Origin of the sequence: Sphingomonas hengshuiensis (assembly GCF_000935025.1) — a bacterium.
GTDB classification, from domain to species: domain Bacteria; phylum Pseudomonadota; class Alphaproteobacteria; order Sphingomonadales; family Sphingomonadaceae; genus Sphingomonas; species Sphingomonas hengshuiensis.
On record NZ_CP010836.1, the window covers coordinates 401,644 to 510,597 of the forward strand.

Here is a 108,954-nt window from a genome sequence, read left to right on the forward strand (position 1 = left end):
TAAGGGAAGAGTCGCGGACGTCACGCCCCTATCTAGCGACCTCCGCCGTGGTTACGAGGGCCGGCCGTTCTCGTTGCCCTTGTCGTCGCGCTCCTGCTGGTCGTATCGCTCGCGCGTCGCCGCCTCGGTCCGCGCAATGTCGCGCTTCGATCCGCGGTTGTGCAGCATCGCCCAGGCAATCGCGATCGCCAGCAGGATCGGCCCGACCACCACGATCAGTCCCTGCATGCTTGAAAGATCCATGGTCCACCTCTTCGCTGTTCGTATCGCGTAACCAACGAAGCCGGAACGGTTTTCGATCCCCAGTGGAACCATGTGCCCGCGCCACCCATATTGCGGCGATGCGATTGGGAGACTGGATCGAGCCGCGCCCCACGGGCATTTACATCCCGTCGGCGGATGCATGGGTCGATCCCAGCGCACCGGTGGCGCGGGCGCTCGTCACGCATGGCCATGCCGATCACGCGCGCGGCGGGCATGGCGAAGTCTGGGCAACGCCCGAGACGCTGGCGATCATGGAGTGCCGCTATGGCGCGCAGGCCGGGCATGCGGTCGCCTATGGCGAGACGCTGCGGATGGGCGAGGTGGATATCGGCTTCGTCCCCGCCGGCCATGTGCTGGGCTCGGCGCAGATCGTGCTCGACCATCGCGGCGAGCGGATCGTGGTGTCGGGTGATTACAAGCGCCGCGAGGACCCGACCTGTGCGCGGTTTCAGCCGGTGCCGTGCGACGTGTTCGTCACCGAGGCGACGTTCGGGCTCCCCGTGTTCCGCCATCCCGAGACGCAGGACGAACTCGACAAGCTGCTGGTCCGGCTTCGCGCCGATCCGACGCGGTGCGTGCTCGTCGGCGCCTATGCGCTGGGCAAGGCGCAGCGCGTGATCCGCGAATTGCGCGTGATGGGGTTCGACGATCCGATCTATCTCCACGGCGCGCTCCAGCGGCTGTGCGACCTCTATGTCGAGCATGGCGTTGATTTGGGCGAGCTGCGCCCTGTTGCGGGCGCGGCGAAGGCCGAGCTGCAGGGGCGGGTGATCCTGTGCCCGCCGGGCGCGCTCAACGATCGCTGGTCGCGGCGGCTGCCCGATCCGGTGACCGCAATGGCCAGCGGCTGGATGCGCGTCCGCCAGCGCGCCCGGCAGCGCAATGTCGAACTGCCGCTGATCCTGTCCGACCACGCCGATTGGGACGAACTGACGTCCACGATCCGCGAAATCGCGCCGAAGGAAGTATGGGTGACGCATGGCCGCGAGGACGCGCTGGTCCATTGGTGCGGCCTCCACCAGATCAAGGCACGCGCGCTGGAGCTGTCGGGGTTCGAGGACGAGGATGATTGAGGGAATAGATGCTCGCGCCCTAGGAATGGCGTTGGCCTAAAAAATAGGAATAGAGTCAAGGTAGTTGTTAGATGCGCTCGGGCAGAAAATCGGATGAAAATCGGTCGCGCTTTTCTATACCGTCATGCTGAACTTGTTTCAGCATCCATTGTGCAACAGGCTACCGCATTGCCCGTGGAGGGTTGGACCCTGAAACAAGTTCAGGGTGACGGAAGTATAAGGCGCGCGAACGCCCGCCGCCTCAGCCCGTCCCCTCCAGCGCCTTTTGCCGCCGCCGCTGGACCGAGCTGCCGATCCCCAGCGCCTCGCGATATTTCGCCACCGTCCGCCGCGCGATGTCAAAGCCCTTGGCGTTGAGCAGTTCGACCAAAGTGTCGTCGGACAGGATCTTCTTCGGGTCCTCGGCGGCGATCAGCGCGCGGATCGCGCTCTTCACCGCCTCCGCCGACACCGCGTCGCCGCCGTCCGACGACTGGATCGCGCTCGTGAAGAAATATTTGAGCTCATACAGCCCGCGCGCGCAGCTCAGATATTTGTTGCTCGTCACGCGGCTCACGGTCGATTCGTGCATCTCGATCGCGTCGGCGATCTGGCGCAGCGTCATCGGCTTCAGATGCGCGACCCCCTTCAGGAAGAACGCTTCCTGCTGCTTCACGATCTCGCTCGCGACCTTGATGATCGTGCGCTGGCGCTGGTCGAGTGCCTTGACCAGCCAGTTCGCGCTGGCGAGCATGTCGGACAGCCATGCCTTGCTGGTCTTGTCCTGCGGCCCCGACGAGACTTCGGCATAATAGGCCCGGTTGACGAGCAGCCGGGGCAGGGTGGCGGCGTTGATTTCGACGGCCCAGCCATTGCCGCGCCGCGCGACGAAGATGTCGGGCACCACCGTCATCGTCGGCTCGCCGCCATAGCGGCATCCGGGTTTCGGGTCATAATTGCGCAGCTCGCGGATCATGTCCGCCAGGTCCTCGTCATCGACGTCGCACAGCCGCTTCAGCCGCGCCATGTCGCCGCGCGCGACCAGATCGAGATTGTCGAGCAGCCGCGCCATGCACGGATCGTAGCGATCGGCTTCCTTCGCCTGGAGCGCGAGGCATTCGGACAGGCTGCGCGCGCCGACGCCGGTGGGGTCGAAGGTCTGGACCACCCCTAGCACCGCCTCCACTCGCGCCAGCGGCACGCCCAGCCGGTTGGCGATATCGAGCAGCGGCGCGGTGAGATAGCCGCACTCGTCGATCTGGTCGATCAGGTGCGCGGCGATGAACAGGTCGGGGCCTGCGACGCTCGCCCCCGCCTGCGCGAGCAGATGGTCGGCGAGGCTCAGCGCGGCGCTGCCGAAATTGTCGAAGTCGGGCCCGTCCTCTGATCCGCCGCTGCCCGTCCCGCTCAGCCCCAGGCTGCCGTCGAGCCCGCCGATGCTGTCCGATGCGCTGTCGTGGTGGAAGCTCTCGGCGGCGAAATCGACGTCGAGCGACGCCTCGCCCGATGCCTCGGCACCGCCCGCGATCAATTCTCCGGCATCGGCGGGCCCGTCGCGCGGGGCGGCAAAGTCGGGCTCGGCGGGCTCACTCGGCGGCTCGGGCGCATCCTCGGCGGTGCCGCTCTGCGCGTCGAGCAGCGGGTTCTTCTCGATCTCCTCCGCGATGAAGGTCTCGATCTCGAGATTGGAGAGCGCCAGCAGCTTGATCGCCTGCTGGAGCTGCGGCGTCATGACCAGCGATTGCGACTGCCGCAGGTCGAGGCGAGGCGCGAGGCTCATATTATTCTGTGGCGGCGCCGGCCCGCTCCCCCGCCCGGCCACCCGCAAGATACTGCCGTTGGGTGGCCGGGCGGGGGAGCGGGCCGGCGCCGAAACCGGAAACTATCCTCACAGCGCGAAGCTCTCGCCCAGATACAGCCGGCGGACATTCTCGTCGCGGACGAGGTCGTCGGGCGAGCCGGCGAACAGCACGCGCCCGTCATAGATGATGTAGCCGCGGTTCACGATGTCGAGCGTCTCGCGGACATTATGGTCGGTGATCAGCACGCCGATTCCGCGATTCTTCAACTCGCCGATCAGGTCGCGAATGTCGGCGATTGAGATCGGGTCGATCCCCGCGAACGGCTCGTCGAGCAGCATGATCGTCGGGTCCGCGGCCAGCGCGCGCGCAATCTCCGCGCGGCGGCGCTCGCCGCCCGACAGCGCCATGGCCGGGGCCGCGCGCAGCCGGGTCAGCCCGAATTCGTCGAGCAGCTTGTCGAGTCGGTGCTGGCGCGCATCCTTGTCGGGCTCGCTGAGTTCCAGCACCGCGAGGATATTCTTCTCGACGCTCAGCCCGCGAAAGATCGAGGTTTCCTGCGGCAGATAGCCCAGCCCCAGGATCGCGCGGCGGTACATGGGCAGCTTGGTGATATCCTCGCCGTCCAGCATGATCCGGCCCGAATCGGGCTTTACGAGGCCCATCACCGAATAGAAGCACGTCGTCTTGCCCGCGCCGTTGGGGCCGAGCAGCCCGATCACTTCGCCGCGACCGACCGACACCGACACATCGGTGAGCACCACGCGCTTGTCATAGGATTTGGCGATCGAAACGACCGCCAGCCCCTTGTCGGGCAAGGGGGCCGGATCGGCTATCGGGGTTTCGAGCGTGGCGACGTCGTTCATTTCAGCGCCCCTGATGGACTGGCGACTGGTACCGCGCCCTTACGGATACCGGGTTTGGCAGGATTCCTGCATGAATTAGATTTCGCAGTAAGTCTACCGCCCAGGGAAGCGTTGTGCGGCATGCGGTTGCTTGCGACCGATTACTGCCCCTGGCGCTTGGGCACCGAGAATCGCCCGGTGACGCGCCCGCCCTGGCTCTGCGTGCCCGGTGCGCCGCCGCCGGTTCCCGATCCGTCGATCGTCGCGCGCCCCGAATCGAGGTCGATCGACAGCCGCCCGCCCGAGACATTGCCCGAGGGCTGGCGCAGCGTGACGCCGCCGACCATCGTGATCACGCGGCGGTTTAGGTCATAGACGGCATATTGCGAACTGGCGGTCTGGTCCGGGCGCGACACCGTGACCCCCCCGGCGGCGTCGAGCCGCGAGACCTGGGGCGAACCCTCGGTCACCTGGCCGGTATAGCTCACCGTCATCCGCGCCGCGGTCAGGATCATCTCGGCCTGGGTGATTCGCACATTGCCGGTCAGCAGCACGCGATTGTTGCGATCCTGAAGCTCGATATGGTCCGACGCGAAGTCGATCGGCGCCGACGAATCGTGGCGAGTCTGCGCGAATGCCGGCACCGACGCAGCGAGCGTCAGCGGGAGCGCAAGGGCGAGGGGGGCGAGGCCGCGAGTCATCAGCGCCTATTTGCGCGCTTGGGGATTATCCGCAAGCGCGCATTACCATCTAGTGAGATGGTCCGCGCTTCCAGGTCGGCAGTCAGCTTGTCCGCGCTGAACACGCCTGTCGGGGTATCGCCCGTCACTGCGCCCCCGCTGGCGAGCTTTCGCGTCTTGAGGTCGACCGTCGCGTCGTTGGTGTTGAGTGTATAGCCATCCGCCGTCTTGAAACGGAGTGGGCCGTCGACCGACACCTGCTCGCTGTTCAGGTCGTAATGGCCGCGATCGGCGGTCAGCGAGGCGGGCCCCTCGGGCAGGCGGATTTCGGCGGTCAGTTCGTTGAGCTGGACGATCGGCTCGGCTGAGCTGCGCTGCACGGCCGAACCGGCATGGAGGTTGAACTGCTGGCCCTTGGCATCGGTGCCGCGATATTCGGCGGTCTCGAGCCGCAGCCGCTCCTTGGCGATCTCGACCTTGTTCTTGTCGAGCACGAAGCTGACATCGCCGCCCATCATCAGCGGGGCGATCACCAGGAACGCTGCGAGGACGCCGATGCCGAGCGGCAGCGCGATCAGCGCCAGCCGCACCAGCCGATCGTGGCTGCTGCCGGGATGCGCCCATCCGCGCTTCTGCGACCGGAGCCGGGCTGCGACTTCAGACATGGAGCGCCCCTTCGCGGCGTTCGAGGCGGGGGGCGCTGCGCATCGCGTCAGATATGCGCAAAAATGTCCGTGTCCGGCCAGCCGGCCAGATCGAGCTCGGCGCGCCAGGGCAGGAAATCGAAACAGGCTTCGGCGAGCGGCATGCGCCCTTCACGCTCGAGACGCTTGTCGAGTTCCACTTTCATCGCATGAAGATAGCGGACGTCCGACGCGGCATAATCCTTTTGCGCGTCCGAAAGATCGGGGCCGCCCCAGTCCGAGGATTGCTGCTGCTTCGAGATCTCGGCACCGACCAGCTCGCGCGCCAGGTCCTTCAACCCGTGGCGATCGGTATAGGTGCGCACCAGCCGCGACGCGATCTTGGTGCAATAGACCGGCGCCGCGATCACGCCGAGGTAGAAGCGGATCGCGGCAAGATCGAATCGCGCGAAATGATAGAGTTTGAGCCGCTCGGGATCGCTCAGCACCGCGCGGAGATTCGGCGCGTCATAGGCGGAATGCGATCCGAAGCGGACCAGATGCTCGTCCCCCGAGCCATCGGAAAGCTGGACGACGCACAGCCGGTCGCGCGGGGTGATGAGCCCCATCGTCTCGGTATCGACGGCGATCGATGCGCCGGGGGCGAATACGCCCTCGGGCAGGTCCTCTTCATGGAAGTACACGGTCATCGCTTCCGCCTAGACGCCTTCGCCCGCTATCTCAATGGGTCGCGGGTGGCGGCAATCGGGTCAGTGCGTCGTCGGCGTGGGGGGAGCAGGCGGGTTGGGGCTGGCCGCCGCCTTGCGCTCGCGCGATCGCCGCGACCAGATGTTGAGTGCCTCGACTGCGCCCGAAAACGCCATCGCGGTGTAGATATACCCCTTGGGGACATGCGCGCCAAAGCCCTCGGCGATCAGCACCATCCCGATCATCAGCAGGAAGCCGAGCGCGAGCATCACCACCGTCGGGTTGCCGTTGATGAAATTGGCGAGCGGCGTCGCCGCCAGCAGCATCACGCCGACTGCGACGATGACCGCGACGTACATGATCTCGACATGCTCGGTCATGCCGACCGCGGTCAGGATCGAATCGATCGAGAAGACGATGTCGAGCATCAGGATCTGGACGATCGCTGCCGTGAAGGTGATCGACGCGACATGCTTTTTGTCGAGCAGCGAATCGCTGTCGTGCACGTCGACCGAGTGATGGATTTCCTTGGTCGCCTTCCACACCAGGAACAGCCCGCCGCCGATCAGGATCAGGTCGCGCCACGAAAAGGCCGTCTCGAACGAGGGCTCGCCATGCGATCCCACCGGCCCGACGATCCCCAGGTCGAATACCGGATGCACCAGCCCGACGATCCAGGCGATCATCGTCAGCAGCGCAAGGCGCATGATCAGTGCCAGGCCAATGCCGATTCGCCGCGCCTTCACGCGTTGTTCGGGGGGGAGCTTGTTCGACAGGATTGAAATAAAGATCAGATTGTCGATTCCGAGCACCACCTCCATCACGATCAGAGTGACGAGCGCGGCCCAGGCGGCGGGGCTGGCGATGAGTGCGAGGATAGCGTCCATGGCCTGCTTCTCTGCCCGTGTGGCGTTTTGGACGCAAGCGACGCTTTTCGGCTGCAATTGCCGCAATCAAGACGAATTTCGTTCGCGCCCTGTCCGGTTTTGGGCTATGGCTGATTCCCGTGGCACTTTTTTTAGTGCCCGAACACCTGCGTTTTTCGTCCGACGCTTGGGTTTTGGTTGAGGTCAAGGGGCGAACGGAAGACGAACAGGGCATGAGTTTTGATCGAGGGCGCCGTGGTGATCGCGGCGGGCGCGGCAGAGACAAGCGCGATGGTTTTGGTGGCGACGACAGCAGCTATGGCGGCGGTGGCGGCTTTGGTGATCGCGGCGGCTTCGGCGGCGGTGATCGCTTCGGTGGCGGCGGTGGTGGCGGCGGCTATGGCGGCGGCGGCGGTGGTTTCCGCAGCGGCGGTGGCGGCGGCTTCGGCGGCGGCGGTGGTGGCGGCTTCGGTGGCGGCGGCGGCGGCGGTGGCCGCGGCATGCCCCCGCAGGTGGTCGGCGAAGCGACGGGTGTCGTAAAATTCTTCAACGCGCAAAAGGGCTTCGGCTTCGTCGTTCGCGATGACGGCGGCGAGGATGTGTTCGTGCACATTTCCGCAGTCGAGCAGGCGGGCCTGACAGGCCTGGCCGAAGGCCAGCCGATGGGCTTCACGCTCGTCGATCGCGGCGGTCGCATCTCGGCGACCGAGCTGAAGATCGACGGCGAGCCGCTTCCGGTCGAAGACCGTGGTCCGCCGCGCGATCGCGACGCCGCTCCGGGTGCGCCCCGTGGCGCCGCCGGCGGTGGCGCCGGTGGCCCGCAGCGTCAGCTGACGGGTGAGAAGGCGACCGGCACGGTCAAGTTCTTCAACGCGATGAAGGGCTTCGGCTTCATCCAGCGCGACGACGGACAGCCCGATGCCTTCGTCCACATCTCGGCCGTCGAACGCGCCGGGATGCCGACCCTCAACGAAGGCGACCGCCTCGAGTTCGAACTCGAAGTCGATCGTCGCGGCAAATACGCAGCGGTGAACCTCACGCCGATGAGCTGAGCTTCGCTGTCAGCGAACCGAATAAAGGGGGCCGGGCGGCAACGCCTGGCCCCTTTGCTTTGGGCGGTTGGGGGGCGGCGACGCCATACATGGATTTCGTCATCCCAGCGCAGGCTGGGATCCATTCAGCCACTTCGCTGGAAGAAAAACGCAGACCGAGCCACGAATGGATCCTGACTTTCGTCAGGATGACAATGGGTTCTATCCTATGCGGTTCCCCTGCATCGCGCCGGGAGCGAGCGCTACCGCCGAAGCCGCCTACCGCGTCAGGATCACGACCGCGCCGGCCAGTATCCCGGTCACGCCGATCAGCCGCGTCGCCGTAACCCGCTCGCCCAGGAACAGCGTCGCGATCGCCAGCGCCGTGACCATGCCCGTCTCGCGCAAAGCCGCCAGCGGCGCGGTCGGCCCCATTGCGAACGCGCTCAGCGCCAGCCCATAGGTGACGATCGACAACGCGCCCGCGACCACTCCGAATCGCCATTGCCGCCGTGCGGAGACAAAGATCGTGCCGCGCGACACGACTCCGAACATCGCCACCGTCAACATGCCCATCAGCACGAACATCCACACGATAAAGCTCGCCGGTGTCGGCGCCGCGCGCACCCCCTGGGCATCGATCAGCGTGTAACAGGCGATCGTCACTCCGGTCAGCAACGCCCAGCGGAGCCCCGCGCGGCCGATATGCTGCCCCATCGCCATCGCGAAGATCGCAGCCCCGATCAGCCCGATTCCGGCGAGCGTGCGGACACTCGCGCTCTCGCCGAACAGCCCGATCGCCAGCGCCGCCGTGACGACCGGCGCGGTGCCGCGCAGGATCGGATAGGCTGCCGAAAAGTCGCCATGCTCGAACGCCCGCACCATCGCGTAGAGATAGACGCAATGCAGGACGGCGGACCCCGCCAGCCAGCCCCAGGCGCCTTCGGGCAGCGGGACCAGCAGCGTCGCGGGCAGCAGCAGGATCGCGCTCGACCCGTCGATCGTCGCGCGGCCCGCCATCTTGTCCTTGCCGCCTTTGAGGATGGCGTTGACCACCGCGTGGATCGACCCGGACGCGATCATCATTGCGGCGGGGACCCAGGGCTGTACCATCGCGGTTCCCTAACGCCGCGCCCCCCTCACGTCACCAGCCGCCGCAGCCCCGCGACCGTATCCGCCTCTTCCGCCGGCTTGTCGGTGCGAATCCGGCTGATCCGGGGAAAGCGCATCGCCAGCCCCGATTTGTGCCGCTTCGATTCGTGGATCGAATCGAACGCCACTTCGAGCACCAGCGTCTTCTCGACTTCGCGCACCGGCCCGAATCGCGCCATCGTATGCGTGCGGACGAATCGGTCGAGCCCTTTCAGCTCCTCGTCGGTGAACCCGAAATAGGCCTTGCCCACTGGCAGCAACTCGCCCTCGGGGGTCCAGGCGCCGAAGGTGAAGTCCGAATAGAAGCTGCTGCGCTTGCCGCTCCCCCGCTGGGCGTACATCAGCACGCAATCGGCGTTGAGCGGATCGCGCTTCCATTTGTACCACAGCCCGACGCGGCGCCCCGCGACATAGGGCGAATCGCGGCGCTTGAGCATCACCCCCTCGATCGCGGCGTCGCGCGCACCCGCGCGGATTTCCTCCAGCGCCGCGAAATCGGGCGCGTCGATCACTGCCGACACGTCGAATCGCTCCGAGTCGAGCCCGCCCGCAAACCCCTCCAGCCGCGCCCGCCGCGCGTGCCAGGGCAAAGCGCGCAGGTCCTCGGCGCCCTCGAACAAGATGTCGTAGAGCCGTACGAATGCCGGAAATTCCGCGCGCGTCTTGGTCGACACGATCTTGCGCCCCAGCCGCTGTTGCAGCGCATTGAAGCTCGCCGCGCCGCCTTCGCCGCCCTGGGCTGTCCCCTTCACCAGCAGTTCGCCGTCGAGCACGCCGGGCGTGCGAAACGCCGCCGCGACTTCGGGGAAGCTGGGGGTGATGTCGTCGCCCGCGCGGCTGTAGAGCCGAGTCTCGCCCGCGACATGGACGATCTGGACGCGGATGCCGTCCCATTTCCACTCGGCGGCATAATCGTCGAGGCTGACCGAATCGACCTCGAGCGGGTGCGCGAGCATGAACGGGCGGAAGACCGGCACGTTGGCCGCGGTCGGCTGGGTCCCGCGCCCCTCGGCCCAGTCGAATAGCGGCGCATAGGGCGGGGCGAGCCCGTGCCACACTTCCTCCACCGCATCGACGTCGAGCCCGAACGCCTGCGCCAGCGCGGTCTTGGCCAGCCGCGCCGACACGCCGATCCGCAGCGCGCCGGTCGCCAGCTTGAGCAGCGCATAGCGTTCGTCGGCATCGAGCCGGTCGAGCATCGCCGCCAGCACCGCGGGCGCATCGGAGCGCGACAGCGCGCCCAGCGTGGCGACGACATCCGACAGCGTCAGCGGCGCGGCCTCCGCCGGGGGTGTCGCGGGCGCGGGCCAGAGCAGCGCGATCGTCTCCGCCGAATCGCCGACGAAGTCGCGGCTGAGGCCATAAAGCACCGGATCGACTCGCGCCTCGACCAGCGCGCGGAGCATCGCGGGCTTGATCGCGGGCAAGTCGAGCCCGCCGGTCAGCGCCGCCATCGCCCATCCGCGATCGGGATCGGGCGTGGCGGCCAGATAGTCGCCGATCAGCCGCAGCTTGGCGTTGCGCGAGCGCATATAGACCAGGGCGTCGAGGAGATCGGAAAAGCCGCGCATCGCGTGTCTAAAGATGGGCGCACCCCGCTGGTTCCGCCAGCCCGTACGGTGCGCTACGCACGGGCGATGCGCAAAGCCGTGCTTGCCCTGCTCGCCCTCCTGCTCGCCGGCGTCGCGCTGGCCGCCTATGCTTTCGCCGAGGCGCGGCGCGATCCCGTGGTGCGCGTCGCCGAAATCGGGCTCGATCGCTGGCCCGCGGGCGCGGCGCCGGTGCGCGTCGTGCTGCTCAGCGACATCCATATCGGCACCGCCGCGATGGGGCCCGCGCGGCTGGCGCGGATCGTCGCGCAGGTGAATGCACTGCGCCCCGATCTCGTCGTCATCGCCGGCGACTTCGTCTCCGGCCATGTGCCCGACAGCGCAGCCCGGATCGGCGCGCCGATGGTCGCGCCGCTCGCGGGGCTGCGCGCACCTCTCGGGGTGGTTGCGGTGCTCGGCAACCATGATCACTGGACCGGCGCGGCGGCGGTGCGGGCGGAACTGGCCCGCGCGCGAATCGCAGTGGTGGAAAACGGTGCGCTCGTCCGCGGGCCGCTCGCGCTGGGCGGCGTGGGGGACGATTTCACCGGCCATGCCGATATCGCCGCGACGATGCGCGCGGTCCGCCGCCTGCGCGGCGCGCGGGTGCTGTTCACCCATTCGCCCGACATCGCCCCCGATCTGCCCGCCGATGCGGCGCTGCTCCTCGCCGGGCACACGCATTGCGGCCAGGGGGTGCTGCCCTTCTGGGGCCCGATCAGCGAGGTTTCGCGCTATGGCGCGCGCTATCGCTGCGGCATCCGCGCCGAGCCCGCACGCACCGTCGTCGTCACCGGCGGGCTGGGGACCAGCGGGGTGCCGTTCCGGCTCGGCGCGCCGCCCGATCTCTGGCTGCTCACGCTCGGGCCGAAGCGTTAGCCTCTCGCGCTGGGAGCGTGTTGGCGCTAGACTACGCTATAGCGGTGTGCGGGATGCGCACCGCGTTCGGAAGAGGACGCTCTCGCATGAAATTCGCATTCCTGACCGCAGCTATGCTGGTGTGTGTCGCCCCGGTCGCTGCCTCTGCCCAGACCGCGCCTGCCGCCGCTGCCGCACCCGCGACTCCGGCCGCCGCTGTCGCCAAGTTCAACCTCGACACGCCGATCGAGCAACTGGTCGCCGATCCGAAGGCAAAGGCCGTGCTCGACGCCGACCTGCCGGGCACGTCGACGCATCCGGCCTATGACATGTTCAAGGCGATGAGCCTGCGCGCGGTACAGCCCTATTCGGAAGGCGCGATCACCGACGAGATGCTTAAGAAGGTCGAAGCGGACCTCGCCGCGATCAAGTAATCCACGACAGACGGGCCGGCACCCACGGGTGCCGGCCCGTTTTGCCTGTCAGCCCTTGCGGCTGGCTTCGAACAGGAACCAGGCGCGCTCTTCGGCCTGGTCGGTCCATTCGTCGACGATGCCGCTGGTCGCGTTGTCGCCCGCCGCTTCGGAGGCTTCCTTGACCGTGCGGAAGCTCTCGACGAGCTTGAGATTGTCGTCGCGCAGTTCGGCGAGCATCGCCTCGGGCGAGACGAATTCGGCATCATTGTCGCTGATCGTCTGGCGGCGCGCGATGTCGCCGATCGAGCGCAGCGTGGTGTTGCCGGTCTTGCGCACGCGCTCGGCGATCGCGTCGGTCACGCCCAGGATCTGCGTCGCCTGGTCGTCGAGCATCAGGTGATAATCGCGGAAATGCGGCCCCGACACGTGCCAGTGGAAATTCTTGGTCTTGAGGTACAGCGTGAAGCAATCGGCCAGCGCGCTGTTCAGGGCGTCGGCGACGCTTTTCACGTCGTTGCGGTTCAGGTCGGTGGGGGTCGCAAGTGCGGCCTTGGTGTCTGCCATGGGGGTTCCTCCAGTTTTCGGTTCGAGCACTCAACGTACCGATATAGTTTCGGGTCCGTCCCCCGCCATGCGTAATTATCCATCAGTATGATCGGCCCAGCCATTCGGTCGCGGTCAGGCGAGCCCAAGCGCGCCCAGCATAAGGTACAAGCCGGTGCCGAGCAGCGCGACGCCCAATACTCCGCGCGTCCGGCGCAGCGGCAGTGCCTGCCAGCACCGCTCGCCCAGCACCGCCGCGACCAGCGCCACCGCAAATGCCCCCAGCGTTGCCCCCGCGGCGGCGAACCAGGGCAGCCCGCCGGCCGCCAGCGCCAGCGTCACGAACGGCCCACGGTCGCCCAGCGCGGATACCAACGCCCCCAGCAGCGGCGCGACCACCGCGCCGTTCCGCCAGGCTTCGAGCCCCGCCGGCGGTTTGCTCGGCCACAGTCCGCCGATCCCGGCCATGACCAGCGCAACTCCGAGCAACAGCCTTGCCGCGTGCGGGGAGAGCCCCGGCCCGATCGCCGCGCCGCCCAGCGCGGCCAGCAGCGCAATCGCGGCATGCACCAGCCCCGCCACGATCGCGACGCGAATCGGCGCGGCGTAGCGATCGGCGAGAATCGCCGTCAGCAGCGCGGGCCGATCGCCGATCTGCGTCAGCAGCGCGAGGAGAAAGGCCGGTACGATCGCTTCCATCTGGCTTCCTCCGCTGGCAGTATCGTGGCGGATCGCCGTTAAAGCCGCGTGAACCGCCTCGATCGGGGCGTCTTCGCCTTGACTTTTCCGGCGGACTGGCCCATCGGCCCTCGTCTGTCAGCGGTGCGCTTTCGCGTGCCGCTCTTTCTTTTCAAGATTCAAGGGTTTCGGGTCATGGCCAAGCCGACCACTGTCAAGATCAAGCTCGTCAGCACGGCGGACACGGGTTTCTTCTACGTCACGAAGAAGAATCCGCGCACCCAGACCGAGAAGTTCTCGTTCCGCAAATATGATCCCGTCGTGCGCAAGCATGTCGAGTTCAAGGAAGCGAAGATCAAGTAAGCACGCCTCCCGCCCCGGCGGGATGCGATGTGCCGCAGCGCTCAGCCCTGGGGGGCTGGCGCGCTGTCTGGCACCAGCGCTCGGACTTCGTCCATGAAGCGCGCCAGCGAGATCGGCTTGGAGACATAGGCATTCGCGCCTGCCGCGCGGATGCGTTCCTCGTCGTCGCGGCCCGAATAGGCCGTCACCGCCATGATCGGGATCGCGCGCAGCCGCGAATCGCCCTTCATCTCGCGAATCAGGTCCAGCCCGCTGACATGCGGCATCTGGATGTCCATCACGACCAGGTCGGGCGCGAAGTCGCGCGCCTTCGCCACCGCCTCGCGTCCGTCGCGCACGGGCTCGGCGGCGAAATCATGCGCGCGCAGCAGATCGCAGAAGAGTTTGAGATTGAGTTCGTTGTCCTCGACAACGAGCACCCTTTTTGTCACGCGCTGGCTTCCTGATCAGAATGGGGACTCCCTAGGCGATGGCGGCGCGCGAAACAAATGGATCGGCCGATGCCGAGGCGCTCGCGCTGCAGGCGCTGGTGTGGACGCTGGGCGAGCCCTCGCGCGCGGCGCGGCTGCTCGACGTGACCGGGCTCGATCCCGCCGGGCTGCGCGCGGGGGCGGGCGATCCCGCGCTGCTCGCCGCAACCTTGGCGTTCCTCGAGAATTACGAGCCTGACCTGATCGCCTGTGCCGACGCGATCGGCACGACCCCCGCCCGACTCGTCGCCGCACGCGCGGCGCTGGAGAGATGATGAAGCCCCTGTTGATCACCGATTGCGACGAAGTCCTGCTTCATATGGTCCGCCATTTCGGGTCGTGGCTCGACGAGGCGCACGACATCGATTTCGCGCTCGACGGCAGCGACTTCGCCAACTCGATGCGCCGCCGCGCCGACAGCAGCATGGTCGAGGGCAAGGCGATGTGGGCGCTGCTCGACGGTTTCTTCCCCGCCGAAATGGCGCGCCAGACGCTGGTGCCGCACGCGCGTGAGGCGCTGGCGGCGCTGGCCGAGGTCGCGGACATCGTCGTCCTCACCAATCTGGGTGACCATTGCCGCGAGCACCGCGTCGCGCAACTCGCCACGCACGGCATCGCGCACCGCGTCGAATGCAACCAGGGGCCAAAGGGGCCGCCGGTTGCGCGGCTGGTCGAATCGATGGGGTCGCCCGTCGCAGTGTTCGTCGACGATCTCGCGGTGCATCACGAATCGGTCGCCGCGCATGCGCCCGCGGTCCACCGGCTGCACATGATCGCCGAGCCCGCGCTGGCGGCGAAGGTGCCCGCGGCGCCCCATGCGCACGCCCGGATCGACGATTGGCGCGAGGCACAGGACTGGATCGCGCAGCGCTTCGCCACGGGGGCCGGGGCGGGGGCTTGACCCCCGTCGCCGCGGGTGGTTGATCCGCGGCCATGACTGCTCAGATCGATGCGAAGCTGGCCGAGCTCGGCCTTTCCCTCCCCGAAGCCGCGGCGCCCGTCGCGGCCTATGTGCCTGCGGTAGAGGCGGGCGGGTTGCTCCATGTCTCGGGGCAGCTCCCGTTCAAGGACGGCGCGCTGATGACCGGGCGGCTGGGCGAGGATCGCGACCTGGCGTTCGGGCAGGAAGCGGCGCAGCGTTGCGGGCTGATGCTGGTCGCGCAGATCGCCAAGGCGCTGGGCGGCGACCTGGGCCGCGTCGAGCGGATCGTGAAGCTGGGCGTGTTCGTCAATTCCGCGGCGGGGTTCAGCGACCAGCCCAAGGTCGCCAATGGCGCCTCGGAACTGATGCAGGCGCTGTTCGGCGAGGCCGGGCGCCATGCCCGCAGCGCAGTGGGCGTTCCTGCGCTGCCGCTGGGCGCGGTCGTTGAAGTCGACGCCGTCGTGGCGATCCGCGCCGCCTGATTTCCGTTACCGCGTCAAAAAAAAACGCCGTCGTTCGCGGCGGTAGCAGTCGTGCGCGTAGAGGAAACCAGCAACATAATGTTGCGAAGCAGCAACACAAATCTGCGAACCGGCGCCGAGTTCGCCAATTTTGTTGTGCGGCGCAATTGGTTCCGGCAATGTTATGTCGCAATTCGGAAAGCAGCGCAGGCAAATTGCCGAACAGACGCCGCGACGAAGCGCAGCAGGTGGGGACCCTGAAGCCAGATTTGAAAGGGATTTCCATGCGCACTTCGATGATCAGCCTCGGCGCGCTCTTGCTCGCCTCTGCCGCGCCGGCGATGGCGCAGGAAGCCAGCGAAGCAGCCGAGCCGACCCCGGCGGTCACCATCACCGGTAATTTCGGCGCGACGACCGACTATCGCTTCCGCGGTCTCAGCCAATCGCACGAACATGTTGCCGGTCAGGGCACGATCAACGTCAACCACGAATCGGGCGCCTATGTCGGCACCTGGGCGTCGACGATCGACGACACCTATTCGCTGCCCGGCTATGGCGACGTCGAAGTGGATCTGTACGGCGGCTATACCAAGACGCTGAGCAACGGCCTCGGATATGACGTCGGTTTGCTCTACTATTTCTATGCGGGCGCGCCGAAGCTCAACAACACCGACTTTTTCGAGCCCTATGCCTCGGTCAACTACACCTTCGGCCCGGCCAATGTGAAGGTCGGCGGCAACTATGCCTGGAAGCAGAGCGGCACCGCCGACCAGGACAGCCTGTACCTGTACAGCAACGTCGCGGTCACCGTGCCGAACACGCCGATCCCGCTCAAGCTGCTCGGCCATGTCGGTCGCTCGGACGGCTATCTCGGCAAGTTCAACCTCGACGCCGGCGACGAGAATTATCTCGACTGGTCGCTGGGCGCGGAAACCTCGTTCCAGGGCTTTACGCTCGGCGTGTCCTATGTCGACACCGACATCACCAGCACGCGTATCGGCGGCGACAAGTTCAGCAATACCAAGGGCGCGGACACCACCGTCCTCGGCTATCTGACCTACGCCTTCTGATCCGCCGCGGGGGCGCTTCGGCGTCCCCGTCCGGACGGCAACACAAAAACGCCGGCCCGCGAGATGCAGGCCGGCGTTTTTGTGTGCGTTGCCGGCGCGACCGGTCTCGGTCGGCGCTCGCCCGATCGGGGGCGAACGCCGTACCGGCTTATTTCGGAGTCGTAGGCGTCGTGGCGCGCGCGTCCTTGCCGTCGCCTTCGGGGGCGGCGACGATGTCGCGCGTGGTGTTACCCTTGTCGACGACGCTCGTGCCCGGGCTGCCCGCATTGCTGCGCGCCCCGACATCGGCGCCGCTGCGGCCTGCGGCGTCGAGCGTGCTGTTCTCCGAAGCACTGCGCGCGGCCGATCCGCCGAACAGCGCGTCGATCGCCTGGTTGGCGGCGGACACGTCCTGCGGACGCGGCGCGCCCGGTTGCGGCGGGACCAGCGCGAAATCGGGCGGGATCACCAGCGGCGCCTGGCGCGCGACGGCGAATTCGTCCGGGCGCTGGCGGTCATAGCCGCTCTTGCCACAGGCGGAGAGCGAGCCCGCGAGCGCCAGGCCCGAAGCGACGAGGATCAGCTTACGCATTGACTTCATTCTCCACAGAAACCGGCGCGACGGCGGGTTTCGCCGTCGGCTTATCGCGCACGAACAGCGCGCGGATCAACAGAATCAGTACGCCGATGGTAATTGCCGCATCGGCGACGTTGAACACGAGGAAAGGGCGCCACGCGCCGAAATGCAAATCGGCGAAATCGACGACATAGCCCAGCCGGGTGCGGTCCAGGATATTGCCCAGCGCGCCGCCCAGCACCAGCCCCAGCGCGACGACGTCGGGCAGCTTGCGCTCCTTGAGCAGCCACCACAGCACGCCCGCCGCAATCGCCCCGGTCAGCAGCACCAGCATCCAGCGCATCGTCGTCCCGCTCGCGGGCAACAGCCCCAGCGACACGCCGACATTCTTGACGAAGCGCAGGTCGAAGATCGGCAGCAGCGTCATCGACGCGTCCTGCACGTTCAGACCCAGCGGGCCCGTCACATAATATTTGGTGCCCTGATCCAGCAGGAACACCAGCACGGCCACCAGCAGGCCGATCGCTCGCGTCGTGAGTTTCATGCGCCAACCACCCCCGCACAGCGGTCGCATAGCGCGCCGTCCTGTGCAACTTCGGGAAGATGGCGCCAACACCGGCCGCATTTAAGGCGCTGGGTGGGCACGACGGTGACCGTTTCGCCCAAAGCGACCTTCGACACGATGAACAGCTCGGCCAGATCGTCGGCGGGCAGCGGCAGCGCGGGCACCGTCACTTCGGCCTCCAGGCTCGATCGCACGGCCTTTTCGCGGCGATACGGCTCGATCGCCTCGGTCACCGTCTGGCGCAGCGCGCGGACTTGCGCCCAGTCATGCGTCACCGACGCCCCCTCGGGCAGCACCGGCCACTCCAGCAGGTGGACCGAGCTGGCCTCGCTCGGGAAGCGCGCCTGCCACACTTCCTCCGCCGTGAACGCCAGGATCGGCGCGGCATAGCGGACCAGCGCGTGGAACAGCGTGTCGAGCACCGTCCGGTATGCCCGCCGCTTCGGATCGGTCGCCGCGTCGCAATAGAGGCAATCCTTGCGGATATCGAAGAAGAAGGCCGATAGATCCTCGTTCGCGAAATCGGTCAGCGCGCGGCTGTAGCGGTTGAATTCGAACGCATTCGCCGCATCGCGCAGCTCTGCGTCGAGCGTGCCGAGCTTGTGGAGGATATAGCGCTCCAGCTCGGGCATCTCCGCCACGGGCAGCGTCTCGGCGTCGCTGAACCCCTCCAGCGCGCCGAGCAGATAGCGGAAGGTATTGCGGAGCTTGCGGTAGGTGTCGCCGGTGCCGGCCAGCACTTCCTTGCCGACGCGGACATCGTCGAAATAATCGGTCTGCGCGACCCACAGCCGCAATATGTCCGCGCCGCTCTCGCCGATGATCTTGAGCGGATCGACGACATTGCCGAGCGACTTGGACATTTTCTTGCCCTGGCCGTCGAGCGCGAAGCCATGCGTCAGCACCGCGTCATAGGGCGCCCGCCCGCGCGTGCCGACGCTTTCGAGCAGCGACGACTGGAACCAGCCGCGATGCTGGTCCGAACCCTCGACATACAGGTTCGCGCGAACCCCCTCGCCGTACCGCGCCTCGATCACGAAGCTGTGCGTCGATCCCGAATCGAACCAGACGTCGAGAATGTCGGTGACGACCTCGTAATCGGCCAGCGCGTAGTCGGGCCCGAGCAGCGCCTGATGGTCCGCCTGGAACCACGCATCGGCGCCCCCGGCGCGAAACGCGTCGAGGATGCGCGCGTTCACCGCCGGATCGGCCAGATACAAGCCGGTCGCGCGGTTGACGTACAGCGCGATCGGCACGCCCCAGGCGCGCTGGCGGCTGATCACCCAGTCGGGGCGACCCTCGACCATCGAACGGATGCGGTTGATCGCGCGCTCGGGCACCCAGCGGGTATGCGCGATCGCGTCGACCGCGAGTTCGCGGAGGGTGGGGGCGTTGCTCTGCGCTCCCCCGCCCGCTTGCGGGAGGGGGCTGGGGGGTGGGCCCCCGGCATCAACGGGCGAGTCGCCGGTGGAGGGCGAGGGCCCACCCCCGGCCCCTCCCGCAAGCGGGAGGGGGGAAGAAGGCCTGTCCATCGGGATGAACCATTGCGGCGTCGCGCGGAAGATGATCTTCGCCTTGCTCCGCCAGCTATGCGGATAGCTGTGCTTGAAATCGTCCGACGCGGCGAGCAGGCCGCCGGCGGCGCGCAGGTCCGAACAGATCGGGCCTTCGGCGCTGGTGAACTTCTTGTTGATCACCGATCCCTGGCCACCCAGCCACGCCCAGTCGGCGCGGTACATGCCCGCGCCGTCGACGGCGAAGACCGGGTCGATGCCGTATTGCTTGCACAGCAGGAAATCGTCCTCGCCATGGTCCGGCGCCATATGGACAAGGCCGGTGCCCGCATCGGTGGTGACGAAGTCGCCGGGCAGGAACGGCCGCGGCTTGGCGAAGAACGCCAGCGCAGCCTCGCTCACCCCCTCGTCACCCCGGGCCCCGCTGCCTTCGCCAGCGGAAGAAGCGGGGCCCCGGCCTTCGCCGGGGTGACGGAGATAGTTGTAGATCGGGTGACGGGCGGTGGCGCCGGCGAGCTGTGAGCCGTCAAAGTCACCGTCGGAGCGCAGAAAAGCGGTGACGCCCAGAGCTTTGGAAACCCGCTTTTCGAACGCCTCGCGCAGACTCGCTGCGACGATGTAGCGCCCTTGCTCCACCCACGGCACGCTACCCCAAACGGTTTCTCGCTCGCTGTCTGGGACCATCCGATCCGCCACTAGAAGCTGGCAGTCGAGATACTCAATCTCCGGCCCATACGCCAAAGCCTGGTTCACCGGGATCGTCCACGGCGTGGTCGTCCAGATCACCGCATGCGCGCCGACCAGCTCCGGCGCGTTCGGCGCATCGACAATCTCGAACGCCACGTCGATCTGCGTCGACACGATGTCCTCATACTCAACCTCGGCCTCGGCCAACGCGGTCTTCTCCACCGGCGACCACATCACCGGCTTGGCGCCGCGATACAGCTGCCCGCTCTCGGCGAACTTCAACAGTTCGGCCGCGATCCGCGCCTCGGCGTCGAACTTCATCGTGAGGTACGGGTCTTCCCAATCGCCCATCACCCCCAGCCGCTCGAACTGGCCGCGCTGGACCGCCACCCATTTCTCGGCATAGGCGCGGCATTCGGCGCGGAAGGCGACGGGGTCGACTTCGTCCTTGTTGAGCTTCTTGGCGCGATACGCCTCCTCGACCTTCCATTCGATCGGCAGCCCGTGGCAGTCCCAGCCGGGGACATAGGGCGCGTCCTTGCCCATCAGCGTCTGGCTGCGGACGATGATGTCCTTCAGCACCTTGTTCATCGCATGGCCCATGTGAATGTCGCCATTCGCATAGGGCGGGCCGTCGTGGAGGATGAACCGCTCACGCCCGGCGCGCGCCTCGCGCAGCTTGGCGTACAGCCCGATCTTGGCCCAGCGTTCGAGGATCGCGGGTTCCTTGGCGGCGAGGCCGGCCTTCATCGGAAAGTCGGTCTTCGGCAGGAAGACGGTGTCGCGCCAGTCGGCGGGGGGCGTGTTCGTATCGGTCATGGGTCGCTGGCAATTAGAGTAGCCGGGGCGACATGCAAAGCCTCTCCAGCAAATCGCCGCTTCATGGCATGAAGGCGGGGAAGGAGAGGCACATGGCAACCGGATTCGCCGCCGCGCGCGGCCAGGGGACGATCGTGAACATCGTCGCGTTCGTCGCCGCCGCGCTGATCGGCAACGCGCTGGTCTTCGCCACCGGATCAGCGGGCGGCCCGCCGCCGCCGGGCTCCGAGGGGCTGTTGCCGCCGGGGCCCGTGGTCGGCGCAGTGTGGCTGGTCCAGTTCGCGCTGATGGGCGTGGCCCGCGCCTGGGTGCTGCGCGATGGCGGCGCGGGCGAATGGCGCGGCTGGCTGCCGGTGGCGATCGGGGTGATCTGCCTGGCGTTCCCGGTCTATACCGCCGGGTTGTCCGATCCGGCGGCGGGGGCGGTGGGGACGGTGGTTACTTTGGTGGTGGTGGTGATCGCGATGCTGGCAATCGGCCAAAGCTCGTCGCGCGCGGCATGGGCGCTGGTGCCTTTGGCGTGCTGGCTGGGCTATGTGGCTGGGGTGTATTATCTGACGTGAGGGGCTGCGAGAGAGAAGAATATTTTCTCACACAAAGCCACGAAGGCACCAAGAGAAGAAGAAGTTATTTTTCGCGCAAAGATGCAAAGGCGCAAAGAAGAAATTATAAAGTGCGATAAATACATAAATCCGTTCGTGCTGAGCTTGTCGAAGCACGGTGAGTCTCACTGCCCTTCGACAAGCTCAGGGCGAACGGTGAGGTGTGACGCAGCCTTTGCTTTTCGCTGACCACGGACGCCCCAAGGGAAAACCTCTTTGCGCCTTTGCGTCTTCGCGCGAAAAAGCCTTCTTCTCTCCGTGCCCCCGCGCCTTCGCGTGAGAAAACCTTCTTATCTTCGTGGCTTCGTGTGAGAAAAGCCTCAACCCAGCAAAGCCGCCCGAGCCGCCACCGAATCGGCATCCATCTGCACCGTCATCGCGTCCATGCTGTCGAACTTCGCCTCCGGGCGGAGATACTCGATCAACGCCACTTCGATCACCTGCCCATACAGATCCCCGGAAAAGTCGAAGAAGAAACTCTCCAGCAATTCGATCGGCGGGTCGATGCTCGGGCGGATGCCCAGATTGGCGACGCCGTCGAGGATGCGCCCGTCGCCCAGCCGCCCGCGCACCGCGTAAACGCCGTACGCCGGGCGCAGATAATTGGCGAGGCGCAGGTTCGCGGTCGGATAGCCCAAAGTCCGCCCCAGCTTCGCGCCATGCTCGACCACGCCCTGAACCGCAAAGGGCCGGGTCAGCAGCGCCGCCGCCGCGCGCGGCTGGCCCTCGCGGAGCAGTTCGCGGATGCGGCTGGAGGAGATGGTCGCGCCGTCCAGCGTCACCGCCGGCACCACGTCCGCCGTGAAGCCCAGCTCCGCCCCCAAAGCGGCGAGCATAGAGACATCGCCCTCGCGCCCCCGGCCAAAGGTGAAGTCGTCGCCCGTCACCACGCCGCCCGCGCCGATCTCCGCCACCAGCCGCGACTCGGCAAAGCCGCGCGCGCCCAGCGCCGCCAGCGCTGCGTCGAAATGCAGCACCAGCATCGCATCGGCGCCGGCCTCGGCGAACAGCCGCTGCCGCTGGTCGAGCGTGGTCAGCCGGAAAGGCTCGCTGTCGGGCCGGAAATAGCGCTGGGGATGCGGATCGAAGGTCGCGACGATCGCCGGGCGCCCCCGGGCACGCGCGCGTTCGATCGCACGGCCCACCACCGCCTGGTGCCCCAGATGAAATCCATCAAAATTGCCCAGCGCGACGATCGCCCCGCGCAGCCGCGCCGGAACCGCCGAGCCGCTGTCCAGCCGCTCCATGCCGCGGGCTATAGGGGGCAGGGGGGCGCCCTGAAACCCCCCTGTAACAGGCGGGGTGATCGCATTATGGCATCGGGCAAATACAACTGCGGTCATCCCAGCGCATGCTGGGACCCATTAGCGGCTCCGCTGGAGGCAAAAGTGCAGCCGGAGCACCGAATGGATCCTGACTTTCGTCAGGATGACAATCTGTTCTCTCCTATGCGTTTCCCCCGTCACAGGCCCGGCTATGCCGCCGCCGATTCGCCCGCCGAATCCTCGATATCGACGATCCCGGTGCGCGGGCGGCGGTCGACGCGCAGTTCGAACATATCGGGTCGCGACTGGGCGCCTGCCATGTCCATCGTGCCGAGCCCGCGATCGACATCGCCCAGGTCGAGATCGGCGGTCAGGATCACCGGCCGGTCCCCCGCCTGCGCCAGCGTGACTCCGTCCGGGGCGATGATCGCGCTGTTGCCCTGCTGGAGCGCGCCTTCGGGCAAGGCCGCGAGCAGCGCCAGGCCCGGCCCATCGCCGCCGCCGGCGCGCGCATAGCCATGGACCAGGTCGTGCCGCGTCAGCAGCGTCCCCGCCGCCAGCACGAAGCACCGCCCCTCATAGGCATAATGCGTCGAGGCGAGCAGCGCGATGTCGTCGAGCGCGGGCCAGGCGGCGACATGCACCGTCTCCCCCGCATGGTGCATCGCCGCGCGCGCCAGCGGCATCCAATGCTCGGCGGCGGCAAGCTGGCCGATGCTGCCCCAGGGCGCGGTGTGGACGCCCAGCGTCGACCCGTCGCCGGTGCCCAGCAACAGCGGTTCGCCCGGCGCGAGCATCAGCTTGCGGTGGCGCAGCACCGGCGCCTTGGGCCGGAGCAGGAACTGGGTGCTGTACAGGCTGCCGCGCACGCGCTCGTATCCGCCGAACGACACGATCACCCCGGCGATATCGACCGCCCATTGCAGCGGCTGGAACCGGGGGTCGTCGCCGCGCAGCGCCTGTGCCAGCAGCAGCGCGTGGAGATCGCGCGTGCCCGGATGCTCCCACAGTGTCGCGGGGGCGTGGTGGCGGAGCCAGGCGGGGGCGCCGCCGACGAAATGCTCGCCGAACGCGATCACTTTCGCGCCCAGCTCGATCGCGTCCTTGGTCGCGCGAGTCACGCGCGCCATCCCCTCGCCGATCGCGAGCGGAACCGAATATTGCTGTACGATCGCTGCCTTCAGGCTTTGGCTCATTCGACCCAGTCCAACCCTATCTCACGGTAAAGCGAGCGGTCATCCTGCCAGCCGGGCCTTACTTTGACGTGAAGATAGAGGTGGACGGGAACGCCCATGATCCGGCTCAGCTCGGCACGGGCGCGGGCGCCGATTTCCTTGATGCGGGTGCCGCCCTTGCCCAGCACGATCGCGCGCTGGGTTTCGCGCGCGACCAGGATCTGCTGGTGGATTTCGACCGAGCCGTCGGGGCGCTCCGAATATTTCTCGGTGTCGACCGCGCTGGCATAGGGGAGCTCGGCGTGGAGCTGGAGATAGAGCTGCTCGCGGGTGACTTCGGCGGCGATCATCCGCTCGGTCGCGTCGGAGACCTGGTCCTCGGGGAAATGCCACGGCCCCTCGGGCAGGCGCGCGGCGAGTGCGGCCTTCAGTTCGGGCACGCCGTCGCCGGTCGCGGCGGAGACGAAGAAGGTCTCGTCGAACGCCACCGCCTCGTTCAGCTTGGCGGCATGGCCCAGCAGGCGCGGCTTGTCGGCCAGGTCGACCTTGTTGAGGATCAGCAGCTTGGGCTCGCTCCGCCCGGCGAGCGACTCGATCACGGCATGGACCTTCGGCCCGATCCCGGCCTTGGCATCGACCACCAGCGCGATCGCGTCGGCGCCGTCGGTGCCCTCCCACGCGGCGGCGACCATCGCGCGGTCGAGCCGGCGTTCGGGGGTGAAGATGCCGGGCGTATCGACCAGCAGGAGCTGGGCCTCGTTCTGGATGGCGATGCCCATCAACCGGGCGCGGGTGGTCTGCGCCTTGGGGCTGACGATCGCGACCTTCTGGCCGACCAGCGCATTGACGAGGGTCGACTTGCCCGCATTGGGCGCACCGAGAACCGCGATCAGGCCGCAGCGTTGGGGAGGGGATTGGGTCATGGGTTCCGATTGTAAAGCGTATTGGGACTGTGGGCGAGGGTGTTGAAAACGCCCCTACCCGAAGAGGGAGGGGTTGGGGGCGCGTTTTTCCACACCGTCATGCTTGTAACTTGCCAACTGCAGCATTGCATGAAGAATGCGGTGCGGCTTCGGCGGGAAGTTCGAATCATGCAAGGGTTGCAGAGCCCGTAGTTCAGCGTGAACAGCCCGCTGTAAGGTCATTGAACCCGAACAGTCGCTTGGGCCTCTGCAAGGCAAGCCCGATTGCGCAAGCCCGGGAGACGATGACCATGACGTATGTGGGTATCGATGTTTCGAAGGATCGCCTGGACGTCCATGTCTCGCCCGCGGGCGAGGCCTGGACGGTCGGGCGCGATGCCGAGGGTCTGGAGGCGCTGGTCGCGCGACTGGGCGTATCGGCCCCGTTGTGCATCGGGCTGGAGGCGACCGGGGGCTATGAGACGGTGGTGGCTGCCGCGCTGGGGGCAGCAGGCTTGCCGGTGGCGGTGATCAATCCCGCGCAGATCCGCCATTTTGCGCGCGCATTGGGCAAGCGCGCCAAGACCGACCCGATCGATGCCGCGGTGATTGCGCGCTTTGTCGAGGCAACGCGCCCGCCGCCGCGCGCACTGGCGGATACCGAGACGCGCGCGCTGGCCGACCTGGTGGCGCGGCGCCGGCAGATCATCGCGATGATGGTGAGCGAGCGCCAGCGGCTGCGGCGCGCAACGCTTCTGCCGCTGCGCAAAAGCATCGAGCGCCTGCTGGCTGCGCTGCAAAAGGAACTGTCCGACCTTGAACGGACGATCGACGAGGCCGTGCGGGGCTCGCCCTTGTGGCGCGATCAGGAGGCGCTGCTGACCTCGATCCCAGGCGTCGGCCCGACCACCGCCCGCACGCTGCTTGCCGAACTGCCCGAACTCGGCCAGCTCGGACGCCGCCAGATCAGCGCGCTCGCCGGCGTCGCGCCCTGGACCCGCCAGTCCGGCCAATGGCGCGGAAAGGCCATGATCGGCGGAGGACGCCCCACCGTCCGCTCGGCCCTCTTCATGGCCGCACTCGTCGCCAGTCGCTACAATCCCGTGCTCCAGGCGCTCTATCAGCGCCTCATCGCCAGCGGAAAACCCAAAAAGGTCGCCCTGATCGCCCTCGCCCGCCGCCTGCTCACCTTCGCAAACGCCATCCTGAGGAGCAAATCCCCATGGCTCGCCGCTTGACGCCAAAGACAGTCGCTGAACTTGTTTCAGCATCCAACCCTCAGCCCGCTACGCCGTTGCTTGTGGCGACATGGATGCTGAAACAAGTTCAGCATGACGGAGGTAAGAAAAAGACGGATTTTCTCAAGGCGATAGATCGTCCTTGAAGGAGGGGAAGCGAGAGCGGCCCTATTTCCCCAGCTTCTCCAACAACGCAGCCGCAGCGGCGGTCTCCGCTTCCTGCTTGCTGGTGCCCTCCGCACTCGCCTCCGCCAGCTTGCCGACCGTCACCTTCACGGTGAAGCGCGGGGCATGGTTGGGCCCCGATCGGTCGACGATCTCATAGTCGGGCGGGCGGCGGTTGTGCGCGGCGGCCCATTCCTGGAGCGCCGATTTGGGGTGCTTCGGCGCCTGGCTATGGACGTCGATGCGGTCGGCCCATGCGCCGCGGATGAAATCGCGCGCCGCCTCCAGCCCATATTCGAGATAATAGGCCCCGATCAGCGCCTCCACCACGTCGCCCAGCACATTGTCGCTGTTCGCCGCGCCATCGTCGCGCGCCTGCTTGCCGAGCCGCAGATGCGGCACCACGCCCAGCGCGCGCCCGACATCGGCACACACCGGCCCGGTGACCAAAGCGTTCAGCCGCCGCGACAGCGCGCCTTCGGGCTCGTGCGCGAAATTGGCGTACAGCCATTCGGCCATCACCAGCCCCAGCACGCGATCGCCCAGAAACTCCAGCCGCTCGTAATTCGCCGCCGCCTGGCTGCCATGCGTCAGTGCGCGCTCATAGGCGGTCAGGTCGCGCGGTCGCCGCCCGAACGTCGCTTCGATCCACCCCCCCAGGTCGGGACTCAAAAGCCCTCCCCGATGCGGCTCCAGCGCGCCGCAGTGAACCAGGTCCAGGGCAGGAACCAATTGGCGTTGCCGTCGGTTGACCAGAAGCTGACCACCGCCTTGCCCTCTATATTCTCGAGCGGCACGAATTCGATCCCGCCTTCTTCGTGGCTGAAGCGGCTGTCGGTCGAGTTATCGCGATTGTCGCCCATCAGGAACACATGCCCCGCCGGCACCGTATAGACGCCGGTATCGTCCTGCGGGCGCAGCCCCAGGTCGAGCACGTCATAGGTCTTGCCATTGGGCAAAGTCTCGCGGAAGCGCGGGATCGAACAGGTGACGTTGCCCTCGGCATCCATGCTCTGCGACGCCGTCGGGCAGCGCCCGAAATTGGGCGTCAGCGGCAGCACGAACTGCGCGATGCGCTGCTTCGGCACGGGCTTGCCGTTCAGGATGATCTGGCCATGCACCATCTGCACGCTGTCGCCGGGCAGGCCGATGACGCGCTTGATCCAGTCGGTATTGTCGGTCGGCGGCGCCTTGAACACCACCACGTCGCCGCGCTCGGGCGTGCTGCCGAAGATACGGCCCGGGATCAGCGGCAGGCTCCACGGCAGCGAATGCCGCGAATAGCCGTAATTCCATTTGGTGATGAACAGATAGTCGCCGATCAGCAGCCGCGGCATCATCGATTCGCTGGGGATGCTGAACGGCGAGAAGATGAAGCTGCGCACGACGAACACGATCAGCGCCAGCTTGACCAGGAACGAAGCGAGGTCGCGCCATTCCGACTTGGGCTTTTCGGGGGCCGTCCCGACCGAATAGGGCTGGGGCGCGGCTTCCGCCGGCTTGGCTGGCTCTGCGGGGGGCGCGTTTTCCATGCGCGTTGCTCTGCTAGCACGGCGCGGTTGCGTCAAGCCGATGAATCCGGGTGGCACCGCCGCGGGCGGGACGATAGGGGAGGGGCGCCACACAGGAGATTAGCATGGCCCTGCCCGACTGGACCCCGATTCAAGCGCTCGACCGCGCGCCGCTGACCGATCTTTTCGCCGCCGATCCCGGCCGCGTCGAGGCGCTGTCCGCCGATGTCGCCGGGATTCGCTTCGACTGGTCGAAGACGCATCTGACCGCAGAGGCCGTCGCGGCCTTCGCCACGCTCGCCGATCGCATGGGGCTGGCGGCCAAGCGCGACGCGCTGTTCGCGGGCGCGGCGATCAACAATACCGAGGGCCGCGCCGCCGAACATAGCGCCGAACGCGGCGAGGGCGCGCCGGAGAGCGTGGCGCGCGCGCGCGGCTTCCACGCCCGGATGCGCGGGCTGATCGACGCGATCGAGGCCGATGCGCTCGGCCCGGTGCGCCACATCCTCCATATCGGCATCGGCGGGTCGGCGCTGGGGCCCGACGTGCTGGTCGATGCGCTGGGCCGCGATACCGATCGCTATGACGTCGCGATCGTCTCCAATGTCGACGGCGTCGCGCTCGAAGAGGCGATGGACCGTTTCGACCCGCAGGCGACGTTGCTCGCGATCGCGTCGAAGACCTTCACCACGACCGAGACGATGCTCAACGCCCAGAGCGCGCTCGAATGGATGACGGCAGGCGGCGTCGAGGACCCCTATGGCCGCGTCGTCGCGCTCACCGCCGCGCCCGACAAGGCGGTGGAATGGGGCGTCGACGAGACGCGCGTGCTGCCGTTCTCCGAAAATGTCGGCGGGCGCTATTCGCTCTGGTCGTCGATCGGCTTCCCCGCCGCGCTCGCGCTCGGATGGGATGCGTTCGAGGAACTGCTGGAGGGCGCGGCCGAGATGGACCGCCATTTCCGCCTGACCAGCCTGTCGCACAACGCGCCGGTGCTCGCGGCATTCGCCGACCTCTATTACACCCAGGTCCGCGGCTGCGAGACGCGCGCGACCTTCGCCTATGACGAGCGGCTGCGGCTGCTGCCCAGCTATCTGCAACAGCTCGAAATGGAATCGAACGGCAAGCGCGTGACGGCGGAAGGCCAGCCCGTCGACTGGCCGACCGCGCCGATCACCTGGGGCGGCGTCGGCACCGATGCCCAGCACGCGGTGTTCCAGCTTCTCCACCAGGGCACCCGGCTGGTCCCCGTCGAGTTCATCGGCGTGATCGAGGCGGGCGATTCGCTGGCCGACGATCATCACCGCCAGCTGCTGCTCAACATGTTCGCGCAGGGTGCGGCGCTGATGGCCGGGCGCGATGCCGAGGACAAGGCGCGCGCCTATCCCGGCGACCGCCCCTCGTCGACGCTGCTGCTCGACCGGCTCGACCCGCGCACGCTCGGTGCGCTGCTGGCGTTTTACGAACAGCGCACCTTCGTCAACGCGGTGCTGCTCGGGATCAACCCGTTCGACCAGTTCGGCGTCGAGCTGGGCAAGGAAATGGCCAAGGCGGCGGACAAGGGCGGGCTGGCATTCGACGCCTCGACCACCGACCTGATTCGGCGGGCGTTCGGCTGACGCTTGTGGCCTCCGGCTGGCGTGCCTATGTGTACGCCAGCCCCCAAGGATACACCTATGCGGACCAACATCGAGATCGATCCGGAACTGGTGTCGCAAGTGATGCGCGTTACAGGCGCGCGCACCAAGCGCGAGGCAGTCGACCGCGCGCTGCGCGAGACGTTGCGCCTGCGCCAACAGGATGCGCTGCTCCAGCTCTGGGGGATTGGGTGGGACGGTGATCTGGATGCGATGCGCACCAGCAAGCATCTGCCCGCCGAATGATCCTTGTCGACAGCAGCGTCTGGATCGACTTTCTCAATGCCCGCGAAACGCCCCAGACGATGTGGCTCAAACACGCGCTCCCGCGCTTGTCTCTAGGGACCGCCGATCTGGTGCTCGCCGAGGTGCTCCAGGGAACCCGAACGGACAGGGATTTCACCTTGGCCCGCAACCTGCTGACGACGCTTGATGTGGTGACGCTCGGCGGTGCTGATATCGCGATCGCTGCGGCGACCCATTATCGGCAGCTCCGCACGCTAGGCATCACGGTCCGCAGGACGATCGACGCGCTGATAGCCGCCTACTGCATTCGTGCGAATTGCCCGCTGCTCTTTTCCGACCGCGACTTCGACCCCTTCGTCCAGCATCTCGGCCTCAGGTCGGCGCTCGATATTCCCGGAGTGAACTGAAATGTCCGACTATGACTATGACCTGTTCGTCATCGGCGCGGGTTCCGGCGGCACCCGCGCGTCGCGGGTCTCGGCGGCCTATGGCGCGAAAGTGGCGGTGGCGGAGGAATATCGCGTCGGCGGCACCTGCGTCATCCGCGGCTGCGTGCCCAAGAAGCTGCTCGTCTATGGCGCGCATTTCGCCGAGGATCTGAAGGACGCGCGCCGTTTCGGCTGGGACGTGCCCGATTGCAGCTTCGACTGGAGCGTGCTGCGCGACAATGTGCTGGCGGACGTCGATCGGCTCAACGGGCTGTACACGCATGGGCTCGAGAATAACGGCGTCGACATCCTTCTCGAACGCGCCACCGTCACCGGCCCGCACGAAGTGACGCTCGCCAGCGGGCGCGTGGTTACCGCCAAGGTCATCCTGATCGCCACCGGCGCGCACCCGCATGTCCCGGAATTCGAGGGGAGCGAGCATGGCATCACCTCGAACGAAGTGTTCCACCTGCCCACGCTGCCCAAGCGCATCCTGATCGCCGGCGGCGGCTATATCGCCAATGAATTCGCCGGCATCTTCAACGAGTTCGGCAGCCATGTCACGCTGGTCAACCGCACCGACGTGATCCTGCGCGGCTATGATCATTCGGTGCGCGACCGGCTGCTCCAGATTTCGATCACCAAGGGGATCGATTTCCGCTTCCACTCCGAATTCCGCCGGATCGAGAAGCTGGAAAGCGGCGCGTTTCGCGTCGAGCTGAGCAAATATGAGCCAATCGAAGTCGATTGCGTGCTGTTCGCCACGGGCCGCGTGCCCAATACGCGCGGGCTCGGGCTGGCCGAGGTCGGCGTCGAGCTGGACGCGCAGGGCGCGATCAAGGTCGATGCCGATAATCGCTCGACCATCGACAGCATCTATGCGGTCGGCGATGTCACCAACCGTATCCAGCTGACTCCGATCGCGATCCGCGAGGGGCAGGCGTTCGCCGACACGCTGTTCGGCGGCAACCCGCGCCAGGTCGATTACCACTGCGTCCCCAGCGCGGTGTTCAGCCACCCGCCGATCGGCGCCGTCGGCATGACCGAGAGCGAGGCGCGCAACAAGCTCGGCTCGGTCAAAGTCTATATGTCCGATTTCCGCGCGATGAAGAACGTGCTGGCCGACCGCAACGAGCGTTCGCTGTACAAGATGGTGTGCGACGGCGTGACCGGAAAGGTCGTCGGCCTCCACATGATCGGCCCCGACGCGCCCGAAATCCTCCAGGCGGCGGCAGTGGCGGTGAAGGCCGGGCTGACCAAACAGGCCTTCGACGACACCGTCGCGCTGCACCCGAGCATGGCCGAGGAACTGGTGCTGCTCAAATAGGCGGGCGCTCCTCGCGGGCGTCAAACAGAAAGGGGCGCATGCCGGTATGCCCGGCATGCGCCCCTTTCGTTTGTGCCCGATGCGGCGGCGTTACTGCGAGTTTACCCGCAGCCGCAGCCCGATCGTGCGCGGCGTGGGGCCCTGGCCCGAATTGGGGCCGGAGTCGCCGATGAAGGTTGGGCCGCGCTCGTCGAAGAGGTTGTTGGCGATCAGCGCCAGTTCCCAGTCGCCGCGGCGCAGGCCCGCAGTCAGGTTGGCGAGATTATACGGCCGGGCGCGGCCGTCGGTCTGGATACGATCGCCGCTGTGGCTGAGCGAGATATTGCCGAAGCCTTCGAGGTCGTCTGCCAGCTCGCGGGTGTAGTTGGCATCGATCCGGAAGTTGTTGCCCAGCGTGTTGATCAGCCGGTCTCCCTCGCGCACCGTCGACAGGACGTCGGGGTTGACCGTGTTATATTTGCTGTCGTTGAAGTTCGCGACGAAGCCGAGGTTCAGACCCTTGACCGGGGTACGCCAATGCGTCTCCAGATCGATGCCGCGCGTGGTCGCGTCGCCGAAATTGGCGAAGCCGTTGACGCTGGTGATCCCGCCGGTGACCGACGTCTGCAAATTGGTGTATTTCAGGTTGTAGAGGTTCAGCCCGATGCTGAGCGCGCGGCCGGGGCTGCGCCACTTCACGCCGAGTTCGTAGTTGGTCGAGCGTTCGGGGTCGAGCGCGACCTGCGCATTCACGCCGACCATTTCGAGCGACTGGACCTGCACCCGCGACTGGACGATGCCGGGGCGGAAACCGGTCGCCGCCGAGATGAATACCGTCAGATCGTCGGTCGGCAGATAGGACAGGTTGCCGCGCCACGTCACGACATCGGCCTTGGTCGGCACGCTGCCGGTGCTGTCACGGAACGAGCGATCGTCGTGATAGGTGCGCAGGCCCACCAGCGGCACCAGCTTGCCGTCGAACAGGTCGTAGCTGACTTCGCCGAACACCGCCCAGTTCTTGGTGATCGTGTCGTTATCGGCGTTGATGAGGACGCCAGGCAGCGTCAGCAGATTGACCTGCGGACCCGATCCGTCCTGGTACGAACCGCCGATCACCCAGTGCAGCGGACTGGTGCCGTTCGAGTTCACGCGCAATTCCTGCGCGAACATCTTGGGCAGGAACTGGCTGGAGAAGGAGCCGGCGGGCGATAGCGGGATGTTGATCCCGAACTCGCCCTCCAGATGGCTGGTCGCGCTCGTCACCGTGAAGCCGTTGAAATCGACCGTGCCGGTCAGGCTGTAGAGCGTGAAGTCGCCGTTCGAGAAGCCCTGCTGGCCCGCAGTGTTCTCGAAATAGGGCGGCTCGACCGAGGCAGTGAAGCCGGTGAAGTCCTGGCGCGGGCGGAAATGCCAATATTGCGCGCGGATGTTGACGTTGTCGGCGGGGCGCAGCAGCGCGACGACGCGGATATCGTCGTTCTTGGCGCCGTTGACGCCCTTCTGGTCCGGAGTGCCGTCATAGGCGCCGAAATAGGCGTCGGCCCAGCCCTTGTCCTGCGAGAAGCCGCCGCTGACGCGGACCGCGAGGCGATCCTTGATGATCGGCACCGAAACTGCACCGGCAAAGCCATAGTTCAGGCTGTCGGCACCCTGCGTCTTGGTCGATTCGGCCTCGAACGCGTACTGGACCTTTTCGAGGTCCGGATCGCGGGTGTGGAAGATGAACACGCCGCCCGACGAGCCCTGGCCATACAGCGTGCCCTGCGGCCCGCGCAGCACTTCGACGCGCTCCATGTCGAGGAAGCGCACCGGCGGCGCGATGCCGAAATTGGTGACGATGAAGGGCGTGTCGTCGAGATAATAGCCGATCGGCGAGTCGCCGTTCTGGGTGACGTTACCGCGCAGATTGTAGAAGCGCGACCCGTTCGACTGGCGGAAGCCCTCGGCGGCGCCGGGGATGCTCGACACCAGATCGCCGATCGTGGTGATGTTGCGCTCCTTCAGCTCCTCGCCCGTGAACGCCTGGATCGCCATCGGCACCGACTGGAGCGTCTGCGCCGCCCCCTTCTGCGCGGTGACGACGATCTCCTGCGTGTCCTCGACCGAAGACCGCGACGTCGATTGTTGCTCGGTGGTGGGTTCGGCGGCGGTTTGCGCCGAGGCGGCGTGCGACACCAGCGCGCTCGCGATCGCGAACGACGCGGCTGCAGCGTAATATAGTTTCATATTCCTCATCCCTGCGATTTGTTTTCTCAATCGATTGCATAAAGGGTTTCAGGGCGATTGGTCAAGCGGGTTGGCAAAGGGCGCAGCACCGCAACGCCGCAAAACCGGCTAATTCCTGCAATCGTTTGCTATTGGCTGTAATATTGCCACAGGCGCCCTGCGGCCCCGCGCAGGCCCGGGCGCGTCGCGCGCTTAACCCGCGGCCACGCGCACCGCGTCGCAGATCCGGTCGACGACGGCATGCACCTGCGCGGCGTCGTCGCCCTCGGCCATCACCCGGATCACCGGCTCGGTGCCCGAGGGCCGGATGACCAGCCTGCCGCGCCCCGCCAGCTCGGCCTCGGCGCCGGCGATCACCTCCTGTACTGCGATCGCGTCGAGCGGCTTGCCGCCCTTGAAGCGGACATTCTTGAGCAATTGCGGCAGCGGATCGAAGCGGTGGAGGACTTCGCTTGCAGGCGCGTCCGCGCGGACCAGTTCGGCCAGCACCTGGAGCGCCGCGACCAGCCCGTCGCCGGTGGTGGCATAGTCCGACAGGATGATGTGCCCGCTCTGCTCGCCGCCGACATTATAGCCCGATCCGCGCATCTTCTCCAGCACATGGCGGTCGCCGACCGCGGTGCGGACCAGCCCCAGCCCCTGTGCGGACAGATGCCGCTCCAGCCCAAGGTTGGACATCACCGTCGCGACCAGCCCGCCCCCGGCCAGCCGCCCCTGCCGTGCCCAGCCGGTGGCGATCAGCGCCATCAGCTGGTCGCCGTCGATCACCCGCCCGGTCTCGTCGACGACGATCAGCCGGTCGGCATCGCCGTCCAGCGCGATCCCGATCGCCGCCCCGCTGGCGACCACGGTCTCGCACAGCGTATCGGGCGCCGTCGATCCGACGCCGTCGTTGATGTTCTTGCCATTGGGGCTGACGCCGATCGCGATGACGTCGGCGCCGAGTTCCCACAATGCCGAGGGGGCGACCTGATACGCCGCGCCGTTCGCGCAATCGACGACGATCTTGAGCCCGTCGAGCCGCAGGTCGGCGGGGAAGGTCGACTTGGCGAAGTGGATATAGCGCCCGCGGGCATCCTCCACGCGGCGCGCGCGCCCGATATCGGCGGAGGCGGCGAGCGGCACCTCGCCATCGATCAGCGCCTCGATCGCGGCTTCGTCCTCGTCCGACAGCTTGTATCCATCGGGGCCGAACAGCTTGATCCCGTTATCGGCATAGGGGTTATGGCTGGCGGAGATCATCACCCCCATGTCGGCGCGCATCGAATGCGTCAGCATCGCCACCGCAGGCGTCGGCATCGGGCCGACCAGCACTACGTCCATCCCCACGCTGGTGAACCCCGCGACCATCGCGTTTTCGAGCATATAGCCCGAAAGCCGCGTGTCCTTGCCGATCACCACCCGGTGACGGTGATCGCCGCGCCGGAAATGCGCGCCCGCCGCCATGCCGACCTTCATCGCCATCGCCGCGGTCATCGGATGGGCGTTGGTCGCGCCGCGGATTCCGTCCGTCCCGAAATATTTTCTTGCCATGCTTCGCCCGTTTGCGTCCTTGTGGCGTTTCGTGCCCGCATCGATAGCGGCGAAAACCACAAAGGGCGAGCATGTCGCAACCTACCCGAATCCTCCTCTCGCTGATCGTCGGACTGACCGTCGGCGCGCTCCTTGCCGGCTATGCGCCCGAAACCGGGCTGGCGGTCGCCGAATGGGCGCAGCCGGTGGGGCAGGCCTGGCTCAACGGGCTGCAGATGACGATCGTGCCGCTGGTCGTCGCGCTGCTGATCACCGGCGTCACCGCCACTGCCGAGGCGGCGCAGGCCGGGCGGCTCGCGGGGCGGGCGATCGGGATGTATGTCGGGCTGCTGTTCCTGTCCGCCAGTGCTGCCGCCGTGCTCACCCCGCTGTTCCTCCAGATCGCGCCGCTGCCGCAGGAATCGGCGGCGAGCCTGCGCGCCGCGCTGGTCGGGGCGGAGGCGATCGGGCCGGTGCCGCCGCTGGGCGAGTTCCTGGCGGCGGTCATCCCCGCCAACATCGTCAAGGCCGCTGCCGACAATGCCTTTCTCTCGCTGATCATCTTCTCGCTGATCTTCGCCTTCGCGATCACCCGCGTCGGCGCCGAGGCGCGCGCGACGATGACTCACTTCTTCGTCGCGGTGCGCGACGTGATGCTGGTGGTGATCAACTGGGTGCTGTGGGTCGGCCCGATCGGGGTGTTCGCGCTGGCGCTGGTAGTGGGTGCCAGGGCGGGGACCGGGGCGTTCGGCGCGCTGATCCACTATATCCTCGTCGTCGCGGGGGTGGGATTCGTCGTCGCCTTGTTCGCCTATCCGGCGGCGGTGATCGGCGGGCGGATCGGGCTTGCCCGCTATGCCCGCGCCGCGCTGCCCAGCCAGGCGGTGGCGTTCAGCACCCAGTCGTCGCTCGCGACGCTGCCGGTGATGATCGAAGGCGCGAGTGCGATCCGCATACCCGTCGCAGTATCGGGGGTCACGCTGCCGCTCGCCGTCGCGATCTTTCGCGCGACCGGGCCGGCGATGAACTTCGCGGTCGCGATCTATGTCGCCGAATGGTTCGGCGTACCGCTGAGCCCCGCGACGCTCGCGGTGGGGACGGTGGTCGCGACGCTGACTTCGCTCGGGTCGGTCAGCCTGCCCGGCACCGTCAGCTATGTCAGCGCGATCGCCCCCGTCGCGGCGACGATCGGCGCCCCGGTGGCGCCGCTGGGGCTGCTCGTCGCGGTCGAGACGCTGCCCGACATCATGCGGACGGTGGGCAACGTCACCTGGGACCTGGCGGCGACGGCATGGCTGTCGCGCGGCGCCGGCGACGTGCCGATGGACGAGGCGGACGAGATCGTGCTGCGCGAGTAGTTGGCGGCGGGCTGAGAAGGTTTTTTCGCGCAAAGACGCAAAGGCGCAAAGAGGGTTTGCCCGGCCCGCGCGCTTTTCAGACAATCGGCGCGACAGCGCCCCTGATGCGAGCGCCGCACGCCTCTCCAGAGCAGCCACTGGGGCTCTTCTTTTTCTTAGCGCCTTTGCGTCTTTGCGCGAAAAACCTTCTTCCCTGCGCTCCTTTGCCGCGAACAACGGAGTCATTGACGCGCCCCTGTGCCTCCCGCCTTATGCGCCCTGCGGCCAACGAGTCGCGCCGCCGGGCGGGCAACAGGGGAGAGGCAAGCATGCACCATCACAAATTCGCGCGCGTCGCGCTCGCGCTCGCGATGATCGCGACCCCGATCGCCGCCGCGCAGGACGCCCCGCGCCGCATGACCAGCGACCAGGCACAGGCGCAGATGATGGCGCAGCTCGGCATCCAGGCGATGATCCCCGGCCCGAGCGGCGACGAAAATGCGCCGAACCACGCCAATTATGACGAGGCGCTCGCCAACCCGTTTCCAACGCTCCCCGACCCGCTGACCACCAACGCCGGGCGGAAGGTCACCACCGCCGACCAATGGTGGAAGCTGCGCCGGCCCGAAATCGTCGAGGGCTTCGAGCGCGAAGTCTATGGCCGCGTGCCCGCCACCGCCCCGCGCATCCGCTGGACCGTCACGGCGACCGATCGCGAGCGGATCGGCTTCACCCCGGTGATCGCGCGGCGCGTGATCGGCCATGCCGACAACGCCGCCGCACCCGGTATCACGGTCGACATCCGGATGGTCGTGGTGACGCCCGCCAACGCCAAGGGGCCGGTGCCGCTGTTGATCCTGTTCGGTCGCGACGATTTCCCCGCGCCGTCGCAACCGACGCGCACCGAGTTCGAGCGGATCGACGCCGCGATCAAGAAAGCGCTGGTCGCGCAGGACCCCGGGCTCGCCGCGATCTTTGCCGCGCACCCCGCCTATCCGCTCGCGCAGGAGCCGCCCTTCCGCTTTCCCGAGCGCGACGCGCGCGGCGACCTGCCTCGCACCGACCAGCTCATCGCGGCGGGCTGGGGCTATGCGCTGCTCGATCCGGGGACGATCCAGCCCGACAGCGGCGAGGGGCTGACCGAGGGGGTGATCGGCCTGTCCACCCGCGGCCAGCCGCGCAAGCCCGACGATTGGGGCGTGCTGCGCGCCTGGGGCTGGGGCGCCAGCCGCGCGCTCGATTATCTCGCGACCGATCCGACGATCGACGCCGCGCGGATCGGAGTCGAGGGCGTGTCGCGCTATGGCAAGGCGGCGTTGGTCGCGGCGGCGTTCGACGAGCGGTTCGCGGTGGTGCTCGTCGGATCGTCGGGCAAGGGCGGCGCCACGCTGCTGCGGCGCAATTTCGGCGAGGCGGTGGCCAGCCTGACCGGCGGCGAGCATTATTGGATGGCGGGCAATTTCCTCAAATATGGGGCGGCAAAGGCGGACACGCTGCGCAACGCGGGCGACCTGCCGGTCGATTCGCACGAGCTGATCGCGCTGGTCGCGCCGCGCGCAGTGTTCCTCAGCTATGGCATCCCCGAACAGGGCGACGCCCGCTGGCTCGACCAGCGCGGCAGTTTCATGGCGGCGATGGCGGCGGGGCCGGTGTTCGAACTGCTCGGCGTGAAGGACCTGGGCGTGGGGTACGACTATCGCGCAGCGGTGCTACCGCCGGTGAATAGCGGGCTGCTCGACGGGCGGCTGGCGTGGCGCCAGCATGACGGCGGGCATACCGACCAGCCGAACATGCGCTATTTCATCCCCTGGGCGGACCGGCAATTGGGGCGGTAGGGGGCGGCGCCCAAAACGCTCTGTTCCCGGCGTCGAGGATGGCGCTAAGCTAGGCGCTCGTCCGCCCCCCGCCGAAAGACCCGCCGATGCTGGAAATGCGCCCCGACTGCGAACGCTGCGGCGTCGATCTCCCCGCCGATGAGGGCGGGGCGTTCATCTGCTCGTTCGAATGCACCTTCTGCGCCAACTGCACCGATGCACTGGACGAACGCTGCCCCAATTGCGGCGGCGAACTGCTCGACCGCCCGGCAAGAGTAGACGCCGCACTGGAACGCCACCCCGCGTCCACGGAGCGGCGGGGCCCAGGCTAACAATTCCTCCCCGGAACGGGGAGGAGCCTTTGGGGTCTAAATTCCTCCCCGGAACGGGGAGGGGGACCGCGCCCGCAGGGCGTGGTGGAGGGGCCCGCCGCGCAGACGGCGGGAGCCGCTATCGGCAAGCGACCCGCGCGCCTGGCGGCGCGCCCCCTCCACCATGCTGCGCATGGTCCCCCTCCCCGAGACAAGCTCGGGGAGGAATAGTTTTGGGGCGCCGTCTCAATTCCTCCCCGGAACGGGGAGGGGGACCGCGCCCAAAGGGCGTGGTGGAGGGGCCCGCCGCGCAGACGGCGGGCAACGCCAGCGGCAAGCGACCCCGCACCCCCCGCCACGCCCCGCGCCCGGCCCCCGCAAACCGCTGTCCTACACCCCGGCTTTCGTGCAAAGAACGCCGCGCCATGCAGCAGTCGCTTTGCCCCCTCCCGACCCGTCCGGCGCCCGCCCCCAATGCCCGGCGCCCGCACGCGCGGAACCCTAAACTTCGTAAACTTCGCCTCGTCCCGGCGCCCGCGCGCGGCGACGGTTTCGGTGGGGGCCGGGATGGCCTAGGACCCTCAACTTCGTCAACTTCGCCGGTGGTGGCACGATGAGTATCCCGCGTATCCTGATCATCGCCGGCTCCGATTCCGGCGGCGGCGCCGGTATCCAGGCCGATATCAAGACCGTCACGATGCTCGGCGGCCACGCAATGACCGCGATCACCGCGATCACCGCGCAGAACACGCTCGGCGTCTCCGCCATCCACCCGGTCCCCACCGACATGGTGATCGCCCAGATCGATGCGGTGATCCGCGACATCGGCGTCGATGCGGTCAAGATCGGGATGATCGGCTCCGCCCGCACCGCGCTGGCGGTGGCGGAAAAGCTGGGCGAGCTGCCCGGCGCGCCAATGGTGTTCGATCCGGTGATGGTGTCCACCAGCGGCGCAACGCTCGCCGACGATGCGACGATCGCGGCGTTCGAGCGGCTGATGGACCGCGCCACCGTCGTCACCCCGAACCTGCCCGAACTGGCGGCATTGGGTGACGATCCGCACGCGCTGGTCGCGGCGCATCGCTGCGCGGTGCTGGTCAAGGGCGGGCATGGCGAGGGCGCCGAGGTCGCCGATCGGCTCTATTCGGTCGATCCCGAGGACCCGCCCGAAATCGAATGGCGCGACGCGCGGATCGAGGGCGATTCGACCCATGGCACCGGCTGCACCCTGTCCTCCGCCATCGCCTGCGGGCTCGCAGCCGAATGGGATTTGCCCGAGGCAGTGGCGCGCGCGCGCCGCTTCGTGCGGATCGCGATGCGCGATGCGGCGGGGCTGGGGCGGGGCCATGGCCCGATGGCGCAGCAATCGGTGCGGCTCGACCTCAACATGAGCTTTTTCGAGCCCATGCTCAACCAGGTTACCGTGCCCGCAAAGGAACTGGCGGCGAGCGAGCGCTTCTACCGCCTGCTCGGCCTGCGCCAGATCGTGCGCGCCGCCCCGCGCTATGCCCGGTTCGAGACCGAGGGCGGGGCGACCTTCTCGGTCGCGACCGATGAGAGTTACACCGGCCCCGTGGTCTATTTCGAATGCGGCGACCTCGACGTGACGGTCGCCTATCTCCAGCAGCAGGGCGTGGCGTTCGAACAGGAGCCGCGCGACCAGAAATGGGGCTGGCGCGAGGCGCGGCTGCGCGATCCGGCGGGCAATGCGGTGTGCCTCTACCAGGCGGGCGAGATGCGCCGCTTCCCGCCCTGGCGGATCGACGACGATGCCTGAGCGATCTGGGCCTGACCTGAAGTTCGAGACCAAATACCGGCGGTTGCACAAGGGGCTGGTCGCGGGGGTCGACGAGGCCGGGCGCGGGCCGCTGGCCGGGCCGGTGGTCGCCGCCGCGGTGGTGCTCGACCCGAAATGCATCCCCGAAGGGATCGACGATTCGAAGGCGCTGACCGCGGCCAAGCGCGCCCGGCTCTGCGAGCAACTGCTCGCCTGTGCAAAAGTCGGGGTGGGGATCGCCAGCGTCGAGGAGATCGACCGGCTCAACATCCTGTGGGCGACGATGCTGGCGATGCAGCGTGCCGTGGACGCGCTGGGCTTCCGCCCCGCCTTCGTGCTGGTCGACGGCAATCGCTGCCCGAACTGGGACCATCAGAGCCATCCGGTGATCGGCGGCGACGCGCTGTGCCTGTCGATCGCGGCGGCGTCGGTGGTCGCCAAGCACCAGCGCGACTGCATGATGGAGGCGCTCGACGCCGAGCATCCGGGCTATGGCTGGCGCTCGAACAAGGGCTATGCCGCGAAGGTCCATCAGGAAGCGCTGCGCCGGCTGGGCCCGACCCCACACCACCGCCGCAGCTTCGCGCCGGTCGCACAGGCCGAGCTGGATTTCGGGCCATGCGTCGCCGAATCGGTCGCACGCGGCGGCGAGGCGATCCATCTTGGGTAATCGGACAAAGCCTGGGATTGAGTCTTTTGAGTCACACCCCCAATCCTTGGTGCCTGTGGATAACTCGGCGACTCAATATCTGGCGGGGTGCCAGAATGTTCCGCCAACTTAACGATTCCGCCGGGTTTTCGGTTAACCAATCATCGCTTGACGGAGGAGTCCGCCACCGACGAATAGGGTCGTTCGATCACGGGAGTTGGGCTTATGGGGGTGTTGGAAAAGGTTAAGACGCGGGGTCGCGTGGCGGAAACGCCGCCGCCGGTGCTCCCGCTCGACACCATCCTGCGCATGGATTGTATCGAGGCGATGCGGGCATTGCCGGCCAAGTCGATCGACATGATCTTCGCCGATCCGCCCTACAACCTCCAGCTCGGCGGCGACCTCAATCGCCCCGACGGCAGCGCCGTCGATGCCGTGACCGACGATTGGGACAAGTTCGACAGCCTCTCGGCCTATGACAAGTTCACGCGCGAATGGCTGACGCAGGCGCGTCGCATCCTGAAGGACGATGGCACGATCTGGGTGATCGGCAGCTATCACAACATCTTCAAAGTGGGCTCGGCGATCCAGGATCTGGGCTTCTGGATTCTCAACGACATCATCTGGCGCAAGGCCAATCCGATGCCCAATTTCAAGGGCACGCGCTTCACCAACGCGCATGAAACGCTGATCTGGGCGTCGACCGGCGAAAAGGCGCGCTACACGTTCAACTATCGCAGCATGAAGACGCTCAACGACGAGCTTCAGATGCGCAGCGACTGGGAATTCCCGATCTGCGGCGGGCAGGAGCGGCTCAAGAAGGACGGGGTGAAGGTCCACCCGACCCAGAAGCCCGAGGCATTGCTGTACCGCATCCTGCTCGCGGCGACCAAGCCGGGCGACGTGGTGCTCGATCCGTTCTTCGGCACCGGCACCACCGGCGCGGTGGCGAAGCGGTTGGGCCGCCGTTGGATCGGCATCGATCGCGAGGGCCTCTATGTCGAAGCCGCGCTGGAACGCATCGCCGCCGCGCTGCCGCTCGACGAAAGCGCGCTGACCACGATGCAGGCGCCCAAGGCCGCACCGCGCGTGGCGTTCGGCCAGCTGGTCGAGAACGGCTATCTGGCGGCAGGCAGCGTGCTGACCGACGCCAAGCACCGCCACCGTGCGGTGGTCGGCGCCGACGGATCGCTCAAATGCGGCGATGCGACGGGATCGATCCACAAGGTCGGCGCGATCCTCCAGGACGCGCCGAGCTGCAATGGCTGGACCTATTGGCATTACGAGACGCCCGAGGGTTTGAAGCCGATCGACGCGGTGCGCCAGACGTACCTGCTGGCGACGCAGCCCTGATCTAAGTTCCCCTTCCGCTTGCGGGAGGGGTTAGGGGAGGGCCTGACGTAGCGATCTGCGGTGCTGTCGCGATCCTTCCCCTGGCCCCTCCCCCGACCCCTCCCGCAAGCGGAAGGGGAGCGCTCTGGGCACCCGCCGCGCTTTTCTCGCATCCTCAGTATCGGTAGGAAGCGCGCATGACCCCGCTCCCCGCCTCCGCCCGCCTCTACCTCCGCCCCGTCCAGTTCGTAGACACGCCGGTCGGGCAGGACCGCGCCGTCGCCCGGCTGGCCGGGGGGCTCGGCTGGTTCGCGGCCTATGAACTGATCGTGGTCGAGGATGGCCGCCGCACCGCGCAGGTCACGATCCCAGTCGACGCGCTGCCCGCCGACGAACGCCTCACCACCATCGCCGCCCGCATCACCGCGCCCCGCGCCCCGCTCACGCTGGGTGAGCGCGTGCTGCGGATGGACCAGCCGCTCGTCATGGGCATCCTCAACGTCACGCCGGACAGCTTCTCGGACGGTGGCCGCCATGTCGGCGATCCGGCGGCGGCGGCGCAGGCGGCGGTGGACATGGGGGTGGCGGGCGCGGCGATCGTCGACATTGGCGGCGAATCCACGCGTCCCGGCGCCGAAACCGTTTGGGAAGGCGACGAGATCGCCCGCGTCGTGCCGGTGATCGAGCGCGTCGCGCGCAGCGGCGCCGCCGTCTCGATCGATACCCGCAAGGCCGCGGTGATGGAGGCGGCGCTGGCGGCGGGGGCGCATCTGGTCAACGACGTTGCCGCATTGCTCTACGACGATCGCGCGCTCGAGGTGGTGGTGCGGGCCGGTTGCCCGGTGGTGCTGATGCACGCCGCCGACCCCAAGGCGGGGGCCAAGCGCGCGGGTGACTATCGCGACCCGCTGCTCGACGTGTACGACTGGCTGGCGGCGCGGGTCGAGGCTGTCGTCGCGGCGGGCGTCGATCGGGCGAAGATCGTGATCGATCCCGGCATCGGCTTCGGCAAGGCGCTCGGCGACAATCTCGCGCTGCTCAACGGGCTGGCGCTGTTCCACGGCATCGGCTGCCCGATCCTGCTGGGCGCCAGCCGCAAGCGGATCATCGGCGCGCTCTCGAACGAGGCACCGGCGGCGGACCGGCTGGGCGGCTCGCTCGCGATCGCGCTGAAGGGCGCGGAGCTGGGCGCGCAGTTGCTGCGGGTGCATGACGTGTTCGAAACGGCGCAGGCGCTGCGGGTGTGGCGCGGGATGCGCGACGCGGCGCTTGTCGGGCGCTAGCCGATCTCCGCGACCAGCCACTCGCGGAATGCTGCCATCGCCGGGCTGGGCGTGCGCGACTTGAGCCAGGTGAGCCAGTAGCGCCCGGTCGTCACCTCCTCGGCAAAGGGCCGGACCAGACTCCCCTCGGCCAGATGCCGCCCCAGCATCAGCGGGGGCGCCAGCGCCACGCCCGCGCCTCCCAGCGCCGCCTCGGCCATGGTGATCGAACTGTCGAACACCGGCCCGCGCAGCGTCGGCGCGGCCAGCCCGGCGGCGGCGAACCAGCGCGGCCATTCGTCGGCGCGGTACGACCGCAGCAGCGGCACCGCGAGCAGATCGCGGGGACTCGTAAGGTCGCGGGCCAGCGCCGGGGTGCAGAGCGGCGTCAGCGGGCTCTCCATCAGCGCCACTGCCTCGGTCCCGTGCCACGCGCCGTCGCCGAAGCGGATCGCATAATCGAGCCCCTCGCCGGCGAGGTCGACGCGGTTGTTGTTGGTGAACAGCCGCAAGTCGATACGCGGGTGCGCCGCGCGGAATCCCGGCAGGCGCGGCAGCAGCCACCCCGCCGCGAAGGTGCCCACCGCTGCGACCGACAGCAACTGCGCGGCAGTGCCCTCGGCAATCCCCTCGACCAGCTCGGCGATACGATCGAAGCTCTCGCCCAGCGTCGGCAGCAGCGCGGCGCCCTCATCGGTGAGCGCCAACCCGCGCGGCAGCCGCCGGAACAGCCGCACGCCGAGGCGTTCCTCAAGCCCCTTTACCTGATGGCTGATCGCCGCCTGCGTCACGCACAGCTCGATCGCGGCGCGGGTGAAGCTGAGATGGCGCGCGCTGGCTTCGAAAGCGCGGAGTGCGTTGAGGGGGAGATGGGGCCGGACCATCGCACAGCCATAAGTTTTCCTAGGGGCTCCCGCCAGCTTTGATCCTTTGGCGCGTGCGGCCTGCGGGCATAGGTTCGGCGTCATCAACAGCAATCGCTCCCCTGCGAAGGCAGGGGAGCGGGTAACAAGAGCCAGGAGAAATTATGGACAGGCGGACATTTGCGGGCACGATGCTACTCGGCGCTGGTATGGCGGCGACCGGTTTTCCAGGCATTGGCGAAGGGATGGCGCACCCGCCGCGGCTGCCCGTGCGGCTACGCGCGACGCTGGTGGTCGAGCTGTCGAGCGGGCGCGCGCTGCACCGGTCGGGCGCCGCGGCGACGCGCTTCTCGCCCTGCTCGACCTTCAAGATTCCCTTGGGGCTGATGGGCTTTGACAGCGGCATCCTGCGCGGGCCGCACGATCCCGCCTGGGACTATGATCCGCGCGTCCACCAGGCGAGCCGCGACATCGACAAGCAGGCCACCGATCCGACGAGCTGGCTCGCCAATTCGGTGGTCTGGTATTCACAGGTGCTGACCCGCCAGCTCGGGGCGGCGAAGTTTCAGCGCTATATCGACCGGTTCGGCTATGGCAATCGCGACCTCACCGGCACGCCGGGCAAGGGCGACGGGTTGACCCAGGCCTGGCTGATGAACAGCCTGACGATTTCGCCCGACGAGCAGGTCGCGTTCCTGCGTCGGATGCTCGCGCACAAGCTGGTGTCGCCGCGGGCGCACGCGCTGACCGAGCAGATCATGCCCGTGTTCGAGGGCGCAGGCGGCTGGACGGTGCATGGCAAGACCGGCAGCGGTCGGCTGCTTCATGGCCTCAATCCCGCGAGCACCACGACCACGATGGGCTGGTTCGTCGGCTGGGCCGACAAGGGCGCGCGGCGGGTGGTGTTCGCCCGGTTCGGCGCGGGCGAAGGCATGCCCGCCGATGGTGCCGGGGGCCCTGCGATGCGCAAGGCGATGCTCGCGGAGATCGGCGCGCTGGCGGGGTAGCGCGCTACTTCTTCAGCACGTCCAGCGCCGCCGCGGTCATCGCCTCGGTCGCGGTGGCGATCACCGCCTCGGCATCGGGTGCCCAATAGGCGCTGTGGAGCGAGGGCAGGGCGGCCTTGCCCGCCTGTGCCGCGTCCCATTTCGCCTTGGGCACGCCGCCGACCCAGAAGATCATGCTCTGGATCGACTTGCCGGCGAGGTAGTATCGGCTGAAATCCTCGCCGCCCATCACGGCGGGGGTTTCGACCACCCGCTCCTTGCCGAAGCGCGCGGTCCACAGCGCGTGCAACTGCCCGGTCAGCGGCTCGGTGTTGAAGGTCGAGGGCGTAAACTCGTCCTTGACCGTCACTACCGGCATCCGGTCGTCGGGCATACCGGCGGCGATCGCCTCGCCCTTTGCGATGCGGGCGATGCCGTCGAGCAGCTTCTGGCGCACTTCGGGAGTATAGCTGCGCACGGTGAGCAGCATGGTGACTTCGCTGCCGATGATGTTGTGCTTCGATCCGCCCTGGATGCTGCCGACAGTGACGACCGCGGGCTCCTGCGGATCGGTTTCGCGGCTGACCAGCGTCTGGAGCGCGCCGACGATCCGCGCGGCGAGGACGATCGGGTCCTTGGTCGTGTGCGGATAGGCGCCGTGCCCGCCGACGCCCTTCACCACCACATCGACCGAATCGACATTGGCGAGCGCATAGCCGGAACGCACCCCGATCTGCCCGGCGGGAAGGCTGGCGGCGTCGTGGAAGGCGAGCGCGACCTGCGGCTTGGGGAAGCGGGTGAACAGCCCGTCCTCCAGCATCATCCGCGCGCCCATGCCGCGTTCCTCGGCGGGCTGGGCGATCATCACCAGCGTGCCCTTCCACTGGCCCTTCATCGCCGCGAGGTTGCGCAGCGTGCCGATCCAGCTCGCCATGTGCGTGTCATGGCCACAGGCGTGCATCACCCCGGTTTCCTGGCCCTCGTCGGTGGTCGCGCGCACCTTCGACGCGAAGGGCAGGCCGGTGTCCTCGATCACCGGCAGCCCGTCCATGTCGGCGCGGATCAGCAGCACCGGACCCGAGCCGTTGCGCAGCACCGCGACGACGCCGGTGCCGCCGACCTTCTCGGTCACCTCATACCCCGCCTTACGCGCCTCTACCGCCAGCTTGGCCGCGGTCTTGACCTCGTGCAGGCTCAGCTCGGGGTTGGCGTGGAAATCGCGATAGAAATCCATGAGTTCGGGCATCGCCCGCGCGGTGGCGTCATGGACCGGATCGGCGAGGGCGGGGGTAGAGGCGAGCGTCATGGCGAAGGCTGCCGTAAGGAGGGTGCGCATCGCCAAAGGCTAGCACCGCCGGGGCGGCGCGCAAGGGCCCAAGCGCCGCTAGGGCGCGGGGACCAGCTCCACCACGTCGAGGATCGATTCGAAGCGCGGGCGCGGCAGCACCAGCCGCCAGCGCTTGGGCGCTATCCGCTCGATATAGCCCACCATGTCGCGCTTCGAATCGAGCCCGTAGCGCAGCGGCGACGTCTCGTCGCCAAGCACCATCGTCCCGAGGAAGATCGCACGGGCATTGCTGTCCGCGAAGATCAGCCCGGTGGGGCGCTGGGTCCCGCCCAGCTTGTTCAGGCTCTTGACCTCGCCTTCGTCGGCGATGCGGCAATCGAACGCCGGAAAAGCCGCGAAATCGCGCGTCGCGGTCCCGTTCTCGCCCAGCTTGAACATGCGGCAGCGATAGGCGCCCGCAGGCGGCATCGCGTCGCCCAGCGCGCGGTCGGGATCGAACAACAGCGGATCGCGGGCGATCGCGCCGCCATCGGCCTTTTGCGCGAGCGGGAGCGCGGCGTCCCAGGTCTTGCGCCAGTTGCGGATGCGGCTGCGGTCCGAATCGGTGGCGATCGTCTGCCAGTTCGCGCCGGCGGGAAGGCGCGACGACGTCGCCTCGCGATAGACGGAGCAGCCGGTCAGCACGGGGGCCAGCGCGGCGGCAACGGGCAGCATCCACTTCATCGTCGCGACATCCTTCACGGGGTTCAGGCGGCGGTCCAGCCGCCATCCATCGAATAATTGGCGCCCGTGATCTGCGCCGCTTCGTCGCGGCAGAGGAACAGCGCCAGCGCCGCGACCTGTTCGGGCTGGACGAACTCCTTGGTCGGCTGGGCGTCGAGCAGCACGTCGTTGATCACCTGCTCGCGGGTCAGCCCGCGCGTCTTCATCGTGTCGGGGATCTGGTTCTCCACCAGCGGCGTCCAGACATAGCCCGGCGAGATGCAGTTGACGGTGATCCCATGCGTCGCGACTTCGAGCGCGGCGGTCTTGGTGAGCCCGGCCAGGCCGTGCTTGGCCGTGACATAGGCCGATTTGTTGGGGCTTGCGACCAGGCTGTGCGCCGATGCGGTCGAGATGATCCGCCCCCATTTGCGCGCCTTCATGCCCGGAATTGCGGCGCGCATCAGGTGGAAGGTCGCGCTCAGGTTGATCGCGAGTATCGCGTCCCATTTCTCGATCGGGAATTCGTCGATCGGCGCGACATGCTGGATGCCGGCATTGGCGATGACGATGTCGACGCTGCCCAGCTCGGCCTCGGCGCGCGCGACCATCGCGGCGATCTGCTCGGGCTTGGTCATGTCGGCGGCGTCGTACAGCGCGCTTGCGCCGCTGGTCGCCGCCAGTGCCGCGCGCTCGGTCTTGATCGCCGCCGCGTCGCCAAAGCCGTTGATGACGACGCTAGCGCCTTCCGCCGCCAGCGCCTTGGCATAAGCGAGCCCGATGCCGGAGGTCGATCCGGTGACGATGGCGGTTTTGCCCTTTAGGAACATGGCGATACTCCCGACTTAGCGATGCGTGAGGTCATAGGCGGCGGTTTTGCCGTCGAGGATGTTCTGCGCGACGATCTGGGCATGGGCGATCGTTTCCGCCACAGCGGTGCGCCCCGCCTGCCAATGCTCGCGCATCGATCGCGTTGAAAACTCCAGGTCGCGGCTGCCGCCTTCCCACACATTCGCGCGATAGATGAGCTGGACCAGGCTGACCGCATGTTCCTTGACCAGCGCGCGGACGGCCTGGACATCGGGGTCTTCGGCGACCTCGGGCGGGACCTTGTCGAGCAGGCGGCGCACCGTCTCGCGCGCCTCGCGCAACCGCATGCGCTCGTCGGACACCGCACGCGTACGGCTGGAGTAGCGGATTTCCTTTTCGCGGGCCATCACGTCCATGATCGTGCGCGGCAGCGCCGCCGATGCGGAGAACAGGTCGACCTGGAAGATCAGCGTATCGGCTTGCTGGTTGTCGAGGACATGCGTGAGCGGCGTGTTCGACACCAGCCCGCCGTCCCAATAGAATTTGCCGTCGATCTCGACCGGCGGCAGCCCCGGCGGCAGCGCGCCCGACGCCATGATGTGGCGCGCATCCAGCACTTCGTCGCGCGTGTCGAAATAGCGGAAATTGCCGCTGCCCAGCTCGACCGCGCCCACCGATAGCCGGATCGGGCCATGGTTGAGCAGGTCCCAGTCGATGAGCGAGTCGAGCGTCGCGCGGAGAGGCGCCGTGTCGTAGAAGCTCAGCGCCTCGGGCGTTCCCGGCACCGCGAACTGCGGCGGCACCATCCGCGGGCTGAAAAAGCCCGGCACGCCCTGGAGCGCGACCATCGCCGCGGACCATTCGTGCGAAAATTCGCGTAGCGTGTCGTTCATCGGCAGCGAGAAATCGGGGAGCGCAGCGGTGACGCCATCCCAGAACGAGCGGATCGCGGCGAGTCGCCGTTCGGGCGGATTGCCGGCGAACAGCGCGGCGTTGATCGCGCCGATCGAGATTCCCGCCACCCAATCGATTTCGATATGCGTGGTCGCGAGTTCCTCGATCACCCCCGCCTGGAAGCTCCCCAGCGCGCCGCCACCCTGGAGCACCAGCGCAACGCAATCGGGCAGCGGCAGGCCCGCGGCGCGACGATGTGATCTCGGTTCGGCATCTGCCATGCGCGCCCATGTGGCCCATCGCCGCCCCCGGTTCAACCGACGACTTTTGGGCAGGTGCAACGCTTGGGCGCTTCAGGCATTGTTGCGGGCAGTCAACGAAAAGGGGAGCGCGATGCGGCTCGACGATCTGGATCCTACCCAACATGCCCGCGATCTGGGTTCGGGCGGCGGCGGTGGCGGCGGCTTCGGCCTGCTGGGGCTTCTGCCGCTGCTGCTTGGGCGCGGCATGGGGTGCGGCGGGATCGCGCTGATCGGCATCGTCGCGCTCGTCTATTTCGCGATTGGCGGCGGCGGCGGGATGCTGGGCACCACCGGCGGCAGCGCAGGGAAATCGCCCACCGCCGGACAGAGCGGCGCGTCGGTGTGCCAGGCGACGCCCGAGCGGCTCGAGGCGTGCCGCGTGATGACCAGCACCGAACAGACCTGGGGCCCGATCTTCGAAGCCGCGGGCAAGCGCTACACCCCCGCGACGATCAACTTCTTCACCGGCGGCGCCCAGACCGGCTGCGGCGCGGCGACGTCTGCCGTCGGCCCGTTCTACTGCCCCGGCGACAATGGCGTGTATCTCGACACTGCGTTCTTCGGCGAGCTGGAGCGGCGCTTCGGCGCGAAGGGCGATTTCGCGCGCGATTATGTGATCGCGCATGAAGTGGGCCACCATGTCCAGAACCTGCTCGGCACCTCGGGCGAAGTATCGCGTGCGCAGGCACAGGGCAGCCGTACCGAGGGCAATCGCCTTTCGGTGCTGCTCGAGCTTCAGGCCGATTGCTACGCCGGCGTCTGGGCCGGGCGCAACCGCAACCGGCTGGAGCCCGGCGACATCGAAGAGGGCATGACCGCCGCCAATGCGATCGGCGACGACACCCTCCAGAAGGAAGCGCAGGGCCGGGTGGTGCCCGACAGCTTCACCCACGGCACCTCCGCCCAGCGGATGCAGTGGTTGAAGCGCGGGCTCGACAGCGGCGATCCCGCGCAATGCGATACGTTCGCGGCGGCGTCATAGGGCGGGCTTTATTCGAGACTGAAATCGGACGTCGGGACAGCCCCCGGCGTCCGATTTCGCTTTCAGGCCCGTCGCTTGTCTCCTATCCTCGGCCAAGGGTTCGGGGGGAATCATGTTGAGTTTTCTTGCCGCGCCGGAGAATATCCTCTTCGTCTCCGCGCTGGTGCTGATGCTGTTGATCGGTGCGGTCCAGCTTATCGGCTTCGGGTTCGATACCGATATTGCCGACGGGCCGGATATCGATTCGCCGGACGGCGATCTCGATCTGCTCGCCTGGCTTGGCGTTGGTCGCCTGCCGCTGCTGATGCTGATCGTCGTCTTCCTGACGATCTTTGGTGTGCTCGGGCTGATCGGCCAGCAGCTCAGCCATGACCTGCTGGGCGCTCTGGTATCGCCGTGGATCGCCGCGCCCGCCGCGTTCGCCGCTACGCTGCCGCTCACGGGCCTCGCCGCCGCCGGGTTGGCGCGCATCCTGCCGCGCGATCACACCACCGCGATCGATCTGGAGCTGCTCGCGGGACGCGAGGCGATCGTCGTCACCGGACGCGCAATCCTCGGCTCGCCGGCGCGCGCCCGCGTCCAGGATCACCATGGCCAGGCGCATTATGTGATGGTCGAGCCCGACCGCGCCGGCCCCGCCTTTGAGGAGGGCGAAGCCGTGCTGCTCGTCCGCCGCGAGGGCGATGTCTTTCGTGCAATTTCGCGCGGCGATTTCCGCCTGCCGCGACTGGAGGTCTGAAAATGTCCACCGAACTCGTGACCCAGGGAACGTCGATTATTCCCTATATCGCCATTCCGGGCGCGGCGCTGGTCGCGCTGATCGTGCTCGGCATGATCCTCGCCAAGCTGTATCGCCGCGCGTCGAAGGAAATCGGCTTCGTCCGCACCGGCTTTGGCGGGGAAAAGGTCGTGATCAACGGCGGTGCGCTGGTGTTGCCGGTGTTCCACGAGACGATGCCCGTCAACATGAACACCGTCCGGCTGGCGGTGGAGCGCAAGAATTCGGACGCGCTGATCACGCTCGACCGGCTGCGCATCGACGTGAAGGCCGAATTCTACGTCCGCGTGAAGCCCGACGCCCAGTCGATCGCGACTGCCGCGCAGACTTTGGGCCTGCGCACGATGCACCCCGAGGCGCTGAAGGAACTGGTCGAGGGCAAGTTCGTCGACGCGCTGCGCTCGGTCGCCGCGGGGATGACGATGGCGCAGTTGCACGAGCAGCGCAGCGACTTCGTGCAAAAGGTGCAGCAGGTCTCGTCGGTGGATCTGGCGATGAACGGGCTGGAGCTGGAAAGCGTGTCGCTGACCGGGCTCGACCAGACCTCGATCGAGCATTTCAACGCCAATAACGCGTTCGACGCCGAGGGTCTGACCAAGCTGACCGAGCAGATCCAGTTGCGCAAAAAGGCGCGCAACGACATCGAGCAGGATACCCGCATCCAGATGGAGACCAAGAATCTGGAGGCTGAGCGCCAGTCCTTCCTGATCGGCCGCGACACCGAATTCGCGCGGCTGGAGCAGGAGCGCGAGATCGAGATGAAGCGCGCGGTGCAGGCATCCGAAGTCGCGCGCGAACAGGCGACGCGCACGCGCGAGGCCGATCAGGCGCGGATCGAGGCCAAGAAGCAAGTCGACAGCTCGCAGATCGAGGCCGACCGTGCCGTGAAGGAGGCGCAGATCGCGCAGGCCCAGGCGCTCGAACTCGCCCGCCAGGAGCAGCAGATCGCGGTGCAGAACAAGAGCCGCGAGGAAAGCCAGGCCCGCGCCAAGGCCGACGAGGCGCGTGCCGAGGCCGTGGTCGCCGAGGAGCGCGTCGGCACCGCGCGCGAGGCCGAGGTGGCCGAGCGCCAGAAGCGCATCGAACTGATCGACGCCGCCCGCGAAGCCGAGCGCGCCGCGATCGGGATCAAGGTCCAGGCCGAGGCCGAAAAGGCCGCCGCCGCCGACCGCGCCGAAGCCGCCCGGCTGGGCGCACAGGGCGAGGCCGAGGCCGCCAAGCTCAAGGCCGATGCCGACCGCGTCCGCTTCGAAGTCGAGGCGGCGGGGCAGCGCGCCGTGAACGAGGCGGCGAACCTTCTGTCCTCGGACCAGGTATCGCTGACCACCAAGCTCGCATTGCTCAAGGTGCTTCCCGAAATCATCCGCGAGGCGGCAAAGCCGATGGAGGCGATCGATTCGATCCGCATCGTCCAGGTCGACGGCATCACCGGCAATGGCGGCGCGGGCGCGGGCAATGCGGGCGAGGGCGAAGGCAATCTCGCCAACGCGGCGGTGGCGGCGGCGCTGCGCTATCGTGCGCAGGCGCCGGTGATCGACGGGCTGATGAAGGAACTGGGGTTCGACGGCCAGACGCTCGACAGTCTGGTCGCGAGCGCCGCGGGGACTGGCGCGGCCAGGCCCGCCGCCGCGCCGGACGGAGGCGAATAGCGGCCCGAGCGGGATGACGGCGGGGGCGGATCGGACTAAGCCCTTGGCGATGACCGATACCGCACCCCCCGCCGTCGCCCGTCCCAACCTCGCCTATCACCTTTCGCCCGGCAAAGGGCCGACCATCGTGTTCCTGTGCGGCTATGCGTCGGACATGAACGGCACCAAGGCGCTGGCGCTGGAGGCATGGGCGCGGGCGCGGGGGCAGGCGTTCCTGCGCTTCGACTATGCCGGGTGCGGCGCCAGCGAAGGCGCGTTCGAGGATCAGACGCTGGCGCTGTGGCGCGACGATGCGCTGCGCATCCTCGACGCGCTGGTGCCGGGGCCGGTGGTGCTCGCCGGGTCGTCGATGGGCGGATGGATCATGCTGATGGTCGCCAAGGCGCGGCCGCAGCAGGTGGTCGGGATGATCGGCATCGCCGCCGCGCCCGACTTCACCGACTGGGGCTTCACCCAGGAACAGAAGCTGCATCTGCTCCAGCACGGGCGGCTCGAACAGCCCAATGACTATGGCGATACGCCGACGATCACCACGCGCGGCTTCTGGGCGTCGGGCGAGGCCAATCGCATGATGATCGGGCCGATTCCGTTCGACGGCCCGGTGCGGCTGCTCCAGGGCCAGCGCGACAAGGAAGTGCCGTGGGAACGCGCCGCGCGGCTCGCCGAGCTGATCCGTTCAGACGCGGTGCAGACTCTGCTGATCAAGGACGGCGACCACCGGCTTTCGCGCGATAGCGACATCGCGCTGCTCGTCCGGGCCGTAGAGGATGTGATTGCCCAATGTTCCTGATCCTGCTGAGCCTCCAGACCGCCGCCGTGTCCGTCCCCGAAGCGAGCGCCAAGGAGCCCGCGCGCTTCGCCGAATGCATGGACCTCGCCACCGGCGATCCGTCAACGGGCGTGACCAATGCCGCCAGATGGCAGATGGAGGGCGGCGGGATGCTCGCGAAGCAATGTCTCGGCGTCGCCTATGCCAATCAGCGGCGCTGGACCTCGGCGGCGTCGGCGTTCGAGGAGGCCGCGCGCGCCGCCGAAATGGCCAAGGACGCCCGCGCCGCGAATTACTGGGCGCAGGCGGGCAATGCCTGGCTGGCGTCGGGCGATGCGGTCAAGGCGCGCGCCGATCTCGACGCGGCGCTCGCCACCGGGACGCTGACCGGACTGGCGCTGGGCGAGGCGCATCTGGACCGGGCGCGGGTGCTGGTCGCCGCGGGCGATTCGACGGGGGCGCGCGCCGACCTCGACCAGGCGCTGGCCGATGCCGCGAGCGATCCGCTGGCATGGCTGCTCTCGGCGACGCTGGCACGGCGGAGCGACGATCTGCCGCGGGCGAAGCGCGATATCGATCGCGCAATCAAGCTGTCGGCGGACGATCCCGCGGTCCAGCTCGAAGCAGGCAACATCGCCGCGGCCTCGGGCGACGAGGCGGGGGCGCGCACCGCATGGGGCCGTGTCGTCGAACTCGCGCCCACCGGCCCCGCCGCCGATTCGGCGCGCAAGGCGCTCGCCCAGTTCGACGGCGCCGCCGCGAAATAGCCGCTCCGGGGCTGGTGCCATGGCCCGCGCGGCCTTATCTTGGCGCCCATGCAATATCTCCACACCATGATCCGCGTCACCGATCCGGAGGCGACGGTGCGCTTCTTCGAACTGGTCGGGCTGAAGGAAGTCCGCCGCATGGAAAGCGAGAAGGGGCGCTTCACGCTCATCTTCCTCGCGGTGCCGGGCGAAGAGGGCAAGGCCGAGGTCGAGCTGACCTATAACTGGCCCGCCGAGGACGGTTCGTTCGAAACCTATGATGGCGGCCGCAACTTCGGGCACCTGGCCTACCGCGTCGACAATATCTACGAGACCTGCCAGCGGCTGATGGACGCAGGCGTCACGATCAACCGCCCGCCGCGCGACGGCCATATGGCCTTCATCCGCACCCCCGACAATATCTCGGTCGAGCTGCTCCAGGACGGGCATCTGCCGCCGCAGGAACCCTGGGCGTCGATGCCCAACACCGGGGTCTGGTGATGGCGCCGGCGCCGGGGCTGGAAATCGTCCGCATCGCGGCGCTGAGCGACAACTATATCTGGCTCGTCCACGATACGGTATCGGGCGAGACGATGGTCGTCGATCCTGCCGAGGCGGCGCCGGTGCTGGCCGAGGCGGAGGCGCGCGGCTGGGCGCTCTCGGCGATCTGGAACACCCACTGGCATCCCGACCACACCGGCGGCAATGCCGCGATCAAGGCGGCGACCGGCGCGGTGGTGATCGCGCCCGCAGCCGAGGCGGCACGGATTCCGACCGCGGACCGGCTGGTCGGCGAGGGCGATGTCGTGACGCTCGGCGCCTACCGCGCGACGGTGATGGCGGTCCCCGCGCACACGGCGGGGCATATCGCCTATCACTTCGCGGACGAGGGCGCGGTGTTCGTCGGCGACACGCTGTTCGCGATGGGATGCGGGCGGCTGTTCGAAGGCACTGCGGCGCACATGTTCGCCAATATGCAGCGCCTCGGCGCGCTCCCGCCCGAGACCATCGTCTATTGCGCGCACGAATATACCCAGTCGAACGGGCGCTATGCGCTGGTCGCCGAGCCCGACAACGCCGCGATCGCCGCCCGGATGACGGCAGTCGACGCGGCGCGCGCCGCCGGTCAGGCGACCGTCCCGACAACGATCGCGCAGGAGCGCGCGACCAACCCCTTCCTGCGCGCCGCCAGCGTCGAAATTCTCGCCGAGCGCCGCGCCGCCAAGGATGCTTTTCGCGGCTGAACGCGTTATAGCGGGACAGGGGCAAATTGGAGACCGTCGATGATCCGCCTTGCCATTCCTCTCCTGATCCTCGCCGCCGGTGGCGCCGCGACTGCTGCGATCCAGGAAAACCGCAAGCCGGATGCCGCCACCGCCCGGGTCGAACGGACGCTGGCGGGGCTGACCCCCGGCAAGCCGCGAAACTGCATCCCGCGCAACCGGATCAGCGAGCTACGCACCGCCGATGGCGTCATACTGTATGTCAGCGGGCGCAACCGGGTGTACCGCAACGACGTGCTCGGCCAGTGCGCGGGGCTTCGGCGCGATGACATGGTGGTGTCGTTCAGTGCCATCAGCGGCGACTATTGTCGGGGCGACATCATCCGGACCCGCGCCCGGACCGGCGGCATGATGACCGGAAGCTGCGCATTGGGCACTTTCGTCCCCTATACCAAATAAAGGATGAGCAGGATGCGCACAGAATGGATGGTCGCCACCGCAGCGCTGGTCGCGACGTTGGCGGGATGCGCGGCAAATCCGCAGGTCGAGGCTGCGCGCAAGGCCGAGGCGAGCCGCGACCTCGGCAAGGCGCTGGAGGGGCGCACCGCGGGCACGCCGCAGGACTGCATCACCCCCAACGGCCTGTCGGGCCCGCAGATCATCGACAGCCGCACGATCCTGTACACCGGCGGCGGGCGAATCTGGCGCGTCGACTTGCCCGAATCCTGCCCCGCACTCGGCCCCTTCTCGACGATGATCGTCGAGATTCGCGGGTCGCAATTGTGCAGCATCGACATGTTCCGGGTGATCGACGCCGGCACGTCGATCCCCAGCGGCTTTTGCCGTTTCGGCAAGTTCACGCCCTATACCCGGACCAAGGCCAACTGAACGCTACAGGACGTAGCGGCTCAGGTCGGTGTTGCGCGCGATGCTCTGGAGCTGGGCGTTCACATAGGCGGCGTCGATCGTCAGCGCGGTGCCGCTGCGGTCCTCGGCCTCGAAGCTGACTTCCTCGAGCAGCTTCTCCATCACCGTCTGGAGCCGCCGCGCGCCGATATTCTCGACTTCGCCATTCACTTCGGCGGCGATCTTCGCAACCGCGCGGATGCCGTCGTCGGTGAAGTCAATGGTCACGCCTTCGGTGCCCAGCAGCGCGGCATATTGCGCGACCAGGCTCGCCTTGGTGTCCGACAGGATCGCGACGAAATCCTCCTCGGTCAGCGCCTTCAGCTCGACGCGGATCGGCAGCCGCCCCTGAAGCTCGGGCAACAGGTCGCTGGGCTTTGCCACATGGAATGCGCCGCTCGCGATGAAGAGGATGTGATCGGTCTTCATCGGCCCGTATTTGGTCGCGACGGTGGTGCCCTCGATCAGCGGCAACAGGTCGCGCTGGACGCCTTCGCGGCTCACCGAACCGCCGCGCACGTCGCTGACGGCGATCTTGTCGATCTCGTCGAGGAAGACGATCCCGTTCGCCTCGGCATCGGCCAGCGCGACCCGGCTCACTTCGTCCTGGTCGAGCCTTTTGTCGGCCTCTTCCTCGACGAGCTTGTCCCACGCGCTCCGGACATTGAGCTTGCGGCGCTTGAGCGGGGTGCCCGCCAGCCCCTTCATCATCTCGCCCAGATTGATCATCTGCGCGCCACCGCCGGGGATGTCGAAGGGCATTTGCGCCGCCTGCTCGACTTCGATCTCGATCTCGGTGTTGTCGAGCACGCCGTCATGGAAGCGCTGCTTGAACGCCTCGCGCGTCGCGGTGCTGGCGTCCTTGCCCGTCAGCGCGTCGAGCAGCCGGCCCATCGCGGCTTCCTCGGCCTTGTCCTTCACGGCGGCGCGGCGGCGGTCCTTTTCGAGCCGGATCGCTTCCTCGACCAGGTCGCGGGCGATCTGCTCGACATCGCGACCGACATAGCCGACTTCGGTGAACTTGGTCGCCTCGACCTTCACGAACGGCGCGTCGGCGAGCTTCGCCAGCCGGCGGCTGATCTCGGTCTTGCCGCACCCGGTGGGCCCGATCATCAGGATGTTCTTCGGCGTGACCTCGTCGCGCAGGTCGGCGGAGAGCTGCTGCCGCCGCCAACGGTTGCGCAGCGCGACGGCAACCGCCTTTTTCGCATCGGTCTGGCCGATGATATGCGCATCGAGCGCGGCGACGATGGTCTTGGGGGTCAGGTTCTGGTTCATCTTATCTTCTTCTCCCCTTCCGCTTGCGGGAGGGGTCGGGGGAGGGGAAATACTTCCGGGCAGGGTGAGGAGGACAGGCCCTCCCCTAACCCCTCCCGCAAGCGGAAGGGGAACTTAGTTGGCGCTATCCAGCGTCTCCACGGTCAGCCGGTCATTGGTGTACACGCACAGCTCGCCCGCGATCTTCATCGCCTGGCGCGCGATCTTCTCGGCATCGGTCTCGTAATCGACCAGCGCCCGCGCCGCGGCGAGCGCGAAATTGCCGCCCGATCCGATCGCCGCCACGCCGCCTTCGGGCTCCAGCACGTCGCCATTGCCGGTCACCACCAGCGTGATGTCCTTGTCCGCGACGATCAGCATCGCCTCCAGGTTGCGCAGGAACTTGTCGGTGCGCCAGTCCTTCGCCAGCTCGACCGCGGCGCGGAGCAACTGGCCCTGGTGCCGCTCGAGCTTCGATTCCAGCCGCTCGAACAGCGTGAAGGCATCGGCGGTCGCGCCTGCAAACCCCGCAATCACCTTGCCGTCGCCGAGCGGGCGGACCTTTTTCGCATTGGGCTTCATCACGGTGTTGCCCGCCGAGACCTGCCCGTCGCCCGCAATGACCACTTTGCCCGATTTGCGCACGGAGAGGATCGTCGTGCCGTGCCACGCATTGCTGTTATCGCTCATAGGCGCCGGATATGGGAAGGGTGCCCGCCGCCGCAAAGGGGCCATGCGGTCGAAACAATTATCTGGCCCAAGCGGCGCAGCGACTCATGAGGGACGCGAATGACGATGACGGTGTTGAAAAGGATCGCCCTGGCGCTGGCAGTGCTGGTCGCGAGCGCTGCGCCCGCGATGGCGCAGGCGCCGCTCCGCGTGATGAGCTTCAACATCCGCTACGCCAATGAGAATGACGGCGCCAATGCGTGGAGCAAGCGCCGCGACGTGACCGCCGCAATGCTGGAGAAAGCCGCGCCCGACATCATCGGCACGCAGGAATTGCTCAAGGAACAGGGCGATTTCCTGGCCGAGCGGCTGAAGCGTTATGCCTGGATCGGCGTCGGTCGCCGGGGCGACGACACGGACGAGCATATGGGGCTGTTCTATCGCCGCGATCGGCTGACGCTGGTCCAATCGGGCAATTTCTGGCTGTCCGACACGCCCGAGATCGCGGGGAGCATCAGCTGGGGCCACCCGTTTCCGCGCATGGTGACCTGGGGGCTGTTCGAGCGGGTTTCGGACCGGCGCCGCTTCTATGCGTTCAACACGCATCTGCCCTATCGCGCCGAGGACGAGCCCGCGCGGGAAAAGGGCGCCGCGCTGATCCTCAAGCGGATTCAGGCGATGGCGGGGACGCTGCCGGTGGTGCTGACCGGCGATTTCAACACCGCGCCCGAAAGCGCCGCGCACCGGCTGCTCGCGAGCCAGATGCAGGACGCGCGCGAAACCGCGCCGGTCAAGCGCGGGCCGGAGGCGACGTTCCATAATTTCACCGGCACTGCGGCCCGGAGGATCGACTGGGTCTTCACCCGCGGCTTTACGGCGGCGCAGGTCGAGACGATCACCGATCATCGCGGCCCCGTGCAGACGTCGGATCATTTTCCGGTGCTTGCCGTGCTCGACTGGCCTAAGCGCTGATGCCCTCACCGATCGACTGGCCAGCGCTTTGGCGCGATTCGCGCGCCAGCCTGGGGTTTTTACGTAAGTGCCTGTCTTCACGTTCTTTTAGGATGGCCCCTATACTCGGGGGCAATGGCAGCGCCCTCTTCCTGCTCCGGATGCCGCGACGGAGTCGATTTCGACATCCCGTTTGCGATGGCGTTCCAGCCGATCGTCGACACGCGCACCGGCACGCCCTTCGCCTATGAGGCGCTGGTGCGCGGGCCGGACGGCGCGGGGGCGCAGGAGATTTTGTCGCAGGTCACCGACGCCAATCTCTACGCCTTCGACCAGGCCTGCCGCGTGAAGGCGATCGAGACCGCGATGGCCGCGGGGCTGCTCGATTCGGACGCGCTGCTCTCGATCAACTTCCTGCCCAATGCCGTCTATTCGCCGCTGGCATGCATCCAGCTGACGCTGCGGACGGCGCGCGCAGTGGGGCTGCCGACCGACCGGCTGATCTTCGAATTCACCGAGAATGAGGCGATGGGATCGCCCGAGCATGTCTCCGCGATCATCGACACCTATCGCCAGATCGGGTTCAAGGTCGCGATCGACGATTTCGGCGCAGGGCATTCGGGGCTGGGCCGCTTCGCCCGCTTCGCGCCCGACGAAGTAAAGCTCGACATCGAGTTGGTGCGCGGGATCGAGCAGGACAGCCGCCGCCAGGCGATCCTCCGCGCCGTCGTGGCGATGTGCGCCGAACTCGATACTTTGGTGATCGCTGAGGGCGTCGAAACCGCCGAAGAAGCCGCCGCACTGCGCAACCTGGGCGTGCGCTACCACCAGGGCTATTGGTACGCCCGGCCCGCACTGGCGCAGTTGCCCCCGATCCGCGCCGAAGCCCGGCTGAACTGAGCAGCGCGTTCTCAAGCGAGTAGTCAGGCCGCGTAGTCGGTCGCACCTTTATGGGATGGCGTACTGTAAATTAACCATCTTGCCGCCGCGCTTTACTGAAGCCATTCTGCCGCAATAAGCGGGGGAGTGGATATGGATTTTTCGACACGTCTGGCCGAATTACAGAAGCGTACTTTGGAGCATCGCGAGGCGTTGCTGACCGAGGAAGCCGCGAAGACGGCGCTTGTCATGCCGTTTCTTCAATCGCTTGGGTACGATGTGTTTAACCCCAAGGAAGTGGTTCCGGAGTTCACCGCAGACGTCGGCACCAAAAAAGGCGAGAAAGTCGATTACGCGATATGCTCCAACGGCGCCGTAAATATTCTGGTCGAGTGCAAGCCCTCTACATCGGAATTGAACGTCAACCACGCCGGCCAGCTGTTTCGCTATTTCAGTGTGACTGATGCGCGGCTTGCGGTGCTCACGAATGGCGTAAACTATCAGTTCTTCTCGGACGTCGAGAAGCCCAACAAAATGGACGATCGCCCCTTTTTCACGTTCAGCATGGACGCGATCAAGCCCTCCGACATTCGCACGCTGGAGAAGTTTACCAAGAGCGAATTCGATATCGAAAAGATTCTTCTGGAAGCGGGGAATCTCAAACTCCAATCGCTTCTTCGGAAGGCGATAGAGCAGGAATTCGCCGAGCCCTCCGAGGATTTCGTACGCCTGTTCGCGGCGAGGGTCGTCGAGGGGCGCTTAACGCCCGTCGTGAAGGAGAGCATCGCGCGCCTCGTGCCGGCGACGATTGCGTCGATCATCAGGGACCGGGTCAGCGAACGCCTCTCCTCCGCGCTAAACGCCACTGCACCTGCCCTCAGCGAGGCTGAAGTGGCGGTTGCCGACCCCGCTGAGGAGGGGGTTGTCACGACCCAGGACGAAATAAGCGGCTTCCACATCGTCCAGGCGATTGCCTCACGGCTCGTGGACCCGAAACGTGTCGTTATGCGAGACAGCAAATCCTATTGCGCGATTTTGCTCGACGACAATAACCGTAAGACGATCGCGCGGATGTGGTTCAATTCGCCGACTACGCGGTATTTTGGCACCTTTACGGGCAAGGAGGAGGTTCGCCACCTCATGCCGGAACTGACGGGCATTTATCAAATGTCCGCCCAGATCGAGGCGCGACTGGCCGAACTGGATGCCGGGCTGGCATCCGGCTGAGCGGTACGCCCTAACTGCGCGCCTGCGACCACCCCAGCGCCCGCACCCTCCCCACCACCAGCGACAGCAGCCATTCGGGCTCGCGCAGCGGGGAGCGGACCGGATCGCGCCGCAGCGGCAGGACGTCGCGCAGGCGGACGGTGCGCAGGCGCAATGCGGGGCGCACCACCAGCCACCATAGCCGCGCATATTCGCGGTCGATGCGGCGGCGGGTGGTCGCGTCGAGCGGGCGGCTGGCCACGAACCGGCAGTGGAGCGCGTCGAGTGTCGCCAGCACCTGCGCCAGCGTCGGCAGGTCGGGGACGGGATCGCGCGCCATCAGGTGGCGGACCACCAAAGCGGCGCGGTCCGGGGCCGCGTCCCCGAACAGCGGCGCATAACGCTCGGCAAGCACCTTCGCCGCGCTCGCCGCCATCGCCTCGCGGAACTTCTTCGATGCGCCGCCGGGGTGGCAGCGATAGACGAGCAGCGGCGCCTCGATCCGCGCCACCGTGCCGAATGCGCGGATGCGGTGGTACAGGTCGAAATCCTCGGCATAGCGTATCTCGGGCCGCTCGAACGGCGCCAGCCGCCGCGCCGCCTCCGCGCGCAGCATCACCGACGACCACACCAGCGGGTTCTGCACCATCAGCAGCCAGTCGATCACCGCCGGGCTCAGGTCGCGCGGGCCGGGCCAGCGGCTGGTGACGCCTTCGGACAACAACATGCAGTCGCTGGCGACCAGCGCCACGTCAGGGTGCGCGTCGAGATAGGCGACCTGCCGCGCGAAGCGATCGGGCGCGCAGAGATCGTCCTGGTCGAGCCCGGCGACATAGCGCCCGCGAACCTGCGCGAACGCCTGGTTGCGCGCCAGCACCGGCCCGCCATTCTCCGTGGCGCGGAACAGGCGGATACGCGGATCGGTATAGCGCTGGAGTACGTCCCATGTGTCGTCGGTCGAGCAGTCGTCGACCACGATCAGCTCGAAATCGGCGAAGCTCTGCGCCAGCACCGACTCGATCGTCTCGCCGATCAGCGCCGCGCCGTTATAGGCGGGCATGAGGACTGACAGCGCGGGTGCGGTCATGCCGCCTTGCGCGCGGGTTGCGCCACCTCGCGGTCGAGCAGCTGCTCGACGATGCACTGGCCGACATCGTTCTGCCACAGCCACAGCCCGTTGGCCTTGCCCTTGAAGCTGCGCTCGCCGCCCAGCCGCCCTTCGGGCACGAACCCTGCCGCCAGCCCGATGCCATAGGCGCCGGGCAGCGGCTGGCCCGCCGCGTCGATCACCCGGCATTGCTGGTCGACCAGCCGCGGGCGTCCGGGGGCATGCGCGGCCAGCGCGATCACCTCGCCATCGACGCCGAACAGCGGCAGCGCGTGCGGGCGATAGCCGAGCGCGCCGATGACGATATCGGCGGCGTCGAGGATCGCGCCTGCCGCCGCGTCGTCGCCGCCCAGCCGGTGGAGCCGGAAGCGCGGATCCGGCGCCCGCCCGCCAATCCCCAGCATCCGCAGCACCAGTTCGCGCGCCTCGAGCCGGAACGCCGCGAGCCGATAGACGAATCCGCTCAACGGGCAGATATCGTCGGGGCCGAAATCGGTGAAGCCATCGGCATAAGCGGCCTCGGCGGACGGGTAGAAGGGGCGCAGCGGCGCGCGGTGGAGGAGCGTCAGCGCCGCCGCGCCCAACGGAATGTCCGATTTGAGCAGCAGCGCCGCAGCCGCCACCGCGCTGGTCGACGCGCCGACGATCGCGATCCGCGGGGCAGGGCGGGGGCCAGCCGCGCCCGCAGCGCGTCCACGCCACCGATGCGGAGAAAGGCGTCGGACGGCACCAGCCGCTCGCCGACTCGCGCGCCCAGCGGCATCCCCGCCACCTGCGCGCTGGCTACCTCGTCGGGGCATTGATAGCCGCCGGTCGCCAGCACGAGGTTGCGCGCCAGCAGCGTGCGCTCGGCCCCGGTCGCGCAATCGCGGATGCGCGCCTGCCACAGCCCGGCGGGGGTGCGACGCGCTTCGACCACGGCATGCCCCGTCAGCAGCGACCCGCCATTCTCCGCCACGACTGCGCCGACGCGGTCCCCCAGCGCCTCCAGAAACGCCCCGGTGCGCGCGAGCGGCACGCCCAGCCGGCCTATATGGCGCGCAATCTCCTGCCCGCTGGGATGCTCGGTCAGCGCCGCGATTTCGGGGTGGGGGTTGTCCCTGGCCGCGGTCAGGAAGGTCTCGGCGGTGCTGTCGGAGGTGATCGCATAGCGCGCGAGCTGGCCCCCGCCGAGGCTGACCCCGCGCTCGACCACCACCAGCCCGGCGGCGAGATCGGCGAGGCGCCCCTGCTTGCTCGCCGAAAGCAGCATCGCGATCCCCGCCGGGCCGCCGCCGACGAGCAGCGTCGCATGGACCTGCGGCGTGCGGACCTGCGCGGGGACCGCACGGCGGGCACGCGCGCAGGCGTCGAGCAGCGCGCCGGCGACCGTGTCGACATCGGCGAGCGTCATCGCGTCGGTGACCGGCAGCGACAGCATCCGCGCGCCGATCGCGTCCGCCACGGGGGTCGGCCCGGCGATGCAACACCGCTGGAAATAGGGCTGCTGCCCCAGGTGCGGGCTGAAATAATGCCCCGATCCGATCCCCTGCGCGGCAAGATCGGCCATGATCGCGGCGCGCCGGGGCGCGAGGTCCGCGGGCAGAAGCACAGAATGGAATTGCGGGATCGCCCGCGCGCCCTGCACGCGCTGCGCCGTCACCGCATCGCCCAGCCCCTCGCGATAGCGCGCGGCGAGCGCGATGCGATGCGCCGCCACCCCCTCGATCGCCTCCAGCCGGGCCAGCGCGAGCAGCCCGAGCACTTCGGGCAGCTTGGCGTTCATCCCCGGCCCCATCGCGGCGCGCCCGCCATCGAAGCCGTAATTGCTCATCCGCCGCATCTCGGCGATCTGCACGGCGTCGGCGCTGTAGACCAGCCCGCCCTCGGCAGTGCCGAACGGCTTGGTCGCGTGCATCGAGAATACCGTCGCGAAGCGTGCCCGCCCGCCAAACCCCGTGCCCGCGGCGTCGATATTGCCGAGCGACGCGGCGGCGTCGACCACGATCCCCGCGCCATGCTCGCCGGAGATCCGCGCGTAACGGTCGAGGTCGATGCCGGTCCCGAAGCTGTCATAGGGCACGATCACCGCGACCCGCTCGCCATGCAGCCGCAGCGCCGCGTCCTCGGCGGCGGCGCAGGCGGCCCAGTCGTCGGGGTTGCTGTCGACCAGCACGGGGGTCAGCCCCGCCCAGAGCGCAGCATGCGCAGTCGCCGCAAAGGTGAAGGCGGGCATCAGCGCAAGATCGCCCGATCGCCCCTCGCGCGCATGGCGGATCGCCAGCATCAGCCCCATCGTCGCGCTGGGCACCGCCAGGCAATCGCCCGCGCCGCCATACAGCCGCTCGACGATCGCGGCTTCGAACCGGCGCACCACCGGTCCGCCATTGGTGTAGATCCCCGAAGTCTCGATCGCCGCCAGCGCATCGGCCATTTCGCTCAGTCGCGGCGGGCGCGCCGCGATCAACGGTAATTCAGCCATGCCCCCGCATTACTCCCGCCTGCGACCCCTTGTTGCGGGGACCGTGGCAGGTGCGGCCTAAGAATCCGGTAATGGCGCGTTAGGAAGGGGTTTACCCCAGCGGGTAGAGCGCGCCCGCGATCCAGCGCAGTTCGGCGCGCAGCACGCCCCAGGCGCGGGCGGCGGCGCGGCTGTCCATCGCCTCGATCCCGATCCCGCGCGCGCCCAGCGCCTTGACCAGCGCCAGCGGCGGGCGGACCAACGTCGCGCCGGTGCCCAGCAACAGGAATTCGGGTTTGGGGTCGAGCGCGAGCAGCGGCGCCAGATCGCCCTCGGCGAGGTCGGCGATCGGCGGCGGCGACCAGCCATCGGCGCGCTGCGGGGTGATCAACAGCCCCTCATACACGCCCTCATCGACGCGAAAGCCGCGCCCCGAAAAGCCCGAGATCAGCGGACCTTCGGCGCTGCGGCGTTCCATCTTCACCCGCGTTTACCGCGTCAGGGCAGGTCGCGCGGCGCAACGCGCTCGGCGTTGCTCGCATCGGCCTTGGCCTCGCGGAAACCGGGCTTGAGCCCCAGCGTGATCAGCAGCGACGACGAGACATAGACCGACGAATAGGTGCCGACCACGATGCCCAGCATCATCGCCGAGGCGAAGCCGCGCAGCACATGCCCGCCCCAGATCAGCAGCGACGCCAGCGCCAGCATGATCGTCAGCGAGGTCATCACGGTGCGCGGCAGCGTCTCGTTGACCGAAAGGTCGATCAGCTCGCGCATCCCCATCTTGCGGAATTTGCGCATGTTTTCGCGGATACGGTCGTCGATCACCATCTTGTCGTTGATCGAATAGCCGATGATCGTCAGCACCGCCGCGACGATGTTGAGGTCGAACACCAACTGAGTCAGCGCGAAGAAGCCGATCGTCATCAGCACGTCGTGGATGATCGCCACCGCCGTCGACACGCCGAACTGCCATTCATAGCGGAACCACGAGAAGATCGCGATGCCGATGATCGCGAGCAGCACCGCGAGGATGCCGTTCTGGACCAGCTCGCCCGAAACCTTGCCCGACACCGTCGAGTAATTGCTGAAGCTCGCGCCGGGGAATTTCGCCGCCAGCGCCGCCTTCACCTTCTCCACCATCGCATCGACCGCCGCCGGATCGCTCGATTCGGGCGGGGGCAGGCGGATGGTGATCGTGTTCGGCCCGCCGAGTTGCTGGAGCGCAGCCTCGCCCAGGCCCAGCCCGTTGACCAGCGCGCGCACTTCGTCGAGCGGCGGCGCGGTCGTGAACTTCTCCTCGATCGAGACGCCGCCGACAAAGTCGACGCCGAGATTGAGGCCGCGCACCACGGTCAGCACCAGCGCCGCCACGGTGAGCAGCGCGGTGATCGCAAAGGCGATGTGGCGGACGCGCACGAACCCGATGTTCGTGTTGTCCGGGATGATCTTGAGGAGCCGCATGGGGATCGCGCTTCCGTTAAATGTTGATCTCGGCGGGCCGGTTACGGCGCAGCCAGATCGTGACGAGCATGCGAGTGAAGACCACCGCGGTGAACACCGACGTCGCGATGCCGATCAGCAGCACGACCGCAAAGCCGCGGACCGGACCCGATCCGAGCGCGAGCATGATGAACCCGGCGATGGCGTGAGTCACGTTCGCTTCGAAAATCGTGCGGCTGGCCTCCTTATAGCCCAGCTCGACTGCCTGCATCACGCTGCGCCCGCGCCGCCGCTCTTCGCGGATACGCTCGTTGATCAGCACGTTGGCGTCGACCGCGGTGCCGATCGTCAGCACGAAGCCGGCGATGCCCGGCAGCGTCAGCGTGGCGTTGAGCAGGCCCATCACGCCCAGGATCACCAGCACGTTGATGACCACTGCGAAGGTCGCATAGAGGCCGAAGCGGCCATAGGTCAGGATCATGAAGGCGATGACCGCGACGACCGCGATGATCGACGCGGTGATGCCCGCGCGGATCGAATCGGCGCCCAGTTCGGGGCTGACGGTGCTTTCCTGCACGACCTTGAGCGCGATCGGCAGCTTGCCCGAACGCAGCGCGATCGCCAGTTCGTTCGCCGATTGCACCGTGAAACCGCCATTGATGACGGCGCTGCCGCCCAGGATCGGTTCGTTGATCCGGGGGGCGGAGATCACCTTGTTGTCGACGATGATCGCAAAGGGCTTGCCCGAATTTTCCTGCGTCACCTTGGCGAAGCGCTTCGATCCCGCGCCGTCGAGCTGGAGCGTGACGCCCGGCGCGCCGCTCTGCGGGTCATAGGTCTGGGTGGCGTTGACCAGCATCCCGCCGGTGATCATCACCTGGCGCTGGACCGCGATCATCCCGCCGCCATCGGCATAGGGCATCAGCACCGATCCGGCGGGGGCGATGCCCTGCGCGACCTGTTGCGGATCGGCGGTGGTATCGACCAGCCGGAATTCGAGCTGCGCGGTCTGGCCGAGCAGCTTCTTGAGCGCAGTCGGATCGTCGAGCCCGGGGACCTGCACCACGATGCGGTTGCCGCCTTCGCGCACGACGGTCGGCTCCAGCGTGCCCAGGCCGTTGATGCGCTTGTCCACGACTTCGCGCGCGTCGTTCATCGCGGTGTCGATCGACTGCTGGAGCCCTGCGTCCGTGGGGGTGAGCACGAAGCGGCTCGAATCGACGACCGCAACGTCCCATTCGCGCTGCCCGGTGGTGCCGACTCCGCTGCCGGTGATCGCAAGCAGCCGTTCGCGCACTGCATCGACCTTCGCCGAATCGCGGACCATGAAGGTCAGCTTGCCGCCCTGGACCGATACGTCGCCGATTTCGATGCGCGGATCGCGGCGCATTTCGGCGCGGACCTGCTCCTCCATCTGGTTGAGCTTGGCCTTGGCGACATCGGCGGTCTGCGCCTCGAGCAGCAGATAGCTGCCCCCGGCCAGATCGAGCCCCAGATTCACCGCAGGCCGCGGCATCCAGCTCGGCCAGGTCTCGCGCACCGATTTGGGAACGAAGCTCGGGATCGACAGCGACACCAGCAGCGCAAGGCCGATGGCGATCGACAGGATCTTCCAGCGCGGGAAATCGAGCATCAGTCGTTCGCGGGCTTGGCGCCGAGCGGGCGCACTTCGGCCAGAGTCGACTTGATCGCGCGGACGCGGACATTGGTGCCCAGCTCGATCTCGACTTCGCGCTCCTCGACGCGCGTAATCTTGCCGATCAGCCCGCCGGCGGTGACGACGGTGTCACCCTTCTTGACCGCGGCGACGGCGTCCTGGATCGCCTTCATCCGCTTTTGCTGCGGACGGATCATCAGGAAATAGAAGACGACGAAGATAAGAGCGAGTGGCGCCAGCGACACGATCGCACCGGCGGTGCTGCCCTGGCTCGCCGCGCCTGCGGCCTGTGCATATGCGGGTGTTGCGAACATGGTTTCCAAATGCCTGGATCAGGGGGCACGGAACGGCCCCGGAATAGGCCGGCGCGCTACCATCAGTTAACGGGCCACGCAACTATTGTCGCGGACGCTTGCATCTCGGCGCAGACCGGCATAGAGGCCCCAACCTCGGTCGGGGCGTAGCGCAGCCTGGTAGCGCATCACACTGGGGGTGTGGGGGTCGCAGGTTCGAATCCTGTCGCCCCGACCAATTTACAACCGCATTTCGATTGGTGATGGTGGGTCTGCTGGCAGTGTCAGCAGCACCCTTTTGCGCTGTCTAACCATTTAGCACCCCCGCTGGCGGGATGCTAAATGGCCAGTCTAAGCTCGAGAGACCGCCACGAGCCCGTCACCGTCTTCGCGCTGCTGAACTTCGCAATGTACGATTGTACCCGGCGGGTAGCGCCAGACCTCGTCGCTGGGCATCGGCCCGAGTATTTCGAACCGGCCATCTGCAAGCAACTGCGCCTGAACTGGACGCCATACGTCCGTTCCCTCGTCTTCCATTGGGATCAGTACGCCGATCAATCTGACGAAGCCTTCTTCCCAATGGTCTTGGTCCAATCGCATCTTATCAATTTCGAAGCCCGCCGGGTAATCGGAAAAACCGGGCAACGTTGAAAGCCGACTGATTGCTTGCTCCGCGAGAGTCGCACTGCGGTAAACGCCAATCAGTTTGGCATCTTCTCGATACTCATCGTCTTCTCGGGCATGGTACAGAAGGTAAACGTGTTCCATGAAGCCAATCTATCGTTGAGCGCCATTTACAGCAACGTCCCACGCCGTGAGCTGTCGTTGGTTGGCAGCGTCAGCACGAAAGGAGCGCCGCCAATCCCGCTGCTGCGAATGTTGGATTAACCAGGGAGCATCCAGCACCGAATCCTCCCCCTGGCGGGGGAGGATTAGGATATAACTCATAACATATTGTTAATAATAGATAAAAATAGGCCCTCCGCTTGATTCGGACACCTCGCGCGCGCGCCGCCGGTTCGCCCCCAGCGACCACATACCTGAACCCGCATCGTAGAATTCATCACCCTGTGTAGGCAATGTTCGCCACGTTTGGGGCAGGTTCTGGACATGGCCCCCGACAATCCAAGCTGTCGCTTCCCGGCGGGCAAGTATCGGAGAACGACCGATCCCCAATCCACCGCCCTTTCCCTTGTTAGCGGTCCCATGCCGGTGCTAGGCCGTTGAACACGGGCTTGGGGGAAAACGATGCGCGACTTGTGGGCGGACACGCTACGTGCGTTGGGCGACGTACTCGGCCCGCACGGCCCCGCGGTGAATGCCGCGCAGAGCTTCGCGCCCGGCGACTATAGCATCCATTTCTTCCTCCAGCTCGCGATCATCCTGCTCGCCTGCCGAGTCGTCGGGTGGCTGGGGCAGAAGCTGCTCGGCCAGCCGCAGGTGGTGGGGGAGATGATCGCGGGGGTCGTGCTCGGCCCCTCGCTGCTCGGCCTCGCCTTCCCCGATCTTCAGGCGGCGATTTTCCCCAAGGAGACGCGCAGCGTGCTCTATGCCGGCGCGCAGCTCGGCGTGGGCATGTACATGTTCCTGGTCGGCACCACGCTCCAGCTCGACCATTTCCGCAGCAAGGGGCGCAGCGCCTTCGCCGTCTCGATGGCGGGCATCCTCGCGCCCTTCCTCGTCGCCGCGGCGATCACCCCCGCCTTGCTGCGGGTGCCGGGCCTGTTCGCCCCCGGCCTCTCGCAATCGAGCGCGACGTTGTTCCTGGGCGCCTGCATCGCGCTCACCGCCTTCCCGATGCTCGCCCGGATCATCAACGAGCGGGGCCTCGCCGGTACCGGGCTCGGCACGCTCTCGCTGACCGCAGGGGCGTTCGACGATGCCTGTTCGTGGTGCGTGCTGGCGGTGGTGCTGGCGACCTTTGGCGGGGGGCCGGGGATCGCGGTGCTCGCGATCGGCGGGGGCGTGCTGTATGCCGGGTTCCTGCTGGTCTTCGGGCGCCGCCTGCTCGCGCCGCTGGGGCGGCTGGTCGAGGCGCGGGGCGAGATGTCGAGCGGGGTGCTCGCAGTCACGATCATGCTGTTCTGCCTCTCCGCCTTCCTGATGGACGCGATCGGCATCCATGCGGTGTTCGGCGGCTTCCTGCTCGGCGCCGTGATGCCGCGCGGGCTGTTCGCGCAGGAGCTGAAGCGCAAGGTCGAGCCGTTGGCGGTGGTGCTGCTGCTGCCGATGTTCTTCACTTATTCGGGGCTCAATACCCGGCTCGACATGGTCAATTCGGTGCCGCTGCTGCTGATCGCGCTCGGCATTCTCGTCGCGTCGATCCTCGCCAAGTTCGGCGCGTGCTGGGCGGCGGCGCGGCTGTCGGGGGCGGACAATCGCACTGCGCTGGGGATCGGCGCGCTGATGAACGCGCGCGGGCTGATGGAGCTGATCATCATCAATATCGGGCTGCAAAAGGGCGTGATCGGCCCGACGCTATTCTCGATCATGGTGCTGATGGCGATCGTCACCACGGTGATGGCGACCCCGCTGTTCGAGGTGGTCTATGGCCGCAAGGCCCGCGCCAGCGGCGAATTGCGCGCGGTGCCGGGCGCGGCCTGAGCGCCGCTTACGCGCCCCTCACGCTGCCCCCAGCATGTTGCCATAGCCGATGATCACCGTGGCGAGGATCAGCAGCGCGACCCCGCCCCACACCATCGCCTTCACGCCGCCGGCGGCGCGGCGCCATTCGCGAAAGGCAAAGCCCCAGAGCGTGCCGAAGATGATGATCGACGCCATGTGCAGCGTCCAGGACGAGAAGCCGAACTGGCCCATCTGGCTCTCGCCCATCGTGTAGAAGAAGAACTGGAAATACCAGGCGGCACCCGCGACCGCGCAGAGCAGGAAATTGGCCAGCAGCGGGGTGCCGCCGGTCCCGCCCTCCGCGCCGCGGCCCAGCCACTGGCCCGCGCTGCGGTTCCTCGCGATCAGCCATGCGCACCACCCGGCATTGGTCAGCAGCCCGCCGAACATGACGAGGCACAGCACGGGCAGCCCGGTCCATAGCGGCCCGGTGCCCGCCGCCGCCGACAGCGCCTTGATCGGCTCGCCCGCCGCCAGCCCGAAGGCGAAGCACGAGGACATGATGCCCGAGAAGACCGCGACGGCGATGCCCTTTTTGAAGTCGAACTCGGCGATCGCCTCGGCCTTTTCGGCGGAGGAGAGCGCGCGATCCTTGCGCGCGCCCGCCATCGCGACGACGACGATGCCCAGCAGCGTGACGAACAGCCCCAGGAAGATGATGTTGCCGCTGGTCGTGTCGAGCAGCTTCGCGCCGAAATCGCCCTGGAAGATCGGCGGGATCAGCGTCCCGAACACGGTACACAGCCCCAGCACCACCGCCATGCCGAGCGACAGCCCCAGATAGCGCATGGTGAGCCCATAGGTCAGCCCGCCAAACCCCCACAGCATCCCGAAGATCACCGGCCACACCAAAGTCGGCGTCGAGGCGCGGCCCAGCACGCCGAGCAGGTCGCGCGTCTGGATGCTCGCGAAGAACCACGGCGCGATCAGCCACGACACGATGCCGCCGGTCAGCCAGTAAATCTCCCAGTTCCAGCGCTTCACGCCCTTGTACGGCACATAGAAGCTGGCCGAGGCGAGCCCGCCGAGCCAGTGGAAGACGACACCGAGGAGCGGGTTGGGAGTCATTGCGGTGTGGTTCCTTAAACCGGCAGGCCGAGGCGGTAGATGCGGTTGGCGTTGCGGGCGAACAGCGCGCGGCGCTCGTCCTCGCTGAAATCGGCGATCGCGTCGGCAAGGAAGTCCAGCGTCGTATCGAAATCGCCGAACAGCCGGTCGGTGGGGAAATTGCCCGCGAGCATCGCGCGGTCGGTGCCGAACAGGTCGATCGTCGCCAGCACGCGGTCGCGGATCGCGGCTGCGTCGAGCGGGTGGAAGGCGAAGCCCATCCCCGACAGCTTGACCGAAACATTGGGCAGCGCGGCGAGCGCGGCCATGCCGTCGCGCCATTCGGCGACGCCCGCCGCGCCGGGATCGACCCCCATGCCGCCATGGTTGACGATCACCGGCGTCTCGGGATGCCGCGCGATCAGCCGGGCGAGGCCGGGGAACTGGCCGGGATAGGCCTGGAGGTCGAATGACAATCCGTGCCGCCCCAGCGCCGCAAAGCCGCGCGCCCAGGCCGCGTCGCCGGTCACGTCGCGCGCGCTATAGGTGCGCCGGGGGTCGGCATGCCAGTTGACGATATGGCGGATGCCGCGGACGCAGCGCCGCCGCGCATGCTGCGCGAGCAGCGTCTCGACCTCGGGATCGTCGAGTGCGGCGAAGGCGATGATCGCGTTGGGCATCCCCTCGGCATCGGCGATGCCCTGGAGCCAGTCGGTCTCGTCCAGCGCGTGCGCGGGGTCGGCGCCGGCATCGACATGGACGATGCCGACGACGTTCCACGGCGCCGATTCGGCGCGATAGTCGGCAAGGCCATAATCATGCGCGATCGGCTCGACGCTGCCATTGGGCCCGTCGGACGCAAAGGGCGGGGTCAGCCACGGATAGCGCAGCCGCCCCAGTTCCCAGAGATGCACATGCGCGTCGATGAACGGCAGGTCGCTCAACACGATATCCTCTTCCATGGCCCCGTTCGGGATTTCCGCACGGGAGATGCCCGAGCCTTATTTCTCGCCGTCTATTTCTCACCGTGGGTAAACCGCTCCGATGGCCCCGGCTGTTGCCGGTGGCGGGTGCGACCCCGAGGGGTTTAGTAGGTCGTCCGCCCCCCCGACGTGTCGAAGGTCGACGCCGTGGTGAAGCTGCATTCCTCGGACACCATGAAGCAGATCATCGCCGCGCTTTCATGGACTTCGCCCAGCCGCCCCATCGGGATCTTCGATCGCATATAGTCGACCTGGCTCGGCGGGAGCTGTTCGAGGATCGGGCTTTCGAACGTCGCCGGGGTCAGCGCGTTGGCGATCACGCCCTTGCCCGCCAGTTCCTTGCCCAGCGACTTGGTGAAGCCGATCACGCCCGCCTTCGACGCCGAATAGGCCGAGGCATTGGGATTGCCTTCCTTGCCCGCCACCGACGCGACGTTGACGATCCGGCCATAGCCGTTCGCCAGCAGATGCGGGACGATGGCGCGGTTGCAATAGAACAGCCCGTTGAGGTTGATGTCGATCACCCGCTGCCAGCTGTCGATCGGGAATTCGTGGACCGGCACCGTCGCGCCGGTGATCCCGGCGGAGCAGACGAGGATGTCGACCTTGCCCAGCGCCGCGACGCTCGCCTCGGCGGCGGCGGCGACGGCGTGCGGGTCCGACACGTCGAGCGCCTCGACATGCGCCGCGCCGATCTCGGCGGCGGCGGTGGCGAGGCGTTCGGCGCTGATGTCCCACAGCGCGACGGTGCCGCCCTCGGCGACGATGCGCGCGGCCACCTGTTGCCCCAGCCCCGATGCACCGCCGGTCACGATCGCGTTGCGCCGGGCGAACCGTCCTGCGAACACGCTCATTCGGCGCCGTCCAGGCTGAAGGCGACCACGGTCTGGCGCTGTTCGCCCAGCCCGGTGACGCCCAAATGCATCTGGTCGCCGGGCTTCAGGAAGATCTTGTCGGGCTTCTGCCCCTCACCGACGCCCGGCGGGGTGCCGGTGATCAGCAGGTCGCCGGGATGCAGCGTGAGGAAACGGCTCATATAGGCGATGCATTCGGCGACCGGGAAGATCATCGTCGCGGTATTGCCGGTCTGCATCCGCTTGCCGTTGAGGTCGAGGAACATGTCCAGCGCCTGGCAATCGGGCACGTCGTCGCTGGTCACCAGCCACGGGCCGGTCGGGCCGAACGTGTCGCATCCCTTGCCCTTGTCCCACTGGCTGCCCAGTTCCTTCTGGAACGCGCGCTCGGACACGTCGTTGACGAGGACATAGCCCGCGACATGGTCGAGCGCGTCTTCCTGCGAGACATAGCGGCACGTCTTGCCGATCACGATGCCCAGCTCGACTTCCCAGTCGGTCTTCTCGGCGCCCTGCGGGATCATCACCGGATCGTTCGGGCCGGTCAGGCACGAGATCGCCTTGGTGAAGAAAATCGGCTCGGCGGGGGGCTCGAGCCCCGCTTCCTTGGCGTGATCGGCATAGTTGAGCCCGATCGCGAGGAACTTGCCGATCCCCGCGACCGGCACGCCATAGCGGAAATCGCCCTCGACCAGCGGCAGCGTCGCCGGGTCGATGGCCTTGAGCCGCGCCAGCCCCTCGGGGGTGACTTCGGCGGGGGTGATGTCGCTGACGACGCCCGACAGGTCGCGCAGCGCGCCATCGGCGTCGATCATCCCGGGCTTTTCGGCGCCGCGGGGACCAAAACGGCAGAGTTTCATGGGGGAGGCTTTCCTCAGTGGGTATAGGGGCGGTGAAGGGCGATGTCGCGGTTCAGCTCGACGCCGAAGCCGGGCTTGTCGAGCGCGGAGGTGCGCATCCGGCCGTTCTGCGGCACGGGCTCGCCCAGCAATTGCGGCGCGAACATCGGCACGACTTCGGTCGGCCCGGGATGCATCATCAGGAATTCGGCGAACGGCGAATTGTGGCGCGTCACCACGAAATGATAGCTGTACACCGACGAGCCATGCGGCACGACCAGCTTGCCCGCGGCATCGGCCAGCGCCGAGATCTTGAGCAATTCGGTCACCCCGCCGCACCAGCCGACATCGGGCTGGATGATGTCGCAGCAATCCATTTCGAGCAGCATGCGAAAGCCCCAGCGCGTCGCCTCATGCTCGCCGGTGGTGACCAGCATCCCCTTGGGCACGTTGCGCTTCAGCTCGGCATAGCCCCAATAATCGTCGGGGCTGATCGCCTCCTCGATCCACTTCAGGCCGCATTCGTTCCAGGCGCGCGTGGCGAGCTTGGTCGCATAGTTGACGTCGAGCGCCATCCAGCAATCATACATCAGCCAGAAATCGTCGCCGCATTTGGCGCGCATGTCGGCGAGCAGCGCGATATTCTTGTGCATCCCCTCCTCGCCCTCGGCGGGGCCGTGGTGGAGCGGCAACTTGCCGCCGATAAAGCCCAGTTCCTTGGCCACGTCGGGCCGCGCGCCGGTGGCGTAGAATTGCAACTCGTCGCGCACCGCGCCGCCCAGCAACTGATAGACCGGCTCGTCGCGCAGCTTGCCGAGCAAATCCCACAGCGCGAGGTCGACGCCCGAGATCGCGTTCACGACCAGCCCCTTGCGGCCATAATATTGGGTCGAGAAGAACATCTGGTCCCAGATCTTCTCATAGTCGGTCGGGCTGCGACCCTCGAGGAAGCGGGCAAGGTGCTTCTCGACGATGTAGCAGGCGGGCTCGCCCCCGGTCGTCACGGCAAAGCCGATCGTCCCGTCCTCGGCCTCGATCTCGACCACCAGCGTGCCCAGCACGTTGATCCCGAAGCTTTGCCGCGACTGCCGGTATTCGGGGTATTTCGCCATCGGCGTGGCGATATGGTCGTCGATCCAATGGCCTTCGCCCTGGTCGTGATAATCGGCGCCGCCCCCGCGCACGGTGAAGGCACGGACATGCTTGATACGCGATAAGGTCACGATGCGGCTCCGCTGCGGAAAAGGATATTCGGGCAGTTCCAACATGTGGTACGCCGTGTCGCGCGGGTCCGCGCTGGGGTCTGGGCGATCAGCATCCTCTGGCTTGCCTTCGTTCTAGTTCCATATTATGGGAAAGAATGTTATTAGATGAGAAACGCCACGTCAAATGCTGATTACGCGGAAGCTCCGGCGGACGTCGTCACAAAGTCCCCGGCGGGCAGCCAGACGCTGTTGCGGGGGCTCGATGTGATCGAGGCCGTCGTCGACGGACCGATTCCGCTGGCCCAGCTCGCCGAGCGGCTGGGGCTGACGCGCTCGACCACGCATCGGCTGGCGACCGCGCTGATCGACCGGCAGTATCTGACCTTCACGCCGCGCACCGGCTATCATTTCGGGCCGAAGCTGCTCGAACTCGGCTTCCGCGCGCAGCAGCAGACCGACGTCGTCCAGGTCGCCCGCGCGCATCTGGAGGCGCTCGCCGCCGCGACCGAGGATACCGTGCATCTCGGCGTGCGCGACGGCGATCGCGCGCTCTATCTCGACAAGATTCCGGGCCGCCGCCGCGTCGAGATCAGCAGCCGGGTCGGCGATCGCCACCCGCTGACCTCGACCGGGCTGGGCAAGGCGCTGCTGCTCGACGAGCCGCCCGCGCGCTGGGGCGCGCTGTTCGACGCGGACCATGAAGCGGGCGCCCAGCGCGTCGACTTCGCGCGCTGGGAGGATCGGATGCGCGGCTATGTCGAACAGGGCCGCAGCTACGACCTTGAGGAGAATGAGGACCTGATCCGCTGTGTCGCGGCACCGATTCGCGGCGCGGACGGGCGGATCGTCGCGGCGATCAGCGTGTCGAGCGCGGCGCAATATATGGCGGACGAACGCATGGCGGCGCTGTCCGCCGAGGTGCGCGGCACCGCGGACGCGGTCAGCCACGATCTGGGCTGGTCGGGCCGCGCGGGCCCGCCGGGAAAATAGGCTGGAGGAGAGCAAGGCCCGTGCAGTTGTTGGAAGGTAAGACCGTGCTGATCACCGGCGCGTCGGCAGGGATCGGCCGCGCCGCGGCGATCGGTGCCGCGCGCCATGGCGCCGACGTGGCGATCAACTATCTGCGCGAGGACGCGGCCGCCGCGTCGTGCGTCGCGGAGATCGAGGCGCTGGGCCGCCGCGCGATCGCGGTGAAGGGCGACGTCTCCGATCCCGCCACCGCCGCCGATTTCGTCGCGCGCGCAGTCGATGCGCTGGGCCGCGTCGACGTGTTCGTCAACAACGCCGGAATCTGCCCGTTCCACGCCTTTCTCGACATGCCGGTCGAGACGTTCGAGCGGACGATGCGCGTCAACCTGCACGGCGCCTATTACATGGTCCAGGCCGCCGCCAACCAGATGGTGCGCCAGGGGCAGGGCGGGGCGATCGTCGCGGTCTCGTCGATCTCGGCGCTCGTTGGCGGCGAGTTTCAGACCCACTACACACCGACCAAGGCGGGGGTGCATTCGCTGATGCAGTCGGCGGCGATCGCGCTGGGCAAGCACGGCATCCGCTGCAATTCGGTGCTGCCTGGCACGATCCTGACCGAAATCAACAGGGACGATCTGGCCGATCCCGCGAAGCGCGAGCGCATGGCCGCGCGCATCCCGCTGGGCCGGCTGGGCGAGCCCGACGATCTGGCGGGGCCGATCGTCTTCCTCGCCTCCGATCTTGCCAGATACGTCACCGGCGCGGCGCTGCTCGTCGACGGCGGCGCTTTCGTGAACCTGCAATAATGGGCGTGATCGCATCGACGCTCGATTTTCGCGAGCATGCCCGCCGGCGCCTGCCGCCCTTCCTGTTCGAATATATCGACGGCGGCTCCTATGCCGAGACGACGCTGCGGCGGAACACCGCCGATCTGGAGGGCATCGCGCTGCGCCAGCGGGTGCTGCGCGATGTCGGCACGCTCGATCTTTCGACCGAACTGTTCGGGCATCGCATGGCGTTGCCCGTCGCGCTCGCGCCGATCGGGCTGGCGGGGATGACCGCGCGGCGCGGCGAGGTTCAGGCGGCACGCGCGGCGGAGGCGGCGGGGGTCCCGTTCTGCCTGTCCACCGTGTCGGCCTGCCCGATCGACGAAGTCCGCAGGGGCACCACTGCGCCGTTCTGGTTCCAGCTCTATATGATCCGCGACCGCGGCTTCATGCAGGAGCTGCTCGCGCAGGCAAAGGCGGCGCAGTGTTCGGCGCTGGTGTTCACCGTCGACATGCCGGTGCCCGGATCGCGCTACCGCGACTATCGCTCGGGGCTTGCGGGGGCGTCGGGCTGGACCGGCTCGCTGCGCCGGACGTGGCAGGCGATCCAGCATCCCGGCTGGGCCTGGGACGTCGGGCTGCATGGTCGCCCGCACCAGCTCGGCAATGTCGCGCCGGTGCTCGGCAAGGGCTCGGGGCTCGAGGATTTCCTCGGCTGGATGCGCAACAATTTCGATCCGACCGTCACCTGGCGCGACCTCGACTTCATCCGCGCGCATTGGGACGGCCCGATGCTCATCAAGGGGATTTTGGACCCCGAGGACGCGCGCGAAGCCGCCGCACTGGGCGCCGACGGCATCGTCGTGTCCAACCATGGCGGGCGCCAGCTCGACGGCGTACCCTCGACCGCAACCGCGCTTCCCCCGATCGTCGAGGCGTGCGGCGACCGGCTGACCGTGCTGGTCGATGGCGGGGTGCGCACCGGGCTCGACGTGGTGCGGATGCTCGCGCTGGGCGCCAAGGGCGTGCTGCTGGGCCGCGCCTGGGCGTTCGCGCTGGCGGCAGGCGGGCAGGCGGGCGTCGCGCGGATGCTGGAACTGATCGCCGCCGAGATGCGCGTCGCAATGGCGCTCACCGGCACCACGACGATCGCGCAGATCAGCCGCGACATCCTGGTCGAGCGGACCGCGCCGCCGCGCTGAATACAGCGTGGCGGTGGCCGCCCGGCAAAGCGAGTCACGCGTCAAGCCGCCCAGACGGCGCTTCCTGCGACTTCCACTTGACCGGGATGCGCAGATAGGTGACGCCATTGGCTTCCGCCTCGTCAAAATGACCGGCGCGAATATTGACCTGGATCGATGGCAGCAGCAGCTTGGGCACCGATAGCCCGGCGTCGCGCTGCTCGCGCATCGCGACGAACTCGTCCTCGCGCACGCCGTCATGGACATGCACGCTTGCGCGACGTTGCTCGCCAACCGTCGTCTCCCAGCGATATTCGTCTCGTCCCGGTGCCTTATAATCGTGGCACAGGAACAGGCGTGTCTCGTCGGGCAGCGACAACAGGCGGCGAATCGACCGGTAGAGCGTCCGGGCATCGCCGCCGGGGAAGTCGGCGCGCGCGGTGCCATAATCGGGCATGAACAGCGTATCCCCGACAAAGGCCGCATCGCCGATCCGGTAGGCGATGTCCGCCGGCGTGTGGCCGGGAACGTGCATCACCTCCACTTCCAGCGCGCCGATGGGAAAACGGTCGCCGTCCTCGAACAGGCGATCAAAGTCCGAGCCATCGGTTTTCAGGTCGTCCATGGCAAAGACGGGGCGGAAGATCTTCTGCACGGCGCGGATATGCGCGCCGATCCCGATCCATGCGCCGGTGCGGGCCTTGATGAAGGGCGCCGCCGACAGGTGATCGGCATGGGCGTGCGTCTCCAGCACCATCGCTATGTCCCAATGCTGCTCCCGAGCGAACAGGACGATTCGCTCGGCGGATCGGATGTCGGCAACGCCGCTCGCCAGGTCGAAGTCCAGGACCGGGTCGATCACCGCCGCGGTGCGCGTGGCGGGGTCCCCGATGAGGTAGCTTATCGTGTTGGTCGGCTCGTCGAAAAACGCCTGGATAAAGGGTCGTGTCATGGTCGTGCTCCATTTCGCTATTGCCTATATATTAGCACATGCTATATAAGCAATATCTAATGGAGAAACAGCGATGCTCAAGCCGCCGATGGATCTGGCGACGTTCGAACAGAAAGCGGGACAGGTTGCCGAAGCGCTGAAGGCGATCGGCAATGCGCGGCGGCTGATGCTGCTCTGCAAGCTCGTCGAGCATGGCGAGCTGACCGTCGGCGACCTCGCGCGCGATGTCGGCCTGTCGCAATCGGCCTGTTCCCAGCATCTGGCGAAAATGCGCGACGAAGGCATCGTCACCTATCGCCGCGAGAGCCAGACGCTCTGGTACGCGATCGCCGACCCCCGCGTCGAAACGCTGCTCGGCACCCTCTATCAACTCTATTGCAAGGATTGATGCGATGACGCTTGCGACCCTTTCCCCTGCCGAAGCGCGGTCCGCCGTCGAAGCGGGCGCGCAACTGATCGATGTTCGTGGCGCCGACGAACATGCGCGCGAGCGCATTCCCGGCGCGCTGAACCTGCCCCTCGACCGGATCGGCGACCTGCCCTGCGACGGGCGCCCGATCGTGTTCCACTGCAGGTCCGGCATGCGGACCGCTGCCAATGCCGCCCAGCTCGCGGCGGCTGCGGCGGGAGTGGAGGCGTTCATCCTGGCCGGCGGGATCGAGGCGTGGCGCGGGGCGGGGCAGGCGACCATCGTCGACGCCTCGCAACCGCTCGAAATCATGCGCCAGGTGCAGATCACCGCCGGCGCGCTGGTGCTGGCGGGGGTATTGCTCGGCCTGTTCGTCGCGCCGGGCTTTTTCGGTCTGGCGGCATTTGTCGGTGCCGGTCTGATGTTCGCGGGCATAACCGGCTGGTGCGGGATGGCGACCCTGTTGCGGGTGATGCCGTGGAACCGGCGCGCGGCTGCCTGAGGCATCTATGGACAGCGCCACCCTTCTTGCCGCGCTTGCCTCTGGCGGCGTTATCGGGCTGATCCTCGGCTTGGTCGGCGGGGGCGGATCGATCCTCGCCGTGCCGCTTCTGATCTATGTCGTCGGAGTCGAATCGCCGCATGCGGCGATCGGCACCGCGGCGGTGGCGGTGACGGTCAATGCGCTCGCAAGCCTGATCGGCCATGCACGCGCGGGGCGAGTCAAATGGCGCTGTGCCAGCGTGTTCGCGATTGCGGGGATGATCGGCGCGGCGCTGGGTGCCGAACTGGGCAAAGCGATCGACGGCAAGCGGCTGCTCGTGCTGTTCGGGCTGCTGATGGTCGGCGTCGGCCTGTCGATGCTGCGCAAGCGGGGAACGGCGGAGGCGCCCGACGTGCGGCTGACGCGGGATAGCGCGGCGACGCTGTTGCCGCGCCTCGTGCCGATCGGCCTCGGCGTCGGGCTAGCGGCGGGTTTCTTCGGCATCGGCGGTGGGTTTCTGATCGTCCCCGGGCTGATCTTCGCCACCGCGATGCCGCTGCCCTATGCCATCGGCACGTCGCTGGTTGTCGTGAGCGCGCTGGGAATGACGACGGCGGTTTCCTATGCGGCGTCGGGATTCGTCGATTGGGGTTTGACGGGACTGCTCGTCGCCGGCGGAGTCGGCGGCACGATCGCCGGCATCGCACTGGGCAGGCTGCTCGGCGCCAGAAAAGGCCTGCTGGAGCGCGGGTTCGCGGCTGTCGTGATCGCAATAGGCGGGTACGTTATCGCGTCATCCCTCTGATTTCGCGCGAACGACAAGCGCTGGCCCCCTCAGGCGTCGATGACTTCCTCGTCCAGCCGCGCGGCATTCTCCTGGATGAACGCGAAGCGGTGCGCGGGGTTGTTGCCCATCAGCCGGTCGACCAGGTCCTTCACGCCCGCGCGCTCCTCGAATTCCTGCGGCAGCGTGATCCGCAACAGCCCGCGCGTCGCGGGGTCCATCGTCGTTTCCTTGAGCTGGTTGGGGTTCATCTCGCCCAGCCCCTTGAACCGGCTGACATCGACCTTCTTGCCCTTGAACGCGGTCTTCTCGATCTCGGCGCGGTGCGCGTCGTCGCGGGCATAGAGCGACTTGGCGCCCACCGTCAGCCGATAGAGCGGCGGCTGCGCGAGGTAGAGGTGCCCGTTGCGCACGATGTCCGCCATCTCCTGGAAGAAGAAGGTCATCAGCAGCGTCGCGATATGCGCGCCGTCGACATCGGCGTCGGTCATGATGATGATGCGTTCGTAGCGGAGCTGGCTCGCGTCGCACTCCTTGCGCGTCCCGCACCCGAGCGCGAGGCTCAGGTCGGCGATCTCCTGGTTCGCCAGGATCTTCGCCGATGTCGCGCTGGCGACGTTCAGGATCTTGCCGCGGATCGGCAGGATCGCCTGCGTCTTGCGGTCGCGCGCCTGTTTCGCGCTGCCGCCGGCCGAATCGCCTTCGACGATGAACAATTCGGTGCCCTTGGGGGCGTCCGCCGAACAATCGGTGAGCTTGCCGGGTAGCCGCAGCTTGCGCGCGCTGGTCGCGGTCTTGCGCTTGACCTCGCGCTCCTGCTTGCGCCGCAACCGCTCGTCCATCCGATCGATCACATAGGCGAGCAGCGCCTTGCCGCGCTCCATCCGGTCGGTCAGATAATGGTCGAAATGGTCGCGCACCGCCTTTTCGACGAGCGGCGTGGCCTCGGGGGAGGAGAGGCGGTCCTTGGTCTGGCTCTGGAACTGCGGGTCGCGGATGAACACCGACAGCATCAGCTCGGAGCCGACCATGATGTCCTCGGGCGCGATCTCCTTCGCCTTCTTGTTGCCGACCAGCTCGCCGAACGCGCGGATGCTGCGGACCAGCGCCTGGCGCAGCCCCTGTTCATGCGTGCCGCCATCGGGTGTGGGGATGGTGTTGCAATACCAGCTATAGCTGCCGTCGCTCCACAGCGGCCACGCGATCGCCCATTCGACGCGCCCCTGCCCATCGGGAAAGTCCTGCGTCCCCTTGAAGAATTCCGCGGTCGCGCATTCGCGGGTGCCAAGCTGTTCCTTGAGGTGGTCGGCCAGCCCGCCGGGGAACTGGAACACCGCCTCTGCCGGCGTATCGTCGCTGATCAGCGACGGGTCGCACCGCCAGCGAATCTCGACCCCTGCGAACAGATAGGCCTTGGACCGCGCCAGCTTGTACAGCCGCGCCGGCTTGAATTGCATCTCCGGCCCGAAAATCTCGGTATCGGGGGTGAACGCGAGCGAGGTCCCACGCCGGTTCGGCGTGCCGCCCAGATGCTCGATCGGCCCCAGCGTCTGCCCGCGGCTGAATCGCTGGCGGTAGAGCTGGCGGTCGCGCGCCACCTCGACCACGGTATCGCTCGACAGCGCGTTGACGACGCTGACGCCCACGCCGTGCAACCCGCCCGAGGTCGCATAGGCCTTGCCCGAAAATTTTCCGCCCGAATGCAGCGTCGACAGGATCACCTCCAGCGCCGATTTGTCGGGGAATTTGGGGTGCGGGTCGACCGGGATGCCGCGGCCATTATCGACGATGGTCAGCCGGTTGCCGGGCTCGAGGTAGATCTCGATCCGGTTGGCGTGCCCCGCCACCGCCTCGTCCATCGCATTGTCGAGCACTTCGGCGGCAAGGTGGTGGAACGCGCGCTCGTCGGTGCCGCCGATATACATGCCCGGCCGCCGCCGGACGGGCTCCAGCCCCTCCAGCACTTCGATCGACGAGGCATCATAGGTGCCGGAAGGAGCCCCCGGCGCAGCAAACAGGTCTTCGGCCATGGCGCCGGTATAGGGGGTGGGGAATCCCTACGGCAAGGGCCGCGACCATTGCCGCTCCATTGCTGCCTGTGGCGGATGGGCAACAGCCCCGGCCAATCCACGCTGCAGTGCAACCGAAGCGGTTAATCCACGTTAAGGGGGCCTAGTTTAGTACGGAGTAACATATGCGTATCCTCACCGGCGCCGCCCTCGGCGCTTTCGGTCTCCTCGCCTCGGTCGCATCGGCACAGGCCCAGGACGCCGAATTCAACGGCGCCTATGTCGGCGCCTCGCTCGGCAAGAGCTTCCAGGGCAATGATGGCGGCGAGACGATCCAGTTCGATCGCGACCTCAATGGCAGCTTCGGCGACACCGTCGTCACCTCGGCAGCGGACGCGCCCAATGCCTTCTCGCCCGGTTTCTGCGGCGGTGCGGCAGTGGCGGCGACCAATGTTGGGTGCAGCAACGATCGCGACGGCACGCAATATGCCGCGCGCGTCGGCTATGACATCCAGCGCGGCAATTTCGTCGTCGGCCTTGTCGGCGAGATCGGCAAGAACCAGGTCAACGACAGCGTCAGCGCCTACAGCACGACGCCCGCCAGCTACACGATGACGCGCTCGATCGACTGGAACGCCGGAGCGCGCCTGCGCGCCGGTTACGCCGTCGGCGGTCGCACGCTGGCCTATGCCACCGGCGGTGGCGCCTATGCCAAGGTCGACCATGGCTTTGCTACGACCAACACCGCGAATTCGTTCGCAGTGACCAGCGAGTCGAAGGACGCCTGGGGCTGGGCAGCCGGCGGCGGCATCGAGCAGAAGGTCGGGCGTAACTTCTCGGTGGGCATCGAGTATCTCTACACGCGCCTGAACGACGACGATTACACCGTCCGCGCCGGCGCGTTGACCTCGCCCGCGACTCCGGCGACCAACCCGTTCCTGCTGGGCAACGCCGGCGGCACCGACTTGCGCCGCGCGGATAACCGTTTCGACATGCACGGCGTGCGCGCAACGGCCGCATTCCGCTTCTGATCCCAGGCGATCAGGACGAACGGCAAGGGGCCGGCGGAGCGATCCGCCGGCCCCTTTTTATGCGGAGGGCACGCGCCGTCGCGGCCCGGTACGGCTGCGCAATGATTGCCCGGCTCGATTTCTCTGAGCGGGTCTTTGCGTTTCCCTCGCGGCCCGCTCCGCCTGCATGCTCAGGATAGCAACAAAGGGCGCAGCCGACGGCTTCGACCGCTAACAGGAGATCCATCATGCAGCGTATCTTAACCTGCAGCGCGGCGACGGCCGCGTTGCTTGCCGGCCTCGTCGCGTCTGGCGCCGCGCTGGCCCAGTCCGATGTCCAGGTTTCCGGACGGATGACGACCAGCGCCGCCGCGCCGACCGCACCCGGCGAAGCCCCCGGCATCCGCCCGGAGGGCGGGGCGGTCCCGGTGCTGACGCGCGACAACGGCGCACCGGTCGGTGACAATCGCAATTCGAAGGCGGCGGGGGATCTTGGCCCGGTGCTGCTGGAGGATTCGTACCTGATCGAAAAGCTCGCCCGCTTCGATCGCGAACGCACCCCAGAGCGCGTCGTCCATGCCCGCGGCACCGGCGCGCTGGGCATGTTCCGCGCAACCGCGGACATCTCCGATCTCAGCCGCGCCTCGCTGTTCCAGCAGGGCAAGGAAAGCCCGGTGTTCGTGCGCTTCTCCAGCGTGATCCATGGCAAGGACAGCCCCGAATGGATGCGCGATCCGCACGGCTTCGCGACCAAATTCTACACCGATCAGGGCAATTGGGATCTGGTCGGCAACAACCTGCCGGTGTTCTTCATCCGCGACGCGATGCAGTTCCCCGACATGGTGCATTCGCTCAAGCCCGATCCCGTCACCAACCGGCAGGACCCGAACCGCTTCTTCGATTTCTTCTCGGCGACGCCCGAATCGACGAACATGCTGACGCACGTCTATTCGAACCTCGGCACCCCGGCATCCTATCGCACGATGGACGGCAACGGGGTCCATGCCTTCAAGCTGGTCAATGCCCAGGGCGAGACGGTGTTCGCCAAGTTCCGCTGGGTCAGCCGCCAGGGCGTGCACAATCTGGCCGGCAGCAAGGCCGGGGCGATGCCGTTCGATTACCTCACCCACGATCTCTATTCGGAAATCGCCAAGCGCAATTATCCGACCTGGGACCTGATGGTGCAGGTGATGCGCCCGGCCGATTTCGCCGCGCTCGACTATAATCCGTTCGACGATACCAAGGAATGGCTGGGCGTCCCGTTCAAGAAGATCGGCGAGATGACGCTGAACAAGGTCCCCGACAATTTCTTCGAATGGACCGAGCAATCGGCCTTTGCGCCGTCGAACATGGTGCCGGGGATCGAGCCTTCGCCCGATCGAATGCTCCAGGGGCGGCTGTTCAGCTATGCCGATACCCAGCGCTATCGCATCGGCGCCAACGCCCTTGCGCTGCCGGTGAACAAGCCGCGCGTCACGGTGGTCAACAACAGCCAGGACGGCCAGTTGAACGCCTCGGGCCGCAGTTCCAACGTGAACTACTTCCCGTCGGCACTGGCGCCCAAGACCACGCCGGCAGACGCCATCGCGTCGTCGTACAAGATCGACGCGACCGTCGCGGCGCGCCCGATCGCCAAGTCGAACAATTTCGCGCAGGCGGGCGTGCTGTATCGGTCGATGTCGGCGGCGGACAAGGCGGACCTGATCCAGAACCTGTCGGGCGATCTGGGCAAGGTCGAATCGCTGCGCACCCGCACGATCATGGTCAGCTATTTCCGCCAGGCCGATGCCGAGTATGGCGCCCGGCTGGCCAAGGCCGTCAACGTGCCGCTGGCCGAAGTGGACAAGGCCGTGGCCGAGTATCGCGCCGCGCATCCCGAACAATATGCGAACTGATCGCGTCCGGGCCGGCCCCGCGCCGGCCCGGTGCTTCGCAGGAAGGAATCACGATGAAGAAATTCGCAATCGCCGCGCTGGCGCTGCTGGCGGCCCCCGTCGTCCAGGCGCAGGATGCCGCGCCGCTGCCCAGTGCCGAGCGGCGGCAGGAACTGCTGTTCGACGCCGCCCGGATGGGGCGCACCGATCTGGTCGCCGGGCTGGTGAAGCTGGGCGCCGATCTGAACGGCCATGACGCGCGCGGCTTCACGCCGCTGATCCTCGCCGCGTATAACGGCCATGCCGATACGCTCGAGGCGCTGATCGCGGCGGGTGCCGATCCCTGCCTGCCCGATACCGGACAGGGCAACACCGCGCAGATGGGCGTGGCGTTCAAGGGCAATGCCGCGATCGCCGCCCGGCTGCTAAAGGCCGGGTGCGACGTCGATGCCCGCAACAAGGCGGGGCAGACCGCGCTGATGATGGCGGCGCTGTTCGGCCGCACCGATCAGGTGCGGATGCTGCTCGCCGCGGGTGCCGATCCCGCCATTGCCGACGCTACCGGCAGGACCGCGGCCAGCGTCGCGGAGGCACAGGGCAACACCACGCTCGCCGCCGCGCTCAAACCCGCCGTGCAGTAACCGAAACCGCTCACCCCAAAAAAAGGGGCCCGTTCCAGCCGGAACGGGCCCCTTTTTGCTTCAGCGGACGCGCGGCCCGCCAAAGGGCATCGGCGGCGGCGGGCGGCGATCGCGGCGGGGGAGCTGCGCCTGATAGGCGTGGCCGCAATGCGCGACGCAATAGGGGAAGCCGGGGTTCACCTTGTCGCCGCAAAAGTGGAAATCGGGCTCGCCCGGATGCCCCAGCGGCCATTTGCAGATGCGGTCGTTGAGGTCGAGCAAGCTGGTCTTGCCCGCAATCGCGTCGCTCGGCTTGGCGGGGACCAGCCGGCGGGGCGGGGCGGGGGTGATCGGCGCGGACTGTTCGCCCGGATTCTGGCGCAGGAAGCCGCCGGGGCCGACCGAGCGCAGGACGGGCGCGGGCGCCTTGGGCTCCGCATCGACGATCACGGGGGCCGCGTCGTCGTCCTCATCTTCGTCTTCGTCGTCGACCACGACCGGCGCGGCGGCGATCGGCGCGCGCTTTTCGGGCGCAGGCACGGGGGCGGGCGCAGGCTTCGCCTCGACGACCGGGGCGGGCGCGGGCGGCGCGGCGCGCGGCTCGGGCGCGGCGGCTGCGGGCTTCGCCTCGGCGGCTGCGGCCTTGGCTTCGTTCGACTTCACCGGCGACGGGCGCGATTGCAGGCCCAGCCGGTGCGCCTTGCCGATCACGGCGTTACGGCTGACGCCGCCCAGCTCCTCGGCGATCTGGGTCGCGGTCAGCCCGCTGTCCCACATCTTTTTCAGCGTATCGATACGCTCGTCGGTCCAGCTCACTCTTGTCTTCCTTCAACTTGCGGGCGGCGCATGCAGCGTCTAGGCGAACACCTGATGAGCAGCCACCCCGAAACCGGCCATCCCTTCCCCGAACCCGGCGTTCCGGTGATTCGCAACGTCAATTGGGGAGGCTTGCGGACCCTCTATATCAAGGAGGTGCGCCGTTTCTTCAAGGTGCAGCTCCAGACGGTGTGGGCGCCGGCGGTCACGACGTTGCTTTTCCTCGTGATCTTCACCGTCGCGCTGGGCGGCGGCGGGCGCATGGTCGAGCTTCAGGGGCAACAGATCCACTTCGCCGATTTCATCGCGCCGGGGCTGATCGTGATGGGCATGCTGCAGAACGCCTTCGCCAATGCCAGCTTCTCGCTGCTGGTGGGCAAGATCCAGGGTACGATCGTCGATTACCTGATGCCGCCGCTGTCGACCGCGGAGGTGCTGACCGCCCTCACCGGCGGCGCCGTGACCCGCGCCTTTTGCGTCGGCGCGACGGTGTGGCTGGCGATGGCGCTGTGGCCGGGGGTGAGCGTCGTCCCGCAGCATCTCTGGGCAGTGCTGTGGTTCGGGCTGCTCGGCTCGGCCTTCCTCGCGCTGCTCGGCGTGCTCACCTCGATCTGGGCAGAGAAGTTCGATCACGCCGCCGCGGTCACCAATTTCGTGGTCGCGCCGCTGTCTTTGCTGTCGGGCACCTTCTACTCGGTCGAAAAGCTGTCGCCCTTGTTCCAGACGATCAGCCACCTCAACCCGTTCTTCTACATCATCTCGGGCTTCCGCTACGGGTTCCTCGGCGTCGCCGACTCGCCGATCCTGCTGGGCTCGGGCGTGATCCTCGCGCTCGACGCCGCGCTCGCGCTGCTCTGCTACGCGCTGCTGCGGAGCGGGTGGAAGCTCAAGAACTAGGCGCGTCATGGCCGGAGCGCATCGCTCCGGTATCAAACGATGATTGACGCACCCGGCACCCCCCCTCTAAACACCCCGTCCGGGCGGTCCGGTTGACCGCCCTTTTGTGTTTCTGGAGTTTCTTCCACCCTTTTCTCGTTCAAGGAGTATCGTTCCGATGACCACCCCCGCCCTGATGCCCGTTTACCCGCGGTGCGGCGTGCGGCCGGTGCGAGGCGAGGGCGTGTACCTCTTCGGCGAGCGCGGTGAGAAATATCTCGATTTCGCGGCGGGGATCGCCGTCAATGCGCTGGGCCATGGCCACCCGCATCTGACCAAGGCGATCCAGGAGCAGGCCGCGACGCTGATGCACGTCTCGAACCTGTACGGCAGCCCGCAGGGCGAGGCGCTGGCGCAGCGGATCGTCGACAACAGCTTTGCCGACACGGTGTTCTTCACCAATTCGGGCGTCGAGGCGATCGAGTGCGCGATCAAGACCGCGCGCCGCTATCATTATGCCAATGGCAACCCCCAGCGGCACAAGCTGATCACCTTCAAGAACGCCTTTCACGGCCGCTCGCTCGGCGCGATCAGCGCGACCGACCAGGCGAAGATGCGCGACGGCTTCGAACCGCTGCTGCCCGGATTCGCCTATGCGAAGTTCAACGATCTCGACGCAGCGCTCGCGCTGATCGACGACGAGACTGCGGGCTTCCTGGTCGAGACCGTGCAGGGCGAGGGCGGGATGACTGCCGGCACCCCCGAGTTCATCCAGGGCCTGCGCAAGGCGTGCGACGACCACGGCCTGCTGCTCATCCTCGACGAGATCCAGTGCGGCTATGGCCGGACGGGCAAGATGTGGGCCTATGAACATTACGGCATCACCCCCGACATCCTGACCTCGGCCAAGGGCATCGGCGGCGGCTTCCCGCTCGGCGCGTGCCTCGCGACCGAGGAAGCGGCCAAGGGCATGGTGTTCGGCACGCATGGCTCGACCTATGGCGGCAATCCGCTGGGCATGGCGGCGGGGCAGGCGATCCTCGACGTGATGCTCGAACCCGGCTTTCTCGACCATGTCGTCAAAATGGGCGGGCGCCTCCGCCAGGCCTTCGAACAGATGATCCCCAACCACGACCACCTCTTCGAGGAGATTCGCGGCAAGGGGCTGATGCTCGGCATCAAGATGAAGGAGCCGGCGGTGAGCCGCGATTTCGTGGCGCATCTGCGCGACAATCACGGGCTGCTGACGGTCGCGGCGGGCGAGAATGTGTTCCGCGTCCTGCCGCCGCTGATCATCGACGAAAGCCATGTGACCGAGTGCATCGAACGGCTGAGCGCAGGCGCGCGGAGCTTCGGGATTCCGAGCGATGCTTGAGGGCCTTCTCATTCCTCCCCGGAACGGGGAGGGGGACCAGCCGCAGGCTGGTGGAGGGGGCCCGCTCTCCGCGAAGTTCGACACTGGTGGAGGGCGGGGGCCCCTCCACCACGCCCTTCGGGCGCGGTCCCCCTCCCCGTTCCGGGGAGGATTTTAAGATGACCCGCCATTTCCTCGACCTGTCCGATGCCGGACCCGACGCCGTCGCCGCGATGCTGGCCGACGCGCTGGAGCGCAAGGCCGCACGCGCCGGCTGGCCCAAGGGCAGGCCCGACGCCGACGCCCCCCTCGCGGGCCACACGCTCGCGATGATCTTCGAGAAGAACTCCACCCGTACCCGCGTCTCGTTCGACATGGCGATCCGCCAGCTCGGCGGGACCAGCATCGTGATGGACGCCGGCTCGATGCAGATCGGCCGCGGCGAGAGCATCGCCGACACTGCGCGCGTGCTCTCGGGCTATGTCGACGCGATCATGATTCGCACCGACGATCATGAGAAGGTCGTCGAGATGGCGAACTACGCCAGCGTCCCCGTGATCAACGGCCTCACCGACGCCTCGCACCCCTGCCAGATCATGGCCGACCTGCTGACCATCATCGAGGCGGGCAAGCCGCTTCCGGGGCTCAAGGTCGCGTGGCTCGGCGATGGCAACAATGTGCTCGCGTCGATCATGGAAGCCGCCGGGCTGATGCACTTCGACGTCGTCGCGGCGTGCCCCCAGGGCTATCAGCCCAGCGACGCCGATGTCGCGCGGGGCCGGGGCCGCGCCCGCGTCGTCGGCACCGCGCGCGAGGCGGTCGAGGGCGCCGACATCCTCGTCACCGACACCTGGATCTCGATGGGCCAGTCGCATGCCGAGACCAAGCTGAACGCGATGCTGCCCTTCCAGATCGACACGGCGCTGATGGCGCAGGCCAAGCCCGACGCAAAATTCCTCCACTGCCTCCCCGCGCACCGCGGCGAGGAAGTGACGCCCGAAGTAATCGACGGCCCGCAATCGCTGATCTGGCCCGAAGCCGAAAACCGCCTCCACGCCCAGAAATCGGTGCTCCGCTGGTGCTTCGGCCAGATTTGAGCGGCGTTTCCGGGAGCTAACTGCCTGCGCAGGGGAGCACCAACTTCGTCTCCCCGGCCTTGAGCCGGGGCCCAGCTATCCTGCGCACGCGAACGCGCGAAGGCGCGAAGAAGAAAGGGGTTCGCGCAGAGGCGCAGAGGCGCAGAGATCGGGCTTTGCCGCGCGTACGTCCCAATCGCTCAGGCGTGGGCGTTTGAGCGATGGCTGCCGCCGCGAGATGCCCCGCCCCCTCTGCGCGAACCTCTCTCTTCTGCCTCCTCCGCGCCCTCGCGCCTTCGCGTGAAACATTTTCACGATAAACTAAAAAATAATCCACAAGAATTTGAAATAGCAGCAACTAATCCAAGCCCTACCCTCCGCCCAAACCCCTCCATACCCTAAACTTCCTAAACTTTGGGTCCCGCCACACCCCCGCCGGGCAGGCGTTGTTTCCCCGCCAAGGGCTCCCTATCTAGGCACCCGAACCCGAAATCTCCGTTCGACCCGAACCTGCCGAAGGGCGCCCTTCCGCGAGCAGACCGCCTGCCGCGCGGCGCTCCTCCGGCAAGGCGGGACGAACGGTTGGAGAAAGCAGCGTGACGAACATCGCCCCCACCACCGATCCGGCCACCACCGATCTGGACCGCGTGATCGGCTTCACCATCCCCGGCCGCCACGCCCGTGGCCGCGTCGCGCGGTTGGGGCCGGTGCTGCACGCGATCCTGTCGGCGCACGCCTATCCGCCGGTGATCGAGCGCCTGCTCGCCGAATCGCTGACGCTCACCGCGCTGCTCGGCACGACGCTCAAGAACGCCGAGGGCCAGATGACGCTCCAGGCGCAGACCGAGAAGGGCATCGTCAGCCTGATGGTGTGCGATTACAAGGATGGCGAGCTTCGCGGCTATGTGAAGTTCGACGCCGAGCGGCTGGCGCGGCTGGGCAAGAACCCGTCGCTCCACGCGCTGTTCAACAAGGGCTATCTGGCGATCACCTTCGACCAGGTGACGACCAAGGAGCGCTATCAGGGCATCGTGCCGCTGGACGGCGAGACGATCGCCCAGGCGGCGGAGAGCTATTTCCTCCAGTCGGAACAGATCCCCAGCGTCGTGCGCCTCGGCGTGCGCCGCGATGCGCAGGGCATGCTGATCGCCGGGGGTATCTTCCTCCAGCATCTGCCCGAAGGCGAAGTGGGGCGCGAACGGCTGCACGTCCGGCTCGACCATCCCGAATGGCAGCATGTCGAGGCGATGGGCGCGACGATGGGCGCCGACGAACTGGCCGATCCGGCGCTGCCGCTGGAGACCTTGGTGTGGCGGCTGTTCAACGAGGAGCCCGAAGTGCGGCTGCTCGGCGGGACGTCGCTGGCCCGCGGCTGCCGCTGCGATGCGACCTATATCCAGCAGGTGCTGACCAAGTTTCCGGAGACCGAGCGTGCCGAGATGGCGGATGAAAATGGCGTGATCTCGGTCGATTGCGCGTTTTGCTCGACCAAATTTCCGATCGCGCTGGCGGACTTTGTTCCGGATGCGTTGTAAATTGCCGTAGTCCCGCCATATCGATGCGGAAAGGCGGGGTGCGCCTTCATGTCGTTGCGCGGAAGTGCAGGAGTTGTTGATGGGGTTAGGGCGTTTGCTTCGCCCGGCGGTTGCCGGGGCGCTGCTGGTGGTGAGTGCAGCGGGTGCGGCGCGCCCGGCCCCGGTCGCGCAACAGGCGGTGCCCGCCGCGATGTCGAAGATCGCGTTGGGCCAATGGGAGCTGAAGGCGCGCGACGCGGGCTCGCGCACCCTGTGCCTCACGCACCGCGCGACGCTGATCCAGCTCGTCCATGGCACCGCCCAGTGCAGCCAGGTCGTGATGGAAAGCTCGCCCAACTCGGCGACGGTGCGCTACAGCTGCCCCGGACGGGGGCAGGGGCGCACGACGATCATCGTCGAGACCCCGCAGCTGATCAACATCGATACGCAAGGGGTGATCGACGGCGAGCCCTTCACGGCGCAGTTCGAAGGGCGTCGGGTCGGCGCCTGCCGGTAACCGCGGGTTCGCGGCGGAGGAAGCGGGCGCGGGGCGTTTCCCTGCGCGCGAAATCGCTCTAGCGAGGCTGGATGACACAAAGCATTGCCATTGCGCTGGTTTCCGGCGGGCTCGATTCGATGGTCTCCGCGGCGCGGGCGCGCGAGGATGGCCACCGGCTGCTCGCGCTGTCGATCGACTATAACCAGCGGCACCAGGTCGAACTGGCCGCGGCACGGCGCATCGCGACGATGCTCGGGGCGGAGCGTCATGTCGTGCTGCCGCTCGATCTGCGCGCGTTCGGCGGATCGGCGCTGACCGCCGACATCGACGTGCCGAAAGAGGGGGTGGGGACGGACATTCCGGTCACCTATGTCCCCGCGCGCAATACGATTTTCCTCAGCCTCGCGCTCGGCTGGGCCGAGGCGGTGGGCGCGCGCGACCTGTATATCGGGGTCAACGCGCTCGATTATTCGGGCTACCCCGATTGCCGCCCCGAATTCATCGCCGAATTCGAGAAGCTGGCCGAAGTCGCGACCAAGGCGGGGGTAGAGGGCCATCCGTTCCGCATCCAGGCGCCGCTCCAGCACATGACCAAGGCGGACATCGTCCGTGAGACGGTGCGGCTCGGGCTCGACGCCGGGATGAGCTGGTCATGCTACGATCCGGCTCCGGGCAGCCTCCATTGCGGGCGCTGCGACAGCTGCCGGCTGCGCGCCAAGGGGTTCGAGGAAGCGGGCGTGCCCGATCCGACCCGTTACGCCGCCGCCTGACCGCCGCGCGATGGGCTATGCGGTCAAGGAAATGTTCCTGACGCTCCAGGGCGAGGGCGTGAATGCCGGCGCGCGCGCGGTGTTCGTGCGCTTCGCCGGGTGCAATCTCTGGTCGGGGCGCGAAGTCGACCGCGCGAGCGCGGTCTGCCGCTTCTGCGACACCGATTTCGTCGGGGTGGACGGGCTGGGCGGCGGGCGCTTCGCCGATGCCGATGCGCTGGCGGCGGCGGCGGAGGCGCATTGGGGCGGCGGTGCCGAGGCGCGCTTCGTGGTGCTGACCGGGGGCGAGCCGATGCTCCAGGTCGACGATGCGCTGGTCGATGCGCTCCACGCCCGCGGGTTCCGCATCGCGATCGAAAGCAACGGGACGCTGCCGGTGCATCCCGGCATCGACTGGGTCTGCATCAGCCCCAAGGCGGGCAGCGTCGTGGTCCAGCAGCGCGGCGACGAGCTCAAGCTGGTCTGGCCGCAGCCAGGGAGCGACATCGACGCGATCGAGCGCTGGGACTTCGCCCATTTCCTGGTCCAGCCATTGGACAGCGCCGAAGCTGATGCCAATCGCGACGCGGCGATCGCGCTGGCGATGGCGCGACCGAAATGGCGGCTGACGGTCCAGGCGCACAAGCTGCTCGGGCTGCGCTGACCGCAGCCCGAGGCGGGGTCAGCTCCGGCTGGCGACCTGGAGCGGGCCGCATTTTTTCGCCTGGTAGCGGCCCTTCTTCCAGCATTTGTCGTTGCCGAACGGCGGCAGCGGCTGGAACGGCACCGAATAGCTGGCGCGATTGCGGAACTGTTCGCCCCACGGCGCCAGGCTGGCGCGCAGCTCGCGCATCCGGTCGTGCGCAAGCTCGCTCAGCGCGCCCCGCTTCACGAACAGCGCATCGTGCCCGATTGACGCCGCGGTCTGGCAGAAGGAGAGCTGGCCCTGCACCGTCGAGAAGCCCGAATAGATGCGCGTCCCGAACTTGTCGAGTTCGGTCATCCCCTTCTTCTTGTCCTTCAGCGTGCGCGAGAAATACTTCTCCAGCGTAGCATACGCGGTACGCAGCTCGGTCTCATGGTCCTTGAGCATCGCATTATAGTTGGGCAGTGTCAGCAGCGTCGGCTCGAACTGGCACTGGAGCGCGGCGACGTTGAGCGCCGCACGCAGGTTCCATACCAGCGCGGCGCGCACCTCATCCCCATTAGCACCCGGGAGTGCCGGGCCGGTCATCCCCGGCTCGGTGCCGGTGACGCGCTCGCCCGCAAGATTGGCGGATTTGAGGAAGAACTGCGCCGATGCGGGTGCAGAGACGAATATGCCGGCCGTTATGGCCAGCCCGAAAAGGATACGCGGAACGAGCATCTTGCCCTCATTTGCCTGGTCGAGCGTGGTTACGGGCTTTCGAGTCGCGGCCCAAGTCCTTTTTGCGTCGTTTCGCTTGCGACTCATCGCATCGCTGGGTTCCCCGTGCAGTTCGGGCCGCGATTCACCACGCCCGCGCACGAAAAAGGCCGCCCGGTTGCCCGGGCGGCCCTGATCTTGAAACACGCCGAAGCGCGTCGATTACATCGCGTTTGCGGTGTTCTCGACGACGACGTTGTCTTCCGTGACGTTCTCGATCGGCGCAGCTGCGTCGATGTTGGTGACCATCGTGTCGGTGGTCATCACGTTCTCGACCGGAACTTCGGTGGTGTTCGTGATGTTGGTCGACTCGTTGCTGGTGCACGCCGAGGCCAGAAGGGCCGCGCCGGCGATCATCGAACCCGCAACGATCTTGGAAATGACTGCACGCATGTAAAAGCTCCCTAGATAGTGGATTTGGTCGGCATACGCGCCGTTAATACCCAAACCGTGATAGGCATTAGACGGTTCGGGGCACACCCTCAAGACTCGATTTGCCCGCTACACAGCCAGATCGTCCAAAAACGGCGAAAATGTGGCTGCAAGCGCCGAATCGAATGCATGCGGCGTGAGCGGGATGCCCAGGCGCGCGGCGCTGGTGACGGGGAATTCGGCGATTCCACACGGGACGATCCCCCCAAAGTGGCTGAGATCGGGCGAAAGGTTGATCGCGAAGCCATGCAACGTGACCCATTGGCGGATTCGCACCCCGATCGCCCCGATCTTCGCCTCGCGCCCGCCGTCCAGCGTCCAGATGCCGATCCGCCCCGGCGCGCGGAACGCCTCGATCCCGCATGCGCCCAGCGCGGCGATCACCCAGCCTTCCAGCGCGTGGACATAGCAGCGCACGTCGCGCTTCCGGGCGCGCAGGTCGAGCACGACATAGCCGATCCGCTGCCCGGGCCCGTGATAGGTGTACCGCCCGCCGCGCCCGGTGCGATGAACCGGAAAGCGCGGGTCGAGCAGCTCGCCGGCATCGGTCGCGCTGGTCCCGGCGGTATAGACGGGGGGATGTTCGAGCAGCCACACCAGCTCGCGCGCGCTGCCCGCGGTCACCGCCGCCGCCCGCGCCTCCATCGTCGCAAGCGCGTCGGCATAGTCGACGCGGCCCGGATCGACGCGCCATTCGATATTTGCAGTCATGCTGTCCCAAGTGCGCATCGCGGCGCGGTTGCGCAAGCATTGGCAAGCGGCGGGGGGGCAGCTAACACCGGCGCAAAGGGCGCCTGGGGAACGAAAAACTATGGTAAAGATGGGCACCGTCTGGGATCGGACGGCGGAGTTTCTGAGCGATAATATCGGCATGGTGTTGCCGGTTGCGCTGCTCGCCTTCTTCGTTCCCGCCTCGATCGAAGGCAATTTCGAAGCCGCGATGGCGGGCGGCAGCATCGCGCTGACCGCCGTGCTGCGCGGGTTGCAGCTCGCCTTCGCCGTCCTGTCGCTATGGGGCACGCTGACGCTGACGGCGATGGCGCTCGACCTGTCGGGCGAGACCACCGCAGGCCGGATCGGCGCGCAGCGGCTGGTGCCCGCGATCGTGGTGTCGCTGGTGCTGCTCGCGGCGGCGGTGGTGCTGGCGCTGCCGGTGCTGGGCATCCTCGTCGCAGGCGGCGTCGATCTCACCGCGATGGCGAGCGGCGCCATCCCCGAAGTCGACGGCCAGACCGCCGGGATCGCCTCGCTATATCTGCTCGTGCTGTTCGTCGCGATGCTGTGGATCGGCGCGCGGCTGATCGTGACGACGCCGGCGATCGTCCGCGAGAATCGCTGGCTCAGCGCGATCCGCCAGTCGTGGCGGCTGACGCGCGGATCGACGCTGCGCATCGTCGGCGTGATCCTGCTCTATGCGCTGGTGAGCTGGGTGGCGCAGCTTGCGGCCAACACCGTGTTCGGCAGCATCTTCGCGCTGGTCGCGGGTGGCGACGGGCAGGGGGTGACGCTGGCGGGCGTGCTGACCTCGATCGTCACCGCGGCGGTGCAGACCGCGTTCATGGTGATCCTGCCCGCATTCGAAGCCAAGCTCTACCTCGCGCTCACTGCACAGGCGGGGCTGCGCAGCACCGATTCGCTGGCATGAAGTTCACCCTTGCCGGAATCTTCGTCGCCGCGGCGGCGATGTGGCGCGCCGAACGCGAGTTGCTGCTGGCGCTGGGCGGCGTGTTCTTCGCGCTGCCGATGCTGGCGATGACGCTGATGCTCGCCGCCAGCGGCTTTCCCGGCGCGATCCAGCCCGAACAGGCCGGCGCGGCGATGGAGGCATTCTATGCGGCCAATCTGATCCCGCTGCTGTGCGCCAACGCCGTGCTCGATTTCGGCACCTTCGCGGTGCTCAATCTGTTCCTCCAGGGTGGCGGCCGGACGCTCGGCGAAGTGCTGGTGGCGTCGCTCAAGCGCTTCGTGCCGTTCCTGCTGATCAGCTATCTGGCCAGCATGGCGGTGGGGCTCGGGCTCTCGCTGCTCGTCTTTCCGGGGCTGTTCCTGTTCGCGCGCAGCTGGCTGATCGGGCCGGCCTATGCTGCCGCGCCCGAGGCCGGGGTGATGGCCGCGGTCCGCAACGGGATTCGCCGGAGCGCGGGGCTCAACTGGGTCACGATCCTCGCGGCGAGCTTCCTGGTGGTGCTCGCGGCGTTGTTCGCGATCCTGACGGCGACCGCGTTGGTGGCGCTGCTCGGCAGTTTCGTGAGCGAGAGGGTGGTGTCGGTGATCGGCTATATCCTCATCGCCGCGGGCGGCGGGCTCGCCTGGACCTTCCTCGCGGTGCTGCGCGTCGCCGCCTATCGCGCCGCGTCGCGCGATACCGGGGCCAGCAGCGGGATGTGAGGCGCGGCGTCGGCGGGGAGCACCCCGGCGACCCGCGGATCGGCAAAGGTCTCGACCGTGCGCTTATAGGCGACGAAGCCCTGCCGCCGGTAGAAACCCAGCGCTGCGGGATGGTCGAGCGTGCAGGTATGCACCCACACCCGCCGCACCCCGGCCCGCCACGCGCGCGCCAGCGTCGCCGCCATCAGCGCAGGCCCCAGCCCGGCGCCGGTACGCTCGGGCACCAGCGCGAAATAGGACAGCTCGCATTGCCCCGCGACGCGGAAGTCCAGCTCGACCATCCCGATCTCGGCGCCCGCGGCATCGATCGCAGCGAACACCTCGACTCGCGGATCGTCGAGGATGCGGCGCAGCTCCACCTCGGCCAGCACCAGCCGCGAGAACCACAGCCAGCGCGCGCCCACCCGGCGGAACAGCGCCCGATAGCGATCGCTGTCGGGCACAGGCCAATGTTCCAGCGCGACCGGCGAGGGCCCTGCGTCGCCCCGGGCCTCGGGCGGCGCGCGCATCTCCAGCGCGGTCACCACGGTCGCGATCTGGTCGTCGCGGACCGGCGTCAGCCCCATCGTTGCGCCGCCGGGATCAGCTCCACGCCGCCACCGGCGGCAGGCTCATCAGGATCGCATCGACATTGCCCCCGGTCTTCAACCCGAACAGCGTGCCGCGGTCATAGATCAGGTTGAACTCGGCATAGCGCCCGCGCCATTCGCGCTGCTGCTGGGTGTCGGCGGGGGTGAACGGCATCGCCATGCGGCGGCGGACCAGCCGGGGGTAGATGTCGAGGAACGCGCGGCCCACCGCCTGGGTAAAGGCGAAATTGGCGTCCCAGTCGCCCTCGAGGTGATCATAGAAAATCCCGCCCACGCCGCGATGAACGTGGCGGTGGGGGATATAGAAATATTCGTCGGCCCATTGCTTGAACCGCGGATAATGCTCGGGATCGTGCGCGTCGCACGCGGCCTGGAGCGCGGCGTGGAACTCGGCGGTATCCTCGGCATAGGGAATCGGCGGGTTCAGGTCCGCGCCACCGCCGAACCAGCGCTTCGTGGTGCACAGGAAGCGCGTGTTCATATGGACTGCGGGCACATGCGGATTGGCCATGTGCGCGACCAGGCTGATGCCGGTGGCGAAGAAGCTGGGGTCCTGGTCGGCGCCGTGGATCGTCTTGCCGAAATCGCCTTCGAACGTGCCGCCGACGGTGGAGACGTTGACGCCGACTTTCTCGAACACCTGCCCCTTCATCACGCCGCGCACCCCGCCGCCGCCGGGCGCGCCCGAGGGATCGGTGCGATCCCAGGCGAGATAGTCGAACCGCGCGTTCGAACCCGCGTCATGCTCGATCGATTCGAATTCGGCGCAGATCAGGTCGCGCAGTTCTTCGAACCAGGCGCGGGCGGCAGCTTGCTGGGGGTCCAGTTGCTGGGGATCAGTGGCTTGCATGGCGTCGAAAATGCGGCGCGTACCGCCCGGCGTCAATCGCCAACCGGCCAGCCCCCGGTCTGGCGCAGTGCTTCCGCCACCCCGATCCCTGCCGCGACCGCCAGATTGAGCGAACGCGCCGCCGCCACCAGCGGGATTCGCACCGCCAGATCGGCACGGGCGTGGACGAGATCGGGCACGCCGGCCCCTTCGGACCCGAACAGCAAGGTATCGCCGGGCTCGAACCGGGCCTGGGGCAGCGCGGTGGCGCCGCGCGTGGTGAACAGCACGAGCCGGTGCGTGCCCAGCGCGGCGGCAAATGCCTCCCAGTCGGCATGGCGGCGCACCTCGACCCGCTCGGCATAATCCATCGCCGCGCGCTTGCGGCTCTTGTCGCTCCAGGGGAAACCCATCGGCTCGATCAGGTCGATCGCCACGTTAAGGCACGCGCCCAGCCGCAGGATCGTGCCGACATTTCCCGCAATCTCGGGCTGGAACAGGGCGATGCGCATCGGCCGCGCTTAACGCGGTTTCGGGCGCGGTGAAATCAATCGGCGCGATCGGCGGGGCGAGAATGAAAATAAAACCGAACAAGCACGTTCGGCATCCCTCCCTCGGCATTCTGGGCATTACGCAGGGACCTTGGGCGCCCGCCATCATCACCCTCGGTAAAATCCCTGTTGGCAAAGCCGCTCGCTGCCGTCTATCAGACCGCGCAGCCACCGGGGGCAACCGGGCGGCTTTGGGCGTCCCGGCGTCCGCGTCCGTTACCCGCGCATCCGTCGCGGACCGTATCGAAGTGCAAGGGCTGAAGCATGGCAACGCTTGAAGATGGTGTTCCCCCCGATCAGACGGTCGGTCCAGGTGGAGAACTGCTCGAAAATCCGCGGCGCCGCGATTACCTGACCTATGCGGCGGTTTCGGTCGCGGCGGTGGGTGCCGGCGTGGTCGTGCTCCCGCTGGTCAATTCGATGAACCCGTCCGCGGACGTGCTCGCCCAGTCGAGCACCGAGATCGACTTGTCGGCGATCGAGCCGGGGCAGGCGATCAAGACGAGCTTCCGCAAGCAGCCGCTGTTCGTGCGCAACCTGACGCCCGCCGAAATCGCCGAGGCGGACAAGGTGCCGGTGTCGAGCCTGCGCGATCCGCAGACGCTGGAGCAGCGGACCAAGGAGGGCAAGACCAACTGGCTGATCACGCTGGGCGTGTGCACCCATCTGGGCTGCGTGCCGCTGGGCGCCGGCGAGGGCGAGAATCGCGGGCCGTTCGGCGGCTATTTCTGCCCCTGCCACGGCTCGGCCTATGATACCGCCGGCCGCATCCGCCAGGGTCCGGCGCCGACGAACCTTCAGGTTCCCGAGTATGAATTCACGTCCGACACTGTCGTCGTGGTCGGTTGAGGATAGACGCGCATGAGCTTTCCCTGGGCCAAGCAGTACGAACCGAAGAACCCGGTGATGCAGTGGGTGGACAGCCGCCTGCCGCTTCCGCGTTTCGTCTATAACGCCGTCGGCGCGGGCTATCCCGTGCCGCGCAACCTCAATTATTTCTGGAACTTCGGTATCCTTGCCGGGGTCGCGCTGGTCGTCCAGATCGTGACCGGCATCGTGCTGGCGATGCATTTCCATTCGAGCGCCGCGGGCGCATTCGAATCGGTGAACGTCGGAATGATGCGCGATGTGAACGCGGGATGGTTCCTGCGCTTCACGCACGCCAACGGCGCCAGCATGTTCCTGGCGGTGGTGTACATCCACATCTTCCGCGGTCTCTATTACGGGTCGTACAAGGCCCCGCGCGAGATGGTGTGGCTGCTCGGCGTGCTGATCTTCCTGCTGATCATGGCGACCGCGTTCATGGGCTATGTGCTCCCGTGGGGGCAGATGAGCTTCTGGGGCGCGCAGGTCATCACCGGCTTCTTCTCGGCGATACCGGTGGTAGGCGAATGGATTCGCGTGTGGCTGCTCGGCGGCTATGCCCCGGACGACGCGACGCTGAACCGCTTCTTCTCGCTCCACTATCTGCTGCCGTTCGTGATCGCGGGCGTCATCATCCTGCACATCTGGGCGCTGCACATCCCGGGTTCGAGCAACCCGACCGGCGTCGAAGTGAAGGGCGAGCAGGATACGGTGCCGTTCCACCCCTATTACACCGCGAAGGATGGCTTCGGGGTCGGGGTGTTCATGATCATCTTCGCGACGCTGATCTTCTTCTTCCCCGATTATCTGGGCCACCCCGACAATTATGTCGTGGCGAACCCGCTATCGACGCCCGCGCATATCGTGCCCGAATGGTATTTCTGGCCGTTCTACGCGATCCTGCGCGCCTTCACCGCGGACTTCATCATCCCGGCGAAGCTGTGGGGCGTGCTGGCGATGTTCGGGTCGATCCTGCTGCTGTTCTTCCTGCCCTGGCTCGACAAGTCGCCGGTGCGCTCGGCGAACTTCCGCCCGATGTACCGGATCGCCTTCTGGGTGCTCGTGCTCGACGTGCTCGTGCTCGGCTATTGCGGCGGCTCGACGGCGACGCCGGGGGTCGTGATCACCAGCCAGATCACCGCAGCCTATTATTTCGCGCACTTCCTGATCATCGTGCCGATCATCTCGCGCCTGGAGACTCCCAAGCCGCTGCCGAACTCGATCACCGAGGCGGTTCTGGCGAACAAGGGTGGCTCGCGGATGACCGAAACGGCCGTGAGCGCGTAAAGGGGATTTGGACCAATGGCTTCGCTGCTCACACGTTCGATCAAATTCCTGATCGGAGGCGCCTTTATCGGGGTGCTGTTGCTCGCGCTGATCGGCACGATCAGCGGGCTCATCACCGATCCCCCCAAGCCGACTGCGGAAGAGGAACTGCACAAGCATCCGAAGGAGCTTGATCTCGCGTCCAACGGCCCGTTCGGCAAGTTCGACCTGGCGCAGCTCCAGCGCGGCTTCCTGGTGTTCGAGAAGGTCTGCGCAAGCTGCCACTCGCTCAACCTGGTGTCGTTCCGCGAGCTGGGCGCGCTCGGCTATAACGAAGCCGAAGTGAAGAAGATCGCCAAGGACTGGCCGGTCAAGCAGCCAGTGTTCGACGAAAAGGCCGGCACCTGGGGCGAGCGCGACAACATCGCTTCGGATCGTTTCCCCAAGGTCTATTATCCCGCCACCGGGGTTCCGCCCGACCTCAGCCTGATCACAAAGGCGCGGCATGACGGCGCGGCCTATGTCCATTCGCTTCTGACCGGCTATGCCGAGCAGACGCCGGAGGAGATCGCCAAGTTCCCGGGCGCGAAGACGCCGGAAGGTTCCTATTACAACCCGTATTTCGCGAACCTCAACATCGCGATGCCGCCGCCGCTGACCGCCGACAACCAGGTCACCTATTCGGACGGCACCAACGCGACCGTGGACCAGATGGCAAAGGACGTCTCGGCGTTCCTCGTGTGGACCGCGGAGCCGACGATGCAGACGCGCCATCAGGCCGGGCTTGCGGTCGTGCTGTTCCTGCTGCTCGCAACGGTGCTTGCGTTCGGCGCGTACCAGACCGTCTGGCGCGGCATCAAACACTAAGGGCACTCGCCCCATCACCGAACCAACGGACCCCGTCGAAGCGCTGCTTGGACGGGGTCCTTTCTTTTGCTGGGAACGCGAAATGACCCACGCCAATGACGATCTGCGCGGGCTGATCCGCACCATCCCCGATTTCCCCAAGCCCGGAATCGAGTTCCGCGACATCACGACGCTCTTGCTCGACGCAGAGGGGTTGCGGCTGAGCGTCGAGCGGATGGCGGCGCAGGTCGCCGGGCCCATCGACCTGGTCGCCGGGATCGAGGCGCGCGGATTCCTGTTCGGCGCGGCGCTGGCGGTGCGGCTGGGGGCGGGGATGCTGCTGGTGCGCAAGGACGGCAAGCTCCCCGGCGCGACGATCGCCGAGGATTATGCGCTCGAATATGGCACCGACCGGATCGCGATCCACGCCGATGCCGTGGCGCCGGGCGCGCGCGTGCTGCTGGTCGACGACCTGATCGCCACCGGCGGCACTGCGCGCGCGGCGGTGCGGCTGCTGCGCAAGACTGGGGCGGAGGTGGTGCAGGCGGCGTTCGTCATCGACCTGCCCGATCTGGGCGGCGCCGATGCGCTGCGGGGCGACGGGCTGACGGTAACGTCTCTGGTCGCGTTCGCGGGGCACTGACGCCGCGCCGGGGAACCGGCGGCGCCGCAATCGGTTCGGTTAACGGGTGGGGCGCCGTGCGCCTCGCAACGAGGAGCGAACCCTATGCATTCACTCGTAAAACTCGCGACCGCAGCCGCTGCGCTGGCGGGCGCTGCCGTGCTCGGGGGCTGTGCATCCGATCGTTATGGCTATGGCGGCGGCTATAGCGGCGTCGCGGTCGGCTATGGCGCGGGCTATGGGAACCCCTATTGGGGCTGGAACGACAATTTCTATTATCCCGGCACCGGCGTCTATGTGTACGACAATAACCGCCGCCGCCATCGCTGGAACGACAGCCAGCGCGGCTATTGGGAAGGTCGCCGCTCGAACTGGCGCGGCGACCGGCGGATGCGCAGCAACTGGCGCGATTTCCGCGGCCAGCGCGGCCCCCGCAGCCCGCGCGGCCGCCGCTGAGGCGAGCTTCAGTCCGCGCGCGGGCGGGTCCGCATCAGCCCCCGCGCGGTGAAGCGCAGCACCGGCTCGTCATGCTGGTTGAACACCGTCATCTGGTTGCGCGTGCTGCCCATCTCCGGGCGGCTGCGCGACGGCGTGACCTCCAGCATCTCGGTCTCGCAGCGGAGCGTGTCGCCCGGATAGACCGGCTTCAGCCAGCGCAGTTCGTCGACTCCCGCGGCACCCAGCGCAGCCTGCGGATGCGCCTTCAGATACTCGACCAGCATCGCCATCGCCATCGCGCAGCTGTGCCATCCGCTGGCCGCAACCCGCCCGAAATGAGTCTGCGCCGCGGCCTCGTCGGACAGATGGAAGGGCTGCGGATCATATTTCGCCGCGAAATCCAGCACCTCTTCGCGAGTCACGGCATAGCTGCCAAAGCTTGCCCGGTCGCCGACCTGCACGTCTTCGAGATATTTCATGCCATGAGTTTCGGTTGGAAACCGAATCTTGGCAAGGGGTCTTATCGCGCCATCGCGCTCCGGAACGGCGCATCGGTGCCGTCGACGCCGGGCTTGGCGGGCAGCCCGATCAGGTCGCGGAGCAGCGGATAGACATCGACATTGTCGAACGGCGCCAGCCGCGCCGCGCGAAAGGCCGGGCCCTGCGCGATAAACAAGGCCGCCATTTCCGGGGACTGATCGTCATAGCCATGGGTGCCGGCGGCAAAGGGCTTGGCCGGCGCCTTCAGGTTGATGAGCCAGCCCGTCTCGGCAAGGCACAGGATCGGCGGGACGCGCGGATTGGCGCCATAGTGGAAGCGGGCCGGAATCTCCCCCTTGCGCCAGCACTGCATATGATCGTGCGGACGCAGCAGCGCCTTTTCCACGACGGCCTCGCGTCCCGGCATCGGGGCGAGGGTCAGAAACGGGCCGCTCTCGACGAGGTGATAGTCGGCCTCGGCCAGCAAATCGCCGAGCACGATCACGCGATCGCTGCTCGTCGCCGCCATGCCGTGATCGGAGACGATCACCAGATTGGCAGGCTGGCGAAGTTCGGCGAGCCCGGCGACGAGCGCCCCGATCTGCGCATCGACTTCGACGAGGGCGTCGCGCATCCCGGCGCCGTCGGGGCCGACATCATGCCCCGCGCTGTCCACCAGGTCGAAGTACAAAGTCACGAATCGGGGCCGGATCGCCGCCGGACGCCGCAGCCAGTCGAGGATGCCGTTGACCCGCTGCTCGTCTGAGATCGCCTGGTTGAACTGCGCCCAGTCCGCAGGGCGGTGCCCGCCGATCACTTCCCAGTCCCTCGGGCGTTCCTTGTGCCCGCCGATCGCGACGTTCGATCCCGGCCAGAACATCGTCGCGGTGCGTATCCCCGCCGCCTCGGCATCGTTCCAGATCGGCTCGGCGGCGTTCCACCAGAACGGGTCGTCGCTCGCCATGGTGAACACCTCATCCGGGCGGGCGGGGTCCTCCATCTTGTTGGCGACGATGCCGTGGCGATCGGGGCGCAGCCCGGTGACGAGCGTCCAATGGTTCGGAAAGGTCTTGGACGGGAAGCTGGGGTGCATCGCCCCGCTAGCGCCCTGGGCGGCGAGCCGCGACAGATTGGGCGTGATCCCGCGCGTCAGATAGTCGGGGCGGAATCCGTCGATCGACACCAGGACCGTCACCGGCGCGCGCGCTTCCGCCACCGAGGCACTGGTTTCGGGCGCCACCGCGGGCGCCGTCGCACAGGCCTGGAGAAGGGCGGCGAAGGCGGCAGCCGCGATTCTGGAATACCAACGCATGCGTACCGCCCTGCCACGCCCGTGTTACGCGGGAAAGTCCGCTATTGCCTCCCTATTGCCCGAGCGCCAGCCGCGCGAACAGCGTCGCGCTGTGCGGCGCCCGGCCATAGGCGGCGTCGAGCGCGGCGGGCTTGGCATAGGCCGCCAGCGACCCGCCCAGCGCCAGCTCGACATCGCCGCCCAGCGGGATGCGATAGGCATAGCCCGCTTCGAACCGCGACACGCGAAACGCCCGGTCGTGAAGCGGGCTGTCATGGTCGGGGAACAGCTCGTCATTGGCGACATTCTCGACGCGCCCGAACACGCTATGATGCGCGCCGAGATTCCAGTTCGCCTCGGCCAGCCACGCGGTCAGCGTCGGCCCCGGCACCCGATCCTTCGCCGCAAACCCCAGCATCGCGGAGAAACCACCCCGCGCATAATGCGCGCTGGCGGTGGTCCGCCGCTCGTCTTCGCCGGGATGGGTGACTTCGGGGCTCTCCAGCCGCCCATGGCTCAGCTGGAACGCCCAGTTGGGCGAGGGCGTCAGCGTGGCGCGCAGGCTCCAGCTGTCGAGGCGGGGGCTTTCGATGTCCCAGCGATTCTCGTCGGGCTCGCGGCCGCGGAACGCTGATCCCTCGAATTGAAGACCGCGCGTCGCAACCCCCGCCGTCACCACGCCATAAGTGATATGGCTGCTGTCGAACCAGTGATGCGTGATCGGCGACAGCGGCAGATAGCGCGCCGAGCGCCGGTGCATGAACGCCGACGGCCCCAGAGCCGGCTCGGCGACCGGCCCGCCATAGACGAACCCGGTCAACCCTGGCGCCAGCGGCACGTCGACGCGCGCGGACAGCTCCATGAACAGATCATGTGGATGCTGGCGATCGACCAGCGGCACGCCGCCCGCGGTCTCGCCCGTGCCGAACAAATTGGGGTAGCCGCGCTTGCCGTTGACGGGATCGAGGCTGAGCATCGAACTGAACCGCAGTTGCACCCCGCTGTCAAAGCCGCGCGTAGCGGACAGCATCGCCATCGATCCGGTAAAGGCCTGCGCATCGCCGCGCGGTCCGCCCTGATCGGTAACTCCCGTCATCGCAAAGCCATGCGCCATCACCATCCAGTCGCCGGTGGCCAGATGGATGCCGCGCATGCCCCCGTCGGCGCCGGGGACCAGCGAAGTGCCGGTGCCGGGGCCGGCATTGGCGGGCGGGGCGGCGCCACCGGGCGCCATCACGGGCATGTCCATGCCCTCCATTCCGGCCATGTCGTGCTGGCTATGGTCCATCGCGGGCTGGGCGGGTTCGGGGGCGGGGGTAGGCGTGGGCGCGGGGTGGTTGTGCGCGCCATGGTCCTGCGCGGCGGCGGGTGCCGCAGCGATCGCCGCTGCGGACACCGCAGCGGGCAACAAAATACGAATCATCGTTCGTCTCCGAAATAAGGCTGAGTCGGCGCGAAAAGTCGCGCGCGGCGTCAGGCTTCGGAGCGGGGCGGGGGCGTCAGCGGCGGGCCGGAGGCGCGGGGCTCGCCGCGGGCAAGCGCTGGGCGCTGCACCGGCGCGGCAAAGGCGAGCGGCGGGGACAGGCGCGGCGTGCCGGCGGTCGCGGGCGCCACGCAGCCCAGGCACAGCTTGTCGGCGACGATCGGCACGGCGGGAGCCTGCTTGCGATGGCCATGGTGCATGTCCGCCATCGCAGCCTGAGGCGCATCGCCATGGCACGCCGGCATCGCCGCCGCCGCGGGCAGCGACAGCAGCGCAATCACGAGTGCCAGGAACAGGCGGGCGAACATGGGGGAGGCTTTAGCGCAGTGCTGCGGCAATTGACAGCGCGTCACCCTCACCCTTCCGCTCCCTCTCCTAATGGGAGAGGGGAGCAGAACCCCAAGCTCCCTCTCCCTCTGGGAGAGGGAAGGGGCCCGCCGCCGAAGGCGGTGGGAAGGGTGAGGGTGACGACGGGTGCGTCCGCTCAACTATGCAGGAAATGCATCACATCGCCGTCCTGGACGACATAGGCCTTGCCCTCGGCGCGGAGCTTGCCGGCTTCGCGCGCTCGCGATTCGCCGCCCAGCGCGACGAAATCGGCAAAGGCGATCGTCTCGGCGCGGATGAAGCCCTTCTCGAAATCGCTATGGATCTCGCCCGCCGCCTCGGGCGCGGTGGCGCCGCTATGCACGGTCCAGGCGCGTGCTTCCTTCGGGCCGACGGTGAAGAAGGTCAGCAGGTGGAGCAGCTTGTACCCGGCAGTGATGACGCGGGCGAGGCCGGTCTCCTCGAGCCCCAGTTCGCCCAGGAATTCGCCGCGCTCCTCGGGCGGCATCGTCGCGATCTCGGCCTCGATCGCGGCGGAGACGACCACCGCTTCGGCGCCCTCCGCCTTGGCCTTTTCGAACACCTTGGCCGACAGCGCGTTGCCGTTGGCGGCATCCTCTTCGTTGACGTTGCAGACGTAGAGGACGGGCTTGCCGGTCAGCAATTGCGCCTGTGCCAGCACGCGCGCCTCGTCGGCATCCCTGGGCACGGTCAGTCGCGCGGGCTTGCCTTCGCGCAGCAGTTCCAGCGCCTGACCCAGCACCGACGCCGCGACCTTGGCTTCCTTGTCGCCCTGCGTCGCCTTTTTCTGCGCGGCGGGAACGCGCTTTTCGAGCGATTCGAGGTCGGACAGCATCAGTTCGGTCTCGACCGTCTCGGCATCGGCGATCGGATCGACCTTGTTGTCGACATGCTGGATGTCGTCATTCTCGAAACAGCGCAGGACATGGACGATCGCGTCGACTTCGCGGATATTGCCCAGGAACTGGTTGCCCAGCCCCTCGCCCTTGCTCGCGCCGCGGACCAGCCCGGCAATGTCGACGAACCCCAGCTGGGTCTCGATGATCTTCTGCGATCCGGCGATTTCGGCCAGCTTGTCGAGCCGCGGATCGGGGACGGCGACGTTGCCGACATTGGGCTCGATCGTGCAGAACGGATAATTGGCCGCCTGCGCCGCCGCAGTCTCGGTCAGAGCGTTGAAGAGCGTGGACTTGCCCACATTGGGCAGGCCCACAATGCCGCAGCGGAAACCCATGAGTGTCGCGTTCCTGTGGTGAGGCCGGGCAAGGCCGGCATGGTTGGCCGCCCGATACGCGCAAAGCGCCAAGGTTTCCAGCGGCGAGCGTTGGCGGCGTCGGATCGGGACTGTTGCGTATCGCCCCGCCCCCGCCACCGTCGCTACCCAAGGCAGCGAGGGGGGGACTGCAAATGGGCGCGTTGGCACGGATTGCGACATGGGGGGCCTGTGCGGCCAGCATCGGCTATGGCGTGCCGCAACTGCTCCAGGTGGCGGGGCTGTTGCCCGATCCGGTCGACCGCATCCTGATCTTTGCGCCCTCGCTCGCGCTTGCACCGCTTTTCGCGGTGGCACTGGCGGCGCTGGCGGGCGAGGCGACGGG

Annotated in this window: 117 protein-coding genes and 1 tRNA gene (1 of these 118 only partly in view); 62 read left to right on the plus strand and 56 right to left on the minus strand. The window is 67.3% G+C overall.

Annotated features, from left to right (window positions below; all coding sequences use genetic code 11):
• Positions 1-51: 51 nt before the first annotated feature.
• On the minus strand, positions 52-243 hold the full coding sequence (locus tag TS85_RS25155; protein WP_155006273.1) for a hypothetical protein: 192 nt from the start codon (positions 241-243) through the stop codon (positions 52-54).
• A 98-nt stretch (positions 244-341) separates the two neighbouring features.
• Between TS85_RS25155 and TS85_RS01835 the strand changes: the two genes are divergently transcribed.
• The gene (locus TS85_RS01835) at positions 342-1,337 is read left to right on the plus strand and encodes a ligase-associated DNA damage response exonuclease (protein ID WP_044330088.1); all 996 of its coding nucleotides are present in this window, start codon (positions 342-344) and stop codon (positions 1,335-1,337) included.
• Between the two features lie 241 nt (positions 1,338-1,578).
• On the opposite strand, the gene rpoN is transcribed toward TS85_RS01835, so the two are convergent.
• From rpoN to TS85_RS01865, 6 genes are all read right to left on the minus strand, one after another.
• Positions 1,579-3,096, minus strand: a complete 1,518-nt coding sequence (rpoN, locus tag TS85_RS01840; protein ID WP_044335680.1) for an RNA polymerase factor sigma-54 — start codon at positions 3,094-3,096, stop codon at positions 1,579-1,581.
• Positions 3,097-3,204: 108 nt separating this feature from the next.
• Entirely contained in the window at positions 3,205-3,981 is a 777-nt protein-coding gene (lptB, locus tag TS85_RS01845; protein WP_044330089.1) for an LPS export ABC transporter ATP-binding protein, read from the minus strand.
• 140 nt (positions 3,982-4,121) lie between these two features.
• Positions 4,122-4,661 carry an LptA/OstA family protein gene (locus TS85_RS01850; protein WP_044330090.1) on the minus strand — a complete coding sequence of 180 codons (540 nt, stop codon included), beginning with the start codon at positions 4,659-4,661 and terminating at the stop codon, positions 4,122-4,124.
• Positions 4,661-5,305 carry an LPS export ABC transporter periplasmic protein LptC gene (lptC, locus tag TS85_RS01855; RefSeq protein ID WP_044330091.1) on the minus strand — a complete coding sequence of 215 codons (645 nt, stop codon included), beginning with the start codon at positions 5,303-5,305 and terminating at the stop codon, positions 4,661-4,663. The genes TS85_RS01850 and lptC overlap by 1 nt, the downstream gene beginning before the upstream one ends.
• Positions 5,306-5,352: 47 nt before the next feature.
• Positions 5,353-5,973 (minus strand): ribonuclease D, encoded by a 621-nt coding sequence (locus TS85_RS01860; protein WP_044330092.1) that lies wholly within the window; start codon positions 5,971-5,973, stop codon positions 5,353-5,355.
• Between the two features lie 60 nt (positions 5,974-6,033).
• Positions 6,034-6,858, minus strand: a complete 825-nt coding sequence (locus TS85_RS01865) for a TerC family protein (RefSeq protein WP_044330093.1) — start codon at positions 6,856-6,858, stop codon at positions 6,034-6,036.
• 212 nt (positions 6,859-7,070) lie between these two features.
• Between TS85_RS01865 and TS85_RS26315 the strand changes: the two genes are divergently transcribed.
• A complete protein-coding gene (locus tag TS85_RS26315) occupies positions 7,071-7,889 on the plus strand; it encodes a cold-shock protein (RefSeq protein WP_044335682.1) in 819 nt (272 codons plus the stop codon).
• A 258-nt stretch (positions 7,890-8,147) separates the two neighbouring features.
• On the opposite strand, the gene TS85_RS01875 is transcribed toward TS85_RS26315, so the two are convergent.
• On the minus strand, positions 8,148-8,981 hold the full coding sequence (locus TS85_RS01875) for a DMT family transporter (RefSeq protein WP_044330094.1): 834 nt from the start codon (positions 8,979-8,981) through the stop codon (positions 8,148-8,150).
• A 26-nt stretch (positions 8,982-9,007) separates the two neighbouring features.
• Positions 9,008-10,591 carry a cisplatin damage response ATP-dependent DNA ligase gene (locus TS85_RS01880; protein ID WP_044330095.1) on the minus strand — a complete coding sequence of 528 codons (1,584 nt, stop codon included), beginning with the start codon at positions 10,589-10,591 and terminating at the stop codon, positions 9,008-9,010.
• Between the two features lie 66 nt (positions 10,592-10,657).
• Here TS85_RS01880 and TS85_RS01885 point away from each other — a divergent pair, with 66 nt between their 5' ends.
• On the plus strand, positions 10,658-11,488 hold the full coding sequence (locus tag TS85_RS01885; RefSeq protein ID WP_044330096.1) for a metallophosphoesterase: 831 nt from the start codon (positions 10,658-10,660) through the stop codon (positions 11,486-11,488).
• Positions 11,489-11,574: 86 nt separating this feature from the next.
• Positions 11,575-11,901 (plus strand): hypothetical protein, encoded by a 327-nt coding sequence (locus tag TS85_RS01890; protein WP_044330097.1) that lies wholly within the window; start codon positions 11,575-11,577, stop codon positions 11,899-11,901.
• 48 nt (positions 11,902-11,949) lie between these two features.
• On the opposite strand, the gene TS85_RS01895 is transcribed toward TS85_RS01890, so the two are convergent.
• Both TS85_RS01895 and TS85_RS01900 read right to left on the minus strand, forming a co-directional pair.
• The gene (locus TS85_RS01895) at positions 11,950-12,447 is read right to left on the minus strand and encodes a Dps family protein (protein ID WP_044330098.1); all 498 of its coding nucleotides are present in this window, start codon (positions 12,445-12,447) and stop codon (positions 11,950-11,952) included.
• 114 nt (positions 12,448-12,561) lie between these two features.
• On the minus strand, positions 12,562-13,125 hold the full coding sequence (locus tag TS85_RS01900; RefSeq protein ID WP_044330100.1) for a TMEM165/GDT1 family protein: 564 nt from the start codon (positions 13,123-13,125) through the stop codon (positions 12,562-12,564).
• Positions 13,126-13,299: 174 nt separating this feature from the next.
• Here TS85_RS01900 and rpmG point away from each other — a divergent pair, with 174 nt between their 5' ends.
• Complete coding sequence (rpmG, locus tag TS85_RS01905) at positions 13,300-13,467, plus strand: 50S ribosomal protein L33 (RefSeq protein WP_025560997.1); 168 nt, start codon at positions 13,300-13,302, stop codon at positions 13,465-13,467.
• Positions 13,468-13,508: 41 nt separating this feature from the next.
• Here the strand turns inward: rpmG and TS85_RS01910 are convergent, their stop codons facing one another.
• Positions 13,509-13,898: a response regulator gene (locus TS85_RS01910; protein ID WP_044330101.1), complete on the minus strand. Its 390-nt coding sequence runs from the start codon at positions 13,896-13,898 to the stop codon at positions 13,509-13,511.
• A 38-nt stretch (positions 13,899-13,936) separates the two neighbouring features.
• Here TS85_RS01910 and TS85_RS01915 point away from each other — a divergent pair, with 38 nt between their 5' ends.
• The 4 genes from TS85_RS01915 (at position 13,937) to TS85_RS01930 (ending at position 16,390) form a co-directional block, all read left to right on the plus strand.
• The gene (locus TS85_RS01915; RefSeq protein ID WP_044330102.1) at positions 13,937-14,212 is read left to right on the plus strand and encodes a DUF3572 family protein; all 276 of its coding nucleotides are present in this window, start codon (positions 13,937-13,939) and stop codon (positions 14,210-14,212) included.
• Complete coding sequence (locus TS85_RS01920; protein WP_044330103.1) at positions 14,212-14,838, plus strand: hypothetical protein; 627 nt, start codon at positions 14,212-14,214, stop codon at positions 14,836-14,838. Before TS85_RS01915 ends, TS85_RS01920 begins: the two co-directional genes overlap by 1 nt.
• A gap of 32 nt (positions 14,839-14,870) precedes the next feature.
• A complete protein-coding gene (locus tag TS85_RS01925) occupies positions 14,871-15,341 on the plus strand; it encodes a RidA family protein (protein ID WP_044330104.1) in 471 nt (156 codons plus the stop codon).
• A 263-nt stretch (positions 15,342-15,604) separates the two neighbouring features.
• Positions 15,605-16,390, plus strand: a complete 786-nt coding sequence (locus TS85_RS01930) for a TorF family putative porin (RefSeq protein WP_044330105.1) — start codon at positions 15,605-15,607, stop codon at positions 16,388-16,390.
• Positions 16,391-16,538: 148 nt separating this feature from the next.
• Here the strand turns inward: TS85_RS01930 and TS85_RS01935 are convergent, their stop codons facing one another.
• Genes TS85_RS01935 through ileS form a run of 3 tightly spaced genes read right to left on the minus strand, consistent with a single transcriptional unit; the run spans position 16,539 to position 20,531 of the window.
• A complete protein-coding gene (locus tag TS85_RS01935; RefSeq protein WP_044330106.1) occupies positions 16,539-16,961 on the minus strand; it encodes a DUF3035 domain-containing protein in 423 nt (140 codons plus the stop codon).
• Entirely contained in the window at positions 16,954-17,490 is a 537-nt protein-coding gene (lspA, locus tag TS85_RS01940) for a signal peptidase II (protein ID WP_044330107.1), read from the minus strand. Before lspA ends, TS85_RS01935 begins: the two co-directional genes overlap by 8 nt.
• Positions 17,487-20,531 (minus strand): isoleucine--tRNA ligase, encoded by a 3,045-nt coding sequence (gene ileS / locus TS85_RS01945; protein ID WP_044330108.1) that lies wholly within the window; start codon positions 20,529-20,531, stop codon positions 17,487-17,489. The genes lspA and ileS overlap by 4 nt, the downstream gene beginning before the upstream one ends.
• A gap of 92 nt (positions 20,532-20,623) precedes the next feature.
• Here ileS and TS85_RS01950 point away from each other — a divergent pair, with 92 nt between their 5' ends.
• Positions 20,624-21,094: a tryptophan-rich sensory protein gene (locus tag TS85_RS01950; RefSeq protein WP_162184680.1), complete on the plus strand. Its 471-nt coding sequence runs from the start codon at positions 20,624-20,626 to the stop codon at positions 21,092-21,094.
• Positions 21,095-21,453: 359 nt separating this feature from the next.
• Here TS85_RS01950 and TS85_RS01955 read toward each other — a convergent pair whose 3' ends face one another.
• The 3 genes from TS85_RS01955 to era all read right to left on the minus strand — a co-directional run bounded on the left by TS85_RS01955 (position 21,454) and on the right by era (position 24,496).
• The gene (locus TS85_RS01955) at positions 21,454-22,380 is read right to left on the minus strand and encodes a bifunctional riboflavin kinase/FAD synthetase (RefSeq protein WP_044330110.1); all 927 of its coding nucleotides are present in this window, start codon (positions 22,378-22,380) and stop codon (positions 21,454-21,456) included.
• Positions 22,381-22,607: 227 nt separating this feature from the next.
• A complete protein-coding gene (locus TS85_RS01960; protein WP_044330111.1) occupies positions 22,608-23,594 on the minus strand; it encodes a nitrilase-related carbon-nitrogen hydrolase in 987 nt (328 codons plus the stop codon).
• Positions 23,591-24,496, minus strand: a complete 906-nt coding sequence (era, locus tag TS85_RS01965) for a GTPase Era (protein ID WP_044330112.1) — start codon at positions 24,494-24,496, stop codon at positions 23,591-23,593. Before era ends, TS85_RS01960 begins: the two co-directional genes overlap by 4 nt.
• 284 nt (positions 24,497-24,780) lie before the next feature.
• On the opposite strand from era, the gene TS85_RS01970 reads away from it, so the two are divergent.
• Together TS85_RS01970 and TS85_RS25160 are read left to right on the plus strand one after the other, a co-directional pair.
• Positions 24,781-25,713, plus strand: a complete 933-nt coding sequence (locus TS85_RS01970; RefSeq protein ID WP_044329758.1) for an IS110 family RNA-guided transposase — start codon at positions 24,781-24,783, stop codon at positions 25,711-25,713.
• On the plus strand, positions 25,698-25,859 hold the full coding sequence (locus TS85_RS25160; RefSeq protein WP_155006274.1) for a hypothetical protein: 162 nt from the start codon (positions 25,698-25,700) through the stop codon (positions 25,857-25,859). The genes TS85_RS01970 and TS85_RS25160 overlap by 16 nt, the downstream gene beginning before the upstream one ends.
• Before the next feature lie 22 nt (positions 25,860-25,881).
• Here TS85_RS25160 and rnc read toward each other — a convergent pair whose 3' ends face one another.
• The gene (gene rnc, locus TS85_RS01975; protein ID WP_044330113.1) at positions 25,882-26,550 is read right to left on the minus strand and encodes a ribonuclease III; all 669 of its coding nucleotides are present in this window, start codon (positions 26,548-26,550) and stop codon (positions 25,882-25,884) included.
• Positions 26,547-27,410, minus strand: a complete 864-nt coding sequence (lepB, locus tag TS85_RS01980) for a signal peptidase I (protein WP_044330114.1) — start codon at positions 27,408-27,410, stop codon at positions 26,547-26,549. Before lepB ends, rnc begins: the two co-directional genes overlap by 4 nt.
• 104 nt (positions 27,411-27,514) lie before the next feature.
• Between lepB and pgi the strand changes: the two genes are divergently transcribed.
• Genes pgi through gorA form a run of 4 tightly spaced genes read left to right on the plus strand, consistent with a single transcriptional unit; the run spans position 27,515 to position 31,027 of the window.
• Positions 27,515-29,008, plus strand: a complete 1,494-nt coding sequence (gene pgi, locus TS85_RS01985; protein WP_044330115.1) for a glucose-6-phosphate isomerase — start codon at positions 27,515-27,517, stop codon at positions 29,006-29,008.
• 57 nt (positions 29,009-29,065) lie between these two features.
• Positions 29,066-29,272, plus strand: coding sequence for a type II toxin-antitoxin system VapB family antitoxin (locus TS85_RS01990; RefSeq protein ID WP_044330116.1), 207 nt, complete (start codon positions 29,066-29,068; stop codon positions 29,270-29,272).
• On the plus strand, positions 29,269-29,679 hold the full coding sequence (vapC, locus tag TS85_RS01995) for a type II toxin-antitoxin system VapC family toxin (RefSeq protein ID WP_044330117.1): 411 nt from the start codon (positions 29,269-29,271) through the stop codon (positions 29,677-29,679). The genes TS85_RS01990 and vapC overlap by 4 nt, the downstream gene beginning before the upstream one ends.
• 1 nt (position 29,680) lies before the next feature.
• Complete coding sequence (gorA, locus tag TS85_RS02000; protein ID WP_044330119.1) at positions 29,681-31,027, plus strand: glutathione-disulfide reductase; 1,347 nt, start codon at positions 29,681-29,683, stop codon at positions 31,025-31,027.
• Between the two features lie 90 nt (positions 31,028-31,117).
• On the opposite strand, the gene TS85_RS02005 is transcribed toward gorA, so the two are convergent.
• Both TS85_RS02005 and glmM read right to left on the minus strand, forming a co-directional pair.
• On the minus strand, positions 31,118-33,232 hold the full coding sequence (locus TS85_RS02005; protein WP_227698631.1) for a TonB-dependent receptor: 2,115 nt from the start codon (positions 33,230-33,232) through the stop codon (positions 31,118-31,120).
• Positions 33,233-33,424: 192 nt separating this feature from the next.
• Complete coding sequence (gene glmM, locus TS85_RS02010) at positions 33,425-34,765, minus strand: phosphoglucosamine mutase (protein WP_044335687.1); 1,341 nt, start codon at positions 34,763-34,765, stop codon at positions 33,425-33,427.
• A gap of 71 nt (positions 34,766-34,836) precedes the next feature.
• Here glmM and TS85_RS02015 point away from each other — a divergent pair, with 71 nt between their 5' ends.
• The 7 genes from TS85_RS02015 (at position 34,837) to folP (ending at position 43,247) form a co-directional block, all read left to right on the plus strand.
• Positions 34,837-36,102 (plus strand): dicarboxylate/amino acid:cation symporter, encoded by a 1,266-nt coding sequence (locus tag TS85_RS02015; RefSeq protein ID WP_044330122.1) that lies wholly within the window; start codon positions 34,837-34,839, stop codon positions 36,100-36,102.
• A gap of 308 nt (positions 36,103-36,410) precedes the next feature.
• Positions 36,411-37,916, plus strand: a complete 1,506-nt coding sequence (locus tag TS85_RS02020) for an alpha/beta hydrolase family protein (RefSeq protein ID WP_227698632.1) — start codon at positions 36,411-36,413, stop codon at positions 37,914-37,916.
• An 86-nt stretch (positions 37,917-38,002) separates the two neighbouring features.
• On the plus strand, positions 38,003-38,227 hold the full coding sequence (locus TS85_RS24460) for a DUF1272 domain-containing protein (RefSeq protein WP_077228405.1): 225 nt from the start codon (positions 38,003-38,005) through the stop codon (positions 38,225-38,227).
• A gap of 592 nt (positions 38,228-38,819) precedes the next feature.
• The gene (thiD, locus tag TS85_RS02030; RefSeq protein ID WP_044330125.1) at positions 38,820-39,983 is read left to right on the plus strand and encodes a bifunctional hydroxymethylpyrimidine kinase/phosphomethylpyrimidine kinase; all 1,164 of its coding nucleotides are present in this window, start codon (positions 38,820-38,822) and stop codon (positions 39,981-39,983) included.
• Positions 39,976-40,653 (plus strand): ribonuclease HII, encoded by a 678-nt coding sequence (locus TS85_RS02035; protein ID WP_044330127.1) that lies wholly within the window; start codon positions 39,976-39,978, stop codon positions 40,651-40,653. Before thiD ends, TS85_RS02035 begins: the two co-directional genes overlap by 8 nt.
• Before the next feature lie 204 nt (positions 40,654-40,857).
• Positions 40,858-41,985: a site-specific DNA-methyltransferase gene (locus TS85_RS02040; protein ID WP_044330128.1), complete on the plus strand. Its 1,128-nt coding sequence runs from the start codon at positions 40,858-40,860 to the stop codon at positions 41,983-41,985.
• A gap of 176 nt (positions 41,986-42,161) precedes the next feature.
• Entirely contained in the window at positions 42,162-43,247 is a 1,086-nt protein-coding gene (gene folP, locus TS85_RS02045) for a dihydropteroate synthase (RefSeq protein ID WP_044330132.1), read from the plus strand.
• Here the strand turns inward: folP and TS85_RS02050 are convergent.
• Positions 43,244-44,110 (minus strand): LysR family transcriptional regulator, encoded by an 867-nt coding sequence (locus tag TS85_RS02050; RefSeq protein ID WP_044330135.1) that lies wholly within the window; start codon positions 44,108-44,110, stop codon positions 43,244-43,246. The two genes, folP and TS85_RS02050, sit on opposite strands and share 4 nt — an antisense overlap.
• A 143-nt stretch (positions 44,111-44,253) precedes the next feature.
• Between TS85_RS02050 and blaOXA the strand changes: the two genes are divergently transcribed.
• Positions 44,254-45,096 (plus strand): class D beta-lactamase, encoded by an 843-nt coding sequence (blaOXA, locus tag TS85_RS02055; protein ID WP_077228406.1) that lies wholly within the window; start codon positions 44,254-44,256, stop codon positions 45,094-45,096.
• A 4-nt stretch (positions 45,097-45,100) separates the two neighbouring features.
• On the opposite strand, the gene TS85_RS02060 is transcribed toward blaOXA, so the two are convergent.
• The 4 genes from TS85_RS02060 to TS85_RS02075 are packed head-to-tail and all read right to left on the minus strand — an operon-like array spanning position 45,101 to position 49,050.
• Complete coding sequence (locus TS85_RS02060; RefSeq protein WP_044330137.1) at positions 45,101-46,411, minus strand: amidohydrolase; 1,311 nt, start codon at positions 46,409-46,411, stop codon at positions 45,101-45,103.
• Between the two features lie 48 nt (positions 46,412-46,459).
• Positions 46,460-47,086 (minus strand): DUF4893 domain-containing protein, encoded by a 627-nt coding sequence (locus TS85_RS02065; RefSeq protein ID WP_052508091.1) that lies wholly within the window; start codon positions 47,084-47,086, stop codon positions 46,460-46,462.
• A gap of 23 nt (positions 47,087-47,109) precedes the next feature.
• Positions 47,110-47,895, minus strand: a complete 786-nt coding sequence (locus TS85_RS02070; protein WP_044330139.1) for a 3-hydroxybutyrate dehydrogenase — start codon at positions 47,893-47,895, stop codon at positions 47,110-47,112.
• A gap of 15 nt (positions 47,896-47,910) precedes the next feature.
• Positions 47,911-49,050, minus strand: a complete 1,140-nt coding sequence (locus TS85_RS02075) for a patatin-like phospholipase family protein (RefSeq protein ID WP_044330140.1) — start codon at positions 49,048-49,050, stop codon at positions 47,911-47,913.
• A gap of 112 nt (positions 49,051-49,162) precedes the next feature.
• Between TS85_RS02075 and ypfJ the strand changes: the two genes are divergently transcribed.
• The 9 genes from ypfJ to TS85_RS02120 all read left to right on the plus strand — a co-directional run bounded on the left by ypfJ (position 49,163) and on the right by TS85_RS02120 (position 56,106).
• Positions 49,163-50,053, plus strand: a complete 891-nt coding sequence (ypfJ, locus tag TS85_RS02080) for a KPN_02809 family neutral zinc metallopeptidase (RefSeq protein ID WP_044335694.1) — start codon at positions 49,163-49,165, stop codon at positions 50,051-50,053.
• Between the two features lie 112 nt (positions 50,054-50,165).
• Positions 50,166-50,792 carry a YqiJ family protein gene (locus TS85_RS02085; RefSeq protein WP_044330141.1) on the plus strand — a complete coding sequence of 209 codons (627 nt, stop codon included), beginning with the start codon at positions 50,166-50,168 and terminating at the stop codon, positions 50,790-50,792.
• A 2-nt stretch (positions 50,793-50,794) separates the two neighbouring features.
• On the plus strand, positions 50,795-52,480 hold the full coding sequence (locus TS85_RS02090; protein WP_044330143.1) for a flotillin family protein: 1,686 nt from the start codon (positions 50,795-50,797) through the stop codon (positions 52,478-52,480).
• 49 nt (positions 52,481-52,529) lie between these two features.
• On the plus strand, positions 52,530-53,270 hold the full coding sequence (locus tag TS85_RS02095) for an alpha/beta fold hydrolase (protein WP_044330145.1): 741 nt from the start codon (positions 52,530-52,532) through the stop codon (positions 53,268-53,270).
• On the plus strand, positions 53,261-54,016 hold the full coding sequence (locus TS85_RS02100; RefSeq protein WP_155006275.1) for a tetratricopeptide repeat protein: 756 nt from the start codon (positions 53,261-53,263) through the stop codon (positions 54,014-54,016). Before TS85_RS02095 ends, TS85_RS02100 begins: the two co-directional genes overlap by 10 nt.
• A gap of 66 nt (positions 54,017-54,082) precedes the next feature.
• Entirely contained in the window at positions 54,083-54,496 is a 414-nt protein-coding gene (locus tag TS85_RS02105) for a VOC family protein (RefSeq protein ID WP_407082110.1), read from the plus strand.
• Positions 54,496-55,239 (plus strand): hydroxyacylglutathione hydrolase, encoded by a 744-nt coding sequence (gene gloB / locus TS85_RS02110; protein ID WP_044330148.1) that lies wholly within the window; start codon positions 54,496-54,498, stop codon positions 55,237-55,239. The genes TS85_RS02105 and gloB overlap by 1 nt, the downstream gene beginning before the upstream one ends.
• Positions 55,240-55,278: 39 nt before the next feature.
• Positions 55,279-55,677: a hypothetical protein gene (locus TS85_RS02115; protein WP_044330149.1), complete on the plus strand. Its 399-nt coding sequence runs from the start codon at positions 55,279-55,281 to the stop codon at positions 55,675-55,677.
• A gap of 12 nt (positions 55,678-55,689) precedes the next feature.
• Entirely contained in the window at positions 55,690-56,106 is a 417-nt protein-coding gene (locus TS85_RS02120; RefSeq protein ID WP_052507686.1) for a DUF6491 family protein, read from the plus strand.
• Between the two features lie 3 nt (positions 56,107-56,109).
• Here the strand turns inward: TS85_RS02120 and hslU are convergent, their stop codons facing one another.
• Together hslU and hslV are read right to left on the minus strand one after the other, a co-directional pair.
• Positions 56,110-57,402 carry an ATP-dependent protease ATPase subunit HslU gene (gene hslU / locus TS85_RS02125; protein ID WP_044330151.1) on the minus strand — a complete coding sequence of 431 codons (1,293 nt, stop codon included), beginning with the start codon at positions 57,400-57,402 and terminating at the stop codon, positions 56,110-56,112.
• A 114-nt stretch (positions 57,403-57,516) separates the two neighbouring features.
• Positions 57,517-58,071 (minus strand): ATP-dependent protease subunit HslV, encoded by a 555-nt coding sequence (gene hslV, locus TS85_RS02130; protein ID WP_044330153.1) that lies wholly within the window; start codon positions 58,069-58,071, stop codon positions 57,517-57,519.
• Between the two features lie 99 nt (positions 58,072-58,170).
• Here hslV and TS85_RS02135 point away from each other — a divergent pair, with 99 nt between their 5' ends.
• The 3 genes from TS85_RS02135 to TS85_RS02145 all read left to right on the plus strand — a co-directional run bounded on the left by TS85_RS02135 (position 58,171) and on the right by TS85_RS02145 (position 61,107).
• On the plus strand, positions 58,171-59,022 hold the full coding sequence (locus TS85_RS02135; RefSeq protein WP_044330154.1) for an endonuclease/exonuclease/phosphatase family protein: 852 nt from the start codon (positions 58,171-58,173) through the stop codon (positions 59,020-59,022).
• 114 nt (positions 59,023-59,136) lie between these two features.
• The gene (locus TS85_RS02140) at positions 59,137-59,901 is read left to right on the plus strand and encodes an EAL domain-containing protein (protein WP_227698633.1); all 765 of its coding nucleotides are present in this window, start codon (positions 59,137-59,139) and stop codon (positions 59,899-59,901) included.
• Between the two features lie 132 nt (positions 59,902-60,033).
• The gene (locus TS85_RS02145) at positions 60,034-61,107 is read left to right on the plus strand and encodes a type I restriction endonuclease (RefSeq protein ID WP_044330156.1); all 1,074 of its coding nucleotides are present in this window, start codon (positions 60,034-60,036) and stop codon (positions 61,105-61,107) included.
• Positions 61,108-61,117: 10 nt separating this feature from the next.
• Here the strand turns inward: TS85_RS02145 and TS85_RS02150 are convergent, their stop codons facing one another.
• From TS85_RS02150 to yajC, 7 genes are all read right to left on the minus strand, one after another.
• Positions 61,118-62,173 (minus strand): glycosyltransferase family 2 protein, encoded by a 1,056-nt coding sequence (locus TS85_RS02150; RefSeq protein WP_044330157.1) that lies wholly within the window; start codon positions 62,171-62,173, stop codon positions 61,118-61,120.
• Entirely contained in the window at positions 62,170-62,817 is a 648-nt protein-coding gene (locus TS85_RS26010) for a hypothetical protein (RefSeq protein ID WP_227698634.1), read from the minus strand. The genes TS85_RS02150 and TS85_RS26010 overlap by 4 nt, the downstream gene beginning before the upstream one ends.
• Complete coding sequence (locus tag TS85_RS23910) at positions 62,760-64,655, minus strand: DegT/DnrJ/EryC1/StrS family aminotransferase (protein ID WP_227698635.1); 1,896 nt, start codon at positions 64,653-64,655, stop codon at positions 62,760-62,762. Before TS85_RS23910 ends, TS85_RS26010 begins: the two co-directional genes overlap by 58 nt.
• A 91-nt stretch (positions 64,656-64,746) precedes the next feature.
• On the minus strand, positions 64,747-65,112 hold the full coding sequence (locus tag TS85_RS02165; RefSeq protein WP_173426208.1) for an Mth938-like domain-containing protein: 366 nt from the start codon (positions 65,110-65,112) through the stop codon (positions 64,747-64,749).
• Positions 65,113-65,132: 20 nt separating this feature from the next.
• On the minus strand, positions 65,133-66,098 hold the full coding sequence (gene secF / locus TS85_RS02170) for a protein translocase subunit SecF (RefSeq protein ID WP_044330159.1): 966 nt from the start codon (positions 66,096-66,098) through the stop codon (positions 65,133-65,135).
• Positions 66,099-66,114: 16 nt separating this feature from the next.
• Positions 66,115-67,710, minus strand: a complete 1,596-nt coding sequence (gene secD / locus TS85_RS02175; protein ID WP_044330160.1) for a protein translocase subunit SecD — start codon at positions 67,708-67,710, stop codon at positions 66,115-66,117.
• Positions 67,710-68,048, minus strand: coding sequence for a preprotein translocase subunit YajC (gene yajC / locus TS85_RS02180; RefSeq protein ID WP_044335702.1), 339 nt, complete (start codon positions 68,046-68,048; stop codon positions 67,710-67,712). The genes secD and yajC overlap by 1 nt, the downstream gene beginning before the upstream one ends.
• A 140-nt stretch (positions 68,049-68,188) precedes the next feature.
• Between yajC and TS85_RS02185 the strand changes: the two genes are divergently transcribed.
• Positions 68,189-68,265 (plus strand) — tRNA-Pro (locus tag TS85_RS02185).
• A 113-nt stretch (positions 68,266-68,378) separates the two neighbouring features.
• Here TS85_RS02185 and TS85_RS25925 read toward each other — a convergent pair.
• The gene (locus tag TS85_RS25925) at positions 68,379-68,795 is read right to left on the minus strand and encodes a DUF7336 domain-containing protein (protein ID WP_193790684.1); all 417 of its coding nucleotides are present in this window, start codon (positions 68,793-68,795) and stop codon (positions 68,379-68,381) included.
• Positions 68,796-69,275: 480 nt separating this feature from the next.
• Between TS85_RS25925 and TS85_RS02200 the strand changes: the two genes are divergently transcribed.
• Complete coding sequence (locus TS85_RS02200) at positions 69,276-70,631, plus strand: cation:proton antiporter (protein WP_044330164.1); 1,356 nt, start codon at positions 69,276-69,278, stop codon at positions 70,629-70,631.
• 18 nt (positions 70,632-70,649) lie between these two features.
• Here TS85_RS02200 and rhaT read toward each other — a convergent pair whose 3' ends face one another.
• The 5 genes from rhaT to rhmD form a co-directional block, all read right to left on the minus strand.
• Positions 70,650-71,720 carry an L-rhamnose/proton symporter RhaT gene (rhaT, locus tag TS85_RS02205; protein ID WP_044330166.1) on the minus strand — a complete coding sequence of 357 codons (1,071 nt, stop codon included), beginning with the start codon at positions 71,718-71,720 and terminating at the stop codon, positions 70,650-70,652.
• A 14-nt stretch (positions 71,721-71,734) separates the two neighbouring features.
• The gene (locus TS85_RS02210; protein WP_044330167.1) at positions 71,735-72,661 is read right to left on the minus strand and encodes an amidohydrolase family protein; all 927 of its coding nucleotides are present in this window, start codon (positions 72,659-72,661) and stop codon (positions 71,735-71,737) included.
• 125 nt (positions 72,662-72,786) lie between these two features.
• The gene (locus TS85_RS02215; protein WP_044330168.1) at positions 72,787-73,536 is read right to left on the minus strand and encodes an SDR family NAD(P)-dependent oxidoreductase; all 750 of its coding nucleotides are present in this window, start codon (positions 73,534-73,536) and stop codon (positions 72,787-72,789) included.
• A complete protein-coding gene (locus TS85_RS02220; protein WP_044330169.1) occupies positions 73,533-74,396 on the minus strand; it encodes a fumarylacetoacetate hydrolase family protein in 864 nt (287 codons plus the stop codon). Before TS85_RS02220 ends, TS85_RS02215 begins: the two co-directional genes overlap by 4 nt.
• 14 nt (positions 74,397-74,410) lie before the next feature.
• Positions 74,411-75,643, minus strand: coding sequence for an L-rhamnonate dehydratase (rhmD, locus tag TS85_RS02225; RefSeq protein ID WP_044330170.1), 1,233 nt, complete (start codon positions 75,641-75,643; stop codon positions 74,411-74,413).
• A gap of 102 nt (positions 75,644-75,745) precedes the next feature.
• On the opposite strand from rhmD, the gene TS85_RS02230 reads away from it, so the two are divergent.
• From TS85_RS02230 to lldD, 3 genes are read left to right on the plus strand one after another with little or no spacing between them, the layout of a single operon-like run.
• On the plus strand, positions 75,746-76,570 hold the full coding sequence (locus TS85_RS02230) for an IclR family transcriptional regulator (RefSeq protein WP_044330171.1): 825 nt from the start codon (positions 75,746-75,748) through the stop codon (positions 76,568-76,570).
• Positions 76,571-76,590: 20 nt separating this feature from the next.
• Complete coding sequence (locus TS85_RS02235; protein WP_044330172.1) at positions 76,591-77,355, plus strand: SDR family NAD(P)-dependent oxidoreductase; 765 nt, start codon at positions 76,591-76,593, stop codon at positions 77,353-77,355.
• A complete protein-coding gene (lldD, locus tag TS85_RS02240; RefSeq protein ID WP_044330173.1) occupies positions 77,355-78,518 on the plus strand; it encodes an FMN-dependent L-lactate dehydrogenase LldD in 1,164 nt (387 codons plus the stop codon). The genes TS85_RS02235 and lldD overlap by 1 nt, the downstream gene beginning before the upstream one ends.
• Before the next feature lie 34 nt (positions 78,519-78,552).
• Here lldD and TS85_RS02245 read toward each other — a convergent pair whose 3' ends face one another.
• Positions 78,553-79,449 carry an MBL fold metallo-hydrolase gene (locus TS85_RS02245; RefSeq protein ID WP_044330174.1) on the minus strand — a complete coding sequence of 299 codons (897 nt, stop codon included), beginning with the start codon at positions 79,447-79,449 and terminating at the stop codon, positions 78,553-78,555.
• A gap of 73 nt (positions 79,450-79,522) precedes the next feature.
• Between TS85_RS02245 and TS85_RS02250 the strand changes: the two genes are divergently transcribed.
• The 3 genes from TS85_RS02250 to TS85_RS02260 are packed head-to-tail and all read left to right on the plus strand — an operon-like array spanning position 79,523 to position 81,147.
• Positions 79,523-79,837: an ArsR/SmtB family transcription factor gene (locus tag TS85_RS02250; protein ID WP_044330175.1), complete on the plus strand. Its 315-nt coding sequence runs from the start codon at positions 79,523-79,525 to the stop codon at positions 79,835-79,837.
• A gap of 4 nt (positions 79,838-79,841) precedes the next feature.
• Positions 79,842-80,360, plus strand: a complete 519-nt coding sequence (locus TS85_RS02255; protein ID WP_044330177.1) for a rhodanese-like domain-containing protein — start codon at positions 79,842-79,844, stop codon at positions 80,358-80,360.
• Between the two features lie 7 nt (positions 80,361-80,367).
• Positions 80,368-81,147: a sulfite exporter TauE/SafE family protein gene (locus tag TS85_RS02260; protein ID WP_044330179.1), complete on the plus strand. Its 780-nt coding sequence runs from the start codon at positions 80,368-80,370 to the stop codon at positions 81,145-81,147.
• Positions 81,148-81,176: 29 nt separating this feature from the next.
• Here TS85_RS02260 and parE read toward each other — a convergent pair whose 3' ends face one another.
• Positions 81,177-83,156, minus strand: coding sequence for a DNA topoisomerase IV subunit B (parE, locus tag TS85_RS02265; protein WP_044330181.1), 1,980 nt, complete (start codon positions 83,154-83,156; stop codon positions 81,177-81,179).
• A 164-nt stretch (positions 83,157-83,320) separates the two neighbouring features.
• Here parE and TS85_RS02270 point away from each other — a divergent pair, with 164 nt between their 5' ends.
• From TS85_RS02270 to TS85_RS02280, 3 genes are all read left to right on the plus strand, one after another.
• Complete coding sequence (locus TS85_RS02270) at positions 83,321-84,166, plus strand: outer membrane protein (RefSeq protein ID WP_044330183.1); 846 nt, start codon at positions 83,321-83,323, stop codon at positions 84,164-84,166.
• A 227-nt stretch (positions 84,167-84,393) separates the two neighbouring features.
• Positions 84,394-86,040: a catalase gene (locus TS85_RS02275; protein ID WP_044330185.1), complete on the plus strand. Its 1,647-nt coding sequence runs from the start codon at positions 84,394-84,396 to the stop codon at positions 86,038-86,040.
• Between the two features lie 53 nt (positions 86,041-86,093).
• Positions 86,094-86,660: an ankyrin repeat domain-containing protein gene (locus TS85_RS02280; protein ID WP_052507687.1), complete on the plus strand. Its 567-nt coding sequence runs from the start codon at positions 86,094-86,096 to the stop codon at positions 86,658-86,660.
• Positions 86,661-86,720: 60 nt separating this feature from the next.
• Here TS85_RS02280 and TS85_RS02285 read toward each other — a convergent pair whose 3' ends face one another.
• On the minus strand, positions 86,721-87,455 hold the full coding sequence (locus TS85_RS02285) for a GcrA family cell cycle regulator (RefSeq protein WP_044330187.1): 735 nt from the start codon (positions 87,453-87,455) through the stop codon (positions 86,721-86,723).
• A 54-nt stretch (positions 87,456-87,509) separates the two neighbouring features.
• On the opposite strand from TS85_RS02285, the gene TS85_RS02290 reads away from it, so the two are divergent.
• The 7 genes from TS85_RS02290 (at position 87,510) to queE (ending at position 94,187) form a co-directional block, all read left to right on the plus strand.
• Positions 87,510-88,352: an ABC transporter permease gene (locus TS85_RS02290; RefSeq protein ID WP_044330188.1), complete on the plus strand. Its 843-nt coding sequence runs from the start codon at positions 87,510-87,512 to the stop codon at positions 88,350-88,352.
• Between the two features lie 157 nt (positions 88,353-88,509).
• Positions 88,510-89,706: an aspartate aminotransferase family protein gene (locus TS85_RS02295; protein ID WP_044330189.1), complete on the plus strand. Its 1,197-nt coding sequence runs from the start codon at positions 88,510-88,512 to the stop codon at positions 89,704-89,706.
• Between the two features lie 158 nt (positions 89,707-89,864).
• Entirely contained in the window at positions 89,865-90,782 is a 918-nt protein-coding gene (gene argF, locus TS85_RS02300; RefSeq protein WP_044330190.1) for an ornithine carbamoyltransferase, read from the plus strand.
• 575 nt (positions 90,783-91,357) lie between these two features.
• Entirely contained in the window at positions 91,358-92,296 is a 939-nt protein-coding gene (hslO, locus tag TS85_RS02305) for an Hsp33 family molecular chaperone HslO (RefSeq protein WP_044330191.1), read from the plus strand.
• Positions 92,297-92,375: 79 nt separating this feature from the next.
• On the plus strand, positions 92,376-92,792 hold the full coding sequence (locus tag TS85_RS02310; protein WP_044330193.1) for a DUF3617 domain-containing protein: 417 nt from the start codon (positions 92,376-92,378) through the stop codon (positions 92,790-92,792).
• A gap of 71 nt (positions 92,793-92,863) precedes the next feature.
• Entirely contained in the window at positions 92,864-93,544 is a 681-nt protein-coding gene (gene queC, locus TS85_RS02315) for a 7-cyano-7-deazaguanine synthase QueC (protein WP_044330195.1), read from the plus strand.
• Positions 93,545-93,554: 10 nt separating this feature from the next.
• Positions 93,555-94,187, plus strand: a complete 633-nt coding sequence (gene queE, locus TS85_RS02320; protein ID WP_044330197.1) for a 7-carboxy-7-deazaguanine synthase — start codon at positions 93,555-93,557, stop codon at positions 94,185-94,187.
• Between the two features lie 18 nt (positions 94,188-94,205).
• Here queE and TS85_RS02325 read toward each other — a convergent pair whose 3' ends face one another.
• The 3 genes from TS85_RS02325 to lipB all read right to left on the minus strand — a co-directional run bounded on the left by TS85_RS02325 (position 94,206) and on the right by lipB (position 96,071).
• Positions 94,206-94,889, minus strand: coding sequence for a hypothetical protein (locus tag TS85_RS02325; protein ID WP_044335707.1), 684 nt, complete (start codon positions 94,887-94,889; stop codon positions 94,206-94,208).
• 201 nt (positions 94,890-95,090) lie between these two features.
• Positions 95,091-95,321, minus strand: coding sequence for a hypothetical protein (locus TS85_RS02330; protein WP_044330198.1), 231 nt, complete (start codon positions 95,319-95,321; stop codon positions 95,091-95,093).
• A gap of 108 nt (positions 95,322-95,429) precedes the next feature.
• The gene (gene lipB / locus TS85_RS02335) at positions 95,430-96,071 is read right to left on the minus strand and encodes a lipoyl(octanoyl) transferase LipB (protein WP_155006276.1); all 642 of its coding nucleotides are present in this window, start codon (positions 96,069-96,071) and stop codon (positions 95,430-95,432) included.
• A 109-nt stretch (positions 96,072-96,180) separates the two neighbouring features.
• Here lipB and TS85_RS02340 point away from each other — a divergent pair, with 109 nt between their 5' ends.
• Entirely contained in the window at positions 96,181-97,005 is an 825-nt protein-coding gene (locus TS85_RS02340) for a glycerophosphoryl diester phosphodiesterase membrane domain-containing protein (RefSeq protein ID WP_052507689.1), read from the plus strand.
• Positions 97,002-97,748 (plus strand): hypothetical protein, encoded by a 747-nt coding sequence (locus TS85_RS02345; RefSeq protein WP_044330200.1) that lies wholly within the window; start codon positions 97,002-97,004, stop codon positions 97,746-97,748. Before TS85_RS02340 ends, TS85_RS02345 begins: the two co-directional genes overlap by 4 nt.
• On the opposite strand, the gene TS85_RS02350 is transcribed toward TS85_RS02345, so the two are convergent.
• The 3 genes from TS85_RS02350 to TS85_RS02360 are packed head-to-tail and all read right to left on the minus strand — an operon-like array spanning position 97,703 to position 99,679.
• Positions 97,703-98,314, minus strand: coding sequence for a GNAT family N-acetyltransferase (locus TS85_RS02350; protein ID WP_044330201.1), 612 nt, complete (start codon positions 98,312-98,314; stop codon positions 97,703-97,705). The genes TS85_RS02345 and TS85_RS02350 overlap by 46 nt on opposite strands.
• Before the next feature lie 16 nt (positions 98,315-98,330).
• Positions 98,331-99,188, minus strand: a complete 858-nt coding sequence (gene hemF / locus TS85_RS02355; RefSeq protein ID WP_044330202.1) for an oxygen-dependent coproporphyrinogen oxidase — start codon at positions 99,186-99,188, stop codon at positions 98,331-98,333.
• Between the two features lie 32 nt (positions 99,189-99,220).
• On the minus strand, positions 99,221-99,679 hold the full coding sequence (locus TS85_RS02360; RefSeq protein ID WP_044330203.1) for a tRNA (cytidine(34)-2'-O)-methyltransferase: 459 nt from the start codon (positions 99,677-99,679) through the stop codon (positions 99,221-99,223).
• Positions 99,680-99,982: 303 nt separating this feature from the next.
• Between TS85_RS02360 and petA the strand changes: the two genes are divergently transcribed.
• From petA to TS85_RS02385, 5 genes are all read left to right on the plus strand, one after another.
• Positions 99,983-100,567 (plus strand): ubiquinol-cytochrome c reductase iron-sulfur subunit, encoded by a 585-nt coding sequence (petA, locus tag TS85_RS02365; RefSeq protein ID WP_044330204.1) that lies wholly within the window; start codon positions 99,983-99,985, stop codon positions 100,565-100,567.
• A gap of 12 nt (positions 100,568-100,579) precedes the next feature.
• Complete coding sequence (locus TS85_RS02370; RefSeq protein ID WP_044330206.1) at positions 100,580-101,869, plus strand: cytochrome b; 1,290 nt, start codon at positions 100,580-100,582, stop codon at positions 101,867-101,869.
• A gap of 15 nt (positions 101,870-101,884) precedes the next feature.
• Positions 101,885-102,715, plus strand: a complete 831-nt coding sequence (locus tag TS85_RS02375; protein ID WP_044330208.1) for a cytochrome c1 — start codon at positions 101,885-101,887, stop codon at positions 102,713-102,715.
• Between the two features lie 82 nt (positions 102,716-102,797).
• Positions 102,798-103,337: an adenine phosphoribosyltransferase gene (locus tag TS85_RS02380; protein WP_044330211.1), complete on the plus strand. Its 540-nt coding sequence runs from the start codon at positions 102,798-102,800 to the stop codon at positions 103,335-103,337.
• Between the two features lie 84 nt (positions 103,338-103,421).
• Entirely contained in the window at positions 103,422-103,772 is a 351-nt protein-coding gene (locus TS85_RS02385; RefSeq protein WP_044330213.1) for a hypothetical protein, read from the plus strand.
• 8 nt (positions 103,773-103,780) lie between these two features.
• Here the strand turns inward: TS85_RS02385 and TS85_RS02390 are convergent, their stop codons facing one another.
• The 5 genes from TS85_RS02390 to ychF all read right to left on the minus strand — a co-directional run bounded on the left by TS85_RS02390 (position 103,781) and on the right by ychF (position 108,590).
• On the minus strand, positions 103,781-104,233 hold the full coding sequence (locus TS85_RS02390; RefSeq protein WP_044330215.1) for a MaoC family dehydratase: 453 nt from the start codon (positions 104,231-104,233) through the stop codon (positions 103,781-103,783).
• 41 nt (positions 104,234-104,274) lie between these two features.
• Complete coding sequence (locus TS85_RS02395; RefSeq protein ID WP_044330217.1) at positions 104,275-105,546, minus strand: nucleotide pyrophosphatase/phosphodiesterase family protein; 1,272 nt, start codon at positions 105,544-105,546, stop codon at positions 104,275-104,277.
• Between the two features lie 52 nt (positions 105,547-105,598).
• Positions 105,599-106,948 (minus strand): hypothetical protein, encoded by a 1,350-nt coding sequence (locus TS85_RS02400; RefSeq protein WP_044330219.1) that lies wholly within the window; start codon positions 106,946-106,948, stop codon positions 105,599-105,601.
• Between the two features lie 50 nt (positions 106,949-106,998).
• Complete coding sequence (locus tag TS85_RS02405) at positions 106,999-107,316, minus strand: hypothetical protein (protein ID WP_044330221.1); 318 nt, start codon at positions 107,314-107,316, stop codon at positions 106,999-107,001.
• 176 nt (positions 107,317-107,492) lie between these two features.
• Positions 107,493-108,590, minus strand: a complete 1,098-nt coding sequence (gene ychF, locus TS85_RS02410) for a redox-regulated ATPase YchF (protein ID WP_044330222.1) — start codon at positions 108,588-108,590, stop codon at positions 107,493-107,495.
• A 173-nt stretch (positions 108,591-108,763) separates the two neighbouring features.
• Here ychF and TS85_RS02415 point away from each other — a divergent pair, with 173 nt between their 5' ends.
• Positions 108,764-108,954, plus strand: partial view of a hypothetical protein gene (locus TS85_RS02415; protein WP_044330223.1) — the beginning only. 394 nt of this gene lie beyond the right edge of the window; the window shows 191 of its 585 coding nt (coding positions 1-191); it begins with the start codon at positions 108,764-108,766; the stop codon falls past the right edge of the window.

Coding starts and splice junctions, on each gene's coding strand:
- TS85_RS25155 (WP_155006273.1), bottom strand. CDS start 243: ATGGATCTTTCAAGCATGCAGGGACTGATCGTGGTGGTCGGGCCGATC.
- TS85_RS01835 (WP_044330088.1), top strand. CDS start 342: ATGCGATTGGGAGACTGGATCGAGCCGCGCCCCACGGGCATTTACATC.
- rpoN (WP_044335680.1), bottom strand. CDS start 3,096: ATGAGCCTCGCGCCTCGCCTCGACCTGCGGCAGTCGCAATCGCTGGTC.
- lptB (WP_044330089.1), bottom strand. CDS start 3,981: ATGAACGACGTCGCCACGCTCGAAACCCCGATAGCCGATCCGGCCCCC.
- TS85_RS01850 (WP_044330090.1), bottom strand. CDS start 4,661: ATGACTCGCGGCCTCGCCCCCCTCGCCCTTGCGCTCCCGCTGACGCTC.
- lptC (WP_044330091.1), bottom strand. CDS start 5,305: ATGTCTGAAGTCGCAGCCCGGCTCCGGTCGCAGAAGCGCGGATGGGCG.
- TS85_RS01860 (WP_044330092.1), bottom strand. CDS start 5,973: ATGACCGTGTACTTCCATGAAGAGGACCTGCCCGAGGGCGTATTCGCC.
- TS85_RS01865 (WP_044330093.1), bottom strand. CDS start 6,858: ATGGACGCTATCCTCGCACTCATCGCCAGCCCCGCCGCCTGGGCCGCG.
- TS85_RS26315 (WP_044335682.1), top strand. CDS start 7,071: ATGAGTTTTGATCGAGGGCGCCGTGGTGATCGCGGCGGGCGCGGCAGA.
- TS85_RS01875 (WP_044330094.1), bottom strand. CDS start 8,981: ATGGTACAGCCCTGGGTCCCCGCCGCAATGATGATCGCGTCCGGGTCG.
- TS85_RS01880 (WP_044330095.1), bottom strand. CDS start 10,591: ATGCGCGGCTTTTCCGATCTCCTCGACGCCCTGGTCTATATGCGCTCG.
- TS85_RS01885 (WP_044330096.1), top strand. CDS start 10,658: ATGCGCAAAGCCGTGCTTGCCCTGCTCGCCCTCCTGCTCGCCGGCGTC.
- TS85_RS01890 (WP_044330097.1), top strand. CDS start 11,575: ATGAAATTCGCATTCCTGACCGCAGCTATGCTGGTGTGTGTCGCCCCG.
- TS85_RS01895 (WP_044330098.1), bottom strand. CDS start 12,447: ATGGCAGACACCAAGGCCGCACTTGCGACCCCCACCGACCTGAACCGC.
- TS85_RS01900 (WP_044330100.1), bottom strand. CDS start 13,125: ATGGAAGCGATCGTACCGGCCTTTCTCCTCGCGCTGCTGACGCAGATC.
- rpmG (WP_025560997.1), top strand. CDS start 13,300: ATGGCCAAGCCGACCACTGTCAAGATCAAGCTCGTCAGCACGGCGGAC.
- TS85_RS01915 (WP_044330102.1), top strand. CDS start 13,937: ATGGCGGCGCGCGAAACAAATGGATCGGCCGATGCCGAGGCGCTCGCG.
- TS85_RS01920 (WP_044330103.1), top strand. CDS start 14,212: ATGAAGCCCCTGTTGATCACCGATTGCGACGAAGTCCTGCTTCATATG.
- TS85_RS01925 (WP_044330104.1), top strand. CDS start 14,871: ATGACTGCTCAGATCGATGCGAAGCTGGCCGAGCTCGGCCTTTCCCTC.
- TS85_RS01930 (WP_044330105.1), top strand. CDS start 15,605: ATGCGCACTTCGATGATCAGCCTCGGCGCGCTCTTGCTCGCCTCTGCC.
- TS85_RS01935 (WP_044330106.1), bottom strand. CDS start 16,961: ATGCGTAAGCTGATCCTCGTCGCTTCGGGCCTGGCGCTCGCGGGCTCG.
- lspA (WP_044330107.1), bottom strand. CDS start 17,490: ATGAAACTCACGACGCGAGCGATCGGCCTGCTGGTGGCCGTGCTGGTG.
- ileS (WP_044330108.1), bottom strand. CDS start 20,531: ATGACCGATACGAACACGCCCCCCGCCGACTGGCGCGACACCGTCTTC.
- TS85_RS01950 (WP_162184680.1), top strand. CDS start 20,624: ATGGCAACCGGATTCGCCGCCGCGCGCGGCCAGGGGACGATCGTGAAC.
- TS85_RS01955 (WP_044330110.1), bottom strand. CDS start 22,380: ATGGAGCGGCTGGACAGCGGCTCGGCGGTTCCGGCGCGGCTGCGCGGG.
- TS85_RS01960 (WP_044330111.1), bottom strand. CDS start 23,594: ATGAGCCAAAGCCTGAAGGCAGCGATCGTACAGCAATATTCGGTTCCG.
- era (WP_044330112.1), bottom strand. CDS start 24,496: ATGACCCAATCCCCTCCCCAACGCTGCGGCCTGATCGCGGTTCTCGGT.
- TS85_RS01970 (WP_044329758.1), top strand. CDS start 24,781: ATGACCATGACGTATGTGGGTATCGATGTTTCGAAGGATCGCCTGGAC.
- TS85_RS25160 (WP_155006274.1), top strand. CDS start 25,698: ATGGCTCGCCGCTTGACGCCAAAGACAGTCGCTGAACTTGTTTCAGCA.
- lepB (WP_044330114.1), bottom strand. CDS start 27,410: ATGGAAAACGCGCCCCCCGCAGAGCCAGCCAAGCCGGCGGAAGCCGCG.
- pgi (WP_044330115.1), top strand. CDS start 27,515: ATGGCCCTGCCCGACTGGACCCCGATTCAAGCGCTCGACCGCGCGCCG.
- TS85_RS01990 (WP_044330116.1), top strand. CDS start 29,066: ATGCGGACCAACATCGAGATCGATCCGGAACTGGTGTCGCAAGTGATG.
- vapC (WP_044330117.1), top strand. CDS start 29,269: ATGATCCTTGTCGACAGCAGCGTCTGGATCGACTTTCTCAATGCCCGC.
- gorA (WP_044330119.1), top strand. CDS start 29,681: ATGTCCGACTATGACTATGACCTGTTCGTCATCGGCGCGGGTTCCGGC.
- TS85_RS02005 (WP_227698631.1), bottom strand. CDS start 33,232: ATGAAACTATATTACGCTGCAGCCGCGTCGTTCGCGATCGCGAGCGCG.
- glmM (WP_044335687.1), bottom strand. CDS start 34,765: ATGGCAAGAAAATATTTCGGGACGGACGGAATCCGCGGCGCGACCAAC.
- TS85_RS02015 (WP_044330122.1), top strand. CDS start 34,837: ATGTCGCAACCTACCCGAATCCTCCTCTCGCTGATCGTCGGACTGACC.
- TS85_RS02020 (WP_227698632.1), top strand. CDS start 36,411: ATGCACCATCACAAATTCGCGCGCGTCGCGCTCGCGCTCGCGATGATC.
- TS85_RS24460 (WP_077228405.1), top strand. CDS start 38,003: ATGCTGGAAATGCGCCCCGACTGCGAACGCTGCGGCGTCGATCTCCCC.
- thiD (WP_044330125.1), top strand. CDS start 38,820: ATGAGTATCCCGCGTATCCTGATCATCGCCGGCTCCGATTCCGGCGGC.
- TS85_RS02035 (WP_044330127.1), top strand. CDS start 39,976: ATGCCTGAGCGATCTGGGCCTGACCTGAAGTTCGAGACCAAATACCGG.
- TS85_RS02040 (WP_044330128.1), top strand. CDS start 40,858: ATGGGGGTGTTGGAAAAGGTTAAGACGCGGGGTCGCGTGGCGGAAACG.
- folP (WP_044330132.1), top strand. CDS start 42,162: ATGACCCCGCTCCCCGCCTCCGCCCGCCTCTACCTCCGCCCCGTCCAG.
- TS85_RS02050 (WP_044330135.1), bottom strand. CDS start 44,110: ATGGTCCGGCCCCATCTCCCCCTCAACGCACTCCGCGCTTTCGAAGCC.
- blaOXA (WP_077228406.1), top strand. CDS start 44,254: ATGGACAGGCGGACATTTGCGGGCACGATGCTACTCGGCGCTGGTATG.
- TS85_RS02060 (WP_044330137.1), bottom strand. CDS start 46,411: ATGCGCACCCTCCTTACGGCAGCCTTCGCCATGACGCTCGCCTCTACC.
- TS85_RS02065 (WP_052508091.1), bottom strand. CDS start 47,086: ATGAAGTGGATGCTGCCCGTTGCCGCCGCGCTGGCCCCCGTGCTGACC.
- TS85_RS02070 (WP_044330139.1), bottom strand. CDS start 47,895: ATGTTCCTAAAGGGCAAAACCGCCATCGTCACCGGATCGACCTCCGGC.
- TS85_RS02075 (WP_044330140.1), bottom strand. CDS start 49,050: ATGGCAGATGCCGAACCGAGATCACATCGTCGCGCCGCGGGCCTGCCG.
- ypfJ (WP_044335694.1), top strand. CDS start 49,163: ATGCGGCTCGACGATCTGGATCCTACCCAACATGCCCGCGATCTGGGT.
- TS85_RS02085 (WP_044330141.1), top strand. CDS start 50,166: ATGTTGAGTTTTCTTGCCGCGCCGGAGAATATCCTCTTCGTCTCCGCG.
- TS85_RS02090 (WP_044330143.1), top strand. CDS start 50,795: ATGTCCACCGAACTCGTGACCCAGGGAACGTCGATTATTCCCTATATC.
- TS85_RS02095 (WP_044330145.1), top strand. CDS start 52,530: ATGACCGATACCGCACCCCCCGCCGTCGCCCGTCCCAACCTCGCCTAT.
- TS85_RS02100 (WP_155006275.1), top strand. CDS start 53,261: ATGTTCCTGATCCTGCTGAGCCTCCAGACCGCCGCCGTGTCCGTCCCC.
- TS85_RS02105 (WP_407082110.1), top strand. CDS start 54,083: ATGATCCGCGTCACCGATCCGGAGGCGACGGTGCGCTTCTTCGAACTG.
- gloB (WP_044330148.1), top strand. CDS start 54,496: ATGGCGCCGGCGCCGGGGCTGGAAATCGTCCGCATCGCGGCGCTGAGC.
- TS85_RS02115 (WP_044330149.1), top strand. CDS start 55,279: ATGATCCGCCTTGCCATTCCTCTCCTGATCCTCGCCGCCGGTGGCGCC.
- TS85_RS02120 (WP_052507686.1), top strand. CDS start 55,690: ATGCGCACAGAATGGATGGTCGCCACCGCAGCGCTGGTCGCGACGTTG.
- hslU (WP_044330151.1), bottom strand. CDS start 57,402: ATGAACCAGAACCTGACCCCCAAGACCATCGTCGCCGCGCTCGATGCG.
- hslV (WP_044330153.1), bottom strand. CDS start 58,071: ATGAGCGATAACAGCAATGCGTGGCACGGCACGACGATCCTCTCCGTG.
- TS85_RS02135 (WP_044330154.1), top strand. CDS start 58,171: ATGACGATGACGGTGTTGAAAAGGATCGCCCTGGCGCTGGCAGTGCTG.
- TS85_RS02140 (WP_227698633.1), top strand. CDS start 59,137: ATGGCAGCGCCCTCTTCCTGCTCCGGATGCCGCGACGGAGTCGATTTC.
- TS85_RS02145 (WP_044330156.1), top strand. CDS start 60,034: ATGGATTTTTCGACACGTCTGGCCGAATTACAGAAGCGTACTTTGGAG.
- TS85_RS02150 (WP_044330157.1), bottom strand. CDS start 62,173: ATGACCGCACCCGCGCTGTCAGTCCTCATGCCCGCCTATAACGGCGCG.
- TS85_RS23910 (WP_227698635.1), bottom strand. CDS start 64,655: ATGGCTGAATTACCGTTGATCGCGGCGCGCCCGCCGCGACTGAGCGAA.
- TS85_RS02165 (WP_173426208.1), bottom strand. CDS start 65,112: ATGGAACGCCGCAGCGCCGAAGGTCCGCTGATCTCGGGCTTTTCGGGG.
- secF (WP_044330159.1), bottom strand. CDS start 66,098: ATGCGGCTCCTCAAGATCATCCCGGACAACACGAACATCGGGTTCGTG.
- secD (WP_044330160.1), bottom strand. CDS start 67,710: ATGCTCGATTTCCCGCGCTGGAAGATCCTGTCGATCGCCATCGGCCTT.
- yajC (WP_044335702.1), bottom strand. CDS start 68,048: ATGTTCGCAACACCCGCATATGCACAGGCCGCAGGCGCGGCGAGCCAG.
- TS85_RS25925 (WP_193790684.1), bottom strand. CDS start 68,795: ATGGAACACGTTTACCTTCTGTACCATGCCCGAGAAGACGATGAGTAT.
- TS85_RS02200 (WP_044330164.1), top strand. CDS start 69,276: ATGCGCGACTTGTGGGCGGACACGCTACGTGCGTTGGGCGACGTACTC.
- rhaT (WP_044330166.1), bottom strand. CDS start 71,720: ATGACTCCCAACCCGCTCCTCGGTGTCGTCTTCCACTGGCTCGGCGGG.
- TS85_RS02210 (WP_044330167.1), bottom strand. CDS start 72,661: ATGGAAGAGGATATCGTGTTGAGCGACCTGCCGTTCATCGACGCGCAT.
- TS85_RS02215 (WP_044330168.1), bottom strand. CDS start 73,536: ATGAGCGTGTTCGCAGGACGGTTCGCCCGGCGCAACGCGATCGTGACC.
- TS85_RS02220 (WP_044330169.1), bottom strand. CDS start 74,396: ATGAAACTCTGCCGTTTTGGTCCCCGCGGCGCCGAAAAGCCCGGGATG.
- rhmD (WP_044330170.1), bottom strand. CDS start 75,643: ATGTTGGAACTGCCCGAATATCCTTTTCCGCAGCGGAGCCGCATCGTG.
- TS85_RS02230 (WP_044330171.1), top strand. CDS start 75,746: ATGAGAAACGCCACGTCAAATGCTGATTACGCGGAAGCTCCGGCGGAC.
- lldD (WP_044330173.1), top strand. CDS start 77,355: ATGGGCGTGATCGCATCGACGCTCGATTTTCGCGAGCATGCCCGCCGG.
- TS85_RS02245 (WP_044330174.1), bottom strand. CDS start 79,449: ATGACACGACCCTTTATCCAGGCGTTTTTCGACGAGCCGACCAACACG.
- TS85_RS02250 (WP_044330175.1), top strand. CDS start 79,523: ATGCTCAAGCCGCCGATGGATCTGGCGACGTTCGAACAGAAAGCGGGA.
- TS85_RS02255 (WP_044330177.1), top strand. CDS start 79,842: ATGACGCTTGCGACCCTTTCCCCTGCCGAAGCGCGGTCCGCCGTCGAA.
- TS85_RS02260 (WP_044330179.1), top strand. CDS start 80,368: ATGGACAGCGCCACCCTTCTTGCCGCGCTTGCCTCTGGCGGCGTTATC.
- parE (WP_044330181.1), bottom strand. CDS start 83,156: ATGGCCGAAGACCTGTTTGCTGCGCCGGGGGCTCCTTCCGGCACCTAT.
- TS85_RS02270 (WP_044330183.1), top strand. CDS start 83,321: ATGCGTATCCTCACCGGCGCCGCCCTCGGCGCTTTCGGTCTCCTCGCC.
- TS85_RS02275 (WP_044330185.1), top strand. CDS start 84,394: ATGCAGCGTATCTTAACCTGCAGCGCGGCGACGGCCGCGTTGCTTGCC.
- TS85_RS02280 (WP_052507687.1), top strand. CDS start 86,094: ATGAAGAAATTCGCAATCGCCGCGCTGGCGCTGCTGGCGGCCCCCGTC.
- TS85_RS02290 (WP_044330188.1), top strand. CDS start 87,510: ATGAGCAGCCACCCCGAAACCGGCCATCCCTTCCCCGAACCCGGCGTT.
- TS85_RS02295 (WP_044330189.1), top strand. CDS start 88,510: ATGACCACCCCCGCCCTGATGCCCGTTTACCCGCGGTGCGGCGTGCGG.
- argF (WP_044330190.1), top strand. CDS start 89,865: ATGACCCGCCATTTCCTCGACCTGTCCGATGCCGGACCCGACGCCGTC.
- TS85_RS02310 (WP_044330193.1), top strand. CDS start 92,376: ATGGGGTTAGGGCGTTTGCTTCGCCCGGCGGTTGCCGGGGCGCTGCTG.
- queC (WP_044330195.1), top strand. CDS start 92,864: ATGACACAAAGCATTGCCATTGCGCTGGTTTCCGGCGGGCTCGATTCG.
- queE (WP_044330197.1), top strand. CDS start 93,555: ATGGGCTATGCGGTCAAGGAAATGTTCCTGACGCTCCAGGGCGAGGGC.
- TS85_RS02325 (WP_044335707.1), bottom strand. CDS start 94,889: ATGCTCGTTCCGCGTATCCTTTTCGGGCTGGCCATAACGGCCGGCATA.
- TS85_RS02330 (WP_044330198.1), bottom strand. CDS start 95,321: ATGCGTGCAGTCATTTCCAAGATCGTTGCGGGTTCGATGATCGCCGGC.
- lipB (WP_155006276.1), bottom strand. CDS start 96,071: ATGACTGCAAATATCGAATGGCGCGTCGATCCGGGCCGCGTCGACTAT.
- TS85_RS02340 (WP_052507689.1), top strand. CDS start 96,181: ATGGGCACCGTCTGGGATCGGACGGCGGAGTTTCTGAGCGATAATATC.
- TS85_RS02345 (WP_044330200.1), top strand. CDS start 97,002: ATGAAGTTCACCCTTGCCGGAATCTTCGTCGCCGCGGCGGCGATGTGG.
- TS85_RS02350 (WP_044330201.1), bottom strand. CDS start 98,314: ATGGGGCTGACGCCGGTCCGCGACGACCAGATCGCGACCGTGGTGACC.
- hemF (WP_044330202.1), bottom strand. CDS start 99,188: ATGCAAGCCACTGATCCCCAGCAACTGGACCCCCAGCAAGCTGCCGCC.
- TS85_RS02360 (WP_044330203.1), bottom strand. CDS start 99,679: ATGCGCATCGCCCTGTTCCAGCCCGAGATTGCGGGAAATGTCGGCACG.
- petA (WP_044330204.1), top strand. CDS start 99,983: ATGGCAACGCTTGAAGATGGTGTTCCCCCCGATCAGACGGTCGGTCCA.
- TS85_RS02370 (WP_044330206.1), top strand. CDS start 100,580: ATGAGCTTTCCCTGGGCCAAGCAGTACGAACCGAAGAACCCGGTGATG.
- TS85_RS02375 (WP_044330208.1), top strand. CDS start 101,885: ATGGCTTCGCTGCTCACACGTTCGATCAAATTCCTGATCGGAGGCGCC.
- TS85_RS02380 (WP_044330211.1), top strand. CDS start 102,798: ATGACCCACGCCAATGACGATCTGCGCGGGCTGATCCGCACCATCCCC.
- TS85_RS02385 (WP_044330213.1), top strand. CDS start 103,422: ATGCATTCACTCGTAAAACTCGCGACCGCAGCCGCTGCGCTGGCGGGC.
- TS85_RS02390 (WP_044330215.1), bottom strand. CDS start 104,233: ATGAAATATCTCGAAGACGTGCAGGTCGGCGACCGGGCAAGCTTTGGC.
- TS85_RS02395 (WP_044330217.1), bottom strand. CDS start 105,546: ATGCGTTGGTATTCCAGAATCGCGGCTGCCGCCTTCGCCGCCCTTCTC.
- TS85_RS02400 (WP_044330219.1), bottom strand. CDS start 106,948: ATGATTCGTATTTTGTTGCCCGCTGCGGTGTCCGCAGCGGCGATCGCT.
- TS85_RS02405 (WP_044330221.1), bottom strand. CDS start 107,316: ATGTTCGCCCGCCTGTTCCTGGCACTCGTGATTGCGCTGCTGTCGCTG.
- ychF (WP_044330222.1), bottom strand. CDS start 108,590: ATGGGTTTCCGCTGCGGCATTGTGGGCCTGCCCAATGTGGGCAAGTCC.